We start from the raw sequence: 108,093 nt of genomic DNA, 5'->3' as shown, positions 1-108,093 counted from the left end.
CCTCGGCCAGCGCCTGGGCGGTGTCGGCGTGGCCGCCGAAGAAGCCGCCATTGCCGTGCGACATGACGATCAGCGGCAGGCGCTCGCCGACGATGGGCGCGCCGGCCGCGACGGTGTGGCCCCACGAGCCCAGCGGCATGAAGGCCGGCTTGGCGTCGGTCGGATACCAGACGCCGACCTCGACCGGCGCCAGGCCGTCGGGGCGGGGCTCGCGCAGCACCATGAAGCCAGCGTTGGCGGCGATGGCCTGGGACGAGGCGGCGGCCGTCAGCAGGACGGCGAACAGGAAAGTACGGAACGACATGACGGCCCTTCAGCGAATGACGATGCAGCCGCTGTGACCGCCGGACCGCCGCCTCGCCAGCGCGTTTGCGCGAATGGGCGAACGGGTTCGCGGGTGGGCGGATGGGCCGAGGCTGGCGACTCCGCTTAACGTCGCTCTATAGGAAGGGCATGGCCGCCCGTCGTTCCAACCCGCCGCTGCTGGGAACCGCCCGTGAATGGGCGGTCGACCTGGGCGTGGCTGTGGGCATCGGCGTGCTGCTGGGGCTGATGGGGCCGTTCGGGAGCTTCTTCAACGGTGGCCCCTTGGTCCGGATCGCCTACTGGGTGGGTAGCGTCGTCACCGGCATGGCCGTCATCGGCGGACTCGCGCGACTGGGCCTGGCGCTCGCTTGGCGCCGGCGGTGGCCGCTCTGGCTGGTCCTGGCGGCGGTGGTGCTGATCGGCGCCTTGCTGCAAGGCGCGCCGCTGCGCCTCGTCGCGGTGGCCCTGTGGCCCGAGATCGGCCGGCTGGTCACGCCGCTGGCCTGGTACGGCCAATGCGTGGCGATCACGGCGCCGATCGTCCTGGCCTACTATTTCATCCGCATTCGCCCGCTCGCGCGGGCCCAGGCGCGCGAGGCGCTGGTTCCGGTGGCGACGCCCGCCGCCGACCCGGGGGCGGTGCTCTATCTGAGGATGGAGGACCACTATGTCCGGATCCGCACCGAGCATGGCTCGCGGCTGGAGATCGGGCCTTTGGGACGCGTGACGGCGGGCCTCGTCGGCGTCGAGGGGCTTCAGACCCACCGCTCGTGGTGGGTGGCCCGGCGGGCGATCGCGGGCGTCGAGCGCGACGGCCGCAACCTGCGCCTTCGGCTTGTCGACGGGCAAACCGCTCCCGTCAGCCGCGCCTCGGTCGCCAAGCTGCGGGCCGCCGGCTGGCTGGCCGAGGAAAACCCGGCCTAGAGGCCGCGGCAAGGCGTCGCGGGCCTTCTCATGGCCAAGCTGGCGTGTCGGCGTCGTCCGTCGGCGGACGCCCGGAAAGCGCGTGCACGGCGTTCAAATTCTCGCGACGGAACGTCGCAATCTCGCCTCAAAGGCGAATGCCGGTCGGGCGGGGCTTAACCGCATAACGTCGTTCGGATCGTTGCGGATGCACGGATTTTAGGGATTTGGGCGCTGGAATTAGGGACTTGGAAAGGGCCCCCGCGACGCCTGCGACCAATGTGTCCGGGGACCCGTCGACCGCTTGCACCCGAATTCGCAAATCAGATTAACCATTCGGCCAACGGAAACATTCACCATTAACCAGTCTTAAATTAACTCGCCGGCAAAGTGGCCGAAGGGTTTTCCGGCGGGCTTCCGCCTAAGACGTTCGAATACGCCAGATTTGGCGTGGAGGGGCTCATGCGCGTACTGTTGATCGAGGATGACAGCGCGACTGCGCAGACCATCGAGCTGATGCTGAAGTCTGAAGGCTTCAACGTCTATACGACGGATCTGGGTGAAGAAGGCGTCGATCTGGGCAAGATCTACGACTACGATCTGATCCTGCTCGACCTCAACCTTCCCGACATGAGCGGCATCGATGTTCTGCGCACCCTGCGGGTCGCGAAGATCAACACGCCGATCATGATCCTGTCGGGTTCGTCGGAGATCGACACGAAGGTCAAGACCTTCTCGGGCGGCGCCGACGACTACATGACCAAGCCGTTCCACAAGGACGAGATGATCGCCCGCATCCACGCGGTGGTCCGTCGTTCGAAGGGGCACGCGCAATCGGTCATCAAGACCGGCGACATCATCGTGAACCTGGACGCCAAGACGGTCGAAGTGAACGGCAACCGCGTTCACCTGACCGGCAAGGAGTACCAGATGCTCGAGCTGCTCTCCCTGCGCAAGGGCACGACCCTGACCAAGGAAATGTTCCTGAACCACCTGTACGGCGGCATGGACGAGCCCGAGCTGAAGATCATCGACGTCTTCATCTGCAAGCTGCGCAAGAAGCTGGCCGCTTCGGCTCACGGCAAGCACCACATCGAGACGGTCTCGGGCCGCGGCTACGTGCTGCGCGACCCGAACGAGCAGGTCAACGCCGCCTGATACGGACGATTTTCAGTAAGCGTAACAGTACCGCGTACCCAAGGCGCCCACCGGAGACGGTGGGCGTTTTCATTTATCGATCATATGGTTACGCTCCGCGTCCTAACAGCCGTTAACCGTACCGTGACAAAACGACCGAAGCGCCGAATAGTCCTTGCGGCCGAGAGCACGCCTCGCGCATGGTCCGGCCCGACGATTGCTGGGGGGCAACCCGGCCGTGTCATTTTGACTTGCGCGGCATCGAACCGACGGGGGCACGATGCAGGAATTTGATCCGCGACGCAGCGCCACGCGCTGGGCGCCGAGGGTTTTCACCGCCGTGGCCGGCATGGCCGCCCTGGCGCTGGGCTGGAAGCTGACCGCCGACGACGCGCAGCCGGTCGCGGTCCGCGCGCCGCTCGATCCGGCCGCCCTCACCGCCCTTCAGCACGTGGCCTTCGCCAGCGCCGAGGCTCAGCCCGGCTTCGAGCGTCCCGAGAACATCGCCCTCAAGGTCCGTCCGGGCGAGACCCTGCAAGGCGCCGTGCAGCGCGCCGGCGTCGCCCCGGAAGACGCGCAGGCGGTCGTCGCCACGCTTCAGGGCGCCATCGACACCGTCAACATCAAGGCCGGCATGGCCTTCGAGGCCGCCGTCGCCCAGCGCCGCAGCCAGCGGGGGCCGGCCCGCCTGATCGGCCTGTCGATGCGCACCAGCCCCAACTCGACCCTGACCGTCTCGCGCACCTTCGACGGCGCCCTGCGCCTGCGCGAGCTGGAAGAGAAGGTGAAGGACGAGAAGAAGGTCGCCTGCGGGGAAATGAACGGCTCGTTCTACGAGAGCGTGGCCAATGTCGGCGGCACCCCGGCCGTGATCAGCGAGGCGGCCAAGCTGTTCTCGCACAAGATCGACTTCTCGCGCGACATCCACGAGGGCGACCGCTTCTGTCTGGTGTTTGACCGCAAGGTCACCGAGAGCGGCCGGACCATCGAAGCCGGCGATCTCGAATACGCGGAAGTGAAGGGGCAGAAATTCTACGCCTTCGATCGCAAGGACAGCGACGGCAAGAGCCAGTTCTTCGACGAGCTGGGCAAGAACATCAAAGGCTTCCTGCTGCGCACCCCGGTGGACGGCGCGCGGATCACCTCGGTGTTCGGCATGCGTAAGCACCCCGTGCTGGGCTACACCCGCGCCCACCAGGGCGTCGACTTCGGAGCCGGAACCGGCACGCCGATCCTGGCCGCCGGCGACGGCGTGGTGCTGGAGGCCAAACGCTGGGGCGGCTACGGCAACTGGCTGCGTATCCGCCACGCCGGCCAGTGGGACACCGGCTATGGCCACATCTCGCGCTACGCGCCGGGCATCCACGCCGGCTCGCGCGTTCGCCAAGGCCAGGTGGTCGCCTATGTCGGCTCGACCGGCTTGGCGTCGGGCCCGCACCTGCACTACGAGGTCTGGCTGAAAGGTCAGCGGGTCAACCCGATCGGCGCCAAGGTCCCGCAGGGCACCATCCTGGCCGGTTCGGAACTGGCGTCGTTCAAGTCTCAGAAGGCTCGCATCGACCGCATGCTGGCCGAAGGCGGTCAGCCCGTCAGCGGCGAGGATACGCCGAAGCTGGCGATGGCGGACCTGGAGAAGGCCAAGAACACGCTGCGCTAACCCGCCGCCGCCGGGCCAACGCTGTCGTGCTCGCCGTGAGGCGCCGCGTTTCAGACGGCGATTGAAGCGTGCTGGCCCAGGCTCTAGAAGCTCCGCCTCGGACGAGGTGTTTCGCCCGCAGCCCTGAGCGAGCCCGCGTTTGTCCCAGCCCCGCGCCGATCTTTATCGTGACCGTCGCTTCGTCGTCGGCGTCGCCGTGCTGTGCTGCCTGCTGTGGGGCAGCGCGTTTCCGGCGGTGAAGGCGGGCTACGCCCTGCTGCATGTGGCCAAGACCGACATGGCCACGCAGATGCTGTTCGCCGGCTGGCGCTTCCTGGGGGCGGGTCTGATCCTGCTGGTCCTGGCCGTGCTGGGCCGCCGGTCGATCGCCGTGCCGCGCGAGCGGATCGCCTCGGTCGTGGGACTGGGCTTCGTCCAGACCACGTTGCAGTACGTGTTCTTCTATATCGGCCTGGCCCACGCCAGCGGCGTGAAGTCGTCGATCATGAACGGCACGGGGGCGTTCTTCAGCGTGATCCTAGCCCACTTCCTCTATGCCAATGACCGCCTCACCGTCCGCAAGGCGGCCGGCTGCCTGCTGGGCTTCGCCGGCGTGCTGGTGGTGAACCTGGGCGGCCAGGGGCGCGCCAAGGGTCTGGACTTCGAGTTCACCCTGCTGGGCGAAGGCTTCGTGGTCATCGCCGCCTTCGTGCTGGCGGCCGCCTCGATCTGGGGCAAGACCCTCTCGCAGAAGCTCGACCCCATGGTGATGACCGGCTGGCAGCTGGCCATCGGCGGCGCGGGGCTATTGGCGATCGGCGAGATCGGGGGCGGCCACCTGGGCGGTTTCGACATCCGGTCGCTGGCGCTCTTGGCCTATATGGCCGGCCTGTCGGCGGCGGCCTTCGCGCTGTGGAGCCTGCTGATGAAGCACAACCCGGTCGGGATGCTGGCGGTGTTCAACTTCCTGATCCCGGTGTTCGGCGTGCTGCTGTCGGGGCTGTTCCTGCACGAGCCGGTGCTGGCCTGGAAGAACGCCGTCGCGCTGGCGCTGGTGTGCGGAGGGATCTGGCTGGTGACGCGCAGACCTGCAGCCAAAGCTGTCCAATCCTAAACTTGTCGTCCCGGCCGCAGCGAAGCGGAGAGCCGGGATGACAAGACTTGGTGCGGTGTAGAGTTTTAGTTCACGCCCGCCACGGCCAGCAGGGCGGCCAGGCCCACCTGCATGCCCTGTACGCTAGGCGCCTTCTCGACGTCGATCCACTCGTCCAGGGCGTGGGCGCGGCCGGCCTTGCCGCCCGAGCCGATGGTGACGGCGGGAATGCCCAGGCTCATCGGCACGTTGCTATCGGTCGAGCTGTCCTGATGCTCGGGCTTCATGCCGAGCGCCGAGATCGCGGCGGCCGTCAGCACCACGATGTCCGAGGTCTGGGGCGTGGTTCCCCGCCGGGCGCTCACCGATCACCTTGGCGTCGTAGCTGATCTTGCCGGCCTGGGTGGAGCGGGCGGCGTTCTCGCCCGCGACGGCCTTGTCGAGAATGCCGATGAAGGTCTGGTCCAGCTTGGCCAGTTCGGCGGCGCTTTCCGAACGCATGTCGAACTCCATGAACACGCTGTTCGGGATCGAATTGACCGAGGTGCCGCCGCCGGTGACGCTGGCCGAATAGGTGACCTTCGGTTCCTTGGGGACCTGCACGGCGTAGAGGTCGACCACGGCCTGGCTCATCGCCGTCATCGGGTTCACGAGGCCGAACGCGCCGTAGCTGTGGCCGCCCGGGCCCTTGAAGGTCACGCGATACCGCTTGGAGCCGACGCCGCGATCGACGATCCGCGACGGGTCAGAGCCGTCCATCGAGAAGAAGGCGCTGATCCGGCCCTTGTACGGACCCTTGTTGAACAGGAACCGCGTGCCGCGCAGGTCGCCCGGGCCTTCCTCGCCGACATTGCCGACGAACAGGATGTCGGCCTTGGTCGAGATCTTGGCCGCGTCCAGGGCGCGCATATAGGCCAGCAGGGTGGCCAGCGAGCGGGTGTCGTCGCCGATGCCGGGGGCCATCAGCCGGGTCCCCTCGCGCTTGACCTTCACGTCGGTGCCTTCGGGGAAGACGGTGTCGAGGTGGGCGGCCAGGACCACGAACGGGCCCTTGCCCTTGGTCACCGCGCCCGGGCGCACGCCCATGACATTGCCCTCGGCGTCCATCTCGACGCTCGTGAGGCCGTGGGCCTTCAGCATTTCGAGATAGGCCTTGGCGCGGGCCTCTTCCTTGAACGGCGGGGCCGGGATTTCGGTCAGGGTGACGATGTCGGCGACGGTGCGATCGAAGTCGGCGTCCAGCTTGGCGGCCGCGGCCTTGAAGGCGGGCGACGCGACCATCTTGGCGACGGCCTTGGTCGGGTCGGCCTTGGGCGCGGCGAGTGTCGGTGTGGCGACCAGGACGGCGGCGAGCACGAAAAGCGAAGGGCGGAGCATGGCGAATCCTCGAGGTTCGCCACACCCTAGCCAAGCTGCGCCGCCTGGCTAGGCCGTCAGCCGCGCCGCGCCGCCCATCAGCGGATCGCTGATCGAAGGCTTGCCGGTCTCGATCCGTCCCGCCAGCCGGCGCAGCCAAGTGGGATCTGCGGAGTCTCGGACGGTCAGATCGTACCAGCCTTGTTTGGTCGTGAAGGTTTTGGACTGCGTGGCGCCGGCCGCCAGGCTGACGCGCCAGGGCTCGGCGCCGCCCTCGACCAGGACGACGCGCGGCGCGCGGTCGGTGTTGCTCAGGGTCAGCCGCATCGCGCCGCCGCTGGCCCGCGCGGTGACCTCGACCCCCGCCGCGGCGCCCGTGAAGCGCTGGTGGAAGCCGTTCGGACCCAGCACCCACAGGTCGTGCGGCCCGGCCGGCCAGGCGTCCGCCAGCGAGGCCTTCGGACCGATCGTGTAGCGGCGCGGAACCGCGTCCAGTCGCAGGCGGTCATAGACGTGCAGCACCGCCGCCTGGGCGCCCGAATTGGTCAGGCTCAGGGTCATGGCCCCGTCCTTCACCCGACCGTCCACGGCAAGGGCGTAGGGCAGGGCGCGCGAGGGACGGGTCCCCTTGGCCTGGACCGGGGCGACGATCGTGGTCGGCGTCGGCGGCTTGATCTCCTTCAGCTTGGCCGCGCGGGCCGCGGTCTCGGCGGTCGGGGGCAGCGGCAGGAGCTTGTCGTTCGGGGTCTTGAAGTCGAAGCACGAGGTCAGGTCGCCACACACCGCCCGCCGCCAGGGCGCGATATTGGGCTCCATCACCCCGAAGCGCTTCTCGAGGAACTGGATCACCGAGGTGTGGTCGAAGACCTGGCTGTCGACCCAGCCGCCCCGGCTCCACGGCGAGATGGCGTAGAGCGGCACGCGCGGACCCAGGCCATAGGGCCGGTTCATCAAGTCGTCGCGCTCGGACTTGGCCTCGGTCGGGTTTCGGACCGTGTGGTGCATGCCGGTCAGGTCGATGGTCGAGCCGCCGATCAGCTTGCCGTCCGCGTCCTTGGACGGCGGCGACGGGGGCGGCATATGGTCGAAGAAGCCATCGTTCTCGTCGAAGTTCACGATCAGCACCGTCCGTGCCCAGACCTTGGGATCGGCGGTCAGGGCGTCGAGGACCCGGGCGGTGTAGTCCGCGCCCTGGGCCGGGCTGGACGGAGCGGGGTGCTCGCTGTCGGCGGCGGGCGCGATGATCCACGACACCTGCGGCAGGCGGCCGGCCACGACGTCCTCGCGCAGCTTGTCCAGATGCCAGGTAGTCAGGGCCAGGTCCTTCAGGCGCTTGTCCGAACCCGGAGCGTCCTTGTGGGCGTCGCGATAGGCCTTGAAGCCGGCCAGGGGGTTGTCGGTGAAATTGTCGGCCATGTCCTGGTAGATCCGCCAGGAGACGCCGGCCTTCAGCAGCCGCTCGGGATAGGTGGTCCAGGTGTAGGACTCGGCGGCCCCGCCCTTTTCGGCGAAGTCGTCGTGCGAGTTCGAGATCGACGGGCCGCCCTGCGCGCCCGAGGGATCGTTGGTCCCGGTCCACAGGAACAGGCGGTTGGTGTTGGTGCCGGTCTGGGTCGCGCAGTGATAGGCGTCGCAGAGGGTGAAGGTCTCGGCCAGGGCGAACTGGAACGGAATGTCCGCTCGTTCGAAATAGCCCATCGACCAGGCGTGCTTGGCGTCGGGCCAGCGGTCCATTCGGCCCTGGTCCCAGGCGTCCTGGGCGTCGGTCCAGCTGTGCGGCGTGCTCTCGACCCGCATGTGGGCGAAGGTCTTGGTGGTCTCCAGCGGGAAATGGCGCCAGCAGCTGGTCGCCGTAGCTCTGGACGAAGACCGAACCGCCCTTGCGTTTGGCGGTGTCGCGCACCGGAACCGGGAAGCGGTCGCCGAAGCCGCGCACCCCGGCCATGGTCCCGAAATAGTGGTCGAAGCCACGGTTCTCCTGCATCAGGATCACCACGTGCTCGACGTCCTTGATCGTGCCGGTGCGGACGTCGGCGTCGATCGCCGCCGCGCGGGCCAGGGCCGGCGGCAAGGCCATGGCGCCGATCGCGGCGAGCAGACCGCGGCGGTCGAACTGGGGCATGAGAGAGCGCTCCGGAGAAGGTTTCGCCGGAATTAGCACAGCTGATCGGTCAGTGATGTGACAACTGGACTAGACCAAAGCGATCAGTCGAACACGATCACGGATCGGGCCAGTTCCCCGCGCTTCAGCTCGTCGAACGCGCTGTTGACGTCCTCCAGCTTGATCCGGCGCGAAATCAGTTCGTCCAGCTTCAGCCGGCCCTGCATGTAGAAGTCCACCAGGCGCGGCATGTCGACCGGGAAGCGGTTGGAGCCCATGTAGCTGCCCTGGATCCGGCGCTCTCCCGAGAAAGTCGACGCCGTGCAGCTCGATCTTGGTTCCGACCGGGATCATGCCGATCACATTGGCCGTGCCGCCCCGGCGCAGCATCTTGAACGAGGCTTCCGCCGTGGCCTTCAGGCCGATGGCCTCGAAGCTGTGGTGGACGCCGCCGCCGGTCATCTCGACCACGGCCTTGGCGATGTCGTCGACGGCCGAGGCGTCGATCACGTCGGTGGCGCCGAAGGTCTTGGCCAGCTCGAGCTTGGAGGGCATGCGGTCGATCGCGATGATCCGGCCCGCGCCGGCGATCGCCGCGCCGTTGATGGTGGCCAGGCCCACGCCGCCGCAGCCGATCACCGCCACCGTCTCGCCCGGCCGGACATTGGAGGTGTGCATCACCGCCCCGACCCCGGTCATCACCGAGCAGCCGATCAGGGCGGCGCGGTCGAACGGCATGTCCTTGCGGATGGCGACGCAGGCGTGCTCGTGCACCAGCATGTATTCGGCGAAGGACGACAGGTTCAGGAACTGGGCCATCGGGCCGGTCCCGCCGCCCAGGTCTTCCTTGAACAGGCGCGGCTCGCCGCCCTTCGGACGCTTGGTCTCCGGGCTGATGCACAGGTTCATGTGGCCGGTCAGGCAGACCTCGCAGTGGCCGCAATAGGGGTTGAGGCAGGTGATGACGTGGTCGCCGACCTTCACGGTCCGCACCTCGTCGCCGACCGCCTCGACGATCCCGGCGCTCTCATGGCCCAGCACGGCGGGCAGGGGATGGGTGTAGGAGCCCTCGACGAAGTGCAGGTCGGAGTGGCAGACGCCGGCGGCCTTGGTGCGGATCAGCACCTCGCGCGGGCCCGGCTTGCCGATGGCCACGGTCTCGATCTCGAGGGGCTTGCCCACCTCGCGCAGAACAGCGGCCTTCATGCGTGTCTCCCTTTTGCTGGCGGCGAGACTAGCGTTCGGGCGCGGGGGGACGAAAGGGGGGATTCGAACAAATGTTTGGAGATTCTGGGCGCTGCGCCTTGAGATTAGGAACATTCCTAATTAGTTAGTCGCCTATGAATGGTGTCTTCAAAGCCCTCGGCCATCCGGCGCGCCGGCGGATGATCGCCATGCTGCGCGAGCGTCCGATGCTGTCGGGTGAGATCGCCGCCGCGTTCGACATGAGCTGGCCGACCGTGACGGGGCATCTGAACGCCCTGAAGGAAGCGGGCCTCGTCGACGCCGAGCGCGATGGAACCTCCATCCGCTACCGCCTGCGGATCTCGGCGCTCGAGGAAGCGGTCGCCGTGCTCATGGATCTGGTGGACTCGACCCGCAAGGCCGAGACTTTTGGAGAACTTGGTGATGAACGGTCGCATTAGCCGCGCCGAAGCGGCGTCGTGGATCCTGACCCTGGGCCAGTTCGGTGTGGCGGGCGCCATCGCCGTCTTTGGGCCCACCCATCCGCTGCCGATGCATTTCGGTCTCGACGGCCAGGTCGACCGCTGGGGCGGCCGGACCGAGATGGCGGCCGTGGCTTTCGTCCTGGCCGTAATTTCGGCGCTGGCCATGGTCTTCGGGCGGCTGCCGGAGAGCGACGCTCACCTTCGGCGGGGCCGGCGCTATAGCCGGCAGGCCGTCGTCGCGGTGCTGTCCCTGATCGCGTTGCTGGAGGCCTGCCTGACCTGGGGCTGGCCAAACGAGCCGGGGCCGCGTTTCGGCATGATGGCGATCAGCGCCATCGTCGCCTTCGTTGGCGCCCTGCTGGGCAAGACCAGTCCCAACGCCATGATCGGCGTGCGCACGCCGTGGACATACGGCAGCCGTCTGGCCTGGGAGAAGGCTAATCGGCTGGCGGGCCGGCTATTCTTCTGGGGCGGCCTGACGGGCGGTCTGGCCGCGCCGTTCGCACCGCAGCCGGAAGGCTTGAAAGCCGTGACCTTCGGCGCTCTGGCGGTGGCGGCGATCTCGGTTTTCGAGAGCTGGCGCGTGTGGCGGTCCGATCCGGACCGCGTCGTCTAGACCGCGCGGCTTAAGCCGCCAGCGCCTGCTGGCGTTCCGGCAGGATGCGGCTGACGGCCAGCAGGACGGTCATGTCGCCTTCGCCGCTGGTGATCACGGCGGCGACCAGCGGCGAGTTCCTCGCCGTCGCCCAGGGCCGGGGGCGCGTTGATGTGCTCGGCCTCGACGGTGAAGCTGTCGCAGACGGCGTCGACCAGCAGGCCGGCGACGTCGTCATGGTTCTCGACCACGATGATCACCTGGCGGGCGCCATCCTGGGCCGCGCCCTTGCCCAGCCGCCACGACAGGTCGATGACCGGCATGACCTGGCCGCGCAGATTGATGACGCCGCGCACATAGGGCGGCGCCTCGGGCAGCGGGGTCGGCGGGGTGACGCCGCCGGATCTCGCGCACCGCGCTGACGGGGACGCAATAGGTCTGGGCCCCGACCTCGAACGAGAGGACCTGTAGGGCCTGACCCTGGGCGTAGGACACGGTGTCGGTCATGAGGGCGGTCTCCGTGGAGGTCGCAAGGGGCTGTTTCGAGACACCTTTCCCGAAAAAGATGAACAAACCGGTTCCGGCGATCGTTGAAAGACTTCGTTCAGGCGCCGTTCAGGCTCGGAGTCCGATCGTCCACGTAACGCTTGAGGCGACGCGCCGCGCCGCCGGGAAGCGAAGGACCCAAGTTCGAAAGAGCCAAGGAGGCCATCATGGCCAGCAAGATCATCACCACGGTCGGTCGGGTCGCCGCCGGCGTCGCCGCGCTCTCGCTGGTCGCCGCCGCCACCACGGCCTCGGCCGACCCGCGCTACGGCCACTATCGCGGCCATCGCGGCAATGACACCGCCGCCGTGGCCGTCGCCGCCGGCATCGTCGGCCTGGCGGTCGGCGCGGCGATCTCGGACGGCAACCGTCACGATCGCTACGACCGCGGCTATTACGACCGGGGCTACTACGCCCCGCCGCCGCCCCCGCCGCGCTATGGCTACGGCTATGGCTACGCCCCGCGTCCGTACTACGGCCGCCCGGCGCGCGACTGCTGGACGACCCGCGAGTACGACCGCTGGAACGGCGCGTACTACGAGCGGACCATCTGTCGCTAGTGTCCCGATCCCCGAAGTTCGCAAGCGCTTGTGGCAAGCCCCGACGAACTTCGGAATCGATAAGGGCAATAGCAAGTCTATGTTTCTAATGTGCTTTTTGGATTGGAAGTTCGCTCAGAGCCTGAACCAAGCGGGGGCGAACTTCCAATCCAGCACATTAGGCCTTCATCGGATCAGATCGCCGTTGTGAGCCGGCGATCCGATAGGCGCTGTCCGCCCCGACACGCCGTCAGCCCCGACGTCTTCGGATGTCGGGGCTTTTTCGTTTTGGGGATGCGGGGAACTCGACTCCGGCCAATAATGGGAACAAAAAAGGAACATTACCGCGCCGCAGGAGGATCGCCCATGTCGTTCGCCGATCAGACTTCCGTGTTTCAGAGCCCGTTCGGGGCCGGCCTGCGCCTGACCGACGATCGACTAGACATCGCCGAGGCGGTGCTGGCGGGGGCTTGGCGCACCTTGCGCGCGGCCGGGTTCGGCGAGGCCGAGGTTCAGGCGCTGTTCGACCAGATCGCCGACCGGCCCGAGGACCTGGCGCGCCGCCTGCGCAAGATGGCCAACGCGGCGGCCTGAGCTTCGAGTTTAGGGGTCTAGCGCGAGCGTTCCAGAAGGGCGCGGAGGATCTCGGCGCGTTCGGGCCGTGTCGACGCCGATGCGGCCCGCCAGTTCGCGGATGCCGGCTGGATAGGCCTCGCCGCCGTCGGCGATCGTCCGGGCCTGGTCGGCCAGGCGGCGCAGGTCGCGATCCAGGCGCTCGATCTCTTCGCGGGCCAGCAGACGGGCTTCGGTCTGCAGACGCTCCACGCGCTGAGCGGTGGTTTCGGGACCGCGTCCCAGGTCATAGATTTCCGCCACGCCGGGGACGGGGGGCACGATCTTCAACGGCTTTCCGGCCATGGATTTGGGCTCCTCGATCCGGGCCGGTTCGCGCCGGCCCACATCGTATCAAAGCCTGGCTTAGCATCAGCGTTCCGAGGTTTTCGGTGAAAGCGGGGCCACGTGGCCGCCGCGCCACAGATGCGCGCGGCGACCGACCGTGGGCGCCGAGCTCGGCGTCCGGAGACGGATCAAATCGTTCAGTGCGCCACCTGGCTGTACGGTGTCTGCGAGGCCGACGGCGGCGCGGTCGGCGCCGGTTGCGGGGCCGGCGGGACGTGGGCCTGGGGCTGAGCCGGTTGCGGTTGCGGTTGCGGTTGAGCCGGGGCCGGGCGACGGAACTTCAGGCTGCGGCCCTGGAACTCCGCGCCGGTCTCCATGGCCAGCTGCTCATGGGTGATGTCGCCGTCGACGCGGGCGGTGCCGTACAGGCGAACCGCCTGGGCCGTCACCGCGCCGATCACCAGGCCGTGGATCTCGATGGCCTGGGCGATGACCGAACCCTCGACGCGGGCGTTCGGACCGACGATGAGCTTGCCCACCTTGATGTCGCCCAGCACCACGCAGTCGAGATGCACCTCGACGTCGCCGACGATGTCGCCGCGGACGGTCAGGCCCTGGCTGAACATCGAGGCCGGCTTCGGACGCGCGGGCGCCGGCGCGGCCGGTTGCGCTTGCGGCGCCGCGGCGCAGCCTTGATCCAGCGGGGTCAGGGCCAGCGGCGCGGCGGTGTCTTTCTTCTTGGCGAACATCGGCGGCGACCTTTGTCTCAAAATGGGCTTCAGGAAGCACCATCCCGCAAGAACCGGGCCGATTTCAGGACCGGGCCGTCAGGCGTCCTTGACGTGGGTGGTGGGGCGATCCTCGCCGGACGAGACTTCCTGATGCCAGACGGCGTTCTTGTCCTCGTAGGTGATGCCTTCGGTCTCGCCCGAAACCCGCTGCTCGCCGGCCGCGCGCTGGGCCGCCTTCAGCGCCGCGTCGTGGCTCGCGAAGGTCTCGGAGAAGGTGTCGCCCACCTTATAGGCCCAGCCGCCGTCGTGCTCGACGATGATGTAGGTGATGTCGGTCATGAGGCGTCTCCAAGTAAGCGTCGCGGGTCGAACGGGCCGCCAGCGTAGGCGGTTCCGGACGGAGGGTCTTGTCGAATTGCGCCCTCTCCCGCTGGGGAGATGGAGGAGTTTAGGCCACCTTCACCCGCGCGGCGCTTTCCGGGAGGTCCGCGCCGAACGCGCGCTGGAAGAACTCGGCCACCGTGGGGCGCTCCAGTTCGTCGCACTTGTTCAGGAAGGTCAGGCGGAAGGCCAGGGCCACGTCGTGATCGAAGATCTCGGCGTTCTGGGCCCAGGTGATCACCGTGCGCGGGCTCATGACGGTCGAGATGTCGCCGTTCATGAAGGCGTTGCGGGTCATGTCGGCGACGCGGACCATGGCCGAGATCGTGCGCTTGCCTTCCACCGTGTCATAGGACGGGTTCTTGGCCAGCACGATGGCGGCCTCGACGTCGTGCTCCAGATAGTTGAGCGTGGTGACGATCGACCAGCGGTCCATCTGGCCTTGGTTGATCTGCTGGGTGCCGTGATAGAGGCCGGTGGTGTCGCCCAGACCGATGGTGTTGGTCGTGGCGAACAGGCGGAAATACGGATTGGCGCGGATGACGCGGTTCTGGTCCAGCAGGGTCAGCTTGCCGCCGGCTTCCAGCACCCGCTGGATCACGAACATGACGTCCGGACGCCCGGCGTCATATTCGTCGAACACCAGGGCGATCGGACGCTGCAGGGCCCAGGGCAGGATGCCCTCGCGGAACTCGGTGACCTGCTTGCCTTCCTTCAGGACGATGGCGTCCTTGCCGACCAGATCGATACGCGAGACGTGGCTGTCCAGGTTCACGCGGACCAGCGGCCAGTTCAGGCGCGCGGCGATCTGCTCGATGTGAGTCGACTTGCCGGTGCCGTGATAGCCCTGGACCATCACGCGGCGGTCCTTGGCGAAGCCGGCGCAGATGGCCTTGGTCGTCTGCGGATCGAACTTGTAGGCCGTGTCGATCTCGGGAACGTGCGGATCGCGGTGCGAGAAGGCCGGGACCTTCATGTCGCTGTCGACGCCGAACGCGTCGCGAAGCGTCACCCACTTGTCGGGGACCAGGGTGATCAGCGGATCGGCGGCGGAGCTGGTGTCGGCGAACTCGGGCATGACATCCGATTAAACGCTTGACCCAGGGTAGGGGAAGAGGGCGCCGCGTTGCGGCGCCCACTCCAGCGCTATTTTTTAGCGGTTGGCGATGATCACCGAGGCGATCAGGCCGGTCGCGACGGCGGCCAGGACGTACTGGTCGTTCACGCGCTGCCAGCGATAGCCGCGCGGCGGCTGGCGAAGGCCATGGCGACGATAGTCGCTGACATAGTAGCTGTTGCCGCGATAGCGTTGGTCCAGACGTTGGCCCTTGGCCCAGCGGCGATACTCGCGGCGGTCGTGGCGATCTTCGGCGCGAGCCTGATCGCGGCGGCCTTGCTCGTAGGAGCGGTCGCGAGCGTCGTAGCGGCCATTGTTGTTGTGGTCGCGACGATAGTCCTGGGCCGAAGCGGCGCCAGCGCCGCCGGCCAGCATCAGAACGGCGAGCGAGGCGGTGATAAGACGTTTCATAATCGGTCTCCTTTGAAGGTGAGAGCACCCTAGGATGCTCGACCTAGAGGCGGGATGAACGGTCCCGCTCAGCTTAAGTTCATGTTTCATATGAGAAATGTTGTTGCGAGAAGTGTCGTTCGATGACCATCCGTTTGATCCGCATAGGCTTTCCGGGATTGCTGTCCGCGGCGCGGCGCGAACTGGGCGCGACGAGCGCCCTTTTGGTGGTTGCGCTGGGCGGCTGGGGCTTCCTGTCGATCGCTGACGAAGTGGCCGAGGGCGAGACCCGGGCGTTGGATCTCTCCGTATTGAAGGCCTTGCGAGTCGACGGTCAGCCGCACGAACTGGTCGGGCCAGGATGGCTGCACATCGCCGCCGCCGACATCACCGCCTTGGGCTCTGTGACGGTGCTGGGCCTGATCATCCTGCTGGCCTTCGCCCTGCTGGCGTCCCTGCGCCGCTGGAGCGAGGGGCTGCTGCTGCTCGCGGGCGCCGGCGGAGGACTGGCGATCAGCCAGACCCTGAAGCTGATCTTCGGACGCGAGCGGCCGGATCTGGTCTACCGCGCGGTCGAGGCGGTCAACGCCAGCTTCCCGTCGGGCCACGCCATGCTGTCGGCGGTGGTGTTCCTGACCCTGGGCGTGCTGGCCGCGCGCTTCGCGGACCGCCGGCGGGTCAAGGTGCTGGCGGTCGGGGCGGCGGTGCTGGTCAGCCTGCTGGTCGGCCTCAGCCGCGTCTATCTGGGCGTCCACTGGGCCAGCGACGTCCTGGCCGGCTGGTGCATGGGCGCGGCCTGGGCCATGGCCTGCTGGCTGGCGGCGTTCTTCGTGCAGCGGCGGTTCGAGCTCAGGGCGTCGCGCCCAGCGCCTTCAGCTGCGTGACGCCGTTGGTGTTCTTGGGGTTCAGCGCCAACGACTGGCGATAGGCCGCGATCGCCAGGGCCTTGTCGCCGGCGGCGGCATAGGCCTCGCCAAGGCTGTCGAACGCATTCCAGCTGTCGGCGTGGAGCTCCTGGTTCAATTTCAGGATCGCCACGGCCGCGCCGGTGTCGCCGTTGCCGAGCAGCTGATAACCCCAGCGGTTCATCTCGGTCTCGTCGATGGCGAAGTCCCGGTCTCGGCTCCGGAACGCCTGATAGGTGGCCTGGGCCTTGTCGAAACCGACGCGGTTCAGCTCGGCGGCGAAGGCGGCCTGGGTCGGCGGGGCGCCCTGAGCCTTGGCGACGTCGAGGGTGAAGAGATGGCGCGGCGCGCCAGTCTTGGCGACAGGGGTGTCGAGAAAGGCGCGGGCGGCGGCGTCGCCCCTGAGATAGGCGTCCAGGAAACGGCGGACATAGGTTTCCACCCAGCCGTTGGCGACTGACAGCTCGTCCTTGTCGTAGTCGCCGTACTCGGCGGCCAGCCGCTGGTCGAACATCACCGAGAAGTTGGAATGGACGTACGGATAGAGGGTGACCTTGTAGAGGTCGGCGTATTTCATCTTGGCGAGGAAGCTGGTGTCTCTGTTCACGTCGGCCGCCTGTTCCTCGACCGGCTTGGGCGCGGCGGCGACATATAGCATCGGCGCGGTGACGCGCGCGGGGGTCAGGAACCGCGACTGCTTGATGGTTTCGGGCCAGTAGCGCACCGAGCCGTCCAGCGCGACCAGGGCGTCGATGCGGCTGTCCTTGGCGGCGGCCATGACGTTGGCCAGGCCGCCCCAGCTGTAGCCGGCCACGGCCAGGCGGCTGATGTCGGCCTGGGGCAGGCCGTGGGCGTAGCCGATCAGGAATTCGATATCGCCGACCTGGGTCTCGACGCCCTCCAGCTCGGTCGTCATGCCGCGCGACGCCTGGCCGAAGCTGGGGCTGGCGATGACCAGATAGCCCTGGCTGGCCAGGTATTCGCAGAGGTCGGCGTTCTCATAGGCCTCGGCGTTGAAGCTGGGCGCGTAGATCACGACCGGGAACTTGCCCGCCGCGGCCATGGCGTCGCGCCGGGCCCGCATCGGCGCGGCCAGCTCGGCCTTGGCTCGCTCCGGCGAGAGGACGGCGACGCGGGCGCGGACGAACTTGGCCTCCAGCGCGGCGCGTTCGGCGGGCGGGCGTTCGAAGTCATCGGCGGTGGCGCCGAGCTTGACATAGTCCTCGACCGTCACGTCGCGGCCCGAGCCCTTGGCCGCCGGGTACCAGATCAGGGTCTGGATCGGCCGCGCCCGCTCGCCGGTCACCGGCTTGCCCGTCAGCGGATCAGTGGCCCCGCGATAGCCGCGGGCGAAGTCGTATTGCTCGACGACGCGCAGCCCGACGGCGTACTGGCCCGGCGGATTGATGCGCTTGAAGTTCGAGTCGGCCGCGGCCATGGACGGGGCGCCGAGCAGCGCCAAAAGCAGGAATAGAATACGCACGACATCCCCCTCGAACGACGCAGCCATGGCCTTCAACACGGACCACGCCAACTGAAGGTTTTGTAATACGAAGCGCGCGCCTTACGCCGCCTTGGGCTTCGGACGCCAGCGAAGCTCGAGTGTGGTCCACACCGCGCCGACGAAGTCGGCCAAGCCTACGGCCAGCCAGGCCTTGGGCAGCCAGTCCAGCAGGACGAAGGCGCCGATCACCACCAGGGAGAACACACGCAATACCACCGAGGCCCGCATATAGGTGCGCTGCCCGGTCCAGCCGGCGACGTGATAGCCCATGGCGTAGGCCAGCAGCAGCAGGCCGGCGAATCGCACCCAGGGCAGGGACGGGGTCTCGACGTGGGCGTGCAGCAGGGTCAGCACCGGGCGCGGCGCGACGGCCAGGGCCAGTCCCGCCGTCGAGATCAGGCCGCCCCAGGCCCAGATGCTCCAGGGCTTGCCGAACGGCACCGGGGTCACCGGCGTCGGCGGATCGACCGGCGCGCGCCAATCTGGGTCGGTCATGAGATGTCTGTCCCTCGCCCGGAAAGGCGGCGCGAGGATGGCCCAGGCGCGGGCCGTTCCGCAAGCGTCAGGTCGCGGCGGCGTCGTAGCGCCGCCGGTGGTCGTGGATAGTGTCGAGGTGGGCCTGGGCCCACTGGCCCAGCTGCATGACGGGTTCGGCCAGCGAATGGCCCAGGTCCGTCAGGGCGTATTCCACCTGCGGCGGCACGGTCGGATAGACGGTGCGCGAGACCATGCCGTCGCGCTCCAGGATGCGCAGGGTGCGGGTCAGCATCTGCTGCGAGATGCCGCCGACCGAGCGCTTGATGTCGTTGAAGCGCAGCGGGCGCGCCTTCAGGGTCATGACCACCAGAACCGTCCACTTGTCGCCGATCCGCTGGAGGATCTCGCTGACCGAGCGGCAGTTACTGTGATCGATGCGATGCTCGGGGAGATCCCGTGTTCGGGTGGCTTGGGTGGGCATAGCCGTGTGACCTAGTCCTAAAAATATGCGTTCTTGGCGAGACCGAGGCGGTCTCATAACTGGTGCAGGTCACCAATCGGGACCTAGCGCATATCATGAACCTCCTCCATATCGACTCCAGTATCCAGGGCGAAGCCTCGGCCAGTCGCGCGCTCACCGCCGCCGCCGTGGCGCGCTTGAAGGCGACCGATCCGTCGGCCAGCGTGACCTATCGCGATCTCGGCAAGGAGCCGCCGCCGCATCTGACGCTGGAGGGCCTGGGCGCGGCCAATCCGATGCTCGACGAATTCCTGGCCGCCGACGTCGTGGTCATCGGCGTCCCGATGTACAATTTCAACATCTCGAGCCAGCTGAAGGCCTGGATCGACCGCATCCTGGTGGCTGGCAGGACCTTCAGCTACGGCGACAATGGCCCACAGGGACTGGCGGGCGGCAAGCGGGTGATCCTGGCGCTCACGCGCGGCGGCCAATACGCGGTCGGCGGCCCGCTGGAGCACGCCGAGACCTATCTGCGCGGCGTGCTGGCCTTCATCGGAATCACCAACCCGGAAGTGATCAACGCCGACGGCCTGATGATGGGCGACGAGGTCCGCGCCGGGGCGATGGCCAAGGCGCTGCAGTATGCCGAGACGCTGGCGGCCTAGGCGGCGAAGCGCTCGGGCTTCACGATGCGTATTCACTCCCCCTCCCTGCGGGGATGGGGGAGGATCGGCGGGGATGAGACCGAGCGGGGTGCTCCTGGACCCCGCTAGGCTTTCACCATCCCGGACTTCTGCAGGGTCTTGTAAGCCTTGATGACCCGCTGGAGCTTGTGCTCGGCGCTGCGGTCGCCGCCATTGGCGTCGGGGTGGCAGCGCTTGAGCAGCTCCTTGTACTTGGCCTTGATCGCGGCGCTGTCGGCGCCGGCTTCCAGGTCGAGATCGGCCAGGGCCTGGCGTTCCAGCTTGCCCAGGCTGCGCTCGGCGGCGCTGCGCGCCGACTCGGCCTTGCGCTGCTGGGCCCGGAAGATGCCGAACGGGTCGGCGAAGGCGCGGGCGTCGCGGGCGGCCGCCGCGGCGGCTTCCCGGGAATTGGCGTCGGCCTTGAAGCTCCAGGTCGGCCGACCGCCGGTCTGGCGCTCGGTTTCCTGGGCGGCGCGGATCTGCGCCTCGCTCATGCCGGCGTAGAAATTCCAGTTCTTGTTGTACTCGGCCGCGTGCTGCTGACAGAACCAGTAGTGTTGGTTCGGCAGGTCGCGCGACTTCGGCGCCTTGGTCGATCCCGCCAGACGGCAGTCGGGATGATCGCAGCGCTTCTCGCCGGGCTTGAGGCCCAGGACGTCGTGCACCGGGTCGTCTTCGCCCTTCTTGGGCGGACGGACTCGGATGTCGGTGAATTTGGGACGGTACTCGAACGGCCGGTTCATGGCGCTTAGAGTAATCCCGCGCTATTTCCGTTCAAGGATTGACAAGCAAGAGACGCACATGGGCGACGTCGCCGACACCATCCGCCGCAAGCTGGAGCACGCTTTTTCGCCGTCGCGACTCGAACTGGTCGACGACAGCGACCGTCATCACGGCCACGCGGGCCACACCGGTTCCGGCGAGAGCCACTTCAATCTGCGAATCGAGGCCGAGGCCTTTGCCGGCAAGGCGCGGGTGATGCGCCAGCGCATGGTGATGACGGTTCTGGCCGACGAACTGGCGGGGCCCGTCCACGCCCTGTCGATCACCGCCAAGGCGCCTGGAGAAGCGTAAGGCGGCGCTTACTTTTTTGCCTGTCGCCGATGTTTGCCGCTTGATTTGGGGGGCTGCGGCTGATTGCCTCTCTCCCCGGCGCGATCCTGCCGGAAGGGCAGAAACCGCATGAGCGCCGACGTCACCGCCACCGCCGAATCTCTCGAACAGGAGGCCGCCGGAATCCTGCCGGACCTGCTGTCGCGCGCCTATGCCCGCTATTCGAACTTCACGGTGGCCGCGGCGGTGATCGACGACCTGGGCCGCGCGCATTATGGCGTCAATGTCGAGAACGCCGCCTATCCCGTGGGCACGTGCGCCGAGCAGACGGCGATCGGAGCAATGATCACGGCCGGGGGCGCGCGCCGGATCGACAAGGTGCTGATCGCCGCCGGCTCCGACGCGGTGGTCCAGCCGTGCGGCGCCTGCCGTCAGCGCATCGCCGAGTTCGCGGGCGAAACCTGCGAGATCATCTCGGTCCAGGGCGGCCGGGCGACGGAGCGGATCCCGTTCTGGACGCTGCTGCCGCATTCCTTCGGGCCGCGCGACCTGGATTGATCGCCCGCGCGAATTCCGCGCCATGACGGGCGGCGCCGACCGCTCCCGCGGGAGGGCGAAGGCTTAAGCCGTCTGGCCGACCAGGGTTTCCAGCACGCGGCGCAGATCGGCCTCGCGGAAGGGCTTCTGCAGCACGGTGGCGCCGCGGTGGTCATCCGTCAGGCCCGCCTCGCCATAGCCGCTGGCGAAGGCGAAGGGCACGCCGCGCGCCTTGAGGGCGTCGGCGACCGGGAAGATCGGGCGGCCGCCCAGATTGACGTCCAGCAAGGCCGCGTCGATGTCGGCGGAACCGGCCAGCCGCAAGGCTTCCTCGATCTCGGCCGCCGGGCCGACGATCGTGCAGCCGAGGTCCGTCAGCATGTCCTCGACCAGCATCGAGACGAGCGCTTCGTCTTCAACGACCAAGACCTTGAGGGACGTAAGAGTCTTCATGTTTCAGGGCTCCAGCGCGCGCACGGGCAACGCCATTTGGCAGACGAGGCCGACGGTATCATAGGTCAGCTCGACCGCGCCGGATAGCTCGGCCGCGAGGCCGCGTTCCAGAAGGCGTACGCCGAAGCCGCGACGGGCCGGCGGCGTGACGGGCGGACCGCCGCTTTCGGTCCAGGTGAGACGCAAAACGCCATCCTCGATGGCCCGATCGACGGCCACGTGGCCGTCCGGGGTCGAGAGAGCGCCGTACTTGGACGCGTTGGTGGTCAGTTCATGAATGCCCATGCCCAGGGCCACCGCGGCCTTTGGATTGAGGCGCACATCGCTGGGATAGGTGAAGCCGACGCGGTCCTCGCCAGCCAAGGCGTGAAGCTCGACGTCGAAAACCTCGCGCAGACTGGCGCCGGCCCAGCTTTCGCGGGTCAGCAGATCGTGGGTGTGCGAGAGGGCGACGAGCCGGGTCTCGAAGGCGTCGCGGAAGAACTCGGGCGCGGCCACCGACCGCAAGGTCTGGGCGGCGATCGACTGCACCGTGGCCAGGCTGTTCTTCACCCGGTGATTCAGCTCGTTGACCAGCAGCTTCTGGCGCTCTTCGGCGCGCTTGCGCTCGGTGATGTCCAGCGACACGCCGGCCAGGCGCCGCACGCCGCCATCGTCGGCGGTCTGGGCCGCGCGGCCGCGGGCGTGCAGCCAGCGCAGCTCGCCGCTCGGGTGCACCACGCGATACTCGACGTCGTACTCCGTCCCGTCCCGGATGGCGCTCTCGATCGCCGCCAGGACCCGCGGACGATCCTCGGGATGGATGGTTTCGATCAGAGTGGCGAAGGTGAAGGTCTCGTCCGGCCGGCGACCGTAGTTCAGCTTGCAGAGATCGGACGCCTCGTAGGCCTTGGTGGCGACGTCCAGGTCCCATGACCCCATGCGACCGCTGTCGAGCGCGAACTTCAGCCGCTCCTCGGCTCGGCGGCGCTGGGTCAGCTCGGCCACGGCCCCGGCGTTCAGCTTGATCGAGTCGATGGTGGCCGCCACCTGAGCGCCCAGGCCCATGACCAGGCTCTCGTCGTGCGGGCTGAAGCGTCCCGGCTCGGGGTGGCCGAAGAACAGGCCGCCCAGCACCTCGCCCCGCCGGGTCGCGACCGGAATGGCCAAGTAGCTGCGCACCGACAGATGTCCCTCGGGCATGCCCTTGCGCGGGGCGTTCTTGCCGTAGCGCGGGTCCTGGGTGATGTCGTCCGATCGCACGACGCCGGCGTTCTCGAAGGTGGGCGCGAAGACCTCTGTCTTGCGGACCTTGGGGAAGCTGGCGAACGCTTCGGGCGCGGCGCCCGACAGGCGATAGAGCGCGTAGGATTCCCCATCCGGCTCGAGCTGATTGTAGAAAAAGGCCCCGAAGGCGGCGCCGATGATTTCGCGCGCCCCGTCGAGCACCACCTGCACGCAGGTGTCGATGTCGGTGCTGGAGGCCACGGCCTGGTTCACCCGGGCGAGGGTCTCGGACTTGCGGATTTCGTCGGCGAGGGCGACTTCCAGCTCGGCCAAGCGCGCCCGCGCGTCCGGCTCTCCGCCGTCGCGAACCCTGCTCTCAGCCACCAAGCTGGCCAAATGCGCCCCCTAGACCCCGGACCGCCCCTGGTCCGCAAGGACGCAAAACGCGCCTTTTTCGATCCGGTTCCCAATCATCGAAATGGGCAACCTTGACCATAGAGGTTCAGAGTTCGGCGTCGTCGTCCAGAGGGGCGCTGATCCGCAGGGCGGTGATCTGGTTCCTCTGCCGACGGAAGACCTGGAAGCGGTGCCGGTGGAAGATGAAGGTCTGGCCCGGCTCGGGGATCATCTGGGCCTCGTGGATGACCAGGCCGGCGATGGTGACCGCTTCTCCCTCGGGCAGCCGCCAGTCCATGGCGCGGTTCAGGTCGCGCACCGTGACGTGGCCGTCGACATAGACCGAGCCGTCCTGCTGGCGGCGCACGCCCTCCAGCGCGGTGTCGTGCTCGTCGTCGATCTCGCCGACGATCTCCTCGAGGATGTCCTCCAGCGTCACCAGGCCCTGCAGGGCGCCATACTCGTCGACGACCAGGGCGAAGTGGCTCTTGCGCTTGAGGAAGGCGTTGAGCTGGTCCTTCAGGTTGGTGGTGTCGGGGATGAACCAGGGCTCGCGCAGGATGGCGGCGATGTCCAGGCCCTCGACGCCCGTCGGCGACTGGGCCAGGGCCTTCAGGAGGTCGCGAGCGTGCAGCACGCCGACGATATTATCGGGCTCGTCGCGATAGAGCGGGATGCGCGTGTGCTGGGCCTCCAGCACTTCCTCGACCAGGTCGCGGGCGGGCTGGTCGGCGTCCAGCAGCACCATCGACTTGCGGTGGACCATGATCTCCGAGACGTCCATGTCCGACAGATCCAGCACCCCGCCCAGCATCCGCCGGTCGTCGGTCTCAACCAGACCTTCGGAATGGTGGTAGTCGACCGCGCCGCGGATCTCCTCGTGGGCGGCCAGCACATCGACGGCCATGTCCAGCTTGACCCCGAAGACGCGCAGGGCCCGGCGGACGATCCACTGGATCACATAGATGATCGGGCCGAACGCCTTGACGATGAACAGGGTGGGGCCCGAAAGGGCGCGGGCCGTGTCGTCGGGGCGGACGATGGCCACGGTCTTGGGCAGCACCTCGGCGAACACCAGCACCAGCACGGTCATGGCGGCGGTCGCCACGGCCACGCCCCACGGTCCGGGGATCAGGCGGGTCAGCACCTGAGTCGCCAGGGCTGAGGCCAGGATGTTGATCAGGTTGTTGCCCAGCAGCACCGCCCCGATCATCGTCTCCTGGTCGGACAACAGCTTGTTGACCCGCCGGGCCGGCGCGTCGCCCTCGCGCTCCAGCTGGTGCATCCGCGAACGGCTGGCGCCGGTCATCGACGTCTCGGCGGCCGAGAAGATCGCCGACAGGGCCAACAGGGCGATGACGATGGGCGCGAGGCCGAGCAGGGCGGTGAGCATGGGAGTGTTCTAGTGCCTCGACTGGTCGCTGACAAAGCGCGTGACCGAGTCCCGGAACGCCTGGACCTCCTTGTTGAGCTGAACCAGGCGCTCGACGTCCATGCCGCCGGCGGCGAACAGGGTCTGGCCCAGGCACGTGCTGCGCGCCTGCATGTCGCGGCCGGCGTTGGTCAGGCTGACCACCACCTGGCGCTCGTCGGCCGGATTGCGCACGCGGCTGACCAGGCCGGCGCTCTCCATCCGCTTGACCAGCGGCGTGACATTGCTGGAAGTTCCAGCCCCAGGCGCTCACCGATCGCGCCGACCGAAAGGCCATCGGTCTCCCACAGCGCGCTCAGCACCAGGTACTGCGGATAGGTGATCTCCAGTGCGTCCAGCAGCGGCTTGTAGGCGCGGTTGATCGCCAGGGTGGCGCCATAGAGCGAGAAGCACAGCTGTTGATCGAGCGTGGGGATGTAGTCGGACACGGCGTGGCTCCTGGTCGTCGGCATTCCATACCGCGAAATTAGATGTCGTGACAAATATTGGCTGGACTCGGCCGGTGGGGCTCTGTAGTAGGCATTCATATGTCGCGACATATAATGTCTCGACATGGAAACTTCAGCATCAGGGAGGCCGCCATGGCCCAGGTCGACAACGTCCAGCGCGACGGTCTCAAGCGCTATTATTTCCTGCGGGCCGGGGTCTCGGTGGCCTGGATCCTCGCGGCCGTGGCGGTGGGGACGCACAGCCCGCTGGCGGCCGGCGCGCTGCTGGTGGCCTATCCGGCCTGGGACGCCCTGGCCAACGCGCTGGACGCCCGGTCCAACGGCGGCTTCGCGGCCAATCCGCCACAGACCTTCAATCTTTTTGTAAGCCTGCTGGTCGCCTGCGCGGTGCTGTTCGCGCTGCAGGTCGAGCCGCGCCGGGTGCTGACCGTGTTCGGCGTCTGGGCGGCGTTCTCGGGCGTCCTGCAACTGGTCGCGGGGCTGCGCCGCTGGCGCTCGGTCGGCGGCCAGTGGCCGATGGTGCTGAGCGGCGCGCAGTCGGTGCTGGCGGGCGTGTTCATGATCAGCCAGTCGCTGGTCGCGGGCGGCCATCCGATGACGGCCGTGGCGATCGCGCCGTACGCTGGCTTCGGGGCCTTCTACTTCCTGGTGTCGGGGCTCGCGCTGGCGGTGAAGGGGCGGCGCAAATAAGGACTCTCCTCCCCCTTCATGGGGGAGGCGGATCGGCGCGGATACGCGACGAGACGGAGGGGGCTAGTCATGAGCCGATGGCGCGGCGCTGACCCCCTCCACCGCCGTTCGGCGGTCCCCTCCCCCACGAGGGGAGGAGAGAATACCGATCGCTCTAAACCGCGCCCTCTTCCATCAGGAACGCCTTCAGCGCTTCCCGATCCACGTCCTTGGCCACGAACGCATCCCCGATGCCGCGTACGAGGACAAAGGTCAGCTTGCCGCCCTCGGCCTTCTTGTCCTGGCCGCAGTGCGCGACCAGGGCGTCGGCCGAGAACGGCTCTTCCCGCACATCGGCCATGGTCGTCGGCAGCCCCGCGGCCTTGATCGCCGCCTCGGCGCGGATCGCGTCCTGCCCGGGGCAGAGGCCCAGCTTGGCGGAGAACCGGAACGCCTGGGCCATGCCCGCGCCCACCGCCTCGCCGTGCTTCAAGGCGTCGCCGAAGCCCATCTCGGCCTCGATGGCGTGACCGAAGGTGTGACCGAGGTTCAGCAGGGCGCGGCGACCGGCTTCCTTTTCGTCCTCGGCGACGATCTCGGCCTTCATTTCCACCGAGCGGCCGACGGCGCGGACCAGGGCGTCGACGTCGCGCTCCAGCACCTTGGCGACGTTGCCTTCCAGCCACTCGAAGAAGGCGAAGTCGCCCAGCAGGCCGTACTTGACGATCTCGGCATAGCCGCAGGCCAGCTCGCGGGCGGGCAGGGTGGCCAGGACGTCGAGGTCTGCCAGCACGAGACGCGGCTGATGGAAGGCGCCGATCAGGTTCTTGCCGCGTGGGGTGTCGATGGCGGTCTTGCCGCCGACCGAGCTGTCGACCTGGGCCAGCAGGGTCGTGGGAACCTGCACGAAGTCGATCCCGCGCTTGTAGATCGCCGCCGCGAAGCCGGCCAGGTCGCCGACCACGCCGCCGCCGAACGCCACGATCTGGTCGCCGCGCTCCAGGCCCAGGGCCAGCAGGCGGTCGGACAGATCGGCCAGGCCCTCGAAGCTCTTGCTCTCCTCGCCGGGCGGGATGGTGATGACGTCGACCGCGATCCCGGCCTTCTCCAGCGACACCGCCAGACGCTCGCCGTGGTGCTCGCCGACATGGGCGTCGGTGACGATGGCCACGCGCTTGCGCTTGCCCAACACCGGAGCGATCCGCTCGCCGGCCTTGTCGATCAGGCCCGGGCCGATGACGACGTCATAGGCGCGGTCGCCCAGGCCCACGGAAACGGTGCGGATCATGGCGATACTCCTACTCGGCCTTGGCGTGTTCGCGCAGCGCGGTCAGGATGGCGTCGACCGCCACCCCGTGCGGCGTGTCGCCGGTCTCGACGTGCACATGGGCCTCGGCATAGGCCGGATAGCGGGCCTCGGCCAGCTGGGTCAGCACCTGGATCGGATCCTTGCCGCGCACCAGGGGGCGATTGTCCTTGCGCGAGACGCGGCGGGCCAGCAGCTCGACATCGGCCTTCAGCCACACCGAGAGGGCCTTGGCGTTGATCAGGGCGCGGGTCTCGGGATTGACGAAGGCCCCGCCGCCGGTGGCCAGCACATGCGGCGGCTCGTCCAGCAGGCGGCCGATCACCCGACGCTCGCCGTCGCGGAAGGCGGCCTCGCCCAGCTCAGCGAAGATCTCGGAGATCGAGCGCCCGGCGGCGGCCTCGACCTCGTTGTCCGCGTCGCGGAACGGCAGGTCCAGTACGGTCGCCAGTCGCCGTCCGACGCTGGACTTGCCGACGCCCATCAGGCCGACCAGCACGATGGTGCGTCGGCGCAGGGCGGCGAGTTCTTCGGGGGAAAGGACGATGGCGGTCATGATGCGGTCGCGGGTTTACACGAGGCTTGGCCAAACCGCCAAGTTTGCGAGAACTCCGTGATGCGTCATAACCGGTCCATGGTCTTTTCGAAGCGTCACAAGCAAGCCGCCGCGCTGTTCGCGCTCCTGCTCACGCCCGCCTTCGCGGCCGCCCAAGAGGCGGGGCAGGAGGAGGTCAGGGTCAAGAGCCTGGCCGCGCCCGACTATTTCTCGACCCCCGCGGCTGAGACCGGTCTGGGAGGGGATCTGTGGAAAGGCGCCGCGCCCGACATCATGCGCGATATCGTGCCGAAGCTGGCCGGCGCCGAACCGTTGTCTCCGGCCTTCGCGAGTCTGGCGAAGCGGATGCTCTCGGCGGGCGCCAATGGTCCGGCTGGGGTCGGCGACAATGTCGACATGGGCGCGGCGCGAGCCATGGCGCTGGTGGCGCTGGGCGAAGCCCAGGGGGCCAACGCGATCCTGGATCGCGCGACGGGCGCTCCCGGCAGCGCCCCGCTGTCCATGGCCACCGCCGAGGCGGCTCTGATCACCGGCGACGACGACAAGGCCTGCCGCGTCCAGGACGCCCTGACGGTCGATCGCGGCGCGGCCTATTGGCTGCGCCTGCGGGCCTTCTGCCAGCTGAAGGCTGGCCAGCCCGACGCCGCTCAGCTGACCTTCCAGCTGGCCCAGAACGCCACGAAAGACACCGATTACGCCCGCCTGATGGGCGCGGCCTTGACCGGGACGCCGCCGGGCGCGGCCAATCTGAAGAACGGGGTGAACTACGCCCTGTCGCGCCGCCTGAACCTCGACCTGCAGTCGGCCGCCGCCGTCGCCTCGGCCTCGCCGGCCCTGAAGCCCGTGCTGAAACCCGCCAGCGGCGACCTGGCCGGCGTCGCGCCGGGCGCTGACCTGACGGCGCAGGAGGCCTCGGACCTGGCGTTCCTGCGTCAGGCCAAGACCGTGCCGGCCTTCGTCGACGCCGCCCACGCCTCGGCCGCCTCGATCGCCGCCCTGGCCGCCGCCGGCGCGCCCTTGCGCGACCCGGTGCTGATGGCCCGCGCCGCCGTGGCGGCCGGCGATGTCGCCAGCGGCCAGACCATCCGCGGGCGCCTGGTGCAGGACAGCATTCCCGGCGCCGGCCCGGCCGACCTGGCCATTCTCGACGCCCTGATCGGCGCCGCGTCCGGCAAGGTCGACAACCAGGTGCTGGGCAATCTGGTGGCGCGCGGCGCCTCGGGCGGAGCCAGGTCGGCGGCCCAGTCGGCTTCGGTGCTGCTGGCCAGCCTGGGCGGAGCTATGGACGCCGACGCCCGCGCGCAGTTCGCCAATTTCGACCTCGGCAAGCCGGCCGCCTCGCCCGCGCGCGGTGCTTCTGCTGGAGGACGCCGCCGGAGCAAGGCGCAAGGGCGAGGCGGGTCTGCTGGCCCTGTCGATCGCGCTGGACGCCGGGGCGACCGGACCCCAGCCCGTGGACCGGGCCCGCATCGCCCACGCTCTGGACCGCGCCGGCCTCGCCGCCGACGCCCGCGCCATCGTCGTGGAGGGTCTGCTGTCGCTCGCCTTCACGAAATGAGCGGCTCTTTCCAATGAGTGGTCGGGGCGCGGATTGGGTCGACGCCTTCCTGGAGATGATGGCCGTCGAGCGCGCCGCGGCCCGCAACACCCTGACCGCCTATGGCAAGGACCTGGAGGACGCCCGGGCGTTCCTGAGCCGCTCGGGCCATGACCTGGACGACGCCGACGCGGAAGACGTCGAGGCCTATTTCCAGGACCTCGGGGCGCGCGGGCTGTCGCCGGCCACCGCCGCCCGCCGCCGCTCGGCCGTGCGGCAGTTCTATCGCTTCGTGCTGGGCGAGACCTGGCGGCCCGACGATCCCTCTCGCCGCGTCGCCGCGCCCAAGGCTGGCCGGCCGCTGCCCAAGGTGCTGGAGCGCGAGGAGATCGAGCGCCTGCTGGCCGCCGCCATCGCCAAGGACGGGGCCCAGGGCCTGCGCCTGACCTGCATCATCGAGCTGATCTACGCCTCGGGCCTGCGGATCTCCGAGCTGCTGGCCCTGCCGCTGTCGGCCCTGGCGCGGGATCCGGCCTATCTGATCGTCAAGGGCAAGGGCGGCAAGGAGCGGCTGGCCCCGCTGAACGACGCGGCTCGGACGGCGGTGAAGGCCTATCTGGTCGTGCGTCCGGCTTTCTTTCCCAAGGGCATGAAGGACAGCCCGTGGCTGTTCCCCTCGCGCGGCGCGTCCGGCCGCCTGACCGCCCGTCGCGTCGGGCAACTGCTGGAGGACGCCGCCATCGCCGCCGGCATCGACCGCGAGAAGGTCAGTCCGCACGTCCTGCGCCACGCCTTCGCCACCCACCTGCTGGAAGGCGGCGCCGACCTGCGGGTCATCCAGACCCTGCTCGGCCACGCCGACATCGCCACGACGCAGATTTACACCCACGTGGCCGGCGATCACCTGCAGCACATCGTCCAGACCAAGCACCCGCTGGGGCGAAAGAAAAGCTAGACGTTCCGCGCGTCCTTGGCGACGAGCCGCGTCAGATAGACGCCGCCCACGATGGCCAGCGGCAGCAGCACGCCCGCCGCCATCAGAAAGCCCGCCCAGAAATCGGCGGGCAGGCCCAGAGCCGGGATGTCCCAGGCCCGTCCCAGCCCGCTGGCAGCGGCGCCGGACAAGCTGCCGACCACGTAGATCAAGATCCAGTTCCGTCGCTTCATGGCGGGCCTCGTCTCCGAGCGAGCAGGGTAACAATGCGCGCTTGGGGTGTAAATCGTGACTCTCGCGTTGACGTCGGTGGGGAAAGTCTTAGGAAAGCCCACACATTTTTTGCGGGCTTGCCGCCTGGCCGCCCGATCCGAAAGGCCCGACATGTCGGAAGAAACCCGCGACTCCAACGGAACCCTGCTGGCCGACGGCGACACGGTGACCCTGATCAAGGACCTGAAAGTCAAGGGTTCGGGCGGCGTGACCCTCAAGCGCGGCACGGTGGTCAAGAAGATCCGCCTGACCGGCGATCCCGACGAGATCGAGGCCAATGTCGACAAGGTCCGGGGCCTGGTCCTGCGCACCGAGTTCGTGAAGAAGGCCTAGCTTAACCCTGCCGCGCTAGGGTCTCCGTCGAACGGGCGGAGAACCGCCGGGCGGGGCTGAAAGCCATGGTGACGGCGGCGGGGCAGGCGGGACCGATGGTCCTGGCCGCCTATGGCAAGACGATGGGACTGGTCGGGGCGACGTCCCCGGAAGCTTCGAAGGACGCCCCCGTGGCGGCCAGGAGCCCCGAGGCCGAGGCGCTCGACCGACTGAAGAGCGACCTGCGGACCAACCGCAAGACCCAGATCGGCGACGCCAAGGGCCGCGCCCGCGAGAAGCTGCAACGCGTCATCGAGAAGATGAAGCTGCTGAAGAAGCTCTACGCCAACGACCCCAAGGCCATGGCCAAGGCGCTGGCCGGCGTGGCCAAGGAGCTGCAGGGCGCGGTCAAGGATTACGGCAAGGCCGCCAAGGAGGCCGGCGAGATGTTCAGGGCGGACTTCGCCGCCGCCCCGGATGCTTCGCTGACCCCCGACCAGCAGGCCGCCGCCCGCGAGAACCTGGAAGACCAGGCCAAGGGCGAGGCGATGGGCGACATGGACTTCATCAAGTCGGTCCGTGACCTCAGCAAGGCCCTGAAGGACGAATTGCAGACCGCCAAGACCAAGGGAATCCTGACCCAGCCTGGCAAGTTCGAACGCTCCGACGAGGTCAAGGACGCCGAGGACGGCCTCAAGGACCTCGACCAGATGACCGAGGATTTGGAGAGGCAGATCCGCCAGGACATGCCGCCAGGCAGCCTGATGAAGCTTGCGGCCTAGGCGGCGCCGGGCTTCACACCCCCCTGAACGCGTTCTCGATCGCGGCGACGTCGATCTTCTTCATCGTCATCATCGCCTGGAAGGCGCGGCCGGCGGCTTCGCGGTCCGGGCTGGTGGTCGCCTCGATCAGCTGGCGCGGCGTGACCTGCCACGACAGGCCGAAGCGGTCCTTCAACCACCCGCACTGGCTCTCCTGGCCGCCGTCGGCCGTCAGGGCGTTCCAGTAGTGGTCGACCTCGGCCTGGCCGTCGCAGTCGATGACGAACGAGAAGGCCTCGTCCAGCTTGAAGGTGGGGCCGGCGTTCATGGCGATGACCTTCTGGCCGTCCAGCTCGAACTCGACGATCATCACCTTGCCTTCCTCCACGCCGTCGGGCCCGTCGCCGGGATAGCGGGCGATCCTGTCGATCCTCGAATTCGGGAAGACCGAGACGTAGAGCTTGGCCGCGTCCTCGGCCTGGTGGTCGAACCACAGGAACGGGGTGATCTTGGGCATGGTCTTCCTCCGCTGTCATCAGCCTTAGGACGAGTGGCTGACGGTCGTTCCGACATCGCGCGTCAAATTTCGCGATTGGTGAATCCGGCTCATCGGCGCAATGAGGATTTCGCCCTTATTTCCCGTGCGCGCAGGGCCCATCTGGGAGACGCCGGCGCTTCCAGTTCTCGAACGGCGCCGCCGGCCTTTCCAGACATAGGAGCATCCCATGAAGACGCGCAAACTCGGCGACGGCCTCGAGGTCTCGGCCATCGGTCTCGGCTGCATGGGCATGGGCCAGGTCTATGGCACGGCCCTCGACAGCGCCGACGCCCACAAGGTGTTGGCCAAGGCCGTCGAGCTGGGCGTGACCTTCTTCGACACCGCCGAGGTCTACGGTCCCTATCTGAACGAAATCCTGGTCGGCGAGGGCCTCAAGCCCTTCCGCGACAAGGTCGTGATCGCCACCAAGTTCGGCTTCGACATCGCGCCCGAAGGGACGGGCGAGGGCTTCTCGCGGATGCGCGGGACCGACAGCCGTCCCGAGCACATCCGCGCCGTGGCCGAGGCCTCGCTGAAGCGCCTGGGTGTCGAGGTCATCGACCTCTTTTATCAGCACCGCGTCGACCCCAACGTGCCGATCGAGGACGTGGCCGGGACGGTCAAGGACCTGATCGCCGAGGGCAAGGTCAAGCATTTCGGCCTGTCCGAGGCCGGCGCGGCGACCATCCGCAAGGCCCACGCGGTCCAGCCGGTCGCGGCCCTGCAGAGCGAATATTCGCTGTGGTTCCGCGAGCTGGAGGCCGAGATCCTGCCGACCCTGCGCGAGCTGGGCGTCGGTCTCGTTCCCTACAGCCCGCTGGGCCGCGGCTTCCTGACCGGCGCCCTCAAGGCCGACCTGGCCGACAACGACTTCCGCCGCAACCTGCCGCGCTTCCAGGGCGAGGCCCTGGCCAAGAACCTCGGCCTGGTCGAGGCCCTGACCCAGATCGCCGGCGAGAAGGGGATCACCCCCGCCCAGCTGGCGCTCGCCTGGATCTTGCACCAGGGCCCGGACATCGCCCCGATCCCCGGCACCACCAAGATCGCCCGCCTGGAAGAGAACATCGGCGCCGTCGACGTGACCCTTTCGGCCGAGGATCTCACCCGCATCGCGGCGGCGGTTCCGGAAACGGCCATCGAGGGCGAACGCTACACCAAGGCCGGCCTGGCGATGGTGGGACGCTGACAGGATGCTCCCCCGCGACGCGGGGGAGCATCCTTGCCCTTGATCCGTCCCACCCGATCCGCCCACACTCCGCCTCATGGCCGCCAACCCGCTCCGCACGCTCGATTCCTTCGAACTCCTGAAGCTGGGCAAGGCGTCGGTGACGGTCGGTGGGCTCGCGGCCGGGGTGCTGATCGTGGCGGTGGCGCTGTTCGCCGCGCGGCTCAGCTCCGCGGGGCTGCGGCGGCTGCGCGAGAGAGCCGCCGGGGACGCGGCCTCGCTCTACATCGTCGAGAAGGTCCTGACCTATGGCCTGGTGGTCATCGGGGTGACGGTGGGCCTGTCGACCATGGGTCTGGATCTGACCTCCCTGGCCGTGTTCGCCGGCGCCGTCGGCGTCGGCGTCGGTCTCGGCTTGCAGGGGATCATCAAGGACTTCGCCTCCGGCGTCAGTCTGGTGTTCGAGCGGCTGCTGGCGGTGGGCGACTTCGTGGAGCTGCCCAATGGCGGGCGCGGCGTGGTCCACGAGATCGGTCCGCGCGCCACCCGCATCCGCACCAACGACAGCACCGATATCATCGTGCCCAACTCGGTGCTGGTGAACGATCAGGTGATCAACTGGACCCTGCGCAACACCAACCGCCGCCTGCGGGTGCCGTTCGTCGCCGCCTTCGGGTCCGACAAGAACAAGGTGCGCGAGGCGGTGCTGAAGGCCGCCAAGGCCGCGCCCTACACCTCGCCCGACGACGCGGTGCGCCGGGCCCAGGTCTGGCTGGTCGGCTACGGCGAGAGCAGCCTGAAGTTCGAGCTGGTGGTCTGGCCCACCGTCGAGGCCGTGCGCCGGCCCGCGGCGATTCATGCGGCCTATACCTGGCTGATCGACGACGCCCTGCGCGGGGCCGGCATCGAGATCCCCTATCCACAGCGCGACATCCGGGTGCGGGGCCTGTTCGGCGAGGAGGGCGAGGACGCCCTGACCAGCCTGCGCCTGGAGCCCGCCGCCCGCCGCCGCAAGGCCAAGGCCGGCCAGGCCGTCTCGACCAGCAACGACGCCGCCGCCGACCTGGAGCGCGAGGATCCGGACGAAATGCCGAAGCCGCCGCCGGCCGCCAAGACTTAACGGCGATAACCTTGACGCTCGTTTCGCGCCGCCGCATGGTCTTCGCAATTGCGAAATGATCCCCTCGGGGGACAGCGGGGAGTGATCGGCATGAAGACGCCGCGCGGCTTTTTCAAACCCTTGGCCATCGGCGCGCCGGCGCCCTATCGCGAGCTTCCGGCCCGCGTCGAGCGGATGATCCACTTCGTGCCGCCGCACCTGGACAAGGTGCGCGCCAAGGTCGCCGAAATCGCCCCGACCGTCGACGTGATCCTGGCCAATCTGGAGGACGCCATCCCCGCCGACGCCAAGGGCGCGGCCCTGGCCGGCCTCGTTTCGATGTCGCGCGAGGTCGACTTCAAGGCCCTGGGCGTCGGCTTCTGGACGCGGATCAACTGCCTGAACTCGCCCTGGCACCTGGACGAGGTCGCCACCATCGTCGAGAAGGCCGGCGACAAGATCGACGTCATCATGGTCCCCAAGGTCGAGGGGCCGTGGGACATCTTCTATATGGACCAGCTCTTGGCCTCGCTGGAGGCCAAGCACGGCGTCACGCGGCCGATCCTGCTGCACGCCATCCTGGAGACGGCCGAGGGCGTGATGAACGTCGAGGCCATCGCCGCCGCCAGCCCGCGGATGCAGGGCATCAGCCTGGGGCCGGCCGACCTGGCCGCCAGCCGAGCCATGAAGACGACGCGGGTCGGCGGGGGGCATCCCGGCTACCGCGTCATCGAGGATCCGCACGCGGATGGCGCGCCGCGTGTCTCGGTGCAGCAGGACCTCTGGCACTACACCTTCGCCAAGATGGTCGACGCTTGCGCCGCCCACGGGATCAAGCCGTTCTACGGTCCTTTCGGGGCGATCGACGATCCGGTCGCCTGTGAGCAGCAGTTCCGCAACGCCTTCCTGATGGGCTGCGCCGGGGCCTGGAGCCTGCACCCCAGCCAGATCGAGATCGCCAAGCGGGTGTTCAGCCCCGACCCGGCCGAGGTCGCCTTCGCCCGCAAGATCCTGGAGGCCATGCCGGACGGCACGGGCGTGGCGATGATCGACGGCAAGATGCAGGACGACGCGACCTGGAAGCAGGCCAAGGTGATGGTCGACTGCGCCCGCCAGATCGCGGGCAAGGACGCGGAATACGCGGCGCTTTACGGGTTCTAGCTTGCCCCCCTCCGCGCTTCGCGCTCTTCCCCCGGAGGGGGAAGAAGGATCTTCCGCCCCCTCCGGGGGCGGATGACCCCGTACGCTACTCCTCGCCCACCGTCGTCACGATCCTCGCGCCCGCCGTCAGCAGCCTGTGGATCGGGCACTTCTCGGCGATCTCGAACAGGCGCTCGCGCTGTTCCTCGTTGAGATTGCCGTCCAGGCTGATCACCCGCTCGAAGCGCTCGGGCGGGGTCTTGTCGGCGTCGTAGTGCGAGAAGACCTCGAACGTGCAGGCCGCTGACGTCCCAGTTCTTGCGGTTGGCGTAGAGGCGCAGGGTCATGGTGGTGCAGGCCGCCAGGCCCGCGGCGACCAGTTCGTGCGGATCGGGACCCAGGTCCAGCCCGCCCTGGGCCGCCGAGACGTCGGCGACGATGGTCGACGGGCCGGCGGTGACGAAGGTCTGCAAGGCCCCCGTGCCGGTGTCCGTGGCGGTGGCGAACGGACGGGTGTGGGCGACTTCGGTCATGACGAGGATCCTAGCGGAGCGGTGGTCGGAAGCTGGCGCTTCGTGTCCCGCCGATCAAGGCCGGGCTTGTACGATCCGCTCAAGCCGGAAATCGGGCTCGTGGTCCGGGCCCAGGGTGATCGAGGCGCGTGGGACCACCGGACGGTCGACGGCCATCGAGACCTTGAAGCGCGCCAGCAGACTGGCCAGCACGATCTGGGCCTCGGCCAGGGCGAAGCCCGCGCCGATACAGACGCGCGGCCCGGCCCCGAACGGGATGAAGGCCTCCACGCCCCACGGGTGAGGCTGGTCGATGAAACGCTCCGGCTGGAACGTCGTCGGAGCCTCCCACAGCTTGCGGTGCCGGTGGATGACCCACGGGCTGATGGTGACCATGCAGCCGGGAACCACGTCGCAGCCCGAAACGACGTCGGCCTCCAGGGCCTGGCGCGCGATCAACGGCGCGGTGGGATAGAGCCGTAGCGTCTCGAACAGCACCGAGCGCAGCAGCGGCCAATGCTTGAGGTCGTCCAGGCCGGCGACCCGCTGGGCCGGGAAGGCCAGAACCTCGGCGCGGACGCGGTCCTGGGTCGCCGGATCCAGCGCCAGCAGGTAGGTCGCCCAGAACAGCAGCCGCGAGGTGGTCTCGAAGCCGGCGGCCAGCATCGAGCTGCACTGGTCGCGGATCTCCTGGTCGGGCAGGGGCGAACCGTCCTCGTTCCGCGCGGCCAGCAGGCGGTCGAGCAGGTCGCGGACCTCGGGATGCGGGCGCGTCCGCCGTTCCGCGATCAGGGCGTCGACGGCCTTGAACCATCGTGCGCCCATCCGCCGCCGGTCGCCGTCCAGGAAGGTCAGGTCGTCGGCGCCCTTGGCCATGAAGTCGAACAGCTTGAAGTGCGCCGGGCCCTCCATGTAGCGGCGGGCCAGATCGGCCAGCACCGCGCCTTCCGTGTCGGCGCGGCGCGAGAACAGGGCCCGCAGCACGGCGTCCAGGGTGGCGCGGTGGAAGTCCTGGGCCAGGTTGGCGCGGCCTCGGCCGTCCAGCGCCTCGAACGAGCCCCGCGCCGGCGGCGACGAAGTGCGGCAGCAGGCCATCGATCGCGGCGGGGGTGAAGACCGGGGCCAGGCTCTTGCGCTGGCGTCGCCAGGTCTCGCCCTCGGACATCAGCACGCCCTCGCCGACCAGGGGCTTCAGCGAGCGGGCGGCCTTCACGGGCCGGGCGTATTTCGGCGAGGTCAGGACGTGGCGGACGCCGGCGGGGTCGTTCAGGAAGAGGCCCGGCTGGCCCATGAAGACGTAGGGCTCGGCCAGGCTCTCATAGTCCTCCTCGCAATAGGCCCCGATCAGGCTGCGGCCCATCTCCCAGGCCACGCGCAGCTGCCCCAACGGGGTGACGCCCAGCGGCGTGGGGTGGATCTTCGGGGCGGGCGGGATCAGCGGCGCGGGGCGGACGGCGGCGAGCGTGTCCATGAAGCGGCCTTCCGGTCAGCGGAACCCGTTCGAGGCTCCATCCGGATGTCGACGCTATAGCCGCTCACCTCGCGACGCAATTATTCATCGCGTCAGGAATTCAGGGGCGAGGCCTCAGGCCGCGACCGCCCGCAGCGGCATGACGTCGAACACGCGCTGCGACCCGCGCCAGACCTCCACGAAATCACAGCGGTGGTGCATGTCCAGCAGTTCGAGCGCTCTGGCGCGCGCGGCCGAGTCGTCGGCGCAGGGCGTGACGTCGAAACGCGGCACCGAGCCGTCGGATTCAACACAGAAAAAGGTGAACACCTGCATGGGCGCTACGCACTCTCTACAGGCGGGGCCGCGCACGTTCGATGGCGGGGGCCGTCGGGGCGCAAGTCGTCTTCCGCGACCTGCTACATATGAACATAGGACTTTATGTCGCGATTCACCAGAGGAGAGAGTCTCGATTCGAGACTCACCTGTGAACCTCATCTTTCAGCCTGTGGATAAAACACGTCGGATTCGGGGCGGTTCCCCGCCTGAATCTGGCCCCTTTCCCTCGGGGGATTCCGCCACTAGGTTCGCACCCTTTCCTCAACGGCGACGTTTAAGAGTCCATGGCCGCCCATTATCTCGATTTCGAACGCCCAATCGCTGATCTGGAAAGCAAGATCGAAGAGCTGAGCAAGCTCTCCGAGACCGCCGGACCGGGCGCGTTCGATCTCGAGATCCAGGCCCTGCGCGACCGCGCCCAGGAGCTCCGCAAGGAGGCCTACGCCAATCTCGACGCCTGGCAGAAGACCATGGTCGCTCGCCACCCACAGCGGCCGCACCTGCGCGATTATGTCGCGGGCCTGATCGACGAGTTCGTCGAGCTGCGCGGCGACCGCAAGTTCGCCGACGACCAGGCCATCGTCGGGGGGCTGGGCCGGTTCCGCGGCCAGCCGGTCGTGGTCATGGGCCACGAGAAGGGCCACGACACCACCACGCGCCTGAAACACAATTTCGGCATGGCCCGCCCCGAGGGCTACCGCAAGGCCGTCCGCCTGATGGACATGGCCGAGCGCTTCAGCCTTCCGGTCATCACCTTCGTCGACACCGCCGGCGCCTATCCGGGCCTGGGGGGCCGAGGAGCGCGGCCAGGCCGAGGCCATCGCCCGCTCGACCGAGCGCTGCCTGACCCTGGGCGTCCCGATGGTCGCCACCATCGTCGGCGAGGGCGGTTCGGGCGGGGCCATCGCCCTGGCCGGCGCCAACCGCGTGCTGATCCTGGAGCACTCGATCTATTCGGTGATCTCGCCGGAAGGCGCGGCCTCGATCCTGTGGCGCGACGGCGCCCGGGCCAAGGACGCAGCCACCCAGATGCGGATCACCGCCCAGGACCTGATCAAGCTGGGCATCGTCGACCGCATCGTCGACGAGCCCGCCGGCGGCGCCCACTCGAACGGCGAGGTCGCCATCCAGGCCGTCGGCGACGCGGTCGAGGAAGAGCTGAAGGCCATGGCCCAGATGAGCGCCAAGCAGCTGCGCGAGCAGCGCGCCGAGCGCTTCTACGCCATCGGCCGCGCCGGCCTGCAGTAGGGCCGCTCTGGCCTCTTGCCTGACCCTAGGGTCACCCCCGCATAGTCTCCGAAAATCAGAGGGAGACCTGCGGCCATGGCCATCAAGACCCGTTTCACCGAACTGTTCGGCGTCGAGCACCCGATCGCCCAGGGCGGCATGCAGTGGGTCGGCAAGGCCGAGCTGGTCAGCGCCGTCGCCAACGCCGGCGCCCTGGGCTTTCTTACGGCCCTGACCCAGCCGACGCCGGAAGCGCTCAGCAAGGAGATCGCCCGCACCCGCGACCTCACCGACAAGCCGTTCGGCGTCAACCTGACCATCCTGCCGGCCATGACCCCGCCGCCCTACGCCGAGTACCGGGCGGCGATCATCGAGAGCGGGATCAGGATCGTCGAGACCGCCGGCTACAAGCCGCAGGAGCATGTCGACGACCTCAAGGCCCACGGGGTCAAGGTGATCCACAAGTGCACCGCCGTCCGCCACGCCCTCAGCGCCGAGCGGATGGGCGTCGACGCCATCAGCATCGACGGCTTCGAATGCGCCGGCCACCCGGGCGAGGACGACATCCCCGGCCTGATCCTGATCGCCGCCGCCGCCGACAAGGTGAAGATCCCGATGCTGGCCTCGGGCGGGATCGCCGACGCGCGCGGGCTGGTGGCGGCCCTGGCCCTGGGGGCCGACGGGGTCAACATGGGCACCCGCTTCTGCGTCACCCAGGAGGCCCCGATCCCGATGGCCTTCAAGGAACAGATGGTCGCCAATGACGAGCGCCAGACCGACCTGATCTTCCGCACCCTGCACAATACGGCGCGGGTCATGCGCAACGCCGTCAGCCAGGAGGTGGTGCAGATCGAGCGGGCCGGCGGCGCCGAGTTCGAGGACGTCGCCCACCTGGTCGCCGGCACGCGCGGCCGCGACGCCCTGGCCAGGGGCGACACCGACGGCGGCATCTGGAGCGCCGGCATGGTCCAGGGCCTGATCCACGACATCCCGACCGTGAAAGACCTGGTCGACCGCATGGTCGCCGAGGCCGAGACGATCATCCGCGGCCGCTTGGCGGCGATGGTGGGGTAGGGGCGCGGTCTGGTCTTCCGACCCTTCCCCCTGGATGGGGGAAAGGGTCGGGGATGGAGGCGATCCGCTGAGCCGGCGGATGCGCGGAGGCGACCGCCGTAGCCACCCCCACCCCGGCCCCTCCCTCTCTTTCTTCAACGAGAGGGAGGGGCCATTGCGCGTCAAGGGGGCTTGCTTCGCGACCCAGCCCGGCTCTCTCGCCCCCAACGCCGAGACGGTCTCCGCTCGCGCCCGCTCCTCCAAAGATTGCGCGCCTTCCTCGAAGCCGCTTAAGCTGAGCCGTCAGTCGAGGGCTCCATCCATGTTTCGTCTTGTTTCCCCCGTCGCTGCGGTCGCGGCCGTTGTTTTCTGCCTAGCTCCTGTCGCCGCGCGGGCGGCGGACGCGCCCGAGGCGCCGCCGGCGGCGGTTCAGGCCAAGGTCGATGCGTTCATGGCGTCGCTGAAGGCCGGCAAGGTCTCCGACGCCTACACCCAAGCCTTCGCCGGCACCCTGATGAGCAAGAAGCAGGCGGAGCTCGAGCAGGCCGTCGCCGGGACCGAGAACGGCCTGCGCTACTACGGCGCGTTGCGGGACTGGCAGTTGGTGGGCACAAGCAGGCCGGCGGATGGCTTTGTCGTGTCGGTCTATATGGCGCGGCTGGAGAACGCGCCGTTGTTCGTGCGCTTCCAGGCCTATGACAATGGCGCGAAGTGGACCGTCTACAACATCATCTTCACCGACAACTACGACACGATGAAGGGCTGGTAGGCGGGCGCCGGCCCCCTCCACCGGCTTCGCCGGTCCCCCTCCCCCAAAGGGGGAGGAGAGGGGAGCCCGCGATACGGCGTTCGGCGCCTACTTCCGCTTCTTGCGGAACTCCTCGGCCTTCTCCTGGCGGATCTCCGCCCGCAGGCGCTTGGGGGCCGACTTGTCGACCTCGTCGCCGGTGGCGGCGAGGACCTCGTTGGCGAATTCCAGGTCCATCAGCTTCATGCGCTTGATCTCGTCTCGCAGGCGGGCGGCGGTCTCGAACTCCAGGTTGGCGGCGGCCTCGCGCATCTTGGCCTCCAGGTCCTTGAGCGCGGCCTTGAAGTTGTCGCCGCTGAACGGGCGGTCGTCGGTCTCGGACATGCCCATCGCCACCAGCACGCGGTCGCCGCGCTCGTAGGGGCTGTTGAGAATGTCCTTGATGTCGCGCTTGACGCTCTCGGGCGTGATGCCGTGCTCGAGATTGTAGGCGTGCTGCTTCTCGCGACGGCGGGCGGTCTCGGCCATGGCCCGCTCCATCGAGCCGGTGATCCGGTCGGCATAGAGCACCACCTTGCCGTCGACATTGCGGGCGGCGCGGCCGATGGTCTGGATCAGGCTGGTTTCCGAGCGCAGGAAGCCTTCCTTGTCGGCGTCGAGAATGGCCACGAAGCCGCACTCGGGAATATCCAGGCCCTCGCGCAGCAGGTTGATGCCGACGAGGACGTCGATATTGCCCATCCGCAGCTCGCGGATGATCTCGATGCGCTCGAGCGTATCCACGTCGCTGTGCATGTAGCGGACGCGGATGCCCTGTTCGTTGAGATATTCGGTCAGGTCCTCGGCCATCTTCTTGGTCAGGACGGTGACCAGGGTGCGGTAGCCCTTCTTGATGGTCTGGCGGATCTCGTCGACCACGTCGTCGACCTGGCTGGCCCCGTCCTTGGCGACCGGGCGCACCTCGACGGGCGGGTCGATCAGGCCGGTGGGGCGGATGACCTGCTCGGCGAAGACGCCGCCGGCCCGCTCCAGCTCCCACGAGGCCGGGGTGGCGCTGACATGCACCGACTGCGGGCGCATGGCGTCCCACTCCTCGAACTTGAGGGGGCGGTTGTCGAGCGCGCTGGGCAGGCGGAAGCCGTACTCGGCCAGGGTCCATTTGCGGTTGCGGTCGCCCTTGTACATGGCGCCGATCTGCGGAACCGTCTGGTGGCTCTCGTCGGTGAACAGCAGGGCGTTGTCGGGGATGTATTCAAAGAAGGTTGGCGGCGGCTCGCCCGGCTGGCGGCCGGACAGGTAGCGGCTGTAGTTCTCGATGCCGGCGCAAGAGCCGGTGGTCTCGATCATCTCGAGGTCGAAATTGGTCCGCTGCTCCAGGCGCTGGGCCTCCAGCAGCTTGCCGTTCTCGTACATCCAGGCCAGGCGCTCCTTCAGCTCGGCGCGGATGGCGATGATCGCCTGGCGCAGGGTCGGGCGCGGGGTGACGTGGTGGCTGTTGGCGTAGACCTTGATGGTCTCCAGCTCGGCGGTCTTCTTGCCGGTCAAGGTGTCGAACTCGGCGATCGCCTCGACCTCGTCGCCGAACAGGGTCACGCGCCAGGCGCGGTCCTCGTAGTGGGCGGGGAAGATCTCGATGGTGTCGCCCCGGCGGCGGAAGGTGCCGCGCTCGAAGGCCATCTCGTTGCGCTTGTACTGCTGGGCCACCAGGTCGGCGATCAGCTGCTTCTCGTCCACCCGGTCGCCGACCGTCAGGGTGAAGGTCATGGCCGTGTAGGTCTCGACCGAGCCGATGCCGTAGATGCAGCTGACCGAGGCCACGACGATGACGTCGTCGCGCTCCAGGATCGCCCGGGTGGCCGAGTGGCGCATCCGGTCGATCTGCTCGTTGATGGAGCTGTCCTTCTCGATATAGGTGTCGGTCCGGGGCACATAGGCCTCCGGCTGGTAGTAGTCGTAGTAGCTGACGAAATACTCGACCGCGTTCTCGGGGAAGAACGACTTCATCTCGCTGTAGAGCTGGGCGGCCAGGGTCTTGTTCGGGGCCAGGATCAGCGCCGGGCGCTGGGTGGCGGCGATGACCTGGGCCATGGTGAAGGTCTTGCCCGAGCCGGTGACGCCCAGCAGCACCTGGTCCTGGTCGCCGTTGTTGATGCCCTCGACCAGCTCCTTGATCGCCGTCGGCTGGTCGCCGGCGGGCTTGTAGTCGGAGACCAGCTTGAACTTCTTGCCGCCCTCGGACTTGTCCGGCCGCGCGGGGCGGTGCGGGGTCCAGAGCATGGGCATGGTCGTGTCGGCGACGTCCTGGACCGTAGCCCCAAGGGTGTCCATGACGAAGGGCGTCGAGACGTCGGAAACGCCCCCAAGAGGCGCGGTGTCGGGGGTGCGAGGCATGGCCTCAAGTTAGGGACCCGCGCGGCCCGCGGCTAGGGGGGCTGCTGACGGGGAGTGGCAGCAGCGTGGCGGGAGGTGGCGGTGCTAGATCCGTCCCCAGTAGGTTCCCGCCAGCGGCACGGTCAGCACGCGGCCCCAGCGGGCGACGGCCGCCTGGACCTCGGGACGGGCCTGGACGCTTTCGAGGCGGGCGTGGAAGGTCTTTTCATAGGCGGACTCGCTGGGCGGCGGGCGGGCCGTGCGGAAGGCCTCCAGCGCCACGCCGCGGGTGACCGGGTCGTCCAGCCGCTGGACATAGAGCGCGGCGGCTTCGTCGAGCAGCTCGGCGCAGACCTGGGCCTTGGTCACCGCGCCGCCATTGTCCTTCCAGCGCGCGACCATCGACCGGGCCATGGCGCGGGCTGCGGCCAGATCGCCCAACTGGGCCTTGGCGCAGGCGAGGCCCGCGTCGCGCCACATCAAGCCGAAAGCCGAGCTCTGCTTCTCCTTGACCGAGTTCGAGCACCTTCAGCGCCCGCGCGGCCTGGCCGGCGTCGATCAGCAATTCGGCGCGGTTGATGCGCTGGCTGACCCCGTCCTTGCCCTCGGCCTCGATCATGATCCTGTCGGCGTCCTCGTAGCGGCCGAGGGCGGACAGGGTATAGGCGTGGCTGTTCAGCATCCACGAGCGCTGGTCGTCGGCGTCCTCGAAGGTCTCCCCGGCCTTCAGGCGGCGGACGTGGTCCTCGCCCAGGGCCAAGGCCTCGTCATAGCGGCCGAGCGCCCGAAGGGCGTCGATTTCGCTGGTGACGTTGATGAGCAGCTCGGGCTGGCGACGACGCGCCTCGCGCCAGCGTTCCAGGTCGATCGTCTGGACCTTCAGCCAGTCGAAGCGGCCGGCGGCCTCCATCTCGGGCCAGATCTTCTCGAAGCGGCGATCCTGGGCCACGTCGAGCAGCGCGAGCGGGTCCGTCGTGCGGTCCAGCAGCGCGAGAGCCTTGGTCTTGTCGCCGCCCTCGACGGCGATGCGCGCCAGGGACTGGGCCCAGCCGTTGTCGACGGCGTCGCGGCCGGCGGCGTCTCGCCACGGCACCGCGCGCAGGTGGGTGAGCAGGTCGGCGGTCAGGGCCGTGTCGCCCCGGGCGCGCTCGGTCGCCCAGCCGAAGGCGCGTGGATCGGTGTCGGCGAAGACGCTCGCGTCCACGTCGATCAGGCGGCCGACCGCGCCGATGAAGGTTCTGGTGTCGCGCCGGCGCTCGCCGTCCCGTAGCAGAACCCAGTTGGCGGCCAGGATCTCGCCGCGGTCCTGGGCGATCGGCGCCAGGCGCGTGGCGGCCGAGAGCGCGGTGGGAGAGTCCGCCTTGGCGCAGGCCAGCACCATCAGCAGGGCCACGCGCTGGAAGGGCGAGGGCAGGTCCTTCAGCCCGGGATCGGCCTCGATCCGCGCCAGCCGGGCCTCGACCGGCTTACAGAGCGACGGATCGTTCTTGCCGGTGAATAGCATGTCGGCGACGGCCGCGACCTCGGTCCTGAGGTCCGGCGCTGGCGGCGCGGGCGCGGCCTGAATGGCGAGGGCGGCGGCGAGGACGAAGGGGACAAACAGGGCCATGCCGCGAACACAGCATGTTCACGGGCGGGGAACAATGCCCGGTTGAGCCTGGGGCGCGTTCGGGTTCAGGAGCTCCCCGCCCGGGCCGCCGGCGCGTTTCGGTCCATGTAGGACCGTTTAGTCCTTCACCTCATTCGCGCAGCCCTGGCCGTGTCCCCAGAAGCTGCCCTTGCTGCTTTCCAGGATGTTCTGGTCGCGGCGGGGCAGGGCGGTCAGGAAGTCGAGGCCGGTCTCGACCTCCAGCTGGCTGATCGGGACGATGAACTTGTCCGACGGCGTCTTCCTGTAGGCCTTGTTGTCGAGGCGAAAGCCGATCGCCCGGCCGCGCTGCACGTCGTACAGCACCTTGAAGTAGGCGGCCGGCGACAGGATCTTGTAAGGTCCCTTGCCGATCCACAGCGCGCTGGAGCCGTAGATCGGGCCGGTGATGACGATCACGTCCTGGTGGCCGCCGCACAGCACGGCCGCGCGCACGTCCTCCTCCAGAAACCGCCACTGGGCGCGGTTGAATCCGGCCCCGACCTGCGGCGACATGTTGCTCATGTAGAAGCTGTCGTCGGTCAGGGGCTGGCTGGACTTGAAGTCGGCCGCCGGGGCCTGGTGGCCGCGATCGCGGGGATTGGCCGGGTCGGTATAGTCCTGCGGCGTCGGGCTGAAGCCCTTGGCGTCGGGATCGGCGCGGAAATTGTCCTTGCGCTTGGCGGGCCCGGTCAGGGCGGCCGGCGACAGCCGCTCGATCACCCAGTCGGGATTGCGCGTCTCCTTGTTGAACGACACGGCGTAGCCGTCGCGGCAGATCAGAATCTGCCTGGCCAGCGCGTCGTCGCCGCGATGCCGGGGCAGGCCGACCTGGGCGAAGCGGGCCAGGCAGGCCGCCGGGGCAGGATCGGCCCGCGCGCCTTTTCTGCAGCGTCCCCGGCGGCGTGGCCTGGGCCCACGAAGCGTCTGGGGCGAAGGCGGCGAAGGCGGGCGCCAGCGCCAGCAGCGCGGCCCCGAGCAGGCTTGAGCGAAGCATTGCGGTCTCTCCCGTCTCGCGGTCAGCTTTCGGCGGTCAGGTCTGGCTGGCGTCGCCGGTGTTGGCCGTGCCGCCCGTGCCGCCGCCGCTGTTGCTGGAGATACCCTTGGAGATGATGAAGCTGCCGCCGCTGATGCCGATCAGGCCCAGCACGGTCGGCGGCACCTCGACGAAGGCTCCGGCCTCGATCGACAGCAGCAGGAAGAGCCCGGCCACCACGAAGGTGAAGATCAGGAACTGGAAGCGCGACAGGCTGGCCTTGACCGGCACGCGGCGGACGGCGGCGGCCACGGCGTCGGCGCTCGGGGCCTGGCCGCCGGCGGCGGCGACGGCCGCGACCAGGGCCGCCTTCAGCGCCGTCTCGGACGGGATCTCGGCAATCAGCCCGTCCAGCTCGCCGCGCTTGGTGGCCAGCCGCCAGGCGACCACGGCCGCGAAGCCCAGGATGATGGCGACGACGGCGACGCCGACGATGTAGGCCAGCAGGCCCCAGGGCGTGTTGATCATGATGCGTCCCCCTCAGGTGCGTTCGTAGAACTTGCCGCCGATGTGCACGCCGAGGCTGGCGGCCAGGATCGAGAGCGCCTCGGTCGGGAGTTCGGGCAACTTGTCGGCGTGGGCCGAGACCGCCTGCAGCCCCAGGGTCGCGTACCAGCCGGCGAACCCGACCGCGACGCCCAGGGCCTGCAGTCGCGCGGGCGACACGCCGCCGGTCCTGGGGTTGACGATCAGCCCCCGGATGTCGCCGCCGGAAAGGCCCTTCAGCAGCAGCACCGCGGCGATCACGGCTAGCCAGGCCAGCAGGCCATATTCGGCATAGTGGACGAGCGGCTTCAGCGACATGGCGGGCCCGGACGGAGGTCAACGCGAACGAAAGCCAGAAGAGAAGGGGCGCGCGGCCAGACGCGATGCGCGTCTACGGGCTCGACAGGTTCACGCCCCGATACGGCGCGGACTTTGGCGAGTATTTAATTCCATGTCAACTCAGAGCTGTTTTTTCAGCCGTTCAAGCGTCAGCGGATCGCGCGCGCCGGCGAAGTACTTGTCGAGCGCCTGCTCGAAGCACGGCTCGTCCGGCGCGGCGGCCTGGAACAGGGTCAGGGACGAGCGCAGCTTCAGGTCGTCGGGCGATCCGAACACGGCGCGGGCGTCATGGCCGGGCAGGGCCAGGATGGCCTCGACCGCCTCCACGAGGCGTGGGCCCAGCACGGGATGGGCCAGATAGGCGCGGGCCTCGTCCAGATCGGCGATGGCGTAGAAGCGGGCGGTCGGGCTGTGGCCCAGGCCGGCGATCTGGGGGAACACGAACCACATCCAGTGACTGGTCTTGCGGCCGCGTTTCAGCTCGGCCAGGGCGGTGTCGTGGACGGTCGTCTGGGCCTCGACGAAGCGGCTGAGATCCGCCATCGCAAACTCCCGATGCAAGTCGTTACCGTCCCGAACCGAACCGCCGCGCGGCCCAGTCGATGAACACCCGAACGCGCGGGGACAGCTGTCGGCTGCGCGGATAGAGCAGGGACACTGGCGTCGGGGTCGGGGGGAAGTCGGCCAGCACCTCGAACCAGGCTTCCCTCGGCCAGCTGGGCCTCGACCCGGTAGCGTGGGATCTGGATCAGGCCCAGGCCCAGCAGGCCCATGGCCACGGTGTTCTCGGCCGAGTTGACGGTGACGTCGGCGGACACGGCGATCTGGCGCGGCTTGCCGTCGATCGTCAGTTCCAGCGGGTAGGGATGTCCGGTCCCCGCTTGCAGGAAGCCGACCATGCGGTGGGTCTTCAGGTCTTCCGGCGCGAGCGGGACGCCCCGGCGTTCCAGATAGGCCGGGGCGGCGCAGGTCACCTCGGGCAGCAGGGCCACGCGGCGGCCGACCATGGCGCTGTCCTCCAGGTCGCCCAGCCGCAGCACGCAGTCGACGCCCTCGCGCACCAGGTCCACGAGGCGATCGCCCTCGGTCATCTGGATCTTCAGCTCCGGATAGCGGGCGAGGAACGCGGGCAGGCCCGGAACGATGAAGCGCCGGGCCAGCGCGCCCTGGACGTCGATCCGCAGCAGGCCGCGCGGCGTGCGCTCGCGGAACGCGCCCTCGGCCTCCTCCAGGTCGTCCAGCAGCCGCAGGCAGCGCTGATAGTAGGCCTCGCCGTCCAGGGTGGGACTGACCTGGCGGGTGGTGCGCTGGAGCAGCCGCACGCCCAGCCGGCTCTCCAGTTGCTGCACGGCCTCTGTGGCGGTCGAGCGGGGCAGGTCGAGATCGGCGGCGGCCTGGGTGAAGCTGCGGCGCTCCACGATCCGCGTGAACAGCCGCATCGCCTCGAACCGATCCACGTCGTTTGTCTCCATTATTCGGCAATGCGAATAGTCATGTCGCGATTGGCTGAATTATTCAACCAAGGCGAAGGCGCATGGTCTCCCAGCCGACACAAGGTCGGCCCCGAAAGAGACCGGAGACATTCCAATGACTCAGCAGACTTCGAAGGTGGCGCTGGTGACCGGCGCCTCGGGCGGCATCGGCGCGGAAACCGCCCGGCGCCTGGCCCGCGACGGCTTCGCGGTGATCGTCAACTACGCCGGGAACGCCGCGCCGGCCGAACAGGTGGCGCGCGAGATCGAGGCCGCCGGCGGCAAGGCCGTCGTGGCCCAGGCCGACGTCAGCGACCCCGCCGCCGTCCGTCGCCTGTTCGACAGCGCCGAGGCGGCGTTCGGCGGCGTCGACGTGGTGGTCAACAACGCCGGGATCATGAAGCTGGCCAACATCGCCGACGCCGACGACGCTCTGTTCGACCAGACCCTCGCGGTGAACCTGAAGGGCGTCTTCAACGTCCTGCGCGAGGCCGCCCGCCGCCTGCGCGACGGCGGCCGGATCATCAGCCTGTCGTCCAGCGTGGTCGGCCTGCTGCCGCCCGGCTACGGCGTCTATGCCGCCAGCAAGGCCGCGGTCGAGACGATGAGCGCCATCCTGGCCAAGGAGCTGCGCGGCCGGAACATCACGGTCAACGCGATCGCCCCCGGACCGACGGCGACCAAGCTCTTCCTGGACGGCAAGCCCGCCGAGGTGATCGAGCGCCTGTCCAAGGCCGCCCCGCTCGAGCGCCTGGGCCAGCCGGACGATATCGCCGGGAGCATCGCCTTCCTGGCCGGTCCGGACGGCGCCTGGGTCAATGGCCAGGTCCTGCGCGTCAACGGCGGCATCGTCTGAGGGAGGATCAGATCATGGAAAAGCAAGTCATCCTCGTCACCGGCGCCTCCTCGGGCTTCGGGGCGCTCACCGCCCGCGCCCTGGCCGACGCCGGCCACACGGTCTACGCCTCGATGCGCGAGACGGCGGGCCGCAACGCCGCTCAGGCGTCGGCCGCCGCCGACTACGCCCAGGCCCACGGCGTCGACCTGCGCACGGTCGAACTGGATGTGACCTCCGAGCCCTCGGTCGAGGCCGCGATCGCCCGGATCGTCGCCGCCGACGGCCGCCTGGATGTCCTCGTCCACAACGCCGGCCACATGAGCTTCGGCCCGGCCGAGGCCTTCACGCCCGAGCAGTACGCGCAGCTGTTCGACGTCAATGTGCTCTCGACCCAGCGGGTCAATCGCGCCGCCCTGCCGGTGTTGCGCAAGCAGGGCAGGGGGCTGGTGGTCTGGGTGTCGTCCAGCTCGACGCGCGGCGGGACCCCGCCGTTCCTGGCCCCGTACTTCGCGGCCAAGGCGGCGATGGACAGCCTGGCCGTCTCCTACGCCAGCGAACTGACCCGCTGGGGGATCGAGACCTCGATCATCGTGCCGGGGGCCTTCACCAAGGGCACCAACCACTTCGCCCATTCCGGCAAGCCGGCGGATGAAGCGGTCGCCGAGACGTACATGAAGGGGCCTTACGCCGGGGTGGCCGAGGCCGCGCTCAACGGCCTGGCCGCGCTGGAGCCCGCCGACGCCGACGCCGGCGAGGTGGCCAGGGCTATCGCCCGGGTGGTGGACGCGCCCTTCGGCCGACGTCCGTTCCGGGTGCACATCGACCCGTCGCAGGACGGCGCGGAGATCGTCAACGGCGTGGCGGATCGCGTGCGGGCGGAGATGTTCCGGCGGATCGGGCTGGAGGATCTGCTGACTGTGAAGTGATCCCGTCCGCCGCAAGGGGAGAGGGTCTTGGTCGTATCTAGTAGTTCCCCAGGCTCAGGATGTTCCCATCCGGGTCCTTGAACCACACCACGCGCATTCCGCCGGCCACGTGGACGTCGCCGTCGTGGCCCATCCCCGGCAGGTCGTAGCGTTCGAACACCACGCCGCGGTCCCTCAGCATCTCAACCGCGGCGTCGAAGGTGTCCCCCAGCGCCCAGGTCAGGACGGTGGCCTTGTTGCCGCCGGCGAACTGCGACTCGTAGACCAGCACCAGCGACTTGCCAGCCTGGAAGGCCTGGACGTTGGGCTGGTCGGAGGGCAGGGGCTTCAGACCCAGGATCTCTTCATAGAACGGCCGCGCGACCGTCAGGTCCCTAACCGCCACCGTCGCCTGGGCGTCCTGGTCGCCGAGCATTCAAAAACTCCGTCTCACTTGTCGGAGAAAAGCGTGAAGACGAACGGCGTTCCGCGTCTGTTGACTCACGATCGTACTGTGTGACACACAGTGTGTATCGCACACCATGTGCCACACACTATGCGACGCACACCCCATGCCCACCGATACGGACATCTTTAAATCGCTCCGCCTGGAGCTGCGGCGAGGGACCCTGATCCTGGCCGTCCTCGCCCAGCTGCGGGAGGAGCGGTACGGCTACAGCCTGCGCCAGGCCCTTCAGGCCGTGGGCGTGGAGATCGACGAAGGCGCGCTCTACCCGATGCTGCGCCGGCTGGAGACCCAGGGGCTGCTGGCCAGCGAGTGGCGCGAGGAAGACAAGCGCAAGAAGCGTTTCTACCAGCTGTCGGACGAGGGAAGGCGCGTGCTGGCCCGTCTCGCCGACGAATGGCGCGCGATTAACGCCGCCCTCGAGCCGCTGCTGTGAGCGCGGCTTCTCATTTCCAAGGGGACAAGACCATGAGCGATCTGATCGATCGTTACCTGGCGGCCGTGGCCGCCCTGCTGCCGAAGGCCCAGCGCCAGGACATCGCCGCCGAACTGCGCGACCTGATCATGAACCGCGTCGAGGAAACGGAAGGGCGTCTTGGCCGCCCGCTCGACAAGCGCGAGATCGAGGGCCTGCTGCATGAGATCGGCCATCCGATCGCGGTGGCCGGACGCTATGGTCCGCGCCAGTCGCTGATCGGACCGGAGCTCTATCCGTTCTGGGAGTTCGCGGTGAAGGTGATGCTGGTCATCGCCGCCATGGCCACCTTCATCCCCGGCGGCGTGCTGCTGGTGATCGGCGACGCCGACGCCCATCGAATAGGCGGCCTGTTCGGCGACTTCGTCTCGCTCGCCTTCAGCCTGGTTGGCGTGGCCACCCTCGTCGGGGCCGCGATCGAGCGCGGCTGGATCAAGGTCGACGAGTTCGCCAAGTGGAAGGTCGCCGACCTGCCGCATATTCCGCGCGGCAGGCCCCTGTTCGCCAAGAGCCGCTTCGACGCCGTGTTCGAGCTGGCGGCCCTGGCGCTGTTCGTCGGCTGGTGGACCGGCGCGATGAAGTTCCCGATCGGGGCCATGTTCGACGCCGGCCGCGGCGACCTCAAGGTCATCCTGGCTCCGGTGCTCACCACGTTCTACTGGCCGATCCTGGTCCTGGCGCTGCTGCAGATGGTCTCCGCCGCCATCACGGTGATCCGGCCCGGCGCGGTGCGCGCCCGGGCCGCCGCCGAGATCGTCTGCGCCCTGGGCGGCGTGGCCCTGGTCGCCGTGCTCTGGCCGGCCCAGCCGCTCATCGTCTTCCAGGCTCCGGAGGGCGCCTATGCCGCGCTGGGCAACCTGCGGCGCAGTGTCGACCTCTCCATCCAGGTGATCCTGGTGGTGATGGCGGCGATCAGTCTGACGACCCTGGCCGTCAACGCTTGGCGCCTGGCGCGGGGGCGCTAGGCGGTGATTTCGAAAGGGCGGTTCGGAGGGCGGAAAGCTCCGTGTTCAGAAGTCTTCATTCACCGCAAATGTTAAGGTTTATGTCGTCGTCGAGTAACGATGCGGCGCCGCCGAAGACGGTTCAGAAATCGGCGAACACAGGTGCGACAAGGCGTTTCCATCCACAAAAAAACGCCGCTCGCAGTCGTCCAGCTTCTCGCGATGATTCAAGGCGTTAACAATTCAACTGTGCGACTTCTGAGCGCAGGAGCCATGTTGCGGTGCGGCAAGTGCTTGCGAGTCGGTCACGGATACGTCATAAGCCGCAACAAGCAGGACCTTGGCCACATCGTGATACGGCCGGGTCTCCGCTTCGAAGCGCTCCCCGCAGTGGATTTACCGGGGGTTTCGGGGCGGTTTTTGTCGGGGGGCCCGAGCGCCCTCGCCGCGCAGGACACGAGTTTTGTATATCAAGTCGCAGACGCGCGCGGACGCGCGCGGGCTGGTCGGCGCCGTATTGGTCGGATCCATCACGGGTCTGGCCCTGGGCGGCGTTTACCTTCTGGGTGGCCTGGCCCAATCGGCCTCCACCCACGCCCGCGTCGCCCGATTGGCGGAAGGCGCTTCGGGGAACTTCTCCGACGCGGCGATGCTCAGCGCTTCTACGCGTATGGACCCGGCGCCCTCGCCGTGGCCAAGCGTCATGATCCCTATCTCTTCGCCGCGGTCGAACGCAGCGGCCGTCAGACCCAGCAGCTCGCCGCCCGCCTCGAAGGCGCTGGCTCCAGCCTGATGCCCGGCCAGAGCGGCCGCACCGGTCCGCTGATGCTCCGCGCCAGCTTCGGCAACGCCTTCAACGTCGGGGGCAGCACGCCGTTCCAGTTGGGCAACGCCCTGGAGAGCTCGCGCGAGCTCGAATGCCTGGCCGACGCCGTCTATTACGAAGCGCGTGGCGAGACCCCCAGCGGCCAGGCGGCCGTGGCCCAGGTGGTGATGAACCGCGTGCGCCATCCGGCCTTTCCGAAGTCGATCTGCGGCGTGGTCTTCCAAGGCGCCTACAACCGCACGGGCTGCCAGTTCAGCTTCGCCTGCGACGGCTCGATGCGCCGCGCCCGCGACGTCGGCGCCTGGGCCCGGGCCCGCAAGGTCGCCTCGCGCACCCTGGCCGGCACGATCCAGAGCGAGGTCGGTTCGGCCACGCACTTCCACACGATCAATGTCTCGCCCGGCTGGGGGCCGCGCCTGCTGCGCGTCGCCCAGGTCGGCATGCACATCTTCTATCGCTTCGGTCGTGGAGGCGCCTCGAGCTTCGCGCCGTCGCGCCTGCCCAGCGTCGATGATATCGCCCCGTCCGAGATCGCCAGCCTGACCGCCGATGGTCGTCCGCCGGTGGTCTACGCCGCCAGCGCCCTGGGTCGCCTCGAGCCCGCCTCGACGACCGCTCCGGGCATGGGCGGTCCGGTCGGCGCGGCGGTGACCGAACCGGCTTCGGCGCCGATCGCCACGGGCGCCAAGACCACGCCGGCCTCGGCGATGTCGATCAAGGCTCCGGCGACCGCGGCCTCCACCAAGGCGATCCCGGTCTCGTCCGACCGCGCGCCGCTGGAAGGCCTCAAGACGACAGTAGGGGCCGGGAGCGGAGCTGCTTCCTGACGGTATTGGGCATGTGGCTGGTGGCGAAGCGCATCTGCTTCGCCCGCTTGCCCACGAAGTAGTGCAACTGCTTGCCGTGGGCGGCGTCCCAGACCGCCTGGGCGGCGTCCTCCACGGGATAGACCTCCAGCCCGCCGGCGCGCAGGGCGTCGGCCATGTGCTCGTTTGAGCCCGAAGCCCCGGCGTTCAGGATCGGCGTCTCGACGAACCACGGCATGACGCAGGCGACGCTGACGCCGTGCCGGGCGTATTCGATGTCCAGGGCTTCGGACAGGCCGCGCACCGCGAACTTGGTGGCCGAATAGACCGCCAGCTTCGGCGAGCCGTAGAGCCCCGCGCAAGAGGCGACGTTGATCAGCCGCCCGCCGGCGGCCTTCAGCAGCGGCAGGCCCGCCCGCGCGCCGTTGACCACGCCCTTGATGTTGACGTCGATCTGGATGTCGCAGTCGGCGTCGGACAGATCCTCCAGGACCCCGAACCGCGCGACGCCGGCGTTGTTCAGCAGGACGTCGGCCTTGCCCCCCGTTTCCTGGCCGAATTCGCCCAGGGCGTTGGCCCAGCCGTCGCGGTCGCGGACGTCCAGCGGATGGAGGGAGCCGTTGTCTGGTCCGATGGCCAGCAGGGCGGCCTTCAGCCCGGCCTTGTCGATGTCCGACAGCCCGATGAACCACCCGGCGCTGGCGAAGCGCTTGGCGCAGGCCAGGCCGATGCCGCTGGCGGCCCCGGTGATAAAGATGCTCTTGCGACCATTGGCCGGCATGTCGACGCCCTCCCGTATCATTGTTATCAATGATCAGAAGGCCAGGCGCGCGATGGGTCAAGGTGCGCCGAACAAGATCTCTCCCGCGACGCGGGGAAGGCGGCCCGGAGGGCGGGAGGGGCGAGCGCGACCAACGTCCAGCTCGCACTCGGCCGCTCCGCGACAGCGCCCCCGCATCGCGGGAGGCCTCTATCAGTCGGCCAGCGTCTGGTCCTCGATCTCGGCCCCTGGGCCGTTCTTCAGGATCGACTCGATGGCGTTCTTGGCCGAGGCCTTCGCCGAATAGCCTTCGGTCCAGAAGATGCTCTCGCCGTTGTAGGTGAAATAGGCGACGAACTCGCCCGCCTTGTTCTTCTTGATCACAAACTTATGGGCCATGGGCTTTCTCCTGGAAAAGATCGAGAGGTCGTCGGCCCCACCGACGCGGGGACGGTCGCCTTGTCGACCTTTGCTGTCAATCGCGACGTTGTCACGACTTGCCAGCGTCGCCGCGGCGCCCCGATGATCCGGGCCCCTTCCCCGTGAGTCCGCCATGTCCCAGGAACGCCTCGACCAGCTGTCCCGCGAACTGCTGAATCGGCCCTATGGCGAACTGGCCGAGGTGCAGCGGCGGGTCATCGACCTGATCCTGCACGAGGCGCCGTCGGAAAAACCCGGCGAGGACGAGGACTCCACCTTCTGGACGCGGCTGGCCGACAGGGTCGCGGCGGTCGGCGGCTCGTGGGGCTTCATCGGCGGCTTCGGCCTGGCGCTGGTGCTGTGGATGGGCGTCAACCTGCTGCTGACCCCGTTCAAGCACGCCTTCGACCCCTATCCGTTCATCTTCCTCAACCTGCTGCTGTCGACCCTGGCGGCCATCCAGGCGCCGGTGATCATGATGAGCCAGAACCGCCAGGCGGCGAAGGACCGCCAGACGGCCGAGCACGACTACGCCGTCAACCTGCGCGCCGAGCTGGAGATCATGCGGGTGATCGACAAGCTGGACGCCTTGCGCAGCGAGGAGCTGATGGTCCTGTGCCGCGAACACGCCGCGCGGCTGGAGGAGCTGCAGGGCGAGGTCGCCCGGCTGAGGACCGAGCGCTCATGAGCCTGACCCTCGTCACCGCCCAGTTCGCGGTGTCGGCGGACATCGACGCCAACCTCGCGGCCATCGAGCGGCTGATGCGGCGGGCCCGGCGCGCCGGCGCCGACGTCGCGCATTTTCCGGAGGCGGCGCTGTCGGGCTATGCCGGCGTGGACTTCGCGAGCTTCGACGGCTTCGACTGGGCGCGCCTGGAGGCCGCCACGCGGCGGATCATGGCGCTGGCCGGCGAGCTTGGGCTCTGGGTCGTCATCGGCTCGGCGCATCGGCTGAGCGAGGGGCGCAAGCCGCACAACTGCGCCTATGTCATCGACGCCGCCGGCGCGCTGGTCGACCGCTACGACAAGCGCTTCTGCGCCGGCGACGCGGCGGGGCTGACCGGAGACCTGGCCCATTACACTCCCGGCGACCACTTCGCGGTGTTCGAGATCGCGGGCGTGCGCTGCGGCGTGCTGATCTGCCACGACTACCGCTATCCGGAGCTCTATCGCGCCTATCATCGCCTCGGCGCGCGGCTGATGTTCCACGGCTTCCACGCGGGCGGGCTGTCGGACGGGCGGTTCGCGGCCATGGAGGCCGGGGTCGGCGCCCACCGCCTGACCGGCGGGACCACCCTGCCGGCCATCACCATGCCCGCCGGCATGATCGCGGCCGCCTCCAACAACAACCTGTGGATCAGCTGTCCGAACTCGTCGGCGCCGAGAAGCTGCTGGCCGTCGTTCTTCGTGCGGCCCGACGGGGTGATCACCGGGGCGCTGGAGGTCGAGACCGAAGGCCTGCTGCTCTCCGAGGTCGAGCTGAGCGCCGACCTCTACGACAGCACCATCGCCTGGCGTGACTGGGCGATCGACGGCGTGCTGCATTCGGGCGCGCTGGTCGAGGACCCGCGGTCGAAGGCGCGAACGGCGTTGTAGCGCCTACCAGCCTTGGCCGTTGCAGACGACCGCGCCGGTTGGAACGTAGCGCTCCTTCTTGAAGCGCGCGAGGCGCTCGGGCGTCAGCTGGGTCTTCAGCCAATGATCGTAGGCGGTGACGTCCAGCCGGGGCAGGCACGAGCGCAGCATCGGCGTCTCGACCACATAGTATTTGTCGCCCGGCGCGGTCCGCCAGCGGAAGGCGCCGTCCAGGCCGTCGACGCGCTGCGGGGCGGCCTCGGTGTGATAGAGCAGCCAGCCGGGGGGGATCTTGTGCTTGCGCGCGAAGGCCAGCTGCCGGTCCGCGATGGCCTGCACCCGCGCGCGGTCCTTCGGCGCGGCCTTGCTCACCATGGCGCCGTCGAAGCCGCCGTGGATGAGGATCACGGCCAACTTGCCCACCAGCAGCTTGCGACCCAACGGCAGGAAGTAGTTGGCGCAGGACGAGCTGCATTGGCCGTCGACGCGGATCGTCAGGTCGGCGAGGGGCGAGAGCCGCTCGGCGATGTCGATGGCGGTGTTGACGGCGCCGCCCTCGCTGTCGACCACCAGCTCGGTTGTCGTCGGCTTCAGTCTGGCCGCCACGCAGTCGGCCATGGCCTGGTCGGTCGAGCCCTTCAGCACAAACACCGTCGGCGAGCGCTGCTCGCAGGTCCCGGCGTGGGCGGCCCCGGCCAGCGACAACAGGACCAGCGCCAGCAGAAAGGTTCGTAGTCCGTGCATGCGAAGCTCCCCGATAAGGGGACGCTATCGGGGTGGGCGGTGATCGTCCAGAGGTTGATCTAAAGCTTCAGGCCCAGCTTCGGTCCCGCCCAGACCATCGCCGCGTAGAGCGCCATGGTCAGCAGGCAGCCCGCCACGAGCGCCGCCCAGAAGGGCGCGCCGCGCTTCAGCATCGCCGGGATCAGCAGGAACATCGGCAGCGAAGGCAGGACGAACCAGAAGGTGCCGCTGGCATGAGCGCTCGTCCGCGCGGGGTCGTGAGTGTCGCGCCACAGCCAGATCATGCCCAGCACCGAGACCAGCGGCAGCGAGGCGACCAGCCCGCCCAGGCCGGGATAGCGCTTGGCGATCTCCGACACCGCGGCGACGATGACGCCCGAGACGGCGGCCTTGACGACGAGATAGAGCATGGAGCCCAGCCTGGACCGATCCGTCGTCCGGGCCAAGGACGGCGGCTTGACCGTAGGAACGCGCGCACGCGCCTGGGGTTGAGTCCGGACACCCAAAGGAGCGTCCCGATGCCCAATACCGACAAGCTCTCCGAAGAGAAGGCCGAAGAAGCCATCACCAAGGCCAATACCGATCTCAACGACCAAGGCGACATCGCCGCCGATGACGCTGGCGGGACGGCCGCGGCCCATCGGGTCGACGAAGCGCTGGAAAAGGCCCAAGGCGCGCCGGACTAGCTGGAGCAAGGCCGCCCGCCGGGTCAGGCGGGCGGCCCGCGCGTCCTAGCGCCAGACGTAGCGGCAGACGGTCACGCGGTGGTGATGGCGCCATTCGGGATGGCACACGCGCACCTTGTGAGGGCGATAGTGGCGGCCGCGATCGTAGCGGACGCGGTCATAGCGACCGTAATGGCGGTCGTGCCGATAGTCGTAGCGATCATGGCGATCGTATCGGTCGAAGGCGCCGGCCGTCGACGGGACGGTCAGGGCCAGGGTGGCGGCCGCCAAGGCAGCGGCGCCCAGCAGTTTCGCGACGGGCATGGTGGGCTCCAAGATCGAATAGTCCCTCGATCCCGGAACGCACCATCCGGGTCCCGATGTTGCGCGGCGATGTCCGATTGTACGGCCGGGCTTGGTCCTGTCCTGGCGGGGAAGCCCGCGACGAACCTCGGCCTTTCACATGACCTTGGCTGAGCGGCGCAGCGCCTGGGGAGGCTGGCCGAAGGCGCGGATGAAGGCCCGGCGCATCCGCTCGGGATCGCCGAAGCCCGTTTCCAGCGCCACGTCCTCGACCTGCAGCGGCTGGCTGTCCAGCAGGGCGCGGGCGGCCTCGACCCGCAGGCGCTCGACGGCCTTGGCGGGGGTGACGCCGGTTTCCTGGGCGAACAGGCGGGCGAAGTTGCGCGGGCTCATGGCGGCGCGATCGGCCAGCTGCTCGACGCTGAGCGGCTCGGCCAGGTTCTGGCGCGCCCAGGACAGCAGGGCGTCGAAGCGGCCGGGGCGCAGGTCGATCAGGGCCGAGAACTGCGACTGGCCGCCGGGGCGGTGGTGATAGACCACCAGCTGCTGGGCTGTGCGCCGCGCGACGGCCTCGCCCTCGTCGGCGCCGATCAGGGCCAGGGACAGGTCGATGCCGGCGGTGATGCCGGCCGAGCTCCACACCGCGCCGTCCTGGATCCAGATCCGGTCGGGCTCCAGCTTCACGCCCGGAAAGCGGCGCTGGAAGTCCTTCGTCCGGCTCCAGTGGGTGGTGGCGCGCTTGCCGTCCAGGAGGCCCGCCGCGGCCAGGACGTAGGTTCCCGAGCAGACCGACGCCACGCGGCGGCAGTCGCGGGCGGCGGCGCGGACGAAGGCCAGGGTCTCGGGGCAGGTGGCCGGAACCTTGACCCCGTCGCCGCCGGAGATCAGCAGGGTGTCGAGGCGCGGCGCGTCGGCCAGGGCGGTGGTCTGGATCGTCACGCCGGACGAGCTGGGCGTCGGCTCGCCGCGCAGGGAGAGAAAGTGCAGGCTGTAGGCGCCGGGCGAGAACCGCCCGGCGATCTCGAAGGCCGCGATGGGGCCGGTGGCGTCCAGCAGCTGGAAGCCCGGATAGACGAGGAAGCCGATCGCGCGGGGCATGACGAAGGCCTTGGCTGAAACCGTGGGAACTATGTCATTTCAGACGGGACTTAACTGAACCATGTTCTCCCCGTCAATCGTGACGGAGACCATCGCATGACCCAGTCGTTGCAAATCGTGATCCCGCTCTTCTCCGGCGTCACCCACCTGGACTTCACGGGTCCGCACCAGATCCTGTGCCGCCTGCCCGGCGCCAAGGTGACGGTGGCCAGCCTGGACGGCGGCGATGTCGAGGCCGACGGCCTGACGTTCACGCGCCTGACGAAGCTGTCGGACGTCGAGGTCTGCGACCTGTTGCTGGTCCCGGGCGGCTTCGGCGTGACCCAGGCGATGAACGACCGTGACTTCATCGCCGAGATCCGGCGGCTGGCGGACGGGGCCAAGTATGTGACCTCGGTCTGCACGGGCTCCCTGGTGCTGGGCGCGGCGGGGCTGCTGAAGGGCAGGCGGGCGGCCTGTCACTGGGCGTGGCGCGACCAGCTGGCGTTGTTCGGCGCGATCCCGGACCCGTCGCGGGTGGCGCGGGACGGACGCTACATCACCGGCGGCGGCGTGACGGCGGGCATCGACTTCGCCCTGACCGTCGTGGCCGAGCTGGCCGGCGAGGCGGTGGCGCAGGGCATCCAGCTGGCCGTGGAATACGCGCCGGCCCCGCCGTTCGACGCCGGCCGGCCGGAGACCGCGCCGCCCGAGGTGCTGCAGCGGATCTCGACGCTGTACGGCAAGGGCATGGAGGAGAGGCTGGCCGCGGCGGAAAAGGCGGCGGCGGCGCTCTAAGAGCAGACCTTCCTCCCCATTTGGGGGAGGGGGACCGCCGAACGGCGGTGGAGGGGGTCTGCCGTCGCACGGCGTATCGCTTCGCGACCCCCTCCGTCTCGCTGCGTATTCGCAGCGATCCACCTCCCCCTAATGGGGAGGAAGAAGCATCAGCCGATCCGCACCCCCGTCATCGAGATCGCCGCGAACACGTCGTCGGTGAAGAAGCTCACCGGCTCGCCGGGCTTCTGGGCGCCCAGCACGTAGAGCAGAGGCAGATAGTGCTCGGCGCTGTTGATCGAGATTTCCGCGTCGGGCCCCAGGCTCCGCCAGTCGATCAGCGGATCGTGGTCGCCGGCCAGGATCAGCGCCTTGGCCTTCTCGTTGAACCGGTCGGCCCACGGCGGCGCCTCGGGTCGGCGGAAGTCGGCCGCGCGCAGGTTATGGACGATGTCGCCGCTGCCCATGACCAGCACGCCCTCGTCGCGCAGAGCCGCCAGGCGCCGCCCGGCCTCGTAGTGCCAGCGGTCCGGGCGTGCCCGATCGATGCTCAGCTGAACGACCGGCACGTCCGCATCGGGATACATCGGCTTCAGCACGCCCCAGGCGCCGTGGTCCAGGCCGCGCGTCGGGTGCTGGACCACGACGTCGGGGGACAGCAGCTCGGCGACCCGCCCCGCCAGGGCCGGATCGCCCGGCGCGCGGTACTGGACATCGAACAGCGCCTGCGGGAAGCCGCCGAAATCGTGAATGGTCTCGGGCGCGGGCGAGGCGCTGACCGCCGCCGCGCCGCGCGTCTCCCAGTGGGCGCTGACCATCAGCACCGCCTTGGGACGCGGCAGGGTCTCGCCCAGCCGGCGCCAGGCGCGGCTCCAGGCATTGTCCTCGATGGCGTTCATCGGCGAGCCATGGCCGACGAACAGGACGGGCAGGCGAGACATGGTCGATCCTATTAGAAACAGTAGAAGTTGCAGATAGTGGCCGCGACGCCATACCGCAAGACGACGTTCCGGACACGGCTTTCGCGGGGGCGGCGGCTTTGTTATGGCGGGACCCGTGACCGTCCCGCTTTCCCAGATTCCTCCGGGCGAGGCTCCCGTCTCGACCGACCATGCGCCTGCCGGCGAAGGGCCGCAGGCCGCGGTCGTGATGGAACGCCCCGACAAGGAGGCTGTCCGGGGCGGCGCGCTGGATTTCCTGCGCTTTCTCGCCTCGCTGCTGATCGTCGTCTATCACTATGGCGCCGAGAGTCCGATGCGGATCGAGCGGTTCGGCCAGGTGTTCTCGCGCGGCTTCCTGGCGACGGACTTCTTCCTGATGCTGTCTGGCTACGTGCTGGGCCGGGCCTATGGCGGCTCGGTGATCAAGGGGCATATCAGCACCCCGCGCTTCTGGGCTCGCCGCGCGGCGCGGGTGTGGCCGGGGCACCTCGTGGTGCTGGCCATGCTGGCGGTGCTGGTGCTGCTGCTCAACACCGTCGGCACCGACGCCCATAAGCCCAGCCGCTTCGCCTGGGACCAGCTGCCGGCCCAGGCCTTCCTGGTCCACGCCTGGGGCTTCACCAGCGACGGCTGGAACCTGCCCAGCTGGTCGCTGTCGGCCCTGATCGTCTGCTACGCCCTGTTCCCGTTCTTCTGGAAGACCGTCAGCAAGGTGCGCCACGCCTGGATCCTGCCGCTGGGCGCGGCCGCGATCCTGGGCGTGTTCGAGGTGATCGCCCGCCACGTCTTCCACCACGCCCTGCCGGACCTGGGGTTCCAGTACGGCGTCGTCCGCGCCCTGCCGCTGTTCATCCTGGGCGTCTGCCTGGCGCGGGTCGTCGACATGCGCTGGCCGTCGGAGACGGCGGCCAAGGTCCTGCTGTGGGGCGGCGTCGCCCTGCTGGTCGTCACCCAGACGCTGGACCGCTACGCCCTGCCCGACACCTGGCTGTTCGACGCCCCGTCGCTCCTGGCCATCGCCATGATCGTGCTGGGCGCCGGGCGCCTGCCGGTCAAGCGCCCGAAGGCCTGGATCGAGGAGGGCGCCAAGCTCTCGTTCGCCCTGTTCATCACCCACATCTTCGTCGGGGTGATCTATTGGAGCGCCGTACACAAGCTGATCGAGACCGTGCCGATCGGCATCGGCTGGCAGTGGCTGATGTGGCTGGCCGGCTTCCCGATCGCCTATGGCTTCGCGTGGCTGTTTCACACCTATGTCGACCAACCGCTGCAGGATCGCATCCAGCCGCTGCTGAGGAAGTAGAATGACCCGCCATATCCCCCTTCAAGGCGTCGAGAACTTCCGAGATTTCGGCGACTACGCCGCGGGGGCGGGGCGGCTGAAGCGGGGCGTGCTGTTCCGCGCCGCCCACCAGGCCGAGGCGACCGACGCCGACCTGGAGGCGATGGCGGCCCTGGGCATCGTCACCCTGGTCGACCTGCGCCGGCCCAACGAGCGCGAGCGTTCGCCGTCGCGCCGCTGGACAGGCTTTTCCGCCCAGGTGATCGACAACGACCTGGGCGTCACGGGGACCGATCCGTGGCTGGAGTTCATCACCAGCACCGACCTCACCGAGGCCTCTGTCCACGACTACATGGACGAATACTACCGCCGCCTGCCGTTCAAGGAACGGCACATCGACCTCTTCCGCCGCTTCTTCCTGGCCCTGGCCGAGAGCAAGGGGCCGGCCCTGATCCACTGCGCGGCGGGCAAGGACCGCACCGGCGTGCTGGCGGCCCTGACCCACCACATCGCCGGGGTGGCCGACGACGACGTCATCGACGACTATCTGCTGACCAACGACCCGACCCGCTTCGATCGCCGGGGCGCGATGTTCATGGACCACATCGAGGGGATCACCGGTCGCCGCCCGGACGAGGCGGCCATGCGTGCGGCCATGGGCGTCGAGGCCCGCTATCTGGCGGCGGCGTTCGCGGTGATGAAGGCCGAGCACGGCTCGCTCGATGGGTACTTGGAGCAGGCGGTCGGGCTCGATGCCGACACGCGCGAGAAGGTGCGGGCGCACATTCTGCTGTAACTTTTCTTGTCGTCCCGGAAGCGCGAAGCGCTTGTTCGGAATGACAAGGAAGGAGCTCAAATCCTTAAGGTGACAAACGCTCGTTTAAGGTCCAGCCTCATCCCATGGTCCCATCAGAGGGCCGAGCGTCGCTAGGGTGCGGTATGAGTGAGTTGGCGGGCGGGCCTCCGGGCATGAGCGATGTCGCGGGTGACGATGTCCTGGTCCCCGCGCCCAAGCAAAAGCTCTCGCGAAGCGCGCTCAGCTGGATCCTGCACCAGGGGTCGCGCGACCCCTATGTGATCCTGGTCACCATCTATGTCTTCTCGCCCTATTTCTCGCGGGTGCTGGTCGGCGATCCGGTCCGGGGGCAGGCGACCGTCGCCGACATCTCCACCGTCTATGGCCTGCTGACCGCCGCCCTGGCCCCGATCCTGGGCGCTTCGATCGAACGGTTCGGGCCGCGCAAGCCGTTCATGGCCCTGATCCTGGCGATCATGGCGCCCCTGCTGTTCGCCCTGTGGCTGGCCAAGCCCGGCGGCCTGCCGGTCGACCTGGTGGGCGTGGCGCTGATCATCCTGGGCGTGGCCTATAACTGCGGCGACGTGCTCAACAATTCCCTGCTGGCGCGCGCCTCCGAGAAGGGGCAGGAGCCGGTGCTGTCCGGCCTGGGCTACGCCCTGGCCAACGGCCTGTCGGTGTCCCTGCTGATCTTCGTGATGTGGGCCTTCGTGCTGCCCGGCGTCGTGCCGTGGTCGTTCGTGCCGGCCGCGCCGCTGTTCGGCCTCAGCCAGGTCGAGCACGAGCCCAGTCGCATCGTCGGCCCGCTGTCGGCGACGGTCATGCTGCTGGGCGCGATCCCGTTCTTCCTGTGGACCCGCGACGCCCCGCGGACCGGCGCCTCGCTGGGCGCGGCGATCAAGGAAGGCGTCAAGCTGATCCTCGACACCTTCGCCAACCTCAAGGGCCACGCCGACGTCGCCAAGTTCCTGGGCGCCCGGATGCTCTATTGCGACGGCATGACCGCCCTGCTGATCTTTGGCGGCCTGTTCGCGGCCGGACTGATGAAGTGGGGCGAGCTGGAGATGCTGGCCTACGGCATCTCGCTGTCGATCTTTGGCGTGCTGGGTGGCCTGATCGCGCCGTGGCTGGACAAGACGCTGGGCCCCCGGCGGGCGATCCAGGTCGAGGTCGGCATCTGCATCCTGGTGCTGCTGGGCACGCTGGGCATGGGCCGCGAGAAGATCCTGTTCTTCTGGACCTGGGACGCGGCGACCCATCCGGCCGTCTGGAACGGACCGCTGTTCCGCACCCTGCCGGAGCTGATCTATCTGGGCCTGGGCCTGTTGATCGCGGTCTTCGTCACCGCCCAGTACGCGTCGAGCCGCACCCTGCTGGTGCGTCTGGCCCCGCCGGACCGGATGGCCGCCTTCTTCGGCCTGTTCTCGCTGTCGGGCACGGCGACCATGTGGCTGGGTTCGCTGCTGGTGGCCCTGGCGACCAAGATCTTCGCCAGCCAGGTGGCCGGCTTCATCCCGATCGCCGGCCTGCTGGCCCTGGGGCTGGTCGGGCTGTTCACGGTGAAGGGCGGGGGCCGGGAGTAGGTCCTCCCCGGCGGAGCGTCTGGCGCGCGCGACCTCGCGCCGCTATCACCACGTCATGCGCCGCGTCGCTCTCCTTACCGCCCCCTGGCGCGAGCCGACGTGGGCGCTGGCCCCGTTCCGGGACGAGCCCCACGCCTGCGCCCTGGTCACCGGCGGCGCCGGGCGGTGGTCGTATCTGCTGCGCCTGCCCGACGAGACCTTCAGCCTCGCCGCCGCCGATCCCGCCGATCCGTTCGCCAGGCTCGCCGAGCTGACCGGTCCCCGCCAGCCGAGCGACCCTGACGGTCCGCCGTTCCAGGGCGGGGTGGTTGGTCTGGCGTCCTACGAACTGGGCGACCGCGTCGAGCGTTTGGGCCTGGCCCGCGCCGCCTGGCCGGACCTGACCTGCGCCCGCTATCCGGCCCTGCTGGCCTTCGACCACCACGCGCGACGGGTCGTGGCCGTGGGCCGAGGCGAGACCGACGCCGAGGCGTGCGCGCGCGCCGGGCAGGCTCTGGTCTGGCTGGACGCTTCGGCCGATCACGCGCCGTTCGAGGGGCCGCTGTGCCTGGATCTGACCGCTTCCGACGGCGAGGCCTACGAGGTCGCCGTGGCCGACGTGGTCGCGCGCATCCTTTCGGGCGAGATCTTCCAGGCCAATATCGCCCGCGCCTGGACCCGGACGCCTGGCGGCCGGCGCCGATCCGTTCGACCTGTTCACGCGGCTGCGCGGCCAGAGCCCGGCCCCGTTCTCGGCCTATCTGCGCCTGCCAGGCCGGGCCCTGGTCTCCAACTCGCCGGAGCGTTTCCTGAAGGTCGATCCGGACGGGGCGATCCTGACCCAGCCGATCAAGGGCACCCGCCCGCGCGGCCGCGACGCCGCCGAGGACCGGGCCCTGGCCGCCGAGCTGCTGGCCAGCGACAAGGACCGCGCCGAGAACCTGATGATCGTCGACCTGATGCGCAACGACCTGGCCCGGGTCAGTCCGCCGGGCAGCGTCAAGACGCGCGAGCTGTTCAAGGTCGAGAGCTTCGCCAACGTCCACCATCTTGTTTCGACGGTGACCGGCCAGCTGGCCGGCGGCCGGGCGGTCGCCGATCTGCTGCGGGCCAGCTTCCCGCCGGGCTCGATCACCGGCGCCCCCAAGATCCAGGCGATGAAGGTCATCGCCGGCCTAGAGCCGCCGCGCGGACCCTACTGCGGGAGCCTGTTCTGGGCCGGCTTTGATGGGGCGTTCGATTCAAGCGTCCTGATCCGGACGGTCGGCCTGGTCGAGGACGGCCAGGGCTGGACCCTGGAGGCCCGCGCCGGGGCGGGGATCGTCGCCGACAGCGATCCGCGCGGCGAGCGGCTGGAGACCGAGGCCAAGATCGCCGCGCTGAAGAGGGCCCTGACGGAATGACCCTTCACGACGCCCTTCCTTTCGAGGCCATGCCTTTCGAAGACAGGGGCTTGCTGCTCGGCGACGGCCTGTTCGAGACCCTGCTGGCGGTCGATGGCGGCCTGCCGCGCCTGGCCGCCCATCTCGAGCGCATGGCCGCCGGCTGCGCGGTGCTGGGCCTTCCGTTCGACCGCGACGAGGCCGAGCGGCTGGTTCTTCAGGCGGCGCCGGCTGCCGGCCGGTTCGCCGTGCGCCTGACCCTGACCGCTGGTTCGGGCGGCCGGGGGCTGGACCGCCCGGCCGCGCCGCTGCCGCGCCTGTTCGCCACCGCCGCGCCGTCCGCGCCCGTCACCGCGCCGGCCAGCGCGATCGTGGCGACCACGCGCCGCAACGAGGGCTCGCCCGCCTCGCGCCTGAAGACCCTGAGCTATCTCGACAACGTCCTGGCCCGGGCCGAGGCCGGGGCCGCCGGCGCCGACGAGGCGGTGATGCTGAACAATCGCGGCGAGATCGCCTGCGCCGGGGCGGCCAACCTGTTCTGGATCGAGGGCGGGCGGCTGTTCACCCCGCGCCTGGACTGCGGCGCGCTGGCCGGGATCACCCGGGCGCGGCTGATGGCGGCCGAACGGGTCGAGGCGGTGGCCGTCGGGGTCGAGGCGCTGGATGGGGCCGAGGCGGTGTTCCTGACCAACAGCCTGATCGGCTTGCGCCCGCTCTCGCGGCTCGTCACCCCCTTGGGCGAGCGGACCTACGCCCCGCACCGGCTGGTCGAGCGCTATGGCGTTCTGTTTTGACGTCTAGAGCGTGTCGACCCAGGTCACCGTGTCGGAGCGGCGTGGGCGCAGATAGTAGTTGCGCTTGAAGGTCATGGTGGTGGGCATGACCAGCTTGGTCGGCGAGCTGTAGTCGTAGGTGGCCCGCGAGACGATGATGCTCTGGTTGGCCGCCAGCACGCCGGTCGAGATGTCGGCGACGGTCGCGCCCTTGGCCGGGCAGCCGGCCATGCCCACGCCGGCGGGGTTGGGCTTCACCCAGGCGACGGTGTTCTTGCCCTTGGAGTCGGAGACGACGCTATAGACGCACATCTTCAGGCCGGCGGCCGGATAGGGCGCCATGATCAGATTCCCGATGTTGAAGATGTCGGTCATCTTTTTCGGGCCGGTCTGGGGGTTCTGGGCGACAATGTCGCCGATCTGCGCGGTGATGTTCGACAGGCGGCGCTGGGCCATCATGGCCTGGGTCGTTTCGGCGAAGCCGAAATACATCAGGATCAGCACCGGAGCGATCAGGGCGAACTCGATGGCCGAGACGCCGCGGGTGTCGCGCCAGAAGGTCTTCAGAGAGGCCTGCTTCAGCCGGGGCGACGCGCGGCGGGTCATTGGTCGTACGGCTCGTTGGTGAAGGCGGTGGCGGCGTAAACGATCCATCGGCCGTTGGCTTTCTGGAAACCGGTCTGCATCAGCGGCGAGATCAGCGGCCAGGTGTAGTAGGCGCGGACCAGGACGATCGAGCCGGCCGTGCCGGGGTTCCACTGCATGTTGGTCGGCACCGCGTCGGTCGCCGAGGCCGAGCTGGCGCTGGCCGAGTAGTCGGCATAGGTCCGCACGTCGAGCTGCAGGGCGCTGTCGCAGCTCATCGCGCCGATCGGGCCGATCTTGTTGCAGACGGCGGTCTTGAAGGTGGCGGCGGTGCCGCCGTTGGTCTGCACCTCGCCGGTGCGGATGGTGCGGCCCACGTCGATGACGGCGTTCTCGAGCAGCAGCGAGACCATGTAGACCAGGGCCAACTCGATCAGGGCGAAGACGAGCATCAGGAAGGGCATGAAGACCAGGGCGAACTCGACCGCCGTGGCGCCCCGCTCAGCGCGCGCGAAGCGGCCGGCGAAGCGGGTCAGCCGGCGTCGGGCGCGAGCGAAGATGTGATTGTAGGCCATGCGGCGCGCGGACCCTGAAATGATCGTCCGCCAGTCTAGCCGGACGATCCTAACCACTGGTTAGAGCGCGCGCTCGCGTGGGGGAGGGCGCCTACGGCGTGCCCGAGGCCGGGCCGGGGGCCGCGCCGACGCGCATGCAGCGGGCGGCCCCGCAGGCATAGCTGTTGGCCGTCGCGCCGCGATAGATGGTGACGCCGCCGTCGCCGACCTCGGAGACCACCACCTGGCGGTTGGTCAGGGTGCGGCCGCCGGCCCCGAAGGCCATCAGGGTGGTGACGCCCGCACGCTTGCCCATCACGACCAGGGTGCGCTCGTTGACGATGCTGACGTCGGCGATGGTGGGATCGGCCACCACCACGTCCCGCACCGCGCCGCCCACGCTCATATAGAAGGCCTCGCCCGCGCCCAGCGGCAGGTCGGCCGATGTCGTCTTCGCCGGCAGGACGCCCGTCTGGGCGTTGGCGGCGGCCCCCGAGAGGGTCAGGACGGCGGTGATGGCGAGCGAAAGGCGGCGCATGAGGTTTCCGATCTCGGATCCGAACGTGCCTCAGCATCCTTTGGTTTGGTCAACAAAAGACTAAGGGCCGTTCACGTGCGTCCAAGCGTCGCTTGAGAAAGTCCTTGATTCAAAAGGGATTGATCGATCTTGGGTAGGCCATGGTTAAGAACAGATAATGGTAAACTCAAATAAACCAAAAGAAAAATCTGAGAAACCAACTGGTGTTTACTCAGCATTAAGTGAGCTCGGCGAAATTGATCGTGTTTTCGGGGGTTAGCAAGTCGAGCCGGCTTGAAGCCTCAAATCAACCAGCTCTGACTTTAGGAGATCTAGACATGACCAAGTTCGTCACGCGCTTTCTGAAGGATGAATCGGGCGCCACGGCCATCGAATACGGCCTGATCGCGGCCCTCATCGCCGTCGTCATCATCACGGGCGTCGGCGCCCTGGGTGGCGCGCTGAACACGAAGTTCAACGACATCAAGACGAAGGTCGAGAGCGCTGGCACCTAAGTCCAGTTAACGCTCGAAAAGAAAAGGGTCGAGGCTCCAGCCTCGGCCCTTTTCTTTGCCTGGATGACAGAGGTTCCAGGCTCCCGCCGAGACGCGGGAAACGATTGCTTCATCCGTCCGTCCCAGAATGGCCCGGTACGGAAGGGGTCCCCGACGGGGATTAGACAAGGCGCCAGAGCATGCAAGCCATCCAGATCCCGCTGCTGCTGATCTTTCCGGTCCTGGCCATCATCGGCGGCCTGAAGGACCTGATCAGCTACACGATCCCCAACTGGATTTCGCTGGCCCTGATCGCCGCCTTCGTCCCGGCCGCCCTGGTCAGCGGCGCGCCCCTGGCCCAGATCGGCCTGTGCCTGGCCGTGGGTTTCGCCGCCCTGGTCCTCGGAATGGGGATGTTCGCCGCCGGCTGGATCGGCGGCGGCGACGGCAAGCTGTTCGCCGTCTGCGCCCTGTGGATGGGCTGGCCCGGCGCCTTCCTGTTCCTGGTCTATACCGGCCTGGCGGGCGGCGTCCTGACCTTCGCCATCCTGACCCTGCGCTCGGGCTATCTGGTTCCGGCCGTGGCCGGCGGGCCGGCCTGGCTGCGCAAGCTGGCGGCCAAGGACGGCGACCTGCCGTATGGCGTGGCCATCGCCGCCGGCGCCCTGTGGGCCTTCCCGCACGGCGCCCTGGCCGTCGCGGCCCTGGGCTGAGACTCTCCTGAGTTGAGCCCCGCCGCGCCCTGACTCATTCCGCGACACCCTGCCGCGCGGCTCGCCACCTGAACGGTGAAAACTTTTAGCAGCCGTTAACCATGCGCGGGCGAGCATGGAGCGTGGCCAGAAAGGCTGACTGACGAATCGCGCGCGCTCGCCGGACGGCGGCCGTTCGGTTCCCCCTTGAGTTTCAGCCCGCGCCATGAGTCCCGTTCGCCTCCTGATCGTCCTGATCGCCGCCGTCTCGGCCATCGGCCTGGCCGTGGTCCTGCAGCGCGCGCTCGGGGGGCAAGCCGGCCGCCCCGGTCGCCGTGGCCGCGCCCGCCGCGCCGGGCAAGCCGATGACCCAGGTCCTGGTGGCCAAGCGCGACCTGCCGATCGGCACGCGCCTGGTGGCCGCCGACGTCGCCTGGCAGGCCTGGCCGTCCGACGCCATCAGCGGCGCCTTCATCACCAATGGCGCGGCCCCGGCCGCGCCCGATGGCAAGGTCGAGGCCGCCAAGGCCGCCGTCAGCGGCGCCGCAGACCAGATGATTGGCGGCGATCCGGCCAAGATCGTCGAGGGCGCGATCGTCCGCGACCCGATCCTGACCGGCGAACCGGTCACCAACCGCAAGATCGTGCGCGGTGGCGAGGGCGGCTACCTGTCCGTCGTCCTGACCCCCGGCAAGCGCGCCATGGCCGTGCCGGTCACGTCCGAGACCGCGGCCGGCGGCTTCATCCTGCCCGGCGACCGCGTCGACGTGCTGGTGACACACGAGGCCCAGTTCAACGCCACCGGCGACAGCGGCTCGGCCAACGGCCGGGTCGTCCAGGCCGAGACCGTCCTGCAGAACATCCGCGTCCTGGCCCTGGACCAGTCCACGTCCGCCGACAAGGACGCCAAGTCGATCGTCGCGGCCACCGCCACCCTCGAGGTCGGCCCGACCGAGGCCGAGGCCCTGACCCGCGCCAAGGCCGGCGGTCCGGTGACCCTGGCCCTGCGCGCCTATACCGATCTGGGCGGCCCCTCGGGCCTCGCCCGGAAGGCGGCCGTCGCGGACTCCACCATCCGCATCAATCGCGGCGGCCAGACCTCCAACGTGTCGGTGAGCCCGTGAGCCGCCCGGTGAAAGCTCAAATGTCCCTGAAGCGCCGTATCCTGACGGCCCATCTGGCCGTCCTGCTGGGCCTGTCCTCGACCGCCCCGGTCTTCGCCGACGGTCCGGTCGGCGGCTCGCACGTCTATCGTCCCGCCGCGCGCGTCTCGCGTCCGCCGCCGCCGGTCATGCCGATGGCCCCGCCGTCGGTCGGCGAGCAGGTGACCCGCATCGTCCTCACCGCCGATCAGAGCGCGGCGACGGTCGAGCTGGCGCGGGGCAAGTCGGCGATCATCGAACTGCCCAGCGACGTCCGCGACCTGCTGGTCACCAACCCCCTGGTCGCCGACGCCGTGCTGCGCGACAAGCGCCGCGTCTATGTCGTCGGCCTGGCCGAGGGCGTCACCGACGCGGCCTTCTTCGACGCCGCCGGCCGCCGGATCGTGTCGCTGAACATCCGCGTCAGCCAGCCGGTCGACCAGCTGTCCGCCACCCTGGCGCGGGTGCTGCCCGACGCCCGCATCCAGGTCCAGCCGATCCGCGACAGCGTCGTGCTGACCGGCGCCGTGCGCAACGCCGCGGAGTCCGAGGCCGTCTCGCGCATCGCCGCCCAGTTCACCGGCAAGCCGGAGAACGTGCTGAACATGCTGACCATCGCCGGCAAGGACCAGGTGATGCTGCAGGTCCGCATCATCGAGGTGCAGCGCAACGTCATCAAGCAGCTGGGCTTCGACCTCAACGCCATCATGGGCCAGCTGGGCCAGGACCAGTTCAGCTTCGGCCTGTCGCCGACCTATGGCGTCAACGGCGCCCTGCTGGGCGGCGTGACCGGCGGCTACAGCCGCGACACCACCAAGGCGCCGGTGATCTCGCGCGACGTGAAGGTGCCGCTGACGAGCTGTGTGAACGGCGTCTGCACGACCTCCGAGACGCTGAAGGCCTACGACTTCGTGGATCCCAAGGATCCGCTGTCGACGATCCGGAACGTGGCCGGCAGCACCGGCCTCAACCAGGCCAAGAGCATGGTCCAGGCGTTCGAGCGCGTGGGCCTGGTTCGCACTCTGGCCGAGCCGAACCTGACGGCCGTGTCCGGCGAGGCCGGCCACTTCCTGGTCGGCGGCGAATTCCCGGTCCCGACCGGCAGCGACCAGACCGGCAAGATCTCGATCGAGTTCAAGCCGTACGGCGTGGGCCTGGGCTACACTCCGGTGGTGCTGTCGGGCGGCCGCATCTCGCTGAAGATCTCGACCGAGGTCTCCGAGCTGTCCAGCCTGGGCGCCTTCACGGTGTCCGCCGGCTCGGCCTCGACGGCCCTGACGGTGCCGGGCCTTTCGGTGCGTCGCGCCGAGACGACCGTCGAGATCCCGTCGGGCGGCTCGCTGATGATCGCCGGCCTTCTGCAGCAGACGACCAAGCAGACGATCGACTCTCTCCCGGGCATGACCTCGATGCCGATCCTGGGCACGCTGTTCCGGTCGCGCGACTTCCTGAACGGCCAGACCGAGCTGGTGATCATCGTCACCCCGTACATCGTCGACCCGACCCGTCCGCAGAACCTGCAGACGCCGGCCGACGGCCTGGTCTTCGCCAACGACATGAGCACGGTCCTGCTGGGACGTCTCAACAAGGTGGTCAAGGCGCCGGCCGGCGCGAACGTCGGGCGCGCGTACCAGGGCCCCGTTGGTTATGTGATCGAGTAGGACGCCGCCATGACGCACACGCCTTTCGTCAAGACCGTCCTGGCGGCCCTCGCCCTCGCCGGACTGGCCGCCTGCGCCTCGACGGCGCCGTCCGATCAGGGGCCGTCGAAGGCCGCCGCCACCGACACCCAGCAGTGGACGGACCGCATCAAGGTCACCTCCGCGCCGGACGAGATCGTGCTGGCCCCGCACGCCACCGGCCTGTCGGCCAACCAGTCGGCCGCGCTGGAAGCCTTGATGGAACGCTGGCTGCGGGCCGAGGCCCGCGAGCTGGTCGTCACCTCGCCCAACAGCTCGGGCGCCATGGCGACCCAGATCCGCGACCGCCTGGTCACCCTGGGCGCGCCGGGCTCGCGCGTGCGGGTGGTGGGCTTCAACCCGACCGGCCCCGAGGACGACACCATCCGCGTCGGCTTCCTGCGCTACGAGGCCGAGAAGCTGAAGTGCGGACAGCGCTGGGAAAACCTGGCCGCCACCCGCAACAACGAAGCCTATGACAACTTCGGCTGCGCCCTGGCCGCCAACCTTGCCGCCCAGGTCGCCAATCCCGAGGATCTGATCCGTCCGCGCGACATGACGCCGCCCGACGCCGGCCGCCGCGACACGGTGCTGGGCCTCTACCGCAAGGGCGAGGTGACCAGTTCCAAGAAGGACGACCAGGCCAGCGGCTCGATCTCGAAGGCGATCCCGTAATGCGGCCGTCCGACAACGACCCCTTCGACCTGGGCTTCGACGCCGCCGACGAGTTCGCGACCGGCGCGAGCGATCCCTGGCGCGCCTCCGCCCCGCCGTCGCTGAACCCGACCGTGGGCGGCTTCGACGACCCGTTCGCCGACTTCCCGCCGGCCCGTCCGGAAGGGGGGCAGCCGCGCGCGCCCCAGGCCCCGCGTCCGGCGCCGCAGGCCCCGTCCCAGCCGCAGGCGCAACGCGCCGCCCCGGCGCCTCAGCCGCCCCCGCAACGGCGCGCGCCGCAACCGGCCGTCGCCGCCCCTGACGACGACCTCGACATCGCCGAGGCGGCCGCTCCGGTCTATCACGAGCCGATCTCGGACGGCGGCCTGGGCGACGCGGCGATCCCGCGCATCACCATCCACGCCTTCTGCGCCCGCCCGGAAACGGCGGCCCTGGTCGAGCACGCCGCCGCGGATCGCCGCATGGCCCGGGCCTCGACCATCGTCCGCGACGGCGGGCTGGAGGCGGCCGTCGACTACTACCAGAACCAGCCGACGCCCTCGCTGGTCATGGTCGAGACGATCGACGGCGCCCAGCGCCTGCTGCACCTGCTGGACAGCCTGGCCCAGGTCTGCGACCCGGGCACCAAGGTGGTCGTGCTGGGCCAGACCAACGACATCGCCCTGTATCGCGAGCTGATGCGCCGCGGGGTCAGCGAGTACCTGACCCAGCCGCTCTCGCCGCTGCAGGTGATCCGCGCCGTCGGCGGCCTCTACGCCGATCCGTCCGCGCCGTTCATCGGCCGCCAGATCGCCTTCGTCGGCGCCAAGGGCGGGGTGGGGGCCTCGACGCTGGCGCACAACTTCGCCTGGGCGATGGCCGAGAAGATGCAGACCGCCACGGTGCTGGTCGACCTCGACCTGGCCTTCGGCACCGCCGGCCTCGACTTCAATCAGGATCCGTTGCAAGGCGTCCTGGACGCCCTGACCCAGCCCGACCGCCTGGACCCGGTGCTGATGGACCGCATGATGGTCCGCTGCGGCGACCGCCTGTCGCTGTTCGCCGCGCCGGCCACGCTGGACGACGACTACGACATCGGCGCCGACGCCTACGAGGAGGCGACCCAGAAGATCCGCGGCGCCGCGCCTTTCGTGGTGCTGGACATCCCGCACGTCTGGAACGCCGCCACCCGCCGGGTGCTGGTCGGATCCGACGACCTGGTCGTGGTGGCGACGCCGGATCTGGCCTCCCTGCGCAACGCCAAGAACATCATCGACCTGGTCAAGGCGTCGCGGCCCAACGACGTGCCGCCGCGTCTGGTTCTGAACCAGGTCGGCGTGCCCGGCCGTCCCGAGATCCCGGTGAAGGATTTCGGCGAGGCCCTGGGCGTCCAGCCCTCGCTGGTGCTGCCGTTCGATCCCAAGCCCTACGGTCAGGCGGCCAACAACGGCCAGATGCTGGCCGAGGTGGCGCCCAAGTCGAAGGCCGCCGAAGGTCTGGAGCACCTGGCGCGCCTGATCAGCCGCCGCGAGCCGCCGCCCTCGCAGAAGTCCTCCGTGCTCTCGGGCCTGTTCAAGAAGAAGTAGATGTTCGGCAAGCGCGACCCGTCAGCCCCGCCGAACAGAAGGCGCCGCCCCCGCCCCAGCGGGCGGCGCGGCCATCGCCACGCGTCCTCAGCGGATCGAGCCGGCCGCCGCGCCGAACGCGCCCGCGCCGAAGGTCAACGGCCCCGCTCCCAAGGCGACGCTGGGCCTGGATCAGCTGCGCGCCGCGCAGGGGATCGCCGCCGCCCAGACGACCAACATCGTTCGCGAGCAGAGCGACTACTACCACGCCACCAAGACCACGATCTTCAACGCCCTGCTGAACACCATCGACCTGAGCCAGCTGGCCCAGCTCGACCAGAAGCAGGCGGCCGAGGAGATCCGCGATATCGTCGCCGAGCTGGTGGCGATCAAGAACGTCTCGATGTCGGTGGCCGAGCAGGAACACCTGGTCCAGGACATCATCAATGACGTTCTCGGCTATGGCCCGCTGGAGCCCCTGCTGGCCCGCGACGACATCGCCGACATCATGGTCAACGGCGCCCACCGGGTGTTCATCGAAGTGGGCGGCAAGGTCCAGCTGACCAATGTCCGCTTCCGCGACAACATGCAGCTGATGAACATCTGCCAGCGGATCGTCAGCCAGGTCGGCCGGCGCGTCGACGAAAGCTCGCCGATCTGCGACGCCCGCCTGCCCGACGGCTCGCGCGTCAACGTCATCGCTCCGCCCTTGGCTCTGGATGGTCCGACCCTGACCATCCGGAAGTTCAAGAAGGACAAGCTGACCATGAAGAACCTGGTGGAGTACGCCTCCATCAGTCCGGAAGGGGCGCGGGTCCTGGGCGTCATCGGCGCCTGCCGCTGCAACATCGTCATCTCGGGCGGCACGGGCTCGGGCAAGACCACCCTGCTCAACACCATGACCGCCTTCATCGACCCCACCGAGCGGGTCGTGACCTGCGAGGACGCGGCCGAACTGCAGCTGCAGCAGCCGCATGTGGTGCGCCTGGAAACCCGGCCTCCCAACCTGGAAGGCTCGGGCGCGGTGACCATGCGCGACCTGGTCAAGAACTGCCTGCGGATGCGTCCCGAGCGGATCATCGTCGGCGAAGTCCGCGGCCCGGAGGCGTTCGATCTTCTCCAGGCCATGAACACCGGCCACGACGGCTCGATGGGCACGCTGCACGCCAACAGCCCGCGCGAGGCCATCAGCCGGATCGAGAGCATGATCACCATGGGCGGCTACGGCCTGCCCTCGAAGACCATCAAGGAGATGATCGTCGGCTCGGTCGACGTCATCGTTCAGGCGGCGCGTCTGCGCGATGGCAGTCGCCGCATCACCCACATCACCGAGGTGGTCGGCCTGGAAGGCGACGTGATCGTCACCCAGGACCTGTTCGTCTACGAGATCACCGGCGAGGACGAGCACGGCAAGGTCGTGGGCAAGCACCGCTCGACCGGCATCGCCCGCCCGCGCTTCTGGGATCGCGCCCGCTACTACGGCCTGGAGCGCGAGCTGGCCGAAGCCCTCGAACGCGGCGGAGTAGGCGATGCTGTTCATCCTCGCCGGGATCCTAGGGTTCATCACCATCGCGGGCCTGGGCTTCGCCTTCGCCGGCGGGGACAGCGGCCAGGCCAAGGCCGCCAAGCGCGCCCAGATGATCGCCGGCGGCGGCGAGCGCCAGGCCGCGGTGCGCGCCAAGGCCGCCGCCAACACGCCCGACGCCCGACGCCAGAACATCCTCAAGGCGCTCAAGGAACAGGAGCGCAAGCAGAAGAAGGCCACGCTGAGCCTCGTCTCGCGCCTGCAGGCCGCCGGCCTGGGCGAGAACGTCAGGATGTTCTGGATGATCAGCGGCGGCCTGGCGGTGATCGTCGCCCTGATCGTCTTCGTGCTGAGCCAGAGCCTGCTGATCGCCCTGGCCGGGGGCTTCGCCGCGGGCCTGGGCCTGCCGCGCTGGGTCCTGGGCTTCCTGGCCAAGGGGCGGACCAAGAAGTTCACCGAGGCCTTTTCGGACGCCATCGACATCATCGTGCGCGGCATCAAGTCGGGCCTGCCGGTCCACGACTGCCTGAAGATCATCGGCAAGGAGAGCCCCGAGCCCCTGGGCGGCGAGTTCCGCACCCTGACCGAGAACATCGCCATGGGCGTGCCGATGGATGCGGCCCTGGAGAAGATGTACGAGCGCATGCCGACCAACGAGCTGCGCTTCTTCTCGATCGTGCTGGGCATCCAGGCCAAGACCGGCGGCAACCTGGCCGAAGCGCTGGGCAACCTCTCCACCGTCCTGCGCGCGCGCAAGCTGATGAAGGAGAAGATCAAGGCGCTCTCCGCCGAGGCGATCGCCTCGGCCTCGATCATCGGCTGCCTGCCGCCCGGCGTCGTCATGCTGATCAGCATCACCTCGCCGGCCTACATGAAGCCGATGTTCACCGACCCGCGCGGCCATCTGATGATCCTGGGCGGCGTCCTGTGGATGACCATGGGCGTCCTGGTGATGCGCAAGATGATCAACTTCAAGTTCTGAGGGGAGGACCGCCGTGAGTCTCGTCGCTTCCCTGACCGATCCCGGGAACCTGCTGACGGCGTTCATCGCCTTGGTGACGTTCGCCACGATCATCACCCTGGCCTCGCCGGTGTTGCGCGACAACAACCTCGAGGGTCGCCTGAAGTCGGTGGCCAACCGCCGCGAGGAGCTGCGTCGAAGGTCGCGCCAGAGCATCGCCTCGCGCGGCGCGGGCGGCGGCACCCTGCGCCACCAGGACGAGGGCCTCTACAAGAACGTCGTCGAGCGGCTGCAGCTGTCGCGGCTGCTGGAGGATCCCAAGGTCGTCGACAACCTGGCCCAGGCCGGCTTCCGCGGCCCGCGGCCGGTCACCACCTTCTACTTCTTTCGCTTCGTGGCGCCGTTCGTGTTCGCCGGGGTGGTTGGGTTCTACCTCAATGTCGTCAACGGCTTCGGCCTGCTGCCGATGCAGAAGCTGTGCGCCTGCGTCGCGGCCCTGGCGCTCGGCTACTACGCGCCCAACGTCTACATCAGCAACATCGCCCAGAAGCGCCGCGAGTCGATCGTGGCGGCGTTTCCCGACGCGCTGGACCTGCTGCTGATCTGCGTGGAAAGCGGCATGTCGATCGAGGCGGCCATCCAGAAGGTCGGCTCGGAGGTCGGCGCCTCGTCGATGGAGCTGGCCGAGGAGCTGTCCCTGCTGACCGCCGAGCTGTCGTACCTGCCCGACCGCCGCCTGGCCTACGAGAACCTGGCGCGCCGCACCAACCATCCGGGCATCAAGTCCGTGGCCACCGCCATGATCCAGGCCGAGCGCTACGGCACGCCGCTGGGCACGGCCCTGCGCGTCATGGCCAAGGAAAACCGCGAGCTGCGCCTCTCGGCCGCCGAGAAGAAGGCCGCGGCCCTGCCGGCCCAGCTGACCGTGCCGATGATCGTGTTCTTCCTGCCGGTGCTGTTCGTCATGATCCTGGGCCCGGCGATCCTGAAGGTGCAGGACATCTTCGGGAAGCACTGAGGTTTCCCACCCCAGAAAGACCCGTCCAACGCGTGGCGCGCGGCTTGCGCTGACCCGACCGTTCAGTTTCGGTTTGGGACAGTGGGATGAAACACCAGTCGGGAAAGGGCCCTCCGGTTCGCGCGTTCGCGGCGGCCGAAGAGGGCGGCGCGGCCATCGAGACGGCGCTGTTGGCGGGCCTGGCGGCGTTCCTGGCGTTCGCCATGAAGAACATGGTGGCGGCGCCGCTGCTGGGCTTTCTCACCAGGGCCAGCCGGGTGCTCACCCAGGCGCTGGGAGCCTGATCACGCCGCGCGCGACCGGAGACCGGACGGCGGATCCTGGCGGAGGTTCGCGGCGGCGCCTAGGCGTTCAGCTCGCCACGGCTTCCAGCTCCGCCATCACCGCGTCCGACAGTTCCAGGTCCGCCGCCGCCAGGTTCTCGCGCAGGTGGGCGACCGACGAGGTGCCCGGGATCAGCAGGATGTTAGGCGACCGGCGCAGCAGCCAGGCCAGGGCTACCTGCATCGGCGTGGCGCCGAGACGCTCGGCCACGGCCGACAGGGCCGAAGATTGCAGCGGCGAGAAGCCGCCCAGCGGGAAGAACGGCGTGTAGGCGATCCCGGCCTTGGCCAGGTCGTCGACCATCGCGTCGTCGTGGCGGTGGACCAGATTGTACATGTTCTGCACGCAGGCGATGTCGGCGAGGCTCCGCGCCTCGGCGACCTGGGCCCGCGTGACGTTGCTGATCCCGATCTGGCGCACCAGCCCCTCGCGCTTCAGGTCGGCCAGGACGCCCAACGGCTCGGCGATCGAGCCCTCGGCCGGACCCATCATGTCGAACATGGCGCGGTAGTTGACCACGTCCAGCGCCTCCAGCCCCAGGCGGCGCAGGTTGTCGTGCACCGCCGACCTCAGCTCGGCGGGCGAGGTCGCCGGCAGCCAAGCGCCGTCGTCGCCCCGACGCGCGCCGATCTTGGTGACGATCACCAGGTCGTCGGCATAGGGATGCAGCGCCTCGCGGATGATCTCGTTGGTGACGAACGGGCCGTAATAGTCGCTGGTGTCGATGTGGTTGACCCCCAGGGCCACGGCCTCGCGCAGTACGGCCAGCGCCGCCGGGCGGTCCTTGGGCGGGCCGAACACATGCGGGCCGGCCAGCTGCATCGCCCCATAGCCCAGCCGCCGGACGGTGCGGTCGCCGAGCTTGAAGGTCCCGGCCCGATCCAGGCTGGAGGCGTCGATGCTGCTGGTCATGCTGCTCGTTCCTTGCGTTGTGGAGCAAGGCGTAGCATCTGAAGAATCCTTCAGTTTTGGAATTCGCTTTCGATGACCGCCCTCGCAACGCCGCTAAGGCCAAGGAAACAGCCGGTCCAGGCCCGGTCGGCGGCCACGATCGAGGCGCTGCACACCGCCGTGATTCAGGTTCTCACCCGTGAGGGTCTCAGCCGCTGCACCACCACGCGGATCGCCGAGCGGGCCGGCATGTCGGTCGGCAGCGTCTATCAGTACTACCCCAACCGCGACGCCCTGCTGGCGGCGGTGCTGGAGCGGCACCTGAGCGGCATCGCCGACGCGATGGAGCGGGTCTGCCTCGAACAGCCGGGGCCTTCCGGTCGCCCGGATGGCCGAGGCCCTGGTCGAGGGCTACATGGCGGCCAAGCTGCGCGACGCGGGCGAGTCCCGGGCGCTCTACGCGGTGGCGGGCGAGCGGGGCGGGTTCGAGCTGGCGGCCCGCGTCTACAAGCGCATCGAGGCGGCGGTGACGGTCCTGCTGGCCACCGCGCCTGACGCGCGGTTCGAGGACCCCGCCATGACGGCGTCGATCGCGCTGAACGCCCTGGTCGGGCCGGTGCGCTCGATCCTGGACGGCCAGGCCACGCCCGCCTTCGAGGCGCGGCTGCAGGGCCAGCTGGTGCTGCTGCTGACGGCCTATCTCGAGGCCGGCAGGGCCTGAGGGGCTATTGTCCGCCGCCGGCCTTCATCGCGTCCCAGCTGCGGCCGGAACCGGCCTGGCCGATGGCGGCGCGCAGATAGGCCAGGTTGTTGCTGACCTGCTCGGGCGGCAGGTCGGCGCGGGCCAGCTTCTCGGCTTCCGGCAGGCGGCCTTGCAGGCCGACCACCAGGGCCAGGTTCTGGCGCACCTGGACGCCGGCCGAGGGCAGGGCGGCGGCGCGGCGCAGCTGGACCTCGGCGCCGGCCAGGTCGCCCCTGGCGGCCAGATGCATGGCGTAGTTGGCCAGCGGCGTGGCCTCGGTCGGCGCCAGGGCCAGCGCCTGTCGATGCGCGGCCTCGGCCTCGTCGTCGCGTTCGGCCTGCTCGTAGGCCACGCCCAGCAAGGTCAGCGGACGCCAGTCCCTGGGATTGAGGGCGGCGGCCTTGCGGGCCGGCTCGATGGCGTAGAAGCCCTGGCCCCGGGCGATGTGGGCGCGGGCCAGCTCCAGCAGCAGCGGGGCGTCGTCGGGATGGGCGACCAGGGCCTTGGTCGCGGCCTCGGCGGCGTCGTCATTGCGGCCCAGGGCGCGCAGGGACTGGGCCAGGGCGGCGCCGGCCTCGGCGTCGCCCGGGTCGGTCTCGAATTCGGCGCCCCAGAAGGCGGCGCGGGCCAGCGGGTCCAGGCGGCGGGCTTCGGCGCGCTGCTGCGGCGAGGCCTTCACCGGCGCGGCCTTGGCGGCCTCGGCCTGGGCGGGCTTGGCGGAGTCGGCGGCGAAGGCGGCCGGCGCGATCAGCAGGACGGCCGGGGCGAGCAGGGTTGCGACGAGCGCGCGCTTGCGACACATGGAAGACATGTCTCCAGAAGGTTCGCCCATTGTCCGGGCGCGGCCCTCAAGGAATCGTTAAGCATAATTTTAAAGGACTTCGTCGATGTCCGACGCGACGCATCCGATCCTGGCCGAGGCCAAAGGGCAGGCGATCCCGGTCCATCCGGTGAGCGAGGCCGAACTGGAGGCGTTTCTCGCCCGAAAGCGCGCGCCGGTCAGGACTTACGCCGCCGCCAACGCGTTCACGGGCAAGGCTGGCCAGGTGCTGGCTGTGCCCGGATCCAGCGGCGCCGTCGAGCAGGTGCTGCTGGGCGTCGGCGCCGGCCGCGTTGATCTGTCGCTGTTCCGGACCCTGGCCGGCAAGCTTCCGGCCGGGGAATACGCCCTCTCGAAGCTGCCCAAGGGAATCGATCCGGAGCAGGCGGCCCTGGCCTTCGCCCTGGGGACCTATCGCTTCGACCGCTACAAGAAGCGCGGCGAGCCGATCGCCCGGCTGGTGGCGCCCATGGGCGTCGACGCCGCCGCCGTCACCGCCACGGCCCACGCCTGCGCCCTGGCCCGCGACATGGTCAACACCCCGGCCAACGACATGGGGCCGCTGCAGATCGAGACCGTCGCCCGCGAAATCGCCGAGAAGTACGGCGCGGCGTTTTCCGTGGTCGCCGGCGATGATCTGCTGACCCAGGGCTATCCCGCCGTCCACGCCGTGGGCCGCGCCGCCGTCGAAGCGCGTGCGCCCCGCATGATCGAGATCGCCTGGGGCGATCCCTCGCACCCGGTCGTGGCCCTGGTCGGCAAGGGCGTGGTGTTCGACACCGGCGGCCTGGACATCAAGCCCTTGGCCGGCATGCGGCTGATGAAGAAGGACATGGGCGGCGCCGCCCACGCCCTGGCCCTGGGTCGGATGGTCATGGAGGCCAGGCTGCCGGTGCGGCTGGTCATCCTGACCCCCGTGGTCGAGAACGCCATCGCCGGCGACGCCATGCGACCGGGCGACGTGCTCCAGACCCGGGCCGGCCTGACCGTGGAAGTGGGCAATACCGACGCCGAGGGCCGCCTGATCCTGGCCGACGCCCTGACCCGCGCCGCAGAGCTGAAGCCCGCCCTGACCCTGGACTTCGCCACCCTCACGGGCGCGGCGCGCATGGCCATGGGACCGTTCGTGATCCCGTTCTGGACGCCGGACGACAAGCTGGCCGGCCAGCTGGAGGCGGCGTCTAAAGCCGTCGCCGACGCGCTGTGGCGGATGCCCCTGACCGAGGCCTATCGCGAGGCCCTGGACAGCGACATCGCCGACCTCAAGAACGATCCCGACGCCTGGGCTCAGGCCGGCGCGACCACGGCGGCCTTGTTCCTGCAGCGCTTCGCCCCAAATGGTGAAGGTGTGGGACCCTGGGTCCACTTCGACGTTTTCGCCTGGAACCCCAAGGGCCGCCCCGGCTTCCCGGTCGGCGGGGAAGTCCAGGCGATCCGCGCCGCCTTCGCCATGCTCAAGGGCCGTTTCGCATGACGTTTGACACCCGCATCACCCTGGCCCGGCCGGACCTGGCCGATCAGCGCCTTGAGGGCCTGGCGCCCGCCGAACGCTACGAGGCCAGCCGGGTGATGGTCTGCGCCGCGCCGGCCAGCGCCATCCGCGCCGCCGCCGCGCCCGAGGCCGAGCAGTGGGACCAATTGCTGTTCGGCGAGATCTTCCGGGTGCTGGAGGAAAGGGACGGCTTCGCCTGGGGCCAGGCCCCGCGCGACGGCTATGTCGGCTATGTCGCGACCGGCGACCTGGTCGAGCAGGGCCATCCGCCGACCCATGCGGTGTCGGCGATCCGCACCTACGCCTTCAGCAAACCCGACATCAAGTCGCGGCCGGAGGGGCTCTACAGCCTCAACAGCCTCGTGACGATCGAGGCGCGCGAGGGCCGCTTCGCCAAGGCCGCAGGCACGGGCTGGTTCGTCGAGGACCACCTGACCCCGATCGGCCGCGGCGAGAAGGACTACGTGGCCGTCGCGATGCGTTTCCTGGGCGCGCCCTACCAGTGGGGCGGCCGCGAGAGCCTGGGCCTGGACTGCTCGGGCCTGGTGCAGCAGGCGCTCTACGCCTGCGCCCGCGCCTGTCCGCGCGACACCGACATGCAGCGGGGCTTCTTCGCCGAGATCGCCGAGGCCGACCGCCGGCGCGGCGACCTGGTGTTCTGGAAGGGCCACGTGGCCATCCTGCTGGACCCCGACACCATCCTCCACGCCAACGCCCATCACATGGCCACGGCCATCGAGCCCCTGGCCGAGGCGATCGCCCGGATCGAAGCGACGCCGACGGGCGCGGTGTTGGGATATCGGCGGGTCTAGTTTTCGGCTTCCCTAAAATCTCCCGTCATTCCCGCCCTTGTGGCGGGAACCCCTCTGTCCGCCGCAGGTGCGTATGGGGCGAACTGCTTGGCAGTTCGCTCGCGCCTCACTTGCGAGCTGAACCAGGGTTTCCCGCCACAAGGGCGGGAATGACGAAGCTTAAAAGTTCATGTATTGTTCCCTTGAATGGAGGGGCAGCATGGTTCCGCGCGAGGCCTGGATCGCCGTCTACATGATGGCCGACCGCTATCGCGGCACACTATACACCGGCGTCACCGGCCACTTTATCTCTCGTATCACCCAGCACCGCGACGGCATGCTTAAAGGATTTACCAAGCGATACGGTCTCACGCGTCTCGTCTGGTACGAGGAGCATGAAACTCATGATCGAGGCCATTCAACGCGAGACCTCGATCAAGCGCTGGCCGCGTCAGTGGAAGATCAACCTGATTGAGCGCGATAACCCGCGTTGGGAGGACCTCTACGCCGCAGTGTTCGAATGGACGCCGGTTCCCAGGCGGATCTAGCTTTCGGCAAGGTCACAGCCAAACAAAAAGGCCGCGGAGCTTTCGCTGCGCGGCCTCTTCGATCTTGTCGGCCTTGGAAGGCTTAGGCCTTCGGCGGGGCCGTATTGCCACCGGCGGCCGGCGCGGCGGGGGCCGTGGCGGCGCCAGCGGCCGGAGCCGTCGTGCCGCCCGGCGCGGCCGGGGCCGCGGCGTCGGCGGCGGGCGCGCCTTCGGCCGGAGCGGCGGCGGCGGCCGGACGCGGCGGCGGGACCGGCAGCTTCGAGCCGAGGCTGTGCAGGTAGGCGATCATCGCGATGCGGTCTTCCGGCTTCTTCAGACCCACGAAGGTCATGTTGGTGCCGGGGACGTCCTTACCGGGAGCCTTGAGGAAGGTGTACAGGGCGTCGTAGTCCCACACCGGGGTCTTGGCCGAGAAGTCCTTCATCGCGCCCGAATAGTTGAAGCCCGGGTGGGCGGCGGGCTTGCGACCGACGACGTCCCACAGGCCCGGACCGGTGGCGTTGGCGTTCGAGGCGTCCAGCTTGTGGCAGGCGGCGCACTTGGCCGAGACGGCGGCGCCGGCGGCCACGTTGGCCGGGGTCAGGACCGCGTTCCAATCGGGCGGGGTGTCGGCCGCGGCGGCGCCGCCGCCGGCGGAATCTTCCTGGACCGCGATCTCGTAGCCGGCCTTCTCGACTTCATGCTTCTTGAAGACGATGTCCGACGCTTCCGCAGACCAAAGATGATGAGGCCGGTCAGCAGCACGCCGCCAGCGATCTTGTTGAACGTCAGGTCGCTCATTTCAGCCTAGTCAGCCTCTTGTCGGCCCACCCCAGGGCGGGCTTTGAACCAGCGCCTCGGACTCGCGATACGAGTCTCCAGCGCACGTCATGTTGCGCTCGCGTCTCTTACACGCTACCGCCCCTCGCGCAACCGGTCCGCAAAGATTTGAGGCCCAGAACCGCCATGAACCCGATCGTCCTGATCCCCGCGCGGATGGCGGCGACGCGTCTGCCCAACAAACCGCTGGCCGACATCGGCGGGACCCCGATGATCGTCCGGGTTCTGAACCAGGCCCTGGCGGCGGGCGTCGGCCCGGTCGCCGTGGCGGCCGGTGATCGCGAAATCGTCGAGGCGGTTCAAGCCGCTGGCGGCGTGGCGGTGCTGACCGACCCCGATCTGCCGTCGGGTTCGGACCGCATCCTGGCGGCGCTGGCGCAACTCGATCCGGGGTTCGAACATGACGTCGTGATCAATCTGCAGGGCGACATGCCGTTCGTCGATCCGGCCGTGCTGAGCGACTGCGCTCGGATACTTAAGGAGTTCGAAGACGCCGATATCGCCACCGTCGTCGCGCCCGAAGCCTCGATCGCCGACCGCGGCAACCCGGACGTGGTCAAGGCCGTGCTGGCCATGGAGGACGACGGCCAAAGCGGCCGCGCGCTCTATTTCACCCGCTCGACCCTCTATGGCGACGGGCCGGTATGGCGCCACATCGGCCTCTATGGCTATCGCCGCGAGGCGCTGGTGGTGTTCAACGACGCCGCCCCCTCGGCCCTCGAAAAGCGCGAGAAGCTGGAGCAGCTGCGCGCCCTGGAGCTGGGCCTGACCATCCGCGCCGCCGTGGCGACGAGCGCGCCCATTTCCGTCGACAATCCTTCCGACCTCGAAGCGGCCCGTAAGCAGGCCGAGGAAAACGCATGAGCATCCTCAAGAAGATCGCCTTCCAGGGCGAGCCCGGCGCCAACAGCCACGAGGCGTGCCGGACCTATTTCCCGGACTACGAGGCCTATCCCTGCAAGACCTTCGAGGAAGCGTTCGAGGCCATCAAGACCGGAATCGCCGCCCTGGGCATGATCCCGATCGAGAACTCGATCGCCGGCCGGGTCGCAGACGTCCACCACCTGCTGCCGGCCTCGGGCCTGAAGATCATCGGCGAGCGCTTCAAGCCGATCCGCTTCCAGCTGATGGCCAACAGGGGCGTCAAGCTGGAGGACGTGAAGGTGGTCAGCTCGATGCCGATCGCGCTCAGCCAGTGCCGCAACAGCCTCAAGCGCCTGGGCGTCGAGACCGAGGCCGCGGGCGACACGGCCGGCGCGGCCAAGGCCCTGGCCCTGAAGCCCAATCCGACCCACGGCGCGGTCGCCCCGGCCCTGGCGGCCGAGATCTACGGCCTGGACATCCTGGCCCGGGACATCGAGGACGAGCGCCACAACACCACCCGCTTCCTGGTGATGACCGCCGACAAGAGCCCGCCGGCTCCGGACTTCACCCACCGCTGCGTGACCAGCTTCGTGTTCCGCGTCCGCAACCTGCCGGCGGCGCTCTACAAGGCCCTGGGCGGCTTCGCGACCAACGGCGTCAACATGACCAAGCTGGAAAGCTACATGGAAGGCGGGAATTTCACCGCGACCTTCTTCTACGCCGAGGTCGACGGCCGGCCGGAGGACCGTTCTCTGGCCCTGGCGCTGGACGAGCTGAAGTTCTTCTCGGAGAAGTTCGAGATCCTGGGGGTCTATCCGGCCGATCCGTTCCGGGACCGGGGGGGCTAAGGCGGGCGCCGACCCTCCCCAACGTCACCCTTTCGATATCAATGTTATCTGTTTACCCTCCTCGCAAAAGACGGGGAGGGTTCACGTGAACAGTTCGATGATCGCGCCGGTGATGGCGCTGGTGGCCTGGTCGCTGGTGATGTGGGTCTGGATGTACGTCCAGCGCATCCCGGCGATGCACAAGGCCGGGGTCAAGCCGCAGGACGCCCGCTTTCCGGGCTCGCTGGACATCCTGCCGGATTCCGCGCGGCAGGCGGCCGACAACTACAACCACCTGATGGAGCAGCCGACGATCTTCTACGCGGCGGCGCTGGCCATCCAGGTCGCGGGCCACGCCGATCCGATGGCCGTTCATCTCGCCTGGGTCTATGTCGGCGTGCGCGTGCTGCACAGCCTGCTGCAGGTCAGCCTCAACCTGGTGCCGGTGCGATTCCTGCTGTTCGTGATCTCGACCGGGGTGCTGGCGGCGATGGTGGTCCGGGAGCTGATGCGGGTTTTCTAGACCGCGTCCAGCCCGATATCCAGCACCGGCGCGGAGTGCGTCAGCGCCCCGACGCTGATCACGTCGACGCCGGTCTCGGCGATGGCCCGGACGGTGGTCAGGTTCACCCCGCCCGAGGCCTCCAGCACCGCGCGGCCCTTGGCCAGGCGCACGGCGGTCTTCAGGTCTTCGAGGCTGAAATTGTCCAGCATCACCACGTCCGGGCCGTGCTTGAGGGCCTCGTCCAGCTGGTCCAGGCTGTCGACCTCGACCTCCACCTTGACCAGGTGGCCGGCATGGGCGCGGGCGCGGCGGACGGCCTCGCCGACCCCGCCGCAGGCGGCGACGTGGTTGTCCTTGATCAGGATGGCGTCATCCAGGCCGAAGCGGTGATTGACCCCGCCGCCGCAGCGGACGGCGTATTTCTCGAGCGCGCGCAGGCCCGGGGTGGTCTTGCGGGTGTCGACGATGGTCGCCCCCGCGCCCTCGAACCAGGCGGACATAGGCCCGCGTCAGGGTGGCGACGCCCGAGAGTCGGCCCAGCAGGTTCAGCCCCGTGCGCTCGGCGGCCAGCACCGCGCGGGCGTTACCTTCGGCCCTCGCCAGGATCGCGCCGGGCATGACATCCGCGCCGTCCGGGGTCGCGACCTCGAAGGTCGCGGTCGGATCCAGCGCCGCCAGCGCCAGGCGTGCGCAGGACAGGCCCGAGACACGGCCGTCCTGCCGGCTGGCCCAGACCACCGACAGGCGGGCGTCCGGATCGATGCAGGCCTGGCCGGTGATGTCGCCGGCCCGACCCAGGTCCTCGGCCAGGGCGTGGTCGACGATCGGGCGGACGAGGATGTCGTCCAGAGGCTGGATAATCATTCGGCGGCGTAGCGGACGGCGGCGTCCGCGCTCGTGAGGGTGACGAAGGTGCGGACCGGCTCGGCGGTCGCGGGGAAGTCGCGGCGATAATGGCCGCCGCGGCTTTCCTGGCGGGTCAGGGCGGCGTCGACGATCAGCCGGGCGGCGACCAGGGGCGGGCAGGGGCCGTAGGCGGGCTCCAGGGCGTCGATCTGCTCCAGCAGGCGGGTCAGGCCCGCTTCGTCGCGGATCACCCCGGCGTCGCGGCTCATGGCCTTGCGCAGCACCTGGAAGGCGGCGTCGGGCAGGTCGGGCAGGGGCTCCAGGCTGACCGGCTCGCCGCCCGCCTGACCCTCGGCCGCCGCCGCGTGGCCGGCGCGGGCGCCGAACACGGCCGCTTCCAGCAGGCTGTTGGAGGCCAGACGATTGGCGCCCTGGACGCCGGTCGAGGCGCACTCACCAGCGGCGTAGAGGCCCGGCAGGCTGGCGCGGCCGTCGAGATCCGTGGCGACCCCGCCCATGTGGTAGTGGACGGCCGGGACGACCGGGATCATCTCGCGGCGCGGGTCCAGGCCGCCCGCGCGGCAGGCCTCGAACACGGCCGGGAATTCCTTGGGGAAGTGCGGGCCGACGGCGGCGACGGCGTCGAGGAACGCGCCGCGCCCGCTCTCGCGCTCGGCGTGGATGGCGCGGGCCACCACGTCGCGCGGGGCCAGCTCGCGGGCCGGGTGGTAGTCGGCCATGAAGGCGCGACCGTCGACATTGCGCAGGATCGCGCCCTCGCCGCGCAGGGCCTCGGTGGCCAGCGGGGCGGGATCGCGGCCGATGTCGATGGCCGTGGGATGGAACTGCACGAACTCCGGATCGGCGATCGTCGCGCCGGCCAGGGCGGCCAGGCCGAGGCCTTCGCCGCGCACTTCCTTCGGCGTGGTGGTGACCGCGTAGAGGCCGCCGATCCCGCCGGTGGCCAGGATCACGCTGTGGCTGCGGATCTCGACCAGCGCGCCGTCGATCTCGGCCAGGACCCCGACCACGCGGCCGGTCGCGTCCTGAAGGAGCCGACGGGCGCGGGCGGTCTCGCGGACCTCGATGGTCGGGACGGCGCGGACGGCGGCGATGACGGCGGCCATGATCGCCGCGCCCGCCCCATCGCCGCCGACCCGGGCGACCCGGGCCTTGGCGTGGGCGGCCTCGAGGCTGAGCACGAACTCGCCACCCGTCTTGCGGTCGAAGGGCGCGCCGAGGGCGGCCAGGTCGCGGACGGCCTGCGGGCCTTCGCGGGTCAGCAGGTCGACGGCCTTGGGATCGCAGAGGCCCGCGCCGGCGGCGATGGTGTCGGCCGCGTGCAGCGCCGGGCTGTCCTCGCTGGACAACGCCGCGGCCATGCCGCCCTGCGCCCAGGCGCTGGAGCAGCCGGTCGCCAGCGGCGTCGGCGACAGGACGAGGGCCTTGTGCGCGGCGAGGGCCGCCGAGAGGCCGGCCAGGCCGGCGCCGAGGATGACGGGGCCGTCGAAGTCTACGCGTTCGATCATTCCACACTCCACTCCCCTCCCCCTTGTGGGGAGGGGTTGGGGGTGGGGGTGTAAGCTCGGCTCAGAGCCGACACCCCCATCCGACCGCTTCGCGGCCACCTTCCCCGCAAGGGGGAAGGGAGCCAGTTCGTTAAATCAGCTCGACATTCACGTGATGCCGGGCCTTGACCAGGTCGTACCGCGCCGGGACGGCCGGGGGCGGCAGGTCGATCATCCGCTGCACGGCCAGGCGCGCGCGGTCGAGGATGTCGGCGTCGACCGTCACCTCGAACTGCTCGTGGACCAGGGCGTCGTGGATGTTCTGGAGCGTGATCCGCTTCATGTGCGGGCACATGTTGCAGGGGCCGATGAACTGGGTCGAGGGGCTCTCGGCCTGGACGTTGCTGGCCATCGAGCACTCGGTGATCAGCACCACCTGGGCCGGCTTGCGTTGGGCCACGTAGTCGTTCATCGCCGCGGTCGAGCCGGCGAAGTCGGCGGCTTCCAGGATTTCGGTCGGGCACTCGGGGTGGGCCAGCACCTCGGCGCCGGGCCAGGCCGCGCGCATGTCGGCGATGTCGCTGGCGGTGAAGCGCTTGTGCACCTCGCAGTGACCGGCCCAGGCGATGATCTTGACGTCGGTCTGACGCGCGACGTTGCGGGCCAGATATTCGTCGGGGATCAGGATGACCTTGTCGACGCCCCATTCCCTGGCGGCCCACTCGACCACCTGCACGGCGTTGGCGCTGGTGCAGCAGATGTCGGTCTCGGCCTTCACGTCGGCGGTGGTGTTGACATAGGTGACGACCGGGATCCCCGGATAGCGCTGCTTGATCAGCCGCACGTCGGCGCCGGTGATCGAGGAGGCCAGCGAGCAGCCGGCCTTCAGGTCCGGGATCAGGATCTTCTTCTCGGGGCTGAGGACCTTGCTGGTCTCGGCCATGAAGTGGACGCCGGCCTGGACGATGATCTGGGCGTCCGACTTCGCGGCTTCCTTGGCCAGGGCCAGGCTGTCGCCGACGAAATCGCCGACGCCGTGGAAGATGTCCGGCGTCATGTAGTTGTGGGCCAGGATGGCGGCGTTCTTCTCGCGCTTGAGGCGGTTGATCTCGGCGATCAACGGGGCCTGGACGCGCCACTCCATCGGGGTGACGTGGTGCTTGACCTTGTCCCAGACGCCGGCGGTTTCCGCCTCGACCTGGGCGGTGAACTCGAGCGGAGCGGCGAACCCGTCAGCCATCTGATACTCCGTTATGCTCAAAGTGAGCATTTCCAGGGCCTCAAAAAACGCCGGAGCCAGCTTGAGCGTTCCCGATCGGGGCGTTCGCGACTTCTCGGCGTCCGGGTTATGCTGAAAGTGAGCATAACCGACCCGTCACATATAGACCTTGCGGCGCGGATTGCAAACCCGGTCGACAAGAAAGCGGTCAGCCCGCCTCGCGCTTCGCGTCGAAGCGTGAGCGGCTTCGGCGCCCGGCACGGGCCCTAAGCCGTCTCGTGCCTCATGGCCTCGGCCCCCAGGGCGACATGCTCGGGAATGCGCCCGTTGGCCTTGCGCTCGCTATAGCGGTCGACGAGGTAGTCGGCGCGGTCGCGGGTCAGCAGGGTGAACTTGACCAGCTCCTCCATCACATCGACGACCCGGTCGTAATAGCTGGACGGCTTCATGCGGTCGTTCTCGTCGAACTCCTTGTAGGCCATGGCGACCGAGGACTGGTTGGGGATGGTGATCATCCGCATCCAGCGACCCAGCAGGCGCAGGGTGTTGACCGCGTTGAACGATTGTGAGCCGCCGCTGACCTGCATGACGGCCAGGGTCTTGCCCTGGGTGGGCCGCACGCTGCCGATCTCCAGCGGAATCCAGTCGATCTGGGCCTTCATGATCCCGCTGATCGCCCCGTGGCGCTCGGGGCTGCACCAGACCTGGCCTTCGGACCATTGCGACAGCGCCCGCAGCTCCTGGACCTTCGGGTGGTCCGGGCCGGTGGCGTCGGGCAGCGGCAGGTCGCGGGGATCGAAGATGCGGGTCTCGCAGCCCAGGGTCTGGAGGATGCGCGCGGCTTCCTCGACCAGCAGCCGGCTGAAGGAGCGCTCCCGCAGAGAGCCGTACAGCAGCAGGATGCGGGGCGGGTGGACGGCGGGGGTCGCCACCGCGAGCCGGCTTTGATCGACCTGGGCGAGGAACTTAGGGTCGAGGGCGGGAAACTCGGTCACGGGCGACTCCAAACAGCGTCATTGAACTGTCTAATAATTCGATCATATTGGAAATATGGAATCGAAAGCCGCTGTCAACATGCTCTCCGCCCTGGGCCATGACGGGCGCCTGGCGATCTTCCGCCTGCTGGTGAAGGCCGGCCCGGTCGGGATCGCCGCGGGCGACATCGCCCGGACGCTGGACGTCCTGCCCAACAGCCTGTCGGCCAATCTCAACGTCCTGTCGCACGCCGGCTTGATCACGTCCCGGCGCGAGGGCCGGTCGATCATCTATTCGGCGGATTTCGGCGCGATGAGCGGTCTGCTCGGCTTTCTGATGGAGGACTGCTGCGACGGCGCCCCCCAGATCTGCGCCCCGCTGGGCGCGATCGTCGCCAGGGCCGAGGCCTGCGACGGAACCTGTCTCACGGAAAAGGAGCCTGCATGAGCACCGAGCATCGCCCGATGAACGTCCTCTTCCTCTGCACCCACAACTCGGCGCGTTCGATCATGGCCGAGTGCATCATGAACCGCGTCGGCGCGGGCCGCTTCAAGGCCTATTCGGCGGGTTCGATGGCCAGCGGCGTCGTCAATCCTCACGCGATCAACCTCCTCAAGCACCTGAACTACAAGACCGACGACCTTCGCTCGAAGAACTGGGACGAGTTCTCACTGGCGAACAATCCCGAGGCCCCGGAACTGGATTTCGTGTTCACCGTCTGTGACAACGCCGCTGGCGAGGTCTGTCCGATCTGGCCCGGCCAGCCGATGAGCGCCCACTGGGGCATCCCCGACCCGAGCCAGGCGACGGGCTCCGAGGCCGAGATCGCCCTGGCCTTCGCCGACGCCTACCGCCAGCTCAACAATCGCATCACCCTGTTCTGCGCCTTGCCGATGAACGCCCTGGACCGCCTGTCGCTGCAGCGCCGCCTGGACGAGATCGGCCGGACCACGCTCGCCGACGACCCGGCGGCCTGACCGGATGGGGGATTTCAGCGTCGCGCGCCGCCTGGTCGCGGAGGGCCTGGGGTCATCCCTGTTGCTGGCCGTGGTGGTCGGATCCGGGATCATGGGCGAGCGCTTGGCCGGCGGCAGCGTCGCCATCGCCCTGCTGGGCAACACCCTGGCGACAGGCGCGGCCCTGGTGGTGCTGATCGGCGTGTTCGGCCCGATCTCCGGGGCGCACTTCAACCCGGCGGTGACCCTGGTCGCGGCCTTGCGACGGGACCTGCCGTGGCGCCTGGCCCTGGCCTATCCGGTCGTCCAGATCGTCGGCGCCGTGCTGGGTGTCTGGGCCGCGCACGCCATGTTCGACGAACCGATCGTCCAGGTGTCGACCAAGCTGCGGGCCGGCGGCGCCCAGGTCTTCGCCGAGGTCGTGGCGACCTTCGGCCTGGTGGCGACCATTCTGGGGACCGTGCGGTTCAGGCCGGATAGCACGCCAATGGCGGTTGGCCTTTACATCACCGCCGCCTACTGGTTCACCGCCTCGACATCCTTCGCCAATCCGGCGGTGACGCTGGCCCGAAGCCTGTCCAACACCTTCGCCGGGATCGCGCCGTCCTGCGTCCCGGCCTTCATCCTCGCCCAGCTCGTCGGCGCGCTTCTCGCGGCCGGCGTCTTCGGCTGGCTCCTTCAGACGGACAAGACCCCATGAGCGATATCGAATTTCCCGTCGTCGTCTTCCACAACCCGGCGTGCGGCACCTCGCGCAACGTCGTGGCCATGATCCGGGAGGCGGGCTACGAGCCCAAGGTCGTCGAATATCTCAAGGCGGGCTGGACCCACGACCAGCTGCGCGAACTGGCCGCCGAGGCCGGCCTGACCTTCCGCCAGCTGATGCGCGAGAAGGGGACGCCCGCCGCCGAGCTGGGACTGCTGGCCGAGGACGTGACCGAGGCGCGCATCCTGGACGCCATGGTCGAACATCCGATCCTCGTGAATCGCCCGCTCGTCGTCACCCCCAAGGGCGTGAAGCTGTGCCGGCCGTCCGAGGTCGTGTTCGACCTTCTGGACCGCAAGCCCGCCAGCTTCACGAAGGAAGACGGCGAGGTCGTCGCCCTCTGACCGCCGCGCAAAAGAAAGGCCCCGGAGCGCGCTCCGGGGCCAGAAGAGTGTCCGGCCAGCGAGCCGGCCGGACGGGGGAGGAAACGCTTATTTCAGCTTGGCGCTGAGCGAGACGCCGACGATGCGGGGCTCGTTGTAGACGGCGGCCATGTAGTTCTCGATCACGCCCTTGAGGTTCTTCTCGTTCGTGATGTTGCGGCCGAACAGGGCGATCTCGTAGCCCTTGTCGAGGTTCTCGTAGCCCAGCTTCAGGCCGCCCTCGAAGCTGCCCTTGGAGTAGAACTCCTTGGTCTTGTAGAGCACGAAGTTGGTGTAGCCTTGGACGTTCCAGTCGGTGGCCACGAACACGCGGCCGGCGTCGCCGACCGGGATGTCGTAGCGGCCCGTGAAGTTCAGGTTGTACTTCGGGGCGTTCGGCAGCGGCTGGCCGTCGATCTGGGCGAAGGTGTTGTTCCCCACCTTGATCGTCGGGTTTTCGACCGTGCAGACCACCACGCCGTTCAGCGCGCAGACCTGGGCGTAGACGCGCTTGTCCTTGATCTCGCTGTGCAGGTAGCTGGCGCCGGCCGTCAGCAGCAGGTTGCGGACCGGACGCCACTCGAGGTCGGCCTCGACGCCGTAGGCCTGGGCCTTGTCGGCGTTGAACAGCACGCCGTTGCCGTTGCTGTCGTTGCCGTTCAGCTGGATGTCCTTGACCTCATAGGTGAAGGCCGAGGCGTTCAGGCGCAGGGTGTTTTCGAGCAGGAAGCTCTTGAAACCGACTTCGTACGACTGGATCGTTTCGGAGTCGGCCGTGGTGAAGTCGGCGTTGAACACCGCCGAGCGGCCCTGGATGGTCGGGCCGCGGAAGCCCTTGGCCGCGCGGGCGTAGACGCTGACGTCCGGATTGACCTGGTAGTTGGCCGACAGGTCCCAGCTGACCTGCTCGTCGGCCATCCGCACGTAGCGGCGGCCGCCGTAGGTCGACACGTTGGCGGCGTTGTTCGAGGTCTTCACCAGGACGGTCTTCTTGGCGTCGTAGGTGTCGCGCAGGCCGCCCGTGATCGTCAGGGCATCGGTCAGACGGTAGCTGACCTGGCCGAACACCGCCCACGAGGTGTTCAGGTTGTTCAGACGCACCCAGTTGTTGGGGTTGTAGCCGGCCGAGGTCGGCAGCAGGAAATAGCCGCGCTGATAGAAGTCGGTGGTGTCGCGCGAGTCGAAGTACAGGCCGCCGACCTGCCACTTCAGCTTGCCTTCGCCGTTGCTGGCCAGGCGGATTTCCTGGGTCAGCTGGTCGAGGTCGCGGATCTGGCCCATCGACTGGCCGAAGCCGTTCGGGACGCCGTTGACCGGGAAGTTGGCCGCCGCGCCGCCGTCGGTGTCGCCACGGCTGTAGCCGCTGGTCGACTCATAGGCGCTGATCGAGGTCAGGGTGACCGGACCGAAGTCGTAGTCGATATGGGCCGAGGTCCCGTAGGTGTCGTAGGCCTGCGGGTTGTTGTTGGCCTCGTCCAGGGCCACCTGGTCGCGCGGCGCGCTGCTCTTGTTCGAACCCTTGGTCAGGGCCTGGCGCAGGAACAGGGTCGAGGTGCCCTTATAGTTGCGGGCGTGAGCCGAGACCAGGACCGACAGCCTGTCGTTCGGCTTGGCCAGCACCTGGATGCGGGCGTCCTTCTCGTCGAAGCCGCCCATGGCGTTCTTCTCGGGCGTCTTGGTGCCGTCGGCGCTGGCGCCGGCATAGGTGTTGTCCACGTAGTCGTCGCGGTGCTGGTACAGCACCGAGGCGCGGAACATCAGGCCTTCGGCCAGCGGGCCGCCGACGCCGCCGTCGAAGGTGGTCGTGCCGTAGGTGCCGTACGAGGCCGAGAAGCGGGCGTTGAAGTCCTCGCTCGGCTTGATGGTGTCGAACTTGACGATGCCGGCGGTGGTGTTGCGGCCGAACAGCGAGCCTTGCGGACCGCGCAGCACTTCCACCTGGCCGATGTCGAACAGCGGGTTCGACTTCAGGACCACGTGCTCCATGATCACGTCGTCATGGATGATCGACACCGGCTGCGAGGCGCCGAGGTAGAAGTCGATGTTGCCGAGGCCGCGGATGTAGAAGCGCGGGAAGATCCGGCCCGTGGTGGTCTCGGCGTAGAAGCTGGGGACCTTGCCCGACAGGGCCAGGATGTCGCTGCCGTCGGCGGTGATGGCGCGCAGCTGCTCGCCGGCCACGGCGGCCACCGACAGCGGCACCTTCTGCAGGTTTTCCGAGCGGCGCTCGGCGGTGACGACGATCTCGTCCAGCGCCGTCGAGGCGGCATCGGCCGGAGCGGCCGACTGGGCGTGGGCGGCGCCGGCGATCAGGGTCGCGGCGGCCGCGCCCAGAAGCAGGGCGAGCTTGTTGGTTTGGGGAGTACGCATGGTGTTTTGAGAGACCCTCGTTCGCGGCCTTGATGGCCGTCTAAGACGCGCCGGCGGCGAGGAGACTCTCCCCGCGCCCTAGCGCTCAGGCGCTATAGCGGGAAATCGATGTCGGTTCAGTGAAGGATTACTTACTTTTGGCGGGGTGTGGCTTTGGCGCCAATGGGGGTGTCCAGCCGCGAGCGCTCAACAGGCCTGAAGCCTCGTCGACCGCGACCATGGCGGCGCCCTTCCTTGCTCGTCCCGGCTTGCGATTATTCCGAATAAGGTAGTAAAAACTACTCCATGGCCCGGCGCCAAGCGCGGGCGCTTCCGGCGTCTCGTATCCGCGCGGCTTGGCCGGAGTTCAGAGGGGAACCGAATGCTCGCTTGCTACACCGATCGCCTGAGCGTGCGCCCGGGCGAGCGCTTCGCCCTCCATGCCAGCGCCGAGAACGGTCCGTGCCGCCTGTCGATCGCCCGGATCGGCGCCGAGCGCCTGACGGTCCTGGAGCGCGACGACGTGCGCGTCGGCGATCATCCGGTTCCGGCCCACGCCGATCGCGACGGCTGCGGCTGGCCCGTCGCCCTTGAAATCGAGGTCGGCGAGGCATGGGCCTCGGGCTACTACGATATCGTCCTGACCGACGCGAGCGGCGGGGAGGCCCATCACTTCGTGGTCGTCAAGCCGCCGGTCGGCGTGCGTCGCTCGAGCGCCCTGATGGTGCTGTCGACCAACACCTACCAGGCCTACAACTACTGGGGCGGCGCCAACGCCTATTCGAACGTCTCGGGCCTGATGAGCGGGCAGGTTCCGTTCGCCCAGGCCATGGACCAGGCGATCGGCGTGCTGTCGACCCAGCGGCCGTTTCCGCCCCTGATCGTCGCGCCGCCGCCCAACCCGCCGCGCCTGATCAACCTGCGCAAGCGCGGGTTCGAGGAAGCCCCCTGGGCCTCGGACATGGCCTGGATGGTCGAGCATCGAGCCTCGCCCTACGACGGCTCGGCCGGCTTCCTGCACAAGTGGGAGCACGCCTTCGTGGCCTGGGCGGAGTTCGAACGGCTACGCGCTGGACTTCGCCACCGACTACGACCTCGACGCCGAACAGGATCTCCTCGAGGGCTACGCGGCGGCGCTGTTCGTGGGCCACAGCGAATACTGGTCGGGCGGCCAGCGCGACCAGGTCGAGCGCTTCGTCGACGCGGGCGGCTCCGCCGCGATCCTGTCGGGCAACACCTGCTTCTGGAAGGTGCGCTGGGAGAACGACGGCAAGACCTATGTCTGCCACAAGTGGAAGGGGTTCGAGGCCGAGGACGTCCCGCCCGAGGAGGCCACGCATCTGTGGTCGCACCCGGCCTTCCAGCGGCCCGAGGCCGCGCTGACGGGCCTGAGCTTCGTCTTCGCCGGCTATCATCGCCTGGGCATGTGCGTGTCGCGCGGCCAGGCCGGCTTCACGGTCTATGACGATCGCCACTGGGCCCTGGAGGGCTCGGACCTGTTCTACGGCGACGTCATCGGCGGCGAGCTGCCGCTGATCGGCTACGAGAGCGACGGCTGCCGCTTCCAGTTCGGCGACGACGGCCTGCCCAAGGCCGTGCCGATGCTGGGCGTGCCGGAGACCCTGGAGATCATCGGCGTCGCACCCTGCGCCTTCGGCGAGGAAGCCGGCCGCGGATACAATCCGATCATCCCGCCCGAGAAGCTGGACGTGATCGCCCAGGTCACCTACGGCGACGCCGGCCCCGAGGCCCAGGCCAAGGTGCTGCGCGGCCATGCGGTGCTGGCCAGCTTCAAGCGCGGGAAGGGCGAGGTGTTCAACAGCGGCACCACCGAATGGGCTCACGGCCTGGCCGCGGGCGACCCGTTCATCGAGGTCATCACCCACAATGTCCTGCGGCGCTTCGGCGTCACCCGCGCCCCCTCGGCCTGAACCGCGCCGTCGGGCGTTCCGTCGAAAAAGAAGGGCCCCTCGCCAGGAGGGGCCCTTTGTCATGGCGAACGCGCGAACGAGGCCTGAACGCATCGCGCAGAGCGCCGCCAGGGCAAGTCTGGCGGCGCCGCGTCCAGGCGGGAAAGTCCGTCAGTCGACCATGGAATGCAGGAAGGCCAGCTTCTCGACCGGCGGCAGGGGACCGGCGGCCTTCAGCAGCTTGAAGGCCTCGTCGCCCGCCTCGATCGTGTGATCGATGTCGGCGTCGGTCATGGCCGTGGTCATGAACATGTTGTGCCAGGGGTGGAAATAGACGCCGCGCTTGAGCAGGGCGTTGTTCCAGAAGTAGGCCTTGGCGCCGGTCGGGTCCTCGTCGAACATGATCAGCGGCAGCTGGGCCGGACCGGTCTGGCGCAGCGAGAAGCCGTGGCGGTCGGCCGCCTCGTCCAGGCCCGCGCGCAGGCGCTCGCCCAGGGCGATGGTGCGCTCGAGATAGTCGGTCTCGCGGATCAGCTTCATCGTCGCCAGGGAGGCGGCCATCGGCGCGGCCGAGAACCAGAACGAGCCGGTGGCGTAGATGGTGGCGGCCGCGAAGCGGGCCTTGTCGGCGCCCAGCAGGGCCGAGATCGGATGGCCGTTGGCGATGGCCTTGCCCCAGGCCGACAGGTCCGGCTTGACCCCGACCAGCGACCAGCTGCAGTCGCGGGCCAGGCGGAAGCCGGCGCGGACGTCGTCGACGATCAGCAGCGCTTCGTGCTCATCGCACAGCGCCCGGGCCCGGCGGGCGTATTCGGGATCGGGCAGCTCCTGATCGACGAAGGTGTCGTGCTTGATGGGCGAGGCGAAGATCGCCGCCAGGTCGGAACCGGCCGCCTTGACCGCCGCCTCCAGGCTCTCGACGTTGTTGTACTCGTAGAACACCTGATTGGCGCGGTCGGCCTCGGTGACGCCGTTCTTCAGCGGCGTGCACCAGGGCGCGGCGCCGTGATAGGCGCCCTTGGCCAGCACGATGGTGTTCTTCCGCGTGAAGTTGCGGGCGATCATCATCGCCATGGTCGTGGCGTCGGTGCCGTTCTTGCAGAACATCGCCCAGTCGGCGTGGCTGACCTGGGCGGTCATGGCCTCGGCCAGCTCGACCATGGCCTGGCCGGGACCGGTCATGGTGTCGCCCCGCTTCATGCGCTCGACATAGGCCTGGTCGATGGCGGCGTTGCCGTAGCCGAACAGGTTGGGGCCGTAGCCGCACATGAAGTCGACATAGCGGTTGCCGTCGACGTCCCAGAGATAGGCGCCCTCGGCGCGGTCGAAGAACTGCGGGTAGTCGTCGGGCAGCAGCATGACCGACTGGTGGCCGTACATCCCATTGGGGATCACCGCCATGGCGCGTTCCCGAAGCGCCGCATCCTTGCTGTTCGTCCAGGTCAAGTTCAGCCCCTTATAAGATAGTTTTGACTATTATAATGGCTGAGCCATATTGGCTGTCAATGCGTAGGGAGGACGCCGCATGAAGAACGGATTGGCCTGTATCGGGCTGACGACCCTGGACGTGGTGGCGCGCGCCATCGACGTGTTGCCGAAGGAAGAGGTGACGGGGCTGATCGAGGGGATCGCCTGCGCTCCGGCGGGCACGGCGGCCGCTCCGGCCCTGCTGGCGGCTCGCCTCGGCGTGCCGAGCCGGCTGATCTCGGCGGTGGGCGACGACCTGATCGGTCGCTTCATCCTCACGGCCCTGGCTGACGCCGGCGTCGACGTCACCGACCTGGAGGTTCTGCCGGGCCTGCCCAGTTCCACGACCCTGCTGGCGGTCTCCTCCAGCGGCGTTCGCCCGGGCTTCCACGCGCTGGGCGCGGGCATGCTGGCCCGCGTCACCCCGCGCGCGCTGGAGACGGCCGCCGCGGTGGGCTTTCTGCACTATGGCGGCGTCGGCGGTCCCAAGCTCGACGGCGGGGAGGGGGAGGCGATCGTCCGAGCCGCCTCGCGGGCCGGGGCGATCGTGACCTGCGACCTGATCGCGCCCCAGCCCTCGGCGATCGACGAGGTCAAGCGTCTGCTGCCGCATGTCGACTACTTCCTGCCCAGCGCCGCCGAGGCGGTGTTCCTGACCGGCCAGGAGGACCTCTTCGCCGCCGCCGAGACCTTCCGGTCGTGGGCGCGCAAGGGCTGCGTCATCAAGAACGGCGGCCGGGGCTCGGTGGTGGTCCTCGACGGCGTCAGCACGACCCTGCCGGCCCACGCGATCACGCCGGTCGACACCACCAGCTGCGGCGATTCCTATTGCGCGGGGTTCATCGCCGCCCTGTCGCGGGGCTGGACGCCGCTGGACGCCGCGCGCTTCGGCACGGCCACCGCCGCGCTGGTCGCCCAGGGCCTGGCCACCCTGGGCAAGCTCGAGAGCTTCGAGGCCACCGAGGCGGCGATGCGCCAGATGACTTTGAGGGAGATGGTGTGATGAGCGTGACAAATCAGGAGGCGGCTCTGCGCGAGCGCATGGCGCAGGTGATGCAGGCGATGGATGCGCGCGGCCTCAACAGGGGCACCTCGGGCAATGTTTCGGCCCGGTGCGGAGACGACATGCTGGTCTCGCCGACGGGCGTGCCGGCCGCGCGGCTGACCGCCGAGCATATGGTGCTGGTCCGTCCCCGACGGCTCGTCGCCGGAAGGGGCGCTGAAGCCCTCCAGTGAATGGCGCATGCACAAGGGGATTCTCGATCGGCGCCCCGACGTGGGGGCGGTGGTGCATTGCCATTCGCGCCACGCCACCATCCTGGCCTGCGCCGGCCTCCAGATCCCGCCCATGCACTACATGGTCGCCGTCAGCGGCGGCAGCAGCGTGCCGGTCGCGCCGTACGCCACCTTCGGTTCGGAGGAACTGGCCGCGACCGTGGTCGAGGCGCTGGACGGCCGCTACGCCGCCCTGATGGCCAATCATGGCCAGATCGTCGCCGCGCCCAATCTCGACTTCGCCTTGGCCATCACCGAGGAGGTCGAGGAGCAGGCGGCGGTCTATTGGGGAACCCTGGCGATCGGCGGACCCAACCTGCTGTCCGAGGACGAGATGAGCCGCATCCTGCAGCGGTTCCGATCCTACGGACAGCGCTGAGCGCCAGAGCCGGCCCAACCCCGAGCGGGTTGGGTCGGCTCCGGTTTCCGCTAGTAGTGGTAGCGCAGGAAGACGCCGAGGCTCCGCGGCCGGTTGTAGCTGAGCAGATCCACGCCCAGGCTGTCGATATTGGAGATCGCCACCTTGTAGGTCTTGTCGAACAGGTTGCGGGCGAAGGCGCCGGCCTCGATCTTCTGGTCTGGCGAGCGCCAGCTGAGCTGGGCGCCGGCGATCCACACCGCGTCCTGCGACAGGCGCGGGGCGTTGGAGTTGTCGAAATAGACCTTCGACGAATAGTTGGCGTCCACATTGGCCACGACCGACGCGCCGTTCGCCAGCGGCGCGACCCAGGTGGCGGCCGCGTTGAACGTCACCTTCGGCGACTGCGGCAGCCAGTTGCCGGTGAAGTCCTTGCCCTCGGTGAAGTAGTCCCCGTACTTGGCGTGCAGCAGCGACATGCCCGCGCTCAGGGTCAGGGGCTGGATCGGCCGGGCGGTGATCTCGGCCTCGCCGCCATAGACCTTGGAGTTGGCGGCGTTGTCGAGCACCAGCACGGTCAGGCCGTTGCGCGTGGTCTGGGCGAAGACCTGCTGGTTCTTGTAGTCGTAGTAGAAGCCCGACACGTTCAGGCGCACCCGGCGGTTCAGGAACTCCGACTTCAGGCCCAGTTCGTAGGCGTTCGAGGGTCTCGTTGTCGTAGGGCTGCATCTCCTCGGCGGTGGTCGCCAGGCCGCCGAAGAAGCCGCCGCTCTTATAGCCACGGTTGTAGGTGGCGTAGACATTGGCGTCGTCGCTCAGTTCGTAGCGCAGGCCAAGCCGGCCCGAGACCGCCGAGAAGGTCTTGCTCTGCTTGGAGGTCAGGATGACGATCAGGCCGTCCTCGGCCTGGCTCTTGTAGTCCATGGACTTGTCGTCGGCCGACCAGCGCAGGCCCACCGTGCCGGTCAGCCGGTCGGTGATCTTGTAGTCGGCCTGGCCGAACACGGCGTAGCCCTTGGTCTTCTGGGTGTAGGGATAGCCGAAGGTCCCGACGCTGTTTTCGAGGCTGAGGCCGGTGGGGTTTTCGGGGGTGATGAACAGCGGCCGCAGGTCGCGCAGCACGTCCTGGCGGGTGTTATCCTCCACCCGCTCGTCCATGTAATAGACGCCCAACACCCAGTTGAGGCGCGCCGAGGCGTCGTTCGACTGCAGGCGCAGTTCCTGGGTGAACTGGCGCTGGCGCGAGCGATAGTTGATCTCGACCATCTGCAGCGGGCTGGCGTCGGTGTTCTCCAGGTCGTTGCGGTGAGCCCACTGCCAGGCCGTCACCGAGACCAGGGACACGCCGCCGAGCTTCCAGGTCGCCTGGCTCGAGGCGCCGAACAGGTCGACCTTGTCCTTGCCCTCCAGGTTGGCGTCCACGGCCCGGCTGTTGTTGTCGGTGTCGGCATAGCCCAGCAGGTCGGTGCAGGCGCCGCTGGCGTAGGCGTTGGACGCGCAGAAGCCGTCCGCTCCGGTCGCCGCGGCGGTGGCGGGGAACAGGGCGCGGTGTTGCGGGGCGGTGGCGTCGCCGCGATTGACGTAGCGATTGACCTGGGTCAGCAGCTCGAAATCCGTGCTCGGCGTGTAGAGCAGCGACAGACGACCCGCCCAGTGGTCGGCGGCGTTGAGATCGTGGCCGGTCACGCGGTTGTAGGTATAGCCGTCGTCCTTGGCGTACTGGGCGGCCACGCGGAAGGCCAGCTTGTCGGCGATGATCGGGCCGCCGACGCCAAGATCGGCGGTCACGGCGTTGAAGCTGCCGTATTCCAGCGAGGCGTCGGCCCCGAAGGTCTGGCTGGGCCGCTTGGTGGTGATGTTGATCGCGCCGCCGTTGGTGTTGCGGCCATAAAGGGTGCCTTGCGGCCCGCGCAGCACCTCGACCTGCGCCAGGTCGAAGAAGCCGGCCATCTGGGCCAGGGGCGAGCCGATATAGACGCCGTCGACATAGACGCCGACGCCGCTGGAGGCGTTGGGGTTGAAGTCGCTGAGGCCCACGCCGCGGATATAGATCTTGGGATTGGCGGCCGCGTCGGCGGCGCTGATGCGCATGCCCGGGGCCAGGTTGTTGAGCGCCAGGACGTTGTTGACGCCGCGCGCCGCCAGGGCGTCGCCCGTCAGGGCGGTGACCGACACAGGCACGTCCTGCAGGTTTTCCGACCGCTTCTGGGCCGTGACCACGATCTCCTCGATCGCCGTGCTGTCGTGGGTTTGGGCCGCCGCGACACCGCCGGACAACGCCAGCGCGGCGCAGCTCAGAAACATACCCGCTTTCATATTCAACTCCCCGTCTATCCAGTACTCCGACCGGTCCAGGCCATTACGATAATAAAAACTATCCCGACGCAAGGGGGCGTAGCGCAAGCGACCGGACGGCCTGGCGCGGCGCGGCGGTCCAGGCGCCCGGTTTGCAGGCGAAACCGCGCCAAACCGCTCGAAGGACGACCGGCAACCGGAAAGGGGGAGAGATGGCCCGCGGGCTTGTCGTGACCTTCGGCCACGCTCGCGCCGGCCCGAGCGCGCGCTCCGGGGCTCAAGGCTGGGGGACTGCGGGCTCAGGGCCGCGGTCTTTGGGCTGTGGCCGGATCCGGTCGTTCGGGACCCGGGAAGGCGATCAAGCTTCGCGCGAGGCCGAAGCGCGATCCGCTCGGGCGGTCAGTCCTTGGAGAGCTGGGACCGGCGGGGGAGGTCGAAATGGTAGCGGCCGATCATCCAGGCGACTTCCTCGATGACCATGTCCTCGTCGAGCTCGGGATCCTCCACCAGCATCTCCATGGCCGCGTAGCTCATCAGCTCGGAGACGCGCATGGACAGCTTCAGGCGCTCTTCGTCGACCGGAGGGCCGTCCTTGACGCGAAACGCGAAGATCCGGTCCAGCACCGCCGTCCGCGACTCGACGCGCACGTCCTGCAGGGGCGGCATGGCGCGGATCGCCCGCAGGATCCAGAGCCCGCCCGGAAAGGCGCGGGTGACGGTGATGATCTCCTTCTGCAGCCGGATATGACTTTCGACGGCCGCGGCGAGGGTGGTCCAGTGGGCGCCGCCCGACTCCACCCAGGCGAAGACGACCTGGTCCTGGGCGTCCATCAGCCGGCGGGTCAGTTCTGTCAGCAGGGCGTACTTGTTCGGAAAGTACCGATAGAGGGCCGGCGGCGTCAGTCCCGCCCTCTCGCAGACGAGATTGGTCGTCAGGCGCTCGAAACCCACCTCGGCCAACAGTTCGCCGGTCGTCGCGAGAATCGCTTCGAAGGTGTTGATGCCGTTGCGCCGGGACGGCCGTGACTTGGCTTCGAGGTCAGGGGTGCTCACCAGGGGTCCTTGAAGAGCGCCGCGGATCGGCGGCGTGCAGTCGAATAGCAACGGGGCCGGGTCAAGAGAACCTGTCGCCGTCGCGGCGTGCGTCGCCCGCGCCTGCTTAGTGTAGCCCAAACTATCCTATTGGCGAGGGCGTTCGCGTCCCACGGGGAAGCGGGGCGCGGGCGATCCGGAGGCCGGCGCCCAGCAAAGCGGCAATGCGGTCGAAGCCATCCGGCGGGAGACCGGTTGACGATACTCTTGAGATAGCAAAAGCTACCTTTAGGGCCGTCGGGCGAAGACCCGTCGAAGAACCGATCCACGGCCCGTTGGAGGAATGCATGTCGCTCGAGGACACCCAGGCGCGCGGCGCGCGAGCCGAGGACGGCTGGATCGGCAGCCGACCGACGGCCGCGCAGATCGCGGCTTTCCTGGCGATCGGATCGGTCGCCCTGATCATGGCGGGCGTCCAGCCGGTGGTTCTGGGGGGGCTGGTCGACGCGGGCCGGCTCGACGTCAACCAGCTGGGCTGGAGCGTGACCATCGAGTTTCTCGCCATCGGACTGGGCGTCGGGCTGGCGGACGCCTTCCTGCCGCCGCGCCGGCTCAAGCTGGTCGGCTTCGTCGCCGCGCTGGTCCTGGCCGTCGTCAACCTCGCCGGGCTGGAGGTCTCGGGGCTGGGGGTCCTGGTGATCCGGGCGCTGGCGGGCCTGGCCGAAGGCGGCCTCGTCTGGCTGACCACGCTGATGATCGTGCGCTCGCCGACGCCGGGCCGCTGGAGCGGGATCTTCCTGGTCAGCCAGGCGGTGCTGCAGGTGGCGTGCGCGGCCGGCATACCGCTTCTGGTCTCGCCGTCGCTCGGCGCCAACGCGGGCTTCGCGACCCTGGGCGCCAGCGCCGTCCTGGCGGCGGCGGTCGCGTTCGTCCTGCCGGCCAGTCTGGCGCCGCTGGCGGGAAACACGAGCGACGAGCCCGTGCTTGCCGAGCCGATCCCGAAGGCAGCCTATGTCAGCCTGGCCGCCGTCTTTCTCCTGTTTTCGTTCTTCATCGGGTTCCTGGCCTATGTCGAGCAGCTGGCCGGCCAGGCGGGCCTGACGCCGGTCCAGGGCGGGCTGGCCGTCGCCCTGGCCCTGGGCAGCTCCATCGTCGGCTCGGGCCTGGCGGCCGTGGTGGCCGAGCGGATCCCCTATCACCGCGCGTTCCTGGTCTGTCTGCCGGTGTTCCTGTCGGTGCTGGTCGGCCTGTGGGTCCTGCCGGGGCCCGGCGTGTTCCTCGCCTTCGCGGGCCTGCACGGTCTGGCGTGGGGTTTCTGCAGACGCTGCAGGCGCCGTTCATCATCGAGTCGGACCCCTCGCGGCGGGCGGTTCTGCTGGCCCCCAGCGTTCAGGCCGTCGGCGCGGCCGCTGGGCCAATGCTCTGCTCGTTCTTTGTCGGCGCCCACGAGGTTCGCGGCGCGCTGGTCGCCGCGGGCGCGTGCCTGGCGGCCTCGTTCGTCCTGGCGATGACGCTGTGGCTTTCGCGTGTCCGGCGCCAGGCCAAGTCCGCGTTCGCCGCTGCCCCCGGACCGACGCGGCGCGCGGCCTGACCAACCCCCGCCCGCGCGCGGCGCGATAAGGAGAAGACCATGTCCGATGACATCGTAGTCGATCAGCCGCCCGTTCTGGACATCGGCGCGCTGCCGACGCTCGAGGATTATGGCTATGACGGCGGCCGCATGGCGTTCCGGCGGTTCTGCGCCAGGGCGTTCCAGCCGGGCGGCCCGCGTTTCCTGCGAGGCGACGGCGGCGCGCTCGTGGTCTTCCGCCATGCCGATCTCCGGGCTCTGGCGGCCCGGCCCGAGCTTTCGGCCCTGGCGCCCAACCAGCTCTTTCCGGGCTTGCTCGGCGCCGAACCGCTCGAGGAAAAGCCGGTCGGCTTCGCCATCGCCGACCTGATCAAGAACCAGCTCTTCGGCGCCAACGGCGTTCTGAACGCCACCCTGCGCAAGGTGCTTCTCAACCAGATCGGGCCCAAGCCGACCGCCGCGCGGGCCGACGCCGCCCGCCAGATCGCCGGGCGGATCCTTGACGATCTTCCGCTGGGCGTGCCCGTCGATCTCGTCGAGCGGATCGCCGAGCCGCTGATCGGCCTCTACTGGGGCGGACTGATCGGGATGACCGACGCGGAGGCTCTGGGCGCGGCGACGGAGGCGCGCAAGATGACGCCCATGCTGTTCCTGCGGCCGGACGCGGACGGCATAGGCCAGGCCGACGCCGCCGCGAAGGCCTATCGCGGCCTCGTTCGAGGGCGCGGGCCAGCGCGCCTTGGAGGCGGGCGGTTGTCCGTTCGTCTGGACATGGCCCGGGACCTCGCCGCGGTCGACATCGCCGACGATCTCGACCATGGCGGCTATGTTCCCAAGACGGTGGGGGCCTTCCTCGCGGGTAACCTGTTCGATGGATTCCATACGGCCGCCCTGGCCGCCGCCAACACCATCCGTACGTTGATGGATCATCCCGAGGTGACGGACCGGCTTCGCGCGGAGCCGGAGAAGACCGCCGCGGCGGTGTCCGAGTGCCTGCGGCTGGAGCCGCCCGTCATTCATCTCAACCGCGTCGTCAGCGCCGACCTCGCCTATGATGGGCGGACCATTCCCGCGGGAACCCGGGTGACGATGATGTGGGCGCCGCCGAACCGCGATCCCGACGCCTTCCCGAACCCTGACGCCTTCGACCTGGACCGTCCCCAGCAGGGCTCGACCACGTTCGGCGGCGGCGCGCACATCTGTCCTGGGCGTTTCGTGGCCGGACTGCTCGCCAGGAGCCTGGCGGAGTCCCTGATCGAACGCCGGATCGAGGTCCAGGCGGCCGGCGACGCCGACGACTGGATCGGCAACCACGCCATGTGCCAGCTCAGGCGCCTGCCGGTGATCCTCGAGCGCCGGCCCGGATGACGAGCCGCCCGGCGGGCCTCGCCAGGGCTCATCGGATCGACTTGGCGTCGAGGCCCTTCTGGGTCAGTAGCCCGACCTCGGCGAGCGCCACGGCCGGGGTCACGCTGGCCGAAGTCGCCAGAAAGACCGGTCTCCAGTGGGGACCGAACTTCTGCTTGTAGGCCCGGAGGCCCTGGAACCCGTAGACCCGTTCGGCCGAACGGTAGACCCAGGCCTCCACGCGTCGCGAGAGCGGCGCGACCGAATGCGACTCGAGGCCGGAGAGCGGGGCCATGCCCAGATCGAATTCGGCGAAGCCGCGCGCCTGCCCCCAGAGGATGATCGACACGAACAGCGCGTCCATCACGCCGTGCTGGGCGCTCGGGCGATGGCGCATGAGATCGACGGAGAGGCGGCGCCCGTCGGGCGTGGCGACCAGGTTGGCGAAGGCCGAAACGCCGTCGGGCCCGCGCAGCATCGCGATGGGGAAGTTGAGCAGATAGGCCGGATCGAAGCATCCGAGGGTGAAGCTCAGCTCGTGGCCATGATGCGCCGCGAGCCAGGCGTCCGACACGGCCTTCAGCTCGGTCCAGGGCGTCAGCGGATCGTTCGGCTCCAGGATCTCGAACGCCAGCCCGGTTCGCTGGGCGTGATTGACGGCGTGGCGCAGATCCTCGCGCGCCTTGCCCTGCAGGCTGAAGGCCGCCAGGTCGACCAAGGCGCTTTCGCCGATCTTGTGGATCAGGAATCCCGCGTCGATCAGGTCCGGGACGCTGTCCTGATCCAGCGCGTAGAACACCGGGCTCGCCTGTGAGTCGGCGGCGGCTTCGACGAAGGCGTCGATCATCGCCGGGCGATCGTCGGGCGGTCCGACCGGATCGCTCATCGCGATCCAGTGGGCGCCGATGGGCCGGTGCATGACGAAGCTGCGGCCGGAGGGCGAAAAGACGAACGACTTGTCGCCCAGCAGCGCCAGGAAGGCGTCGCAGGACACCGCCTTGGCGGCGGCGATGATGGCCTTGGCGCGGGCGATGTCCTTCGGCGACGACGGGGCGGCGCGCGACCGGCTGGGGCTGAGCAGGCGCCAGGCGGCGACCAGAAGTCCCAGCGCGGCCAGGCCGGCCGCCACGCCCACCGGCCCCGCGGCGTCGGCGCCGCGCAGCAGCGCCCACCAGGGCTGACGGGTGTGGTCGCCGGCCTGCCGGGCGGTCAGCGCCAGGGTGAAGGCCGAAGCCCCGGCGAGTCCGCACGCCGCGAACCAGGGCGCCGACGCCACATCGTGAAACGCCGCGGAGCGTCTGCGAAAGGCGAACTGGCAGGGCGCCAGCGCGACGCCCAGGAGCAACAGGGGCGCGGCGCTCGCCAGCCCGAGCCCCTTCCAGAGCTCGAACGCCGCGCCGCCGACGACGAGCAGCAGCGTCAGGACATAGGCGGCCTCCAATCGCCGCCAGAGCGAGATGGCCGCGAGCAGCAGCAACACGCCGAGGATGCTGGAGACCAGATGCGAAGACGGAAACGCCGCCAGGAAGGAGGAGGCCGGGGTCAGGCGAACGGACAGGTTGGCCGAGGCGAGCAGCAGGCCCGCGCCCAGCCAGAAGGCCAGGCCGGCGACCACGGGGGGCGCCAG

106 protein-coding genes and 20 pseudogenes (2 of these 126 running past the window's edge) are annotated in these 108,093 nt (G+C 68.9%); 67 read left to right on the top strand and 59 right to left on the bottom strand.

Annotated elements, in window-relative coordinates; genetic code table 11:
• On the bottom strand, positions 1-304 hold the 5' end (the start) of the coding sequence (locus tag ACHMW8_RS02510; protein WP_395444658.1) for an alpha/beta hydrolase family protein. Its footprint begins 704 nt before the window's first position; the window shows 304 of its 1,008 coding nt (coding positions 1-304); its start codon is at positions 302-304; its stop codon lies off the left edge, out of view.
• A 149-nt stretch (positions 305-453) separates the two neighbouring features.
• Here ACHMW8_RS02510 and ACHMW8_RS02505 point away from each other — a divergent pair, with 149 nt between their 5' ends.
• The 4 genes from ACHMW8_RS02505 to ACHMW8_RS02490 all read left to right on the top strand — a co-directional run bounded on the left by ACHMW8_RS02505 (position 454) and on the right by ACHMW8_RS02490 (position 5,096).
• Positions 454-1,230, top strand: coding sequence for a LytTR family DNA-binding domain-containing protein (locus ACHMW8_RS02505; protein WP_395444657.1), 777 nt, complete (start codon positions 454-456; stop codon positions 1,228-1,230).
• Between the two features lie 441 nt (positions 1,231-1,671).
• Positions 1,672-2,367, top strand: a complete 696-nt coding sequence (ctrA, locus tag ACHMW8_RS02500; protein ID WP_395444656.1) for a response regulator transcription factor CtrA — start codon at positions 1,672-1,674, stop codon at positions 2,365-2,367.
• Positions 2,368-2,626: 259 nt separating this feature from the next.
• On the top strand, positions 2,627-4,003 hold the full coding sequence (locus ACHMW8_RS02495) for a peptidoglycan DD-metalloendopeptidase family protein (protein ID WP_395444655.1): 1,377 nt from the start codon (positions 2,627-2,629) through the stop codon (positions 4,001-4,003).
• A gap of 139 nt (positions 4,004-4,142) precedes the next feature.
• Entirely contained in the window at positions 4,143-5,096 is a 954-nt protein-coding gene (locus ACHMW8_RS02490; protein WP_125155529.1) for a DMT family transporter, read from the top strand.
• A gap of 65 nt (positions 5,097-5,161) precedes the next feature.
• Here ACHMW8_RS02490 and ACHMW8_RS02485 read toward each other — a convergent pair.
• The 3 pseudogenes from ACHMW8_RS02485 to ACHMW8_RS02475 form a co-directional block, all read right to left on the bottom strand.
• Positions 5,162-6,452: pseudogene (locus ACHMW8_RS02485) on the bottom strand (M20/M25/M40 family metallo-hydrolase).
• 48 nt (positions 6,453-6,500) lie between these two features.
• Positions 6,501-8,553, bottom strand: a pseudogene (locus ACHMW8_RS02480) (phosphocholine-specific phospholipase C).
• 83 nt (positions 8,554-8,636) lie between these two features.
• Positions 8,637-9,738 (bottom strand): annotated as a pseudogene (locus tag ACHMW8_RS02475) (Zn-dependent alcohol dehydrogenase).
• Positions 9,739-9,872: 134 nt separating this feature from the next.
• On the opposite strand from ACHMW8_RS02475, the gene ACHMW8_RS02470 reads away from it, so the two are divergent.
• Both ACHMW8_RS02470 and ACHMW8_RS02465 read left to right on the top strand, forming a co-directional pair.
• Positions 9,873-10,178, top strand: a complete 306-nt coding sequence (locus ACHMW8_RS02470; RefSeq protein WP_125155533.1) for a metalloregulator ArsR/SmtB family transcription factor — start codon at positions 9,873-9,875, stop codon at positions 10,176-10,178.
• On the top strand, positions 10,162-10,818 hold the full coding sequence (locus tag ACHMW8_RS02465) for an SdpI family protein (RefSeq protein WP_395444654.1): 657 nt from the start codon (positions 10,162-10,164) through the stop codon (positions 10,816-10,818). Before ACHMW8_RS02470 ends, ACHMW8_RS02465 begins: the two co-directional genes overlap by 17 nt.
• 10 nt (positions 10,819-10,828) lie before the next feature.
• Here the strand turns inward: ACHMW8_RS02465 and ACHMW8_RS02460 are convergent.
• Positions 10,829-11,304: pseudogene (locus tag ACHMW8_RS02460) on the bottom strand (chemotaxis protein CheW).
• Positions 11,305-11,510: 206 nt separating this feature from the next.
• On the opposite strand from ACHMW8_RS02460, the gene ACHMW8_RS02455 reads away from it, so the two are divergent.
• Positions 11,511-11,903 (top strand): hypothetical protein, encoded by a 393-nt coding sequence (locus ACHMW8_RS02455; RefSeq protein ID WP_395444653.1) that lies wholly within the window; start codon positions 11,511-11,513, stop codon positions 11,901-11,903.
• A 345-nt stretch (positions 11,904-12,248) separates the two neighbouring features.
• Positions 12,249-12,476 (top strand): hypothetical protein, encoded by a 228-nt coding sequence (locus ACHMW8_RS02450; RefSeq protein ID WP_099581075.1) that lies wholly within the window; start codon positions 12,249-12,251, stop codon positions 12,474-12,476.
• Between the two features lie 9 nt (positions 12,477-12,485).
• On the opposite strand, the gene ACHMW8_RS02445 is transcribed toward ACHMW8_RS02450, so the two are convergent.
• The 5 genes from ACHMW8_RS02445 to ACHMW8_RS02425 all read right to left on the bottom strand — a co-directional run bounded on the left by ACHMW8_RS02445 (position 12,486) and on the right by ACHMW8_RS02425 (position 15,422).
• Positions 12,486-12,800: a hypothetical protein gene (locus tag ACHMW8_RS02445; RefSeq protein ID WP_395444652.1), complete on the bottom strand. Its 315-nt coding sequence runs from the start codon at positions 12,798-12,800 to the stop codon at positions 12,486-12,488.
• A gap of 179 nt (positions 12,801-12,979) precedes the next feature.
• Positions 12,980-13,531 (bottom strand): polymer-forming cytoskeletal protein, encoded by a 552-nt coding sequence (locus ACHMW8_RS02440; protein ID WP_395444651.1) that lies wholly within the window; start codon positions 13,529-13,531, stop codon positions 12,980-12,982.
• 78 nt (positions 13,532-13,609) lie between these two features.
• Complete coding sequence (locus ACHMW8_RS02435) at positions 13,610-13,852, bottom strand: DUF2188 domain-containing protein (protein ID WP_395444650.1); 243 nt, start codon at positions 13,850-13,852, stop codon at positions 13,610-13,612.
• Positions 13,853-13,961: 109 nt separating this feature from the next.
• Complete coding sequence (gene cobS / locus ACHMW8_RS02430) at positions 13,962-14,972, bottom strand: cobaltochelatase subunit CobS (protein WP_125155541.1); 1,011 nt, start codon at positions 14,970-14,972, stop codon at positions 13,962-13,964.
• Between the two features lie 75 nt (positions 14,973-15,047).
• Positions 15,048-15,422, bottom strand: a complete 375-nt coding sequence (locus ACHMW8_RS02425; RefSeq protein WP_125155542.1) for an RcnB family protein — start codon at positions 15,420-15,422, stop codon at positions 15,048-15,050.
• A 122-nt stretch (positions 15,423-15,544) separates the two neighbouring features.
• On the opposite strand from ACHMW8_RS02425, the gene ACHMW8_RS02420 reads away from it, so the two are divergent.
• Positions 15,545-16,285: a phosphatase PAP2 family protein gene (locus ACHMW8_RS02420; RefSeq protein ID WP_395444649.1), complete on the top strand. Its 741-nt coding sequence runs from the start codon at positions 15,545-15,547 to the stop codon at positions 16,283-16,285.
• Here the strand turns inward: ACHMW8_RS02420 and ACHMW8_RS02415 are convergent.
• The 3 genes from ACHMW8_RS02415 to ACHMW8_RS02405 form a co-directional block, all read right to left on the bottom strand.
• Complete coding sequence (locus ACHMW8_RS02415; RefSeq protein ID WP_395444648.1) at positions 16,251-17,789, bottom strand: dienelactone hydrolase family protein; 1,539 nt, start codon at positions 17,787-17,789, stop codon at positions 16,251-16,253. The genes ACHMW8_RS02420 and ACHMW8_RS02415 overlap by 35 nt on opposite strands.
• An 81-nt stretch (positions 17,790-17,870) precedes the next feature.
• Positions 17,871-18,305: a hypothetical protein gene (locus ACHMW8_RS02410; RefSeq protein ID WP_125155545.1), complete on the bottom strand. Its 435-nt coding sequence runs from the start codon at positions 18,303-18,305 to the stop codon at positions 17,871-17,873.
• Between the two features lie 67 nt (positions 18,306-18,372).
• Complete coding sequence (locus tag ACHMW8_RS02405) at positions 18,373-18,768, bottom strand: winged helix-turn-helix transcriptional regulator (RefSeq protein ID WP_395444647.1); 396 nt, start codon at positions 18,766-18,768, stop codon at positions 18,373-18,375.
• A 95-nt stretch (positions 18,769-18,863) separates the two neighbouring features.
• On the opposite strand from ACHMW8_RS02405, the gene ACHMW8_RS02400 reads away from it, so the two are divergent.
• Positions 18,864-19,412 carry an FMN-dependent NADH-azoreductase gene (locus tag ACHMW8_RS02400; RefSeq protein ID WP_395444646.1) on the top strand — a complete coding sequence of 183 codons (549 nt, stop codon included), beginning with the start codon at positions 18,864-18,866 and terminating at the stop codon, positions 19,410-19,412.
• 104 nt (positions 19,413-19,516) lie between these two features.
• Here the strand turns inward: ACHMW8_RS02400 and ACHMW8_RS02395 are convergent, their stop codons facing one another.
• A complete protein-coding gene (locus tag ACHMW8_RS02395) occupies positions 19,517-20,173 on the bottom strand; it encodes a J domain-containing protein (RefSeq protein WP_395444645.1) in 657 nt (218 codons plus the stop codon).
• Between the two features lie 58 nt (positions 20,174-20,231).
• Here ACHMW8_RS02395 and ACHMW8_RS02390 point away from each other — a divergent pair, with 58 nt between their 5' ends.
• A complete protein-coding gene (locus ACHMW8_RS02390) occupies positions 20,232-20,504 on the top strand; it encodes a BolA family transcriptional regulator (RefSeq protein WP_125155549.1) in 273 nt (90 codons plus the stop codon).
• 108 nt (positions 20,505-20,612) lie between these two features.
• Entirely contained in the window at positions 20,613-21,041 is a 429-nt protein-coding gene (cdd, locus tag ACHMW8_RS02385) for a cytidine deaminase (RefSeq protein WP_395444644.1), read from the top strand.
• A 63-nt stretch (positions 21,042-21,104) separates the two neighbouring features.
• On the opposite strand, the gene ACHMW8_RS02380 is transcribed toward cdd, so the two are convergent.
• From ACHMW8_RS02380 to ACHMW8_RS02365, 4 genes and pseudogenes are all read right to left on the bottom strand, one after another.
• A complete protein-coding gene (locus ACHMW8_RS02380; protein WP_125155551.1) occupies positions 21,105-21,473 on the bottom strand; it encodes a response regulator in 369 nt (122 codons plus the stop codon).
• A gap of 3 nt (positions 21,474-21,476) precedes the next feature.
• Positions 21,477-23,063 (bottom strand): HWE histidine kinase domain-containing protein, encoded by a 1,587-nt coding sequence (locus tag ACHMW8_RS02375; protein WP_395444643.1) that lies wholly within the window; start codon positions 23,061-23,063, stop codon positions 21,477-21,479.
• A gap of 118 nt (positions 23,064-23,181) precedes the next feature.
• Positions 23,182-24,468, bottom strand: a complete 1,287-nt coding sequence (locus ACHMW8_RS02370) for an HlyC/CorC family transporter (protein WP_125155553.1) — start codon at positions 24,466-24,468, stop codon at positions 23,182-23,184.
• 9 nt (positions 24,469-24,477) lie between these two features.
• A pseudogene (locus ACHMW8_RS02365) lies at positions 24,478-24,959 on the bottom strand (MarR family winged helix-turn-helix transcriptional regulator).
• Between the two features lie 129 nt (positions 24,960-25,088).
• Here ACHMW8_RS02365 and ACHMW8_RS02360 point away from each other — a divergent pair.
• Positions 25,089-25,646: a DUF308 domain-containing protein gene (locus tag ACHMW8_RS02360; protein WP_395444642.1), complete on the top strand. Its 558-nt coding sequence runs from the start codon at positions 25,089-25,091 to the stop codon at positions 25,644-25,646.
• Between the two features lie 154 nt (positions 25,647-25,800).
• Here ACHMW8_RS02360 and aroB read toward each other — a convergent pair whose 3' ends face one another.
• Complete coding sequence (gene aroB, locus ACHMW8_RS02355) at positions 25,801-26,913, bottom strand: 3-dehydroquinate synthase (protein ID WP_395444641.1); 1,113 nt, start codon at positions 26,911-26,913, stop codon at positions 25,801-25,803.
• Positions 26,914-26,923: 10 nt separating this feature from the next.
• The gene (locus ACHMW8_RS02350; protein WP_125155557.1) at positions 26,924-27,487 is read right to left on the bottom strand and encodes a shikimate kinase; all 564 of its coding nucleotides are present in this window, start codon (positions 27,485-27,487) and stop codon (positions 26,924-26,926) included.
• A 60-nt stretch (positions 27,488-27,547) separates the two neighbouring features.
• Between ACHMW8_RS02350 and ACHMW8_RS02345 the strand changes: the two are divergent.
• Together ACHMW8_RS02345 and ACHMW8_RS02340 are read left to right on the top strand one after the other, a co-directional pair.
• Positions 27,548-29,045 (top strand): annotated as a pseudogene (locus ACHMW8_RS02345) (hypothetical protein).
• Positions 29,046-29,058: 13 nt separating this feature from the next.
• Positions 29,059-29,979: a site-specific tyrosine recombinase XerD gene (locus ACHMW8_RS02340; RefSeq protein ID WP_395444640.1), complete on the top strand. Its 921-nt coding sequence runs from the start codon at positions 29,059-29,061 to the stop codon at positions 29,977-29,979.
• Here ACHMW8_RS02340 and ACHMW8_RS02335 read toward each other — a convergent pair.
• Positions 29,976-30,191 carry a hypothetical protein gene (locus tag ACHMW8_RS02335; protein ID WP_395444639.1) on the bottom strand — a complete coding sequence of 72 codons (216 nt, stop codon included), beginning with the start codon at positions 30,189-30,191 and terminating at the stop codon, positions 29,976-29,978. The two genes, ACHMW8_RS02340 and ACHMW8_RS02335, sit on opposite strands and share 4 nt — an antisense overlap.
• Before the next feature lie 151 nt (positions 30,192-30,342).
• Between ACHMW8_RS02335 and ACHMW8_RS02330 the strand changes: the two genes are divergently transcribed.
• Both ACHMW8_RS02330 and ACHMW8_RS02325 read left to right on the top strand, forming a co-directional pair.
• Positions 30,343-30,564, top strand: a complete 222-nt coding sequence (locus tag ACHMW8_RS02330; RefSeq protein ID WP_004621989.1) for an alkylphosphonate utilization protein — start codon at positions 30,343-30,345, stop codon at positions 30,562-30,564.
• A gap of 95 nt (positions 30,565-30,659) precedes the next feature.
• Entirely contained in the window at positions 30,660-31,325 is a 666-nt protein-coding gene (locus ACHMW8_RS02325; protein WP_395444638.1) for a hypothetical protein, read from the top strand.
• A gap of 13 nt (positions 31,326-31,338) precedes the next feature.
• On the opposite strand, the gene ACHMW8_RS02320 is transcribed toward ACHMW8_RS02325, so the two are convergent.
• Positions 31,339-31,821, bottom strand: a complete 483-nt coding sequence (locus ACHMW8_RS02320; protein ID WP_125155562.1) for a VOC family protein — start codon at positions 31,819-31,821, stop codon at positions 31,339-31,341.
• Positions 31,822-32,029: 208 nt separating this feature from the next.
• Here ACHMW8_RS02320 and ACHMW8_RS02315 point away from each other — a divergent pair, with 208 nt between their 5' ends.
• The 3 genes from ACHMW8_RS02315 (at position 32,030) to ACHMW8_RS02305 (ending at position 35,267) form a co-directional block, all read left to right on the top strand.
• Positions 32,030-33,028 (top strand): aldo/keto reductase, encoded by a 999-nt coding sequence (locus ACHMW8_RS02315; RefSeq protein WP_395444637.1) that lies wholly within the window; start codon positions 32,030-32,032, stop codon positions 33,026-33,028.
• 76 nt (positions 33,029-33,104) lie between these two features.
• Entirely contained in the window at positions 33,105-34,127 is a 1,023-nt protein-coding gene (locus ACHMW8_RS02310; protein WP_395444636.1) for a mechanosensitive ion channel family protein, read from the top strand.
• Between the two features lie 81 nt (positions 34,128-34,208).
• The gene (locus ACHMW8_RS02305; RefSeq protein ID WP_125155565.1) at positions 34,209-35,267 is read left to right on the top strand and encodes a CoA ester lyase; all 1,059 of its coding nucleotides are present in this window, start codon (positions 34,209-34,211) and stop codon (positions 35,265-35,267) included.
• Here ACHMW8_RS02305 and ACHMW8_RS02300 read toward each other — a convergent pair.
• The 4 genes and pseudogenes from ACHMW8_RS02300 to ACHMW8_RS02285 form a co-directional block, all read right to left on the bottom strand.
• Positions 35,264-35,341: pseudogene (locus tag ACHMW8_RS02300) on the bottom strand (hypothetical protein); the annotation flags it as partial. The gene ACHMW8_RS02305 and the pseudogene ACHMW8_RS02300 overlap by 4 nt on opposite strands.
• A gap of 11 nt (positions 35,342-35,352) precedes the next feature.
• Positions 35,353-35,779, bottom strand: a pseudogene (locus ACHMW8_RS02295) (OsmC family protein).
• A gap of 54 nt (positions 35,780-35,833) precedes the next feature.
• Positions 35,834-36,853, bottom strand: coding sequence for a cytochrome P450 (locus tag ACHMW8_RS02290; protein WP_395444635.1), 1,020 nt, complete (start codon positions 36,851-36,853; stop codon positions 35,834-35,836).
• A 490-nt stretch (positions 36,854-37,343) separates the two neighbouring features.
• Positions 37,344-37,544: a hypothetical protein gene (locus ACHMW8_RS02285; RefSeq protein WP_125155568.1), complete on the bottom strand. Its 201-nt coding sequence runs from the start codon at positions 37,542-37,544 to the stop codon at positions 37,344-37,346.
• A 287-nt stretch (positions 37,545-37,831) separates the two neighbouring features.
• Here ACHMW8_RS02285 and ACHMW8_RS02280 point away from each other — a divergent pair.
• The 3 genes and pseudogenes from ACHMW8_RS02280 to ACHMW8_RS02270 all read left to right on the top strand — a co-directional run bounded on the left by ACHMW8_RS02280 (position 37,832) and on the right by ACHMW8_RS02270 (position 40,596).
• Positions 37,832-38,795: pseudogene (locus ACHMW8_RS02280) on the top strand (acetyl-CoA carboxylase carboxyltransferase subunit alpha).
• Positions 38,796-38,870: 75 nt separating this feature from the next.
• On the top strand, positions 38,871-39,848 hold the full coding sequence (locus ACHMW8_RS02275; protein ID WP_395444634.1) for an NAD(P)H-dependent flavin oxidoreductase: 978 nt from the start codon (positions 38,871-38,873) through the stop codon (positions 39,846-39,848).
• Between the two features lie 154 nt (positions 39,849-40,002).
• Positions 40,003-40,596 carry a hypothetical protein gene (locus tag ACHMW8_RS02270; protein WP_395444633.1) on the top strand — a complete coding sequence of 198 codons (594 nt, stop codon included), beginning with the start codon at positions 40,003-40,005 and terminating at the stop codon, positions 40,594-40,596.
• Positions 40,597-40,683: 87 nt separating this feature from the next.
• On the opposite strand, the gene uvrB is transcribed toward ACHMW8_RS02270, so the two are convergent.
• From uvrB to ACHMW8_RS02230, 8 genes are all read right to left on the bottom strand, one after another.
• Positions 40,684-42,966: an excinuclease ABC subunit UvrB gene (uvrB, locus tag ACHMW8_RS02265; protein WP_395444632.1), complete on the bottom strand. Its 2,283-nt coding sequence runs from the start codon at positions 42,964-42,966 to the stop codon at positions 40,684-40,686.
• Positions 42,967-43,050: 84 nt separating this feature from the next.
• Positions 43,051-43,227: a hypothetical protein gene (locus tag ACHMW8_RS02260; protein ID WP_395444631.1), complete on the bottom strand. Its 177-nt coding sequence runs from the start codon at positions 43,225-43,227 to the stop codon at positions 43,051-43,053.
• Complete coding sequence (locus ACHMW8_RS02255; RefSeq protein ID WP_395444630.1) at positions 43,172-44,554, bottom strand: hypothetical protein; 1,383 nt, start codon at positions 44,552-44,554, stop codon at positions 43,172-43,174. The genes ACHMW8_RS02260 and ACHMW8_RS02255 overlap by 56 nt, the downstream gene beginning before the upstream one ends.
• 117 nt (positions 44,555-44,671) lie before the next feature.
• Positions 44,672-45,352 (bottom strand): DNA/RNA non-specific endonuclease, encoded by a 681-nt coding sequence (locus tag ACHMW8_RS02250; RefSeq protein WP_395445871.1) that lies wholly within the window; start codon positions 45,350-45,352, stop codon positions 44,672-44,674.
• A 253-nt stretch (positions 45,353-45,605) separates the two neighbouring features.
• A complete protein-coding gene (locus ACHMW8_RS02245; protein ID WP_395444629.1) occupies positions 45,606-46,076 on the bottom strand; it encodes a hypothetical protein in 471 nt (156 codons plus the stop codon).
• 12 nt (positions 46,077-46,088) lie between these two features.
• Complete coding sequence (locus ACHMW8_RS02240; protein ID WP_125155575.1) at positions 46,089-46,412, bottom strand: hypothetical protein; 324 nt, start codon at positions 46,410-46,412, stop codon at positions 46,089-46,091.
• A 141-nt stretch (positions 46,413-46,553) separates the two neighbouring features.
• Positions 46,554-46,976: a DUF1810 domain-containing protein gene (locus ACHMW8_RS02235; protein WP_395444628.1), complete on the bottom strand. Its 423-nt coding sequence runs from the start codon at positions 46,974-46,976 to the stop codon at positions 46,554-46,556.
• Positions 46,910-47,890 (bottom strand): LysR family transcriptional regulator, encoded by a 981-nt coding sequence (locus tag ACHMW8_RS02230; protein WP_395444627.1) that lies wholly within the window; start codon positions 47,888-47,890, stop codon positions 46,910-46,912. The genes ACHMW8_RS02235 and ACHMW8_RS02230 overlap by 67 nt, the downstream gene beginning before the upstream one ends.
• 130 nt (positions 47,891-48,020) lie before the next feature.
• Here ACHMW8_RS02230 and ACHMW8_RS02225 point away from each other — a divergent pair, with 130 nt between their 5' ends.
• Together ACHMW8_RS02225 and ACHMW8_RS02220 are read left to right on the top strand one after the other, a co-directional pair.
• Positions 48,021-48,761, top strand: a complete 741-nt coding sequence (locus ACHMW8_RS02225; protein ID WP_125155578.1) for an SDR family oxidoreductase — start codon at positions 48,021-48,023, stop codon at positions 48,759-48,761.
• Positions 48,762-48,775: 14 nt separating this feature from the next.
• Positions 48,776-49,669 carry an SDR family oxidoreductase gene (locus ACHMW8_RS02220; RefSeq protein WP_395444626.1) on the top strand — a complete coding sequence of 298 codons (894 nt, stop codon included), beginning with the start codon at positions 48,776-48,778 and terminating at the stop codon, positions 49,667-49,669.
• Positions 49,670-49,706: 37 nt separating this feature from the next.
• Here ACHMW8_RS02220 and ACHMW8_RS02215 read toward each other — a convergent pair whose 3' ends face one another.
• On the bottom strand, positions 49,707-50,084 hold the full coding sequence (locus tag ACHMW8_RS02215) for a VOC family protein (RefSeq protein WP_395444625.1): 378 nt from the start codon (positions 50,082-50,084) through the stop codon (positions 49,707-49,709).
• Positions 50,085-50,220: 136 nt separating this feature from the next.
• Here ACHMW8_RS02215 and ACHMW8_RS02210 point away from each other — a divergent pair, with 136 nt between their 5' ends.
• From ACHMW8_RS02210 to ACHMW8_RS02200, 3 genes and pseudogenes are all read left to right on the top strand, one after another.
• Positions 50,221-50,550, top strand: a complete 330-nt coding sequence (locus ACHMW8_RS02210; protein WP_395444624.1) for a PadR family transcriptional regulator — start codon at positions 50,221-50,223, stop codon at positions 50,548-50,550.
• A gap of 32 nt (positions 50,551-50,582) precedes the next feature.
• Entirely contained in the window at positions 50,583-51,554 is a 972-nt protein-coding gene (locus ACHMW8_RS02205) for a hypothetical protein (protein WP_395444623.1), read from the top strand.
• Positions 51,555-51,996: 442 nt separating this feature from the next.
• A pseudogene (locus ACHMW8_RS02200) lies at positions 51,997-53,186 on the top strand (cell wall hydrolase).
• Here the strand turns inward: ACHMW8_RS02200 and ACHMW8_RS02195 are convergent.
• Positions 53,146-53,976 (bottom strand): SDR family oxidoreductase, encoded by an 831-nt coding sequence (locus ACHMW8_RS02195; protein ID WP_395444622.1) that lies wholly within the window; start codon positions 53,974-53,976, stop codon positions 53,146-53,148. The pseudogene ACHMW8_RS02200 and the gene ACHMW8_RS02195 overlap by 41 nt on opposite strands.
• A 162-nt stretch (positions 53,977-54,138) precedes the next feature.
• Positions 54,139-54,324 carry a YegP family protein gene (locus tag ACHMW8_RS02190; RefSeq protein ID WP_395444621.1) on the bottom strand — a complete coding sequence of 62 codons (186 nt, stop codon included), beginning with the start codon at positions 54,322-54,324 and terminating at the stop codon, positions 54,139-54,141.
• Positions 54,325-54,478: 154 nt separating this feature from the next.
• Here ACHMW8_RS02190 and ACHMW8_RS02185 point away from each other — a divergent pair, with 154 nt between their 5' ends.
• Positions 54,479-55,033, top strand: a complete 555-nt coding sequence (locus ACHMW8_RS02185) for a DUF1003 domain-containing protein (protein WP_125155586.1) — start codon at positions 54,479-54,481, stop codon at positions 55,031-55,033.
• Positions 55,030-55,941 (top strand): carbon-nitrogen hydrolase family protein, encoded by a 912-nt coding sequence (locus ACHMW8_RS02180; RefSeq protein ID WP_395444620.1) that lies wholly within the window; start codon positions 55,030-55,032, stop codon positions 55,939-55,941. The genes ACHMW8_RS02185 and ACHMW8_RS02180 overlap by 4 nt, the downstream gene beginning before the upstream one ends.
• Before the next feature lie 3 nt (positions 55,942-55,944).
• Here the strand turns inward: ACHMW8_RS02180 and ACHMW8_RS02175 are convergent, their stop codons facing one another.
• Together ACHMW8_RS02175 and ACHMW8_RS02170 are read right to left on the bottom strand one after the other, a co-directional pair.
• Positions 55,945-56,664 carry a hypothetical protein gene (locus ACHMW8_RS02175; RefSeq protein WP_395444619.1) on the bottom strand — a complete coding sequence of 240 codons (720 nt, stop codon included), beginning with the start codon at positions 56,662-56,664 and terminating at the stop codon, positions 55,945-55,947.
• Between the two features lie 59 nt (positions 56,665-56,723).
• Positions 56,724-57,074, bottom strand: coding sequence for a DUF3147 family protein (locus ACHMW8_RS02170; protein WP_395444618.1), 351 nt, complete (start codon positions 57,072-57,074; stop codon positions 56,724-56,726).
• A 108-nt stretch (positions 57,075-57,182) separates the two neighbouring features.
• On the opposite strand from ACHMW8_RS02170, the gene ACHMW8_RS02165 reads away from it, so the two are divergent.
• Complete coding sequence (locus ACHMW8_RS02165) at positions 57,183-57,350, top strand: hypothetical protein (protein WP_395444617.1); 168 nt, start codon at positions 57,183-57,185, stop codon at positions 57,348-57,350.
• A gap of 45 nt (positions 57,351-57,395) precedes the next feature.
• On the opposite strand, the gene ACHMW8_RS02160 is transcribed toward ACHMW8_RS02165, so the two are convergent.
• Together ACHMW8_RS02160 and ACHMW8_RS02155 are read right to left on the bottom strand one after the other, a co-directional pair.
• Positions 57,396-57,653 carry a hypothetical protein gene (locus ACHMW8_RS02160; RefSeq protein ID WP_395444616.1) on the bottom strand — a complete coding sequence of 86 codons (258 nt, stop codon included), beginning with the start codon at positions 57,651-57,653 and terminating at the stop codon, positions 57,396-57,398.
• Positions 57,654-57,788: 135 nt separating this feature from the next.
• Positions 57,789-58,730, bottom strand: coding sequence for a GlxA family transcriptional regulator (locus tag ACHMW8_RS02155; protein ID WP_395444615.1), 942 nt, complete (start codon positions 58,728-58,730; stop codon positions 57,789-57,791).
• A 96-nt stretch (positions 58,731-58,826) separates the two neighbouring features.
• Here ACHMW8_RS02155 and ACHMW8_RS02150 point away from each other — a divergent pair, with 96 nt between their 5' ends.
• Positions 58,827-59,507, top strand: coding sequence for a DJ-1/PfpI family protein (locus ACHMW8_RS02150; protein WP_395444614.1), 681 nt, complete (start codon positions 58,827-58,829; stop codon positions 59,505-59,507).
• Here the strand turns inward: ACHMW8_RS02150 and ACHMW8_RS02145 are convergent.
• Complete coding sequence (locus tag ACHMW8_RS02145; protein ID WP_395445870.1) at positions 59,504-59,584, bottom strand: hypothetical protein; 81 nt, start codon at positions 59,582-59,584, stop codon at positions 59,504-59,506. The genes ACHMW8_RS02150 and ACHMW8_RS02145 overlap by 4 nt on opposite strands.
• Positions 59,585-59,656: 72 nt before the next feature.
• Positions 59,657-60,427: a 4,5-DOPA dioxygenase extradiol gene (ygiD, locus tag ACHMW8_RS02140; protein WP_395444613.1), complete on the bottom strand. Its 771-nt coding sequence runs from the start codon at positions 60,425-60,427 to the stop codon at positions 59,657-59,659.
• 103 nt (positions 60,428-60,530) lie between these two features.
• On the opposite strand from ygiD, the gene ACHMW8_RS02135 reads away from it, so the two are divergent.
• From ACHMW8_RS02135 to ACHMW8_RS02115, 5 genes and pseudogenes are all read left to right on the top strand, one after another.
• The gene (locus tag ACHMW8_RS02135) at positions 60,531-61,730 is read left to right on the top strand and encodes an acyltransferase family protein (RefSeq protein WP_370450180.1); all 1,200 of its coding nucleotides are present in this window, start codon (positions 60,531-60,533) and stop codon (positions 61,728-61,730) included.
• Position 61,731: 1 nt separating this feature from the next.
• Positions 61,732-62,505 carry a tyrosine-protein phosphatase gene (locus ACHMW8_RS02130; RefSeq protein ID WP_125155594.1) on the top strand — a complete coding sequence of 258 codons (774 nt, stop codon included), beginning with the start codon at positions 61,732-61,734 and terminating at the stop codon, positions 62,503-62,505.
• Positions 62,506-62,609: 104 nt separating this feature from the next.
• Positions 62,610-64,088: an MFS transporter gene (locus ACHMW8_RS02125; RefSeq protein WP_395444612.1), complete on the top strand. Its 1,479-nt coding sequence runs from the start codon at positions 62,610-62,612 to the stop codon at positions 64,086-64,088.
• A gap of 55 nt (positions 64,089-64,143) precedes the next feature.
• Positions 64,144-65,470 (top strand): annotated as a pseudogene (gene pabB, locus ACHMW8_RS02120) (aminodeoxychorismate synthase, component I).
• A complete protein-coding gene (locus tag ACHMW8_RS02115; RefSeq protein ID WP_395444611.1) occupies positions 65,467-66,243 on the top strand; it encodes an aminotransferase class IV in 777 nt (258 codons plus the stop codon). The pseudogene pabB and the gene ACHMW8_RS02115 overlap by 4 nt, the downstream one beginning before the upstream one ends.
• 3 nt (positions 66,244-66,246) lie before the next feature.
• Here the strand turns inward: ACHMW8_RS02115 and ACHMW8_RS02110 are convergent, their stop codons facing one another.
• The 3 genes from ACHMW8_RS02110 to ACHMW8_RS02100 form a co-directional block, all read right to left on the bottom strand.
• Complete coding sequence (locus tag ACHMW8_RS02110; protein ID WP_125155598.1) at positions 66,247-66,828, bottom strand: TadE/TadG family type IV pilus assembly protein; 582 nt, start codon at positions 66,826-66,828, stop codon at positions 66,247-66,249.
• Positions 66,825-67,382, bottom strand: coding sequence for a TadE/TadG family type IV pilus assembly protein (locus ACHMW8_RS02105; protein ID WP_395444610.1), 558 nt, complete (start codon positions 67,380-67,382; stop codon positions 66,825-66,827). Before ACHMW8_RS02105 ends, ACHMW8_RS02110 begins: the two co-directional genes overlap by 4 nt.
• A 91-nt stretch (positions 67,383-67,473) precedes the next feature.
• Complete coding sequence (locus ACHMW8_RS02100) at positions 67,474-67,899, bottom strand: pilus assembly protein N-terminal domain-containing protein (protein WP_395444609.1); 426 nt, start codon at positions 67,897-67,899, stop codon at positions 67,474-67,476.
• 317 nt (positions 67,900-68,216) lie between these two features.
• Here ACHMW8_RS02100 and ACHMW8_RS02095 point away from each other — a divergent pair, with 317 nt between their 5' ends.
• The 10 genes and pseudogenes from ACHMW8_RS02095 (at position 68,217) to ACHMW8_RS02050 (ending at position 77,892) form a co-directional block, all read left to right on the top strand.
• A complete protein-coding gene (locus ACHMW8_RS02095) occupies positions 68,217-68,393 on the top strand; it encodes a Flp family type IVb pilin (protein ID WP_395444608.1) in 177 nt (58 codons plus the stop codon).
• Positions 68,394-68,572: 179 nt separating this feature from the next.
• Complete coding sequence (locus ACHMW8_RS02090; RefSeq protein ID WP_395444607.1) at positions 68,573-69,085, top strand: prepilin peptidase; 513 nt, start codon at positions 68,573-68,575, stop codon at positions 69,083-69,085.
• A gap of 205 nt (positions 69,086-69,290) precedes the next feature.
• Positions 69,291-70,188 (top strand): annotated as a pseudogene (cpaB, locus tag ACHMW8_RS02085) (Flp pilus assembly protein CpaB).
• 20 nt (positions 70,189-70,208) lie between these two features.
• Positions 70,209-71,867, top strand: coding sequence for a type II and III secretion system protein family protein (locus ACHMW8_RS02080; protein ID WP_395444606.1), 1,659 nt, complete (start codon positions 70,209-70,211; stop codon positions 71,865-71,867).
• 9 nt (positions 71,868-71,876) lie between these two features.
• Positions 71,877-72,560, top strand: a complete 684-nt coding sequence (locus ACHMW8_RS02075) for a CpaD family pilus assembly lipoprotein (protein WP_395444605.1) — start codon at positions 71,877-71,879, stop codon at positions 72,558-72,560.
• Positions 72,560-74,125 (top strand): CpaE family protein, encoded by a 1,566-nt coding sequence (locus tag ACHMW8_RS02070; RefSeq protein ID WP_395444604.1) that lies wholly within the window; start codon positions 72,560-72,562, stop codon positions 74,123-74,125. Before ACHMW8_RS02075 ends, ACHMW8_RS02070 begins: the two co-directional genes overlap by 1 nt.
• Positions 74,126-75,617 (top strand): annotated as a pseudogene (locus ACHMW8_RS02065) (CpaF family protein); the annotation flags it as partial. It abuts the gene before it with no gap.
• A 16-nt stretch (positions 75,618-75,633) separates the two neighbouring features.
• Positions 75,634-76,611 (top strand): type II secretion system F family protein, encoded by a 978-nt coding sequence (locus ACHMW8_RS02060; protein ID WP_125155608.1) that lies wholly within the window; start codon positions 75,634-75,636, stop codon positions 76,609-76,611.
• 13 nt (positions 76,612-76,624) lie between these two features.
• The gene (locus ACHMW8_RS02055; protein WP_125155609.1) at positions 76,625-77,608 is read left to right on the top strand and encodes a type II secretion system F family protein; all 984 of its coding nucleotides are present in this window, start codon (positions 76,625-76,627) and stop codon (positions 77,606-77,608) included.
• Positions 77,609-77,694: 86 nt separating this feature from the next.
• Complete coding sequence (locus tag ACHMW8_RS02050) at positions 77,695-77,892, top strand: hypothetical protein (RefSeq protein ID WP_125155610.1); 198 nt, start codon at positions 77,695-77,697, stop codon at positions 77,890-77,892.
• A 67-nt stretch (positions 77,893-77,959) separates the two neighbouring features.
• Here the strand turns inward: ACHMW8_RS02050 and ACHMW8_RS02045 are convergent, their stop codons facing one another.
• Positions 77,960-78,844, bottom strand: a complete 885-nt coding sequence (locus ACHMW8_RS02045) for an aldo/keto reductase family oxidoreductase (protein ID WP_395444603.1) — start codon at positions 78,842-78,844, stop codon at positions 77,960-77,962.
• A 72-nt stretch (positions 78,845-78,916) separates the two neighbouring features.
• Between ACHMW8_RS02045 and ACHMW8_RS02040 the strand changes: the two are divergent.
• Both ACHMW8_RS02040 and ACHMW8_RS02035 read left to right on the top strand, forming a co-directional pair.
• A pseudogene (locus ACHMW8_RS02040) lies at positions 78,917-79,120 on the top strand (TetR/AcrR family transcriptional regulator); the annotation flags it as partial.
• Between the two features lie 91 nt (positions 79,121-79,211).
• On the top strand, positions 79,212-79,544 hold the full coding sequence (locus ACHMW8_RS02035) for a hypothetical protein (protein ID WP_395444602.1): 333 nt from the start codon (positions 79,212-79,214) through the stop codon (positions 79,542-79,544).
• Between the two features lie 4 nt (positions 79,545-79,548).
• Here the strand turns inward: ACHMW8_RS02035 and ACHMW8_RS02030 are convergent, their stop codons facing one another.
• Positions 79,549-80,367: a tetratricopeptide repeat protein gene (locus ACHMW8_RS02030; protein WP_395444601.1), complete on the bottom strand. Its 819-nt coding sequence runs from the start codon at positions 80,365-80,367 to the stop codon at positions 79,549-79,551.
• An 85-nt stretch (positions 80,368-80,452) separates the two neighbouring features.
• Between ACHMW8_RS02030 and ACHMW8_RS02025 the strand changes: the two genes are divergently transcribed.
• The 4 genes and pseudogenes from ACHMW8_RS02025 (at position 80,453) to ACHMW8_RS02010 (ending at position 83,216) form a co-directional block, all read left to right on the top strand.
• A complete protein-coding gene (locus tag ACHMW8_RS02025; RefSeq protein WP_395444600.1) occupies positions 80,453-81,859 on the top strand; it encodes a leucyl aminopeptidase family protein in 1,407 nt (468 codons plus the stop codon).
• Positions 81,856-82,689, top strand: a complete 834-nt coding sequence (locus ACHMW8_RS02020; RefSeq protein WP_395444599.1) for an NlpC/P60 family protein — start codon at positions 81,856-81,858, stop codon at positions 82,687-82,689. Before ACHMW8_RS02025 ends, ACHMW8_RS02020 begins: the two co-directional genes overlap by 4 nt.
• 19 nt (positions 82,690-82,708) lie before the next feature.
• Positions 82,709-82,844 (top strand): annotated as a pseudogene (locus tag ACHMW8_RS02015) (hypothetical protein); the annotation flags it as partial.
• 14 nt (positions 82,845-82,858) lie between these two features.
• Positions 82,859-83,216, top strand: a pseudogene (locus tag ACHMW8_RS02010) (GIY-YIG nuclease family protein).
• Between the two features lie 82 nt (positions 83,217-83,298).
• Here the strand turns inward: ACHMW8_RS02010 and ACHMW8_RS02005 are convergent.
• Positions 83,299-83,996 (bottom strand): annotated as a pseudogene (locus ACHMW8_RS02005) (c-type cytochrome).
• A gap of 165 nt (positions 83,997-84,161) precedes the next feature.
• On the opposite strand from ACHMW8_RS02005, the gene ACHMW8_RS02000 reads away from it, so the two are divergent.
• From ACHMW8_RS02000 to ACHMW8_RS01990, 3 genes are all read left to right on the top strand, one after another.
• Complete coding sequence (locus ACHMW8_RS02000) at positions 84,162-84,899, top strand: 3-deoxy-manno-octulosonate cytidylyltransferase (RefSeq protein ID WP_125155617.1); 738 nt, start codon at positions 84,162-84,164, stop codon at positions 84,897-84,899.
• A complete protein-coding gene (locus ACHMW8_RS01995) occupies positions 84,896-85,747 on the top strand; it encodes a prephenate dehydratase (protein ID WP_125155618.1) in 852 nt (283 codons plus the stop codon). Before ACHMW8_RS02000 ends, ACHMW8_RS01995 begins: the two co-directional genes overlap by 4 nt.
• An 85-nt stretch (positions 85,748-85,832) precedes the next feature.
• A complete protein-coding gene (locus ACHMW8_RS01990) occupies positions 85,833-86,249 on the top strand; it encodes an MAPEG family protein (protein WP_395444598.1) in 417 nt (138 codons plus the stop codon).
• Here ACHMW8_RS01990 and nadC read toward each other — a convergent pair.
• The 4 genes and pseudogenes from nadC to arsH all read right to left on the bottom strand — a co-directional run bounded on the left by nadC (position 86,246) and on the right by arsH (position 90,799).
• Positions 86,246-87,095, bottom strand: a pseudogene (gene nadC, locus ACHMW8_RS01985) (carboxylating nicotinate-nucleotide diphosphorylase). The gene ACHMW8_RS01990 and the pseudogene nadC sit on opposite strands and share 4 nt — an antisense overlap.
• A complete protein-coding gene (locus ACHMW8_RS01980; protein WP_395444597.1) occupies positions 87,092-88,606 on the bottom strand; it encodes an L-aspartate oxidase in 1,515 nt (504 codons plus the stop codon). The pseudogene nadC and the gene ACHMW8_RS01980 overlap by 4 nt, the downstream one beginning before the upstream one ends.
• A gap of 130 nt (positions 88,607-88,736) precedes the next feature.
• Entirely contained in the window at positions 88,737-89,825 is a 1,089-nt protein-coding gene (gene nadA / locus ACHMW8_RS01975; protein ID WP_199743363.1) for a quinolinate synthase NadA, read from the bottom strand.
• 245 nt (positions 89,826-90,070) lie between these two features.
• Positions 90,071-90,799, bottom strand: a complete 729-nt coding sequence (gene arsH / locus ACHMW8_RS01970) for an arsenical resistance protein ArsH (RefSeq protein ID WP_395444596.1) — start codon at positions 90,797-90,799, stop codon at positions 90,071-90,073.
• A 55-nt stretch (positions 90,800-90,854) separates the two neighbouring features.
• Here arsH and ACHMW8_RS01965 point away from each other — a divergent pair, with 55 nt between their 5' ends.
• From ACHMW8_RS01965 to arsC, 4 genes are read left to right on the top strand one after another with little or no spacing between them, the layout of a single operon-like run.
• Positions 90,855-91,226: a helix-turn-helix transcriptional regulator gene (locus ACHMW8_RS01965; RefSeq protein ID WP_125155624.1), complete on the top strand. Its 372-nt coding sequence runs from the start codon at positions 90,855-90,857 to the stop codon at positions 91,224-91,226.
• Complete coding sequence (locus tag ACHMW8_RS01960; RefSeq protein ID WP_395444595.1) at positions 91,223-91,756, top strand: arsenate reductase ArsC; 534 nt, start codon at positions 91,223-91,225, stop codon at positions 91,754-91,756. The genes ACHMW8_RS01965 and ACHMW8_RS01960 overlap by 4 nt, the downstream gene beginning before the upstream one ends.
• Positions 91,757-91,760: 4 nt before the next feature.
• The gene (locus ACHMW8_RS01955) at positions 91,761-92,435 is read left to right on the top strand and encodes an MIP/aquaporin family protein (RefSeq protein ID WP_395444594.1); all 675 of its coding nucleotides are present in this window, start codon (positions 91,761-91,763) and stop codon (positions 92,433-92,435) included.
• On the top strand, positions 92,432-92,845 hold the full coding sequence (arsC, locus tag ACHMW8_RS01950) for an arsenate reductase (glutaredoxin) (RefSeq protein WP_395444593.1): 414 nt from the start codon (positions 92,432-92,434) through the stop codon (positions 92,843-92,845). The genes ACHMW8_RS01955 and arsC overlap by 4 nt, the downstream gene beginning before the upstream one ends.
• 87 nt (positions 92,846-92,932) lie before the next feature.
• Here arsC and ACHMW8_RS01945 read toward each other — a convergent pair whose 3' ends face one another.
• Complete coding sequence (locus ACHMW8_RS01945) at positions 92,933-95,233, bottom strand: TonB-dependent receptor (protein ID WP_395444592.1); 2,301 nt, start codon at positions 95,231-95,233, stop codon at positions 92,933-92,935.
• Positions 95,234-95,594: 361 nt separating this feature from the next.
• Between ACHMW8_RS01945 and ACHMW8_RS01940 the strand changes: the two are divergent.
• Both ACHMW8_RS01940 and ACHMW8_RS01935 read left to right on the top strand, forming a co-directional pair.
• Positions 95,595-96,212: pseudogene (locus tag ACHMW8_RS01940) on the top strand (N,N-dimethylformamidase beta subunit family domain-containing protein); the annotation flags it as partial.
• A complete protein-coding gene (locus ACHMW8_RS01935) occupies positions 96,193-97,143 on the top strand; it encodes a N,N-dimethylformamidase beta subunit family domain-containing protein (RefSeq protein ID WP_395445869.1) in 951 nt (316 codons plus the stop codon). The pseudogene ACHMW8_RS01940 and the gene ACHMW8_RS01935, both read left to right, overlap by 20 nt.
• A gap of 150 nt (positions 97,144-97,293) precedes the next feature.
• Here ACHMW8_RS01935 and ACHMW8_RS01930 read toward each other — a convergent pair whose 3' ends face one another.
• The gene (locus tag ACHMW8_RS01930; protein ID WP_395444591.1) at positions 97,294-98,568 is read right to left on the bottom strand and encodes an aminotransferase class III-fold pyridoxal phosphate-dependent enzyme; all 1,275 of its coding nucleotides are present in this window, start codon (positions 98,566-98,568) and stop codon (positions 97,294-97,296) included.
• A gap of 79 nt (positions 98,569-98,647) precedes the next feature.
• Between ACHMW8_RS01930 and ACHMW8_RS01925 the strand changes: the two genes are divergently transcribed.
• The 3 genes from ACHMW8_RS01925 to ACHMW8_RS01915 are packed head-to-tail and all read left to right on the top strand — an operon-like array spanning position 98,648 to position 100,243.
• Positions 98,648-99,592 carry a carbohydrate kinase family protein gene (locus tag ACHMW8_RS01925; protein ID WP_395444590.1) on the top strand — a complete coding sequence of 315 codons (945 nt, stop codon included), beginning with the start codon at positions 98,648-98,650 and terminating at the stop codon, positions 99,590-99,592.
• A complete protein-coding gene (locus ACHMW8_RS01920; protein ID WP_395444589.1) occupies positions 99,592-99,825 on the top strand; it encodes a class II aldolase/adducin family protein in 234 nt (77 codons plus the stop codon). Before ACHMW8_RS01925 ends, ACHMW8_RS01920 begins: the two co-directional genes overlap by 1 nt.
• Positions 99,826-99,832: 7 nt before the next feature.
• Complete coding sequence (locus ACHMW8_RS01915; protein WP_395444588.1) at positions 99,833-100,243, top strand: class II aldolase/adducin family protein; 411 nt, start codon at positions 99,833-99,835, stop codon at positions 100,241-100,243.
• 50 nt (positions 100,244-100,293) lie between these two features.
• Here the strand turns inward: ACHMW8_RS01915 and ACHMW8_RS01910 are convergent, their stop codons facing one another.
• From ACHMW8_RS01910 to ACHMW8_RS01900, 3 genes and pseudogenes are all read right to left on the bottom strand, one after another.
• Entirely contained in the window at positions 100,294-101,025 is a 732-nt protein-coding gene (locus ACHMW8_RS01910; protein WP_395444587.1) for a TonB-dependent receptor domain-containing protein, read from the bottom strand.
• Positions 101,024-102,526 (bottom strand): annotated as a pseudogene (locus ACHMW8_RS01905) (TonB-dependent receptor); the annotation flags it as partial. The gene ACHMW8_RS01910 and the pseudogene ACHMW8_RS01905, both read right to left, overlap by 2 nt.
• A 390-nt stretch (positions 102,527-102,916) precedes the next feature.
• Positions 102,917-103,570 (bottom strand): TetR/AcrR family transcriptional regulator, encoded by a 654-nt coding sequence (locus ACHMW8_RS01900; protein WP_125155634.1) that lies wholly within the window; start codon positions 103,568-103,570, stop codon positions 102,917-102,919.
• A 326-nt stretch (positions 103,571-103,896) separates the two neighbouring features.
• Between ACHMW8_RS01900 and ACHMW8_RS01895 the strand changes: the two genes are divergently transcribed.
• A complete protein-coding gene (locus tag ACHMW8_RS01895; protein WP_395444586.1) occupies positions 103,897-105,060 on the top strand; it encodes an MFS transporter in 1,164 nt (387 codons plus the stop codon).
• Positions 105,061-105,179: 119 nt separating this feature from the next.
• Positions 105,180-106,487 (top strand): cytochrome P450, encoded by a 1,308-nt coding sequence (locus tag ACHMW8_RS01890; RefSeq protein ID WP_395444585.1) that lies wholly within the window; start codon positions 105,180-105,182, stop codon positions 106,485-106,487.
• 28 nt (positions 106,488-106,515) lie between these two features.
• Here the strand turns inward: ACHMW8_RS01890 and mprF are convergent, their stop codons facing one another.
• On the bottom strand, positions 106,516-108,093 hold the 3' portion of the coding sequence (gene mprF, locus ACHMW8_RS01885) for a bifunctional lysylphosphatidylglycerol flippase/synthetase MprF (protein WP_395444584.1). Its footprint extends 1,026 nt past the window's final position; only the last 1,578 of its 2,604 coding nucleotides appear in the window; its start codon lies beyond the right edge, outside the window; the stop codon is at positions 106,516-106,518.

The sequence above is a fragment of the Caulobacter sp. UC70_42 genome (assembly GCF_044056025.1).
Classification (GTDB): Bacteria; Pseudomonadota; Alphaproteobacteria; order Caulobacterales; family Caulobacteraceae; genus Caulobacter.
Note: the sequence above shows the minus strand (reverse complement) of the source record. Positions and strands in the feature narration are given on the sequence as shown.

Bases quoted from the DNA above. Each gene is read 5' to 3' on its own strand.
- ACHMW8_RS01890 (WP_395444585.1), top strand. From the start codon at position 105,180: ATGTCCGATGACATCGTAGTCGATCAGCCGCCCGTTCTGGACATCGGC.
- ACHMW8_RS02245 (WP_395444629.1), bottom strand. From the start codon at position 46,076: ATGATCAACACGCCCTGGGGCCTGCTGGCCTACATCGTCGGCGTCGCC.
- ACHMW8_RS02315 (WP_395444637.1), top strand. From the start codon at position 32,030: ATGAAGACGCGCAAACTCGGCGACGGCCTCGAGGTCTCGGCCATCGGT.
- ACHMW8_RS02130 (WP_125155594.1), top strand. From the start codon at position 61,732: ATGACCCGCCATATCCCCCTTCAAGGCGTCGAGAACTTCCGAGATTTC.
- ACHMW8_RS02210 (WP_395444624.1), top strand. From the start codon at position 50,221: ATGCCCACCGATACGGACATCTTTAAATCGCTCCGCCTGGAGCTGCGG.
- ACHMW8_RS02400 (WP_395444646.1), top strand. From the start codon at position 18,864: ATGAACCTCCTCCATATCGACTCCAGTATCCAGGGCGAAGCCTCGGCC.
- ACHMW8_RS02160 (WP_395444616.1), bottom strand. From the start codon at position 57,653: ATGCCCGTCGCGAAACTGCTGGGCGCCGCTGCCTTGGCGGCCGCCACC.
- nadA (WP_199743363.1), bottom strand. From the start codon at position 89,825: ATGGCTGACGGGTTCGCCGCTCCGCTCGAGTTCACCGCCCAGGTCGAG.
- arsC (WP_395444593.1), top strand. From the start codon at position 92,432: ATGAGCGATATCGAATTTCCCGTCGTCGTCTTCCACAACCCGGCGTGC.
- ACHMW8_RS01995 (WP_125155618.1), top strand. From the start codon at position 84,896: ATGAGCATCCTCAAGAAGATCGCCTTCCAGGGCGAGCCCGGCGCCAAC.
- ACHMW8_RS02275 (WP_395444634.1), top strand. From the start codon at position 38,871: ATGGCCATCAAGACCCGTTTCACCGAACTGTTCGGCGTCGAGCACCCG.
- ACHMW8_RS02090 (WP_395444607.1), top strand. From the start codon at position 68,573: ATGCAAGCCATCCAGATCCCGCTGCTGCTGATCTTTCCGGTCCTGGCC.
- ACHMW8_RS02240 (WP_125155575.1), bottom strand. From the start codon at position 46,412: ATGTCGCTGAAGCCGCTCGTCCACTATGCCGAATATGGCCTGCTGGCC.
- ACHMW8_RS02075 (WP_395444605.1), top strand. From the start codon at position 71,877: ATGACGCACACGCCTTTCGTCAAGACCGTCCTGGCGGCCCTCGCCCTC.
- ACHMW8_RS02100 (WP_395444609.1), bottom strand. From the start codon at position 67,899: ATGCGCCGCCTTTCGCTCGCCATCACCGCCGTCCTGACCCTCTCGGGG.
- cdd (WP_395444644.1), top strand. From the start codon at position 20,613: ATGAGCGCCGACGTCACCGCCACCGCCGAATCTCTCGAACAGGAGGCC.
- ACHMW8_RS02290 (WP_395444635.1), bottom strand. From the start codon at position 36,853: ATGGCCTGCTGCCGCACTTCGTCGCCGCCGGCGCGGGGCTCGTTCGAG.
- ACHMW8_RS02050 (WP_125155610.1), top strand. From the start codon at position 77,695: ATGAAACACCAGTCGGGAAAGGGCCCTCCGGTTCGCGCGTTCGCGGCG.
- ACHMW8_RS02180 (WP_395444620.1), top strand. From the start codon at position 55,030: ATGAGCCTGACCCTCGTCACCGCCCAGTTCGCGGTGTCGGCGGACATC.
- ACHMW8_RS02340 (WP_395444640.1), top strand. From the start codon at position 29,059: ATGAGTGGTCGGGGCGCGGATTGGGTCGACGCCTTCCTGGAGATGATG.
- ACHMW8_RS02320 (WP_125155562.1), bottom strand. From the start codon at position 31,821: ATGCCCAAGATCACCCCGTTCCTGTGGTTCGACCACCAGGCCGAGGAC.
- ACHMW8_RS01945 (WP_395444592.1), bottom strand. From the start codon at position 95,233: ATGCGTACTCCCCAAACCAACAAGCTCGCCCTGCTTCTGGGCGCGGCC.
- ACHMW8_RS02135 (WP_370450180.1), top strand. From the start codon at position 60,531: ATGGCGGGACCCGTGACCGTCCCGCTTTCCCAGATTCCTCCGGGCGAG.
- cobS (WP_125155541.1), bottom strand. From the start codon at position 14,972: ATGCCCGAGTTCGCCGACACCAGCTCCGCCGCCGATCCGCTGATCACC.
- ACHMW8_RS02095 (WP_395444608.1), top strand. From the start codon at position 68,217: ATGACCAAGTTCGTCACGCGCTTTCTGAAGGATGAATCGGGCGCCACG.
- ACHMW8_RS02435 (WP_395444650.1), bottom strand. From the start codon at position 13,852: ATGACCGACATCACCTACATCATCGTCGAGCACGACGGCGGCTGGGCC.
- ACHMW8_RS02045 (WP_395444603.1), bottom strand. From the start codon at position 78,844: ATGACCAGCAGCATCGACGCCTCCAGCCTGGATCGGGCCGGGACCTTC.
- ACHMW8_RS02330 (WP_004621989.1), top strand. From the start codon at position 30,343: ATGTCGGAAGAAACCCGCGACTCCAACGGAACCCTGCTGGCCGACGGC.
- ACHMW8_RS02420 (WP_395444649.1), top strand. From the start codon at position 15,545: ATGACCATCCGTTTGATCCGCATAGGCTTTCCGGGATTGCTGTCCGCG.
- ACHMW8_RS02410 (WP_125155545.1), bottom strand. From the start codon at position 18,305: ATGACCGACCCAGATTGGCGCGCGCCGGTCGATCCGCCGACGCCGGTG.
- ACHMW8_RS02000 (WP_125155617.1), top strand. From the start codon at position 84,162: ATGAACCCGATCGTCCTGATCCCCGCGCGGATGGCGGCGACGCGTCTG.
- ACHMW8_RS02020 (WP_395444599.1), top strand. From the start codon at position 81,856: ATGACGTTTGACACCCGCATCACCCTGGCCCGGCCGGACCTGGCCGAT.
- ACHMW8_RS02470 (WP_125155533.1), top strand. From the start codon at position 9,873: ATGAATGGTGTCTTCAAAGCCCTCGGCCATCCGGCGCGCCGGCGGATG.
- ACHMW8_RS01920 (WP_395444589.1), top strand. From the start codon at position 99,592: ATGAGCGTGACAAATCAGGAGGCGGCTCTGCGCGAGCGCATGGCGCAG.
- ACHMW8_RS02220 (WP_395444626.1), top strand. From the start codon at position 48,776: ATGGAAAAGCAAGTCATCCTCGTCACCGGCGCCTCCTCGGGCTTCGGG.
- ACHMW8_RS02425 (WP_125155542.1), bottom strand. From the start codon at position 15,422: ATGAAACGTCTTATCACCGCCTCGCTCGCCGTTCTGATGCTGGCCGGC.
- ctrA (WP_395444656.1), top strand. From the start codon at position 1,672: ATGCGCGTACTGTTGATCGAGGATGACAGCGCGACTGCGCAGACCATC.
- ACHMW8_RS01915 (WP_395444588.1), top strand. From the start codon at position 99,833: ATGCACAAGGGGATTCTCGATCGGCGCCCCGACGTGGGGGCGGTGGTG.
- ACHMW8_RS02190 (WP_395444621.1), bottom strand. From the start codon at position 54,324: ATGGCCCATAAGTTTGTGATCAAGAAGAACAAGGCGGGCGAGTTCGTC.
- ACHMW8_RS02235 (WP_395444628.1), bottom strand. From the start codon at position 46,976: ATGGCGGATCTCAGCCGCTTCGTCGAGGCCCAGACGACCGTCCACGAC.
- ACHMW8_RS02505 (WP_395444657.1), top strand. From the start codon at position 454: ATGGCCGCCCGTCGTTCCAACCCGCCGCTGCTGGGAACCGCCCGTGAA.
- uvrB (WP_395444632.1), bottom strand. From the start codon at position 42,966: ATGCCTCGCACCCCCGACACCGCGCCTCTTGGGGGCGTTTCCGACGTC.
- ACHMW8_RS02125 (WP_395444612.1), top strand. From the start codon at position 62,610: ATGGTCCCATCAGAGGGCCGAGCGTCGCTAGGGTGCGGTATGAGTGAG.
- ACHMW8_RS02175 (WP_395444619.1), bottom strand. From the start codon at position 56,664: ATGCACGGACTACGAACCTTTCTGCTGGCGCTGGTCCTGTTGTCGCTG.
- ACHMW8_RS01980 (WP_395444597.1), bottom strand. From the start codon at position 88,606: ATGATCGAACGCGTAGACTTCGACGGCCCCGTCATCCTCGGCGCCGGC.
- ACHMW8_RS02110 (WP_125155598.1), bottom strand. From the start codon at position 66,828: ATGACCCGCCGCGCGTCGCCCCGGCTGAAGCAGGCCTCTCTGAAGACC.
- ACHMW8_RS02350 (WP_125155557.1), bottom strand. From the start codon at position 27,487: ATGACCGCCATCGTCCTTTCCCCCGAAGAACTCGCCGCCCTGCGCCGA.
- ACHMW8_RS01910 (WP_395444587.1), bottom strand. From the start codon at position 101,025: ATGTCTACGCCACCTACAACCGTGGCTATAAGAGCGGCGGCTTCTTCG.
- ACHMW8_RS02205 (WP_395444623.1), top strand. From the start codon at position 50,583: ATGAGCGATCTGATCGATCGTTACCTGGCGGCCGTGGCCGCCCTGCTG.
- ACHMW8_RS01955 (WP_395444594.1), top strand. From the start codon at position 91,761: ATGGGGGATTTCAGCGTCGCGCGCCGCCTGGTCGCGGAGGGCCTGGGG.
- ACHMW8_RS02105 (WP_395444610.1), bottom strand. From the start codon at position 67,382: ATGGCCTACAATCACATCTTCGCTCGCGCCCGACGCCGGCTGACCCGC.
- ACHMW8_RS02285 (WP_125155568.1), bottom strand. From the start codon at position 37,544: ATGCAGGTGTTCACCTTTTTCTGTGTTGAATCCGACGGCTCGGTGCCG.
- ACHMW8_RS01965 (WP_125155624.1), top strand. From the start codon at position 90,855: ATGGAATCGAAAGCCGCTGTCAACATGCTCTCCGCCCTGGGCCATGAC.
- ACHMW8_RS01895 (WP_395444586.1), top strand. From the start codon at position 103,897: ATGTCGCTCGAGGACACCCAGGCGCGCGGCGCGCGAGCCGAGGACGGC.
- ACHMW8_RS02030 (WP_395444601.1), bottom strand. From the start codon at position 80,367: ATGTGTCGCAAGCGCGCGCTCGTCGCAACCCTGCTCGCCCCGGCCGTC.
- ACHMW8_RS01925 (WP_395444590.1), top strand. From the start codon at position 98,648: ATGAAGAACGGATTGGCCTGTATCGGGCTGACGACCCTGGACGTGGTG.
- ACHMW8_RS02080 (WP_395444606.1), top strand. From the start codon at position 70,209: ATGTCCCTGAAGCGCCGTATCCTGACGGCCCATCTGGCCGTCCTGCTG.
- ACHMW8_RS02495 (WP_395444655.1), top strand. From the start codon at position 2,627: ATGCAGGAATTTGATCCGCGACGCAGCGCCACGCGCTGGGCGCCGAGG.
- ACHMW8_RS02440 (WP_395444651.1), bottom strand. From the start codon at position 13,531: ATGTTCGCCAAGAAGAAAGACACCGCCGCGCCGCTGGCCCTGACCCCG.
- ACHMW8_RS02450 (WP_099581075.1), top strand. From the start codon at position 12,249: ATGTCGTTCGCCGATCAGACTTCCGTGTTTCAGAGCCCGTTCGGGGCC.
- ACHMW8_RS02360 (WP_395444642.1), top strand. From the start codon at position 25,089: ATGGCCCAGGTCGACAACGTCCAGCGCGACGGTCTCAAGCGCTATTAT.
- ACHMW8_RS02155 (WP_395444615.1), bottom strand. From the start codon at position 58,730: ATGCCCCGCGCGATCGGCTTCCTCGTCTATCCGGGCTTCCAGCTGCTG.
- ACHMW8_RS02405 (WP_395444647.1), bottom strand. From the start codon at position 18,768: ATGCCCACCCAAGCCACCCGAACACGGGATCTCCCCGAGCATCGCATC.
- ACHMW8_RS02225 (WP_125155578.1), top strand. From the start codon at position 48,021: ATGACTCAGCAGACTTCGAAGGTGGCGCTGGTGACCGGCGCCTCGGGC.
- ACHMW8_RS02395 (WP_395444645.1), bottom strand. From the start codon at position 20,173: ATGAACCGGCCGTTCGAGTACCGTCCCAAATTCACCGACATCCGAGTC.
- aroB (WP_395444641.1), bottom strand. From the start codon at position 26,913: ATGATCCGCACCGTTTCCGTGGGCCTGGGCGACCGCGCCTATGACGTC.
- ACHMW8_RS01960 (WP_395444595.1), top strand. From the start codon at position 91,223: ATGAGCACCGAGCATCGCCCGATGAACGTCCTCTTCCTCTGCACCCAC.
- ACHMW8_RS02115 (WP_395444611.1), top strand. From the start codon at position 65,467: ATGACCCTTCACGACGCCCTTCCTTTCGAGGCCATGCCTTTCGAAGAC.
- ACHMW8_RS02215 (WP_395444625.1), bottom strand. From the start codon at position 50,084: ATGCTCGGCGACCAGGACGCCCAGGCGACGGTGGCGGTTAGGGACCTG.
- ACHMW8_RS02255 (WP_395444630.1), bottom strand. From the start codon at position 44,554: ATGGCCCTGTTTGTCCCCTTCGTCCTCGCCGCCGCCCTCGCCATTCAG.
- ACHMW8_RS02390 (WP_125155549.1), top strand. From the start codon at position 20,232: ATGGGCGACGTCGCCGACACCATCCGCCGCAAGCTGGAGCACGCTTTT.
- ACHMW8_RS02445 (WP_395444652.1), bottom strand. From the start codon at position 12,800: ATGGCCGGAAAGCCGTTGAAGATCGTGCCCCCCGTCCCCGGCGTGGCG.
- ACHMW8_RS02455 (WP_395444653.1), top strand. From the start codon at position 11,511: ATGGCCAGCAAGATCATCACCACGGTCGGTCGGGTCGCCGCCGGCGTC.
- ACHMW8_RS02310 (WP_395444636.1), top strand. From the start codon at position 33,105: ATGGCCGCCAACCCGCTCCGCACGCTCGATTCCTTCGAACTCCTGAAG.
- ACHMW8_RS02370 (WP_125155553.1), bottom strand. From the start codon at position 24,468: ATGCTCACCGCCCTGCTCGGCCTCGCGCCCATCGTCATCGCCCTGTTG.
- ACHMW8_RS02035 (WP_395444602.1), top strand. From the start codon at position 79,212: ATGGCCGAGGCCCTGGTCGAGGGCTACATGGCGGCCAAGCTGCGCGAC.
- ACHMW8_RS02185 (WP_125155586.1), top strand. From the start codon at position 54,479: ATGTCCCAGGAACGCCTCGACCAGCTGTCCCGCGAACTGCTGAATCGG.
- ACHMW8_RS02150 (WP_395444614.1), top strand. From the start codon at position 58,827: ATGACCCAGTCGTTGCAAATCGTGATCCCGCTCTTCTCCGGCGTCACC.
- ACHMW8_RS02335 (WP_395444639.1), bottom strand. From the start codon at position 30,191: ATGAAGCGACGGAACTGGATCTTGATCTACGTGGTCGGCAGCTTGTCC.
- ACHMW8_RS02325 (WP_395444638.1), top strand. From the start codon at position 30,660: ATGGTCCTGGCCGCCTATGGCAAGACGATGGGACTGGTCGGGGCGACG.
- ACHMW8_RS02025 (WP_395444600.1), top strand. From the start codon at position 80,453: ATGTCCGACGCGACGCATCCGATCCTGGCCGAGGCCAAAGGGCAGGCG.
- ACHMW8_RS02170 (WP_395444618.1), bottom strand. From the start codon at position 57,074: ATGCTCTATCTCGTCGTCAAGGCCGCCGTCTCGGGCGTCATCGTCGCC.
- ACHMW8_RS02070 (WP_395444604.1), top strand. From the start codon at position 72,560: ATGCGGCCGTCCGACAACGACCCCTTCGACCTGGGCTTCGACGCCGCC.
- ACHMW8_RS02165 (WP_395444617.1), top strand. From the start codon at position 57,183: ATGCCCAATACCGACAAGCTCTCCGAAGAGAAGGCCGAAGAAGCCATC.
- ygiD (WP_395444613.1), bottom strand. From the start codon at position 60,427: ATGTCTCGCCTGCCCGTCCTGTTCGTCGGCCATGGCTCGCCGATGAAC.
- ACHMW8_RS02060 (WP_125155608.1), top strand. From the start codon at position 75,634: ATGCTGTTCATCCTCGCCGGGATCCTAGGGTTCATCACCATCGCGGGC.
- ACHMW8_RS02465 (WP_395444654.1), top strand. From the start codon at position 10,162: ATGAACGGTCGCATTAGCCGCGCCGAAGCGGCGTCGTGGATCCTGACC.
- ACHMW8_RS02380 (WP_125155551.1), bottom strand. From the start codon at position 21,473: ATGAAGACTCTTACGTCCCTCAAGGTCTTGGTCGTTGAAGACGAAGCG.